Below are 114,822 nucleotides of genomic sequence, written 5' to 3'. Positions count from 1 at the left end.
GGTGCCCGCCAGTGCCGAGTTCGTGCTGGAAGGCCATATTTACCCGGACGAGATGGCCGAGGAAGGCCCGTTCGGCGATCACACCGGCTATTACAATGAAGTGGAACGCTTCCCGGTATTCACCGTGGAGCGCATCACCCATCGCCGTGACCCGATCTATCACAGCACCTACACCGGTCGCCCACCGGATGAACCCGCCGTGCTGGGCGTGGCCATGAACGAGATCTTCGTGCCGATCCTGAAAAAGCAGTTTCCGGAAATCGTCGACTTCTACCTGCCCCCGGAAGGCTGCTCCTACCGCATGGCGGTGGTGACCATGAAGAAACAGTACCCGGGCCACGCCAAGCGGGTAATGATGGGGGTGTGGTCCTTCCTGCGCCAGTTCATGTACACCAAGTTCGTAATCGTTTGCGACGACGACGTGAACGCCCGCGACTGGAAGGACGTGATCTGGGCCATGACCACCCGCATGGACCCGGCCCGGGATACCCTGCTGGTGGAAAACACTCCCATCGACTATCTCGACTTCGCCTCTCCGGTATCGGGCCTGGGCTCCAAAATGGGCATGGACGCCACCAGCAAATGGCCCGGCGAAACCGACCGGGAGTGGGGCCGCGCCATCAGCATGAGCCCGGCGGTGAAGCAGCGGGTGGATGAGATGTGGGAAAGCCTGGGGATCAGTGAACAGTGAACAGTGAACAGTGAACAGTGAACAGTGAACAGTGAACAGTGAACAGTGAAGGCTGCCCGGCCCGCATACCTTGTCAAGATTTGTTGCGCGTTTAAACCTGCGAGGCCGCGTCCAAAACCTGAGCGCGGCGACTGATCCGGCAGAACCGTCTCACGCCGCCCGCGCAACTGTTAACTATTCACTATTAACTATTCACTGCCTTTCTTGTACGATGGTGCCAAACAACAAAAGGACGCACCATGGCCTTGTTGGATTCCATTGACCGACGCCATTTTCTGAAAGCTTTGGCCAGTACCGGGGCCACCGGAGCGCTGGCACCCCAGGCCCTGATGGCCGAGACGGATAAAGCACCAGCCTGGCAGAACTGGTCCGGCAACCAGAGCGCCAATCCGGCCAATCTGGTCTTTCCTGCCAGCGAGGAACAGCTGCGCCAGACCCTGCGTGACAGCACCGGCACCATTCGCCCCTTTGGTGGCAGCCATTCATTCAGTGCCGTGGTACCCAGTGATGACACCCTGCTTTCCCTGGAAGCCCTGGCCGGCCTGCGCGGCCAGGACGGCAATGTCCTCACCTACGGTGGCGGCACCCGGCTGGCCATGGCCAGCGCCCAGGCCGACAGCATGGGTTACAGCTTCAGCAACGAACCGGACATCAACCTGCAGTCCCTGGCCGGCGCCATTGCCACCAGCACCCATGGCACCGGCAGCAATCTGCAGAGCCTGTCCGGCCAGGTAGAAAGCCTGCGCCTGATCCTCCCCGACGGCGAGGCTCTGAACCTGACCCGGGACGACGGCGATACCTTTCTAGCCGCCCGCTGCAGTGTCGGCGCCCTGGGCGTGGTCAGCGAGGTCGGTTTTCGACACGAACCCGCCTACCGTCTTAAGGAACGCACCTGGACCCTGCCCCTGCAGGAGGCCATGGATTTCGTGGAGCGGGAAAAAGACAACGTCCGCCATATCGAATTCTTTGCCTTCCCGCTGGGCGAGCAGGCCATCGTCAAGACCATGGAAATCACTGACGACCCCGACGACAGCAGCGAACGGGAAGACAGCAATGATCTGTTGGAGCTGGTTTGCAAGCTGGCCATGCGCGCCGGCTGGCTGACCCCGAACCTGCAGAAACTGGTCACCCTGTTCGTGGAAGACAACACCTATGTCGGCCCTGCCCACAAGGTGTTCGCCAACCGTCGCACGGTCCGTTTCAATGAAATGGAATACACGGTGCCGTCAGAAGATGGCATCGCCTGCCTGCAGGAAGTCTGCGAGACCATTCGCAAGCAGGATATCAATGTGTTCTTCCCCATCGAGTTCCGCTACGTGGCCGCCGATGACAGCCTGTTGTCTATGTACCACGAGCGCCCCGGAGCCAGCCTGTCCATCCACCAGTATTTCGCACAGGACTATCAACCCCTGTTCACGGCGGTCGAGCCAATCCTTCGCCGCTACGCCGGTCGCCCGCACTGGGGCAAGTTGCATACCCTGGGCCAGCGAGAACTGCGTGAGTTGTATCCCGCCTTTGATCGCTTTCAGACCGTGCGCCGGGAGCTGGACCCACAGGGTCGGATGCTGAACCAACATCTGACAACCCTGTTTGGAGAAACCGGATGAAGCGCCGTGGATTTCTGGTCGGGCTGGGGGCCCTGGCCGCAGGCGGCTGGCTGCTGCGCCCGGGTAATCAGGGTACACCGCATACACCCTACTTCCAGGCCATCAACGACCACCTGCGTAACGCAGGCCCCGGCCGGCCGCTGATGCTGGTGGACCAGCAACGGCTGGTGCGTAATTGCCACACCCTGAAAGCCATGCTGCCGTCCCGCTGCGCGTTGCGCATCGTGGCCAAATCCCTGCCCAGTGTGCCGATGATACAAACGGTGATGCGCGAGACTGGCAGCGACCGGGTGATGGTATTCCACCAGCCTTTCATGAATGCGTTGGCCGACGCAGAACCCGGCGTGGACATGCTGCTGGGCAAGCCCATGCCAGTACAGGCCGCCCGGCAGTTCTACAACGAGCTGGCCGGCGACTTCGATGCGGACCTGCAGCTCCAGTGGCTGATCGACTCCCAGCAACGGCTACAGCAATACCTGCAGCTGGCCAAGACCCTGGACCGGCGCCTGAACATCAATATCGAACTGGACGTAGGTCTGCACCGGGGCGGCCTCGGCGACCCGGGCCAGCTCGATGCAATGATCAGCCTGATTCAGGCCCACCCGGCCCATCTGCGCTTCAGTGGTTTCATGGGCTACGACGCCCACGTGGGCAAGCTACCCGGCTTCATTCAAAGCGCCGAAGAAGGCCACCGGGAAACCGAAGCCATCTATCAGCGCTTTATCGAACGCCTCTACCAGTTGGCACCGGCCTACCGGAATGAAAACCTGTGTTTCAACGGCGGCGGCAGCCCCACCATCGGCCTCTACGACGACAGCACCGTGGTCAACGAACTGGCCGCCGGTTCCTGCCTGGTCAAGGCCAGCGACTTCGACCTGCCCTTACTGGCGGATTTCAAACCCGCCGTGTTTATCGCCGCGCCGGTGCTCAAGCAATGGGACGGTCTGAACCTGCCAGGACCGCTACCGCTGGGGGAGCTGTGGCAACGCTGGGACCCGAATCGCCGCCAGACCTATTTCATCTACGGCGGTTACTGGAAGGCCACGCCGATTTCCCCGGCGGGCATTCGCGAGAATGGCGTTTACGGTCACAGCACCAACCAGATGATGTTCAACGGCAGCCCGGATACCGCCCTGCAGGTAGACGACCAGCTGTTCCTGCGTCCTACCCAAAGCGAATTCGTACTCCTGCAGTTCGGCGACCTGGCCGTGTGGCAAGACGGTGCCATCCAGGACTGGTGGCCACCGCTGACCCAGGGCCAAGGCGCCTGACACGCCCCGCAACTCCTCTTCCCTTCGTTTCCTCTTCCGCTAGACCTTCGGCGCCGAGTTCCCGGCCCCAATAGTCACTGCCTGCCCGTTGACCGTTACATTGAGCACTGATACATTCATCTAAACTTGACGTTGTCCAGATTCATCATGGCCATTGCCCGGCAGGAGCACTTCATGACAACCACAACAACAGTGGCAAGCCAGGGTATAAACCTGCAGGTCTATACCTTCGGAGAGAGCAGCAAGCCCCCCGTGGTACTGGTTCACGGTTACCCGGATAACCACAGTGTTTGGAAGCCCGTGGCCGAGCGGCTGGCCAGGAAATATTTCGTGATCAGTTACGACGTGCGCGGCGCCGGCGCCTCCGACGCGCCCCGCAAACAGGCGGATTACCGCATGGATCTGCTGTCGGCAGACCTGAAGGCCGTCGTCGACGCCACCCTTCCCGGGCGGGATTTTCATCTGGTGGGCCATGATTGGGGCTCTATTCAGAGCTGGGAATCGGTCACCGCCGAGGGGCCGCTCAAGGCCCGCATCAAATCCTACACCACCATCTCCGGCCCCTGCCTGGATCATATGGGCCACTGGCTGCGTCGGCGCACGCTGAATCTGTCTCCCTCCGCCAAGGCCAAGGTGTTCAAACAGGCGCTCAGCTCCTGGTATATCGGTTTCTTTCACCTGCCGGTACTGGCTCCAAGTGCCTGGCAGGGAGGCCTGGACAAGCTCTGGCCCCGCTACCTGAAACACCGCGAGAACGTGCAGGAGACGGACGCCAATCCCACCCAGGGCAAGGATGGCAAACACGGTGTGCAGCTGTATCGCGCCAACTTCCGCAACAAGCTGATCAACCCGCAAGACCGCCACGCGGCCTGTCCGGTCCAGCTGATCGTGCCCACCCGTGACAACTACGTGGGGCCCCAGCTGTTTGAGGAACTGCACGAGTGGGTGGACGAGCTGTACCGCCGGGATATCAACGCCAACCACTGGGTACCGCTGAGCCATCCGGACACCATCGCTAGCTGGATTGGCGATTTCGTGGCCGGCGTGGAAAGCGGCAAGATGCCGGGCGCCCTGCAGCATGCCCGCGTTCGTCCGGAAAGACAGGGCCTGCCCCTGTATGGCAAGACGGCGGTTATCACCGGTGCCGGTTCCGGCATTGGCCGGGCCACCGCCCTGCGCTTTGCCGCAGAAGGCGCCGATCTGGTGTGCGTGGATATCAATGAAGACAGTGCCGACGCCACCGCCGAACAGGCCCGGCAACGGGGTGCCAATGCCTGGCCCCGCAAGGTGGATGTGGGCTCGGCCCAGGCCATGCAGCGGCTGGCCAACTGGGTGGAGAAAGAACTGGGTGGTGCGGACATTGTGGTCAACAACGCCGGCATCGGCATGGCCGGCGGTATGCTGGAAACGTCCACAAAGGACTGGGACCGCCTGCTCAAGGTCAACCTGTGGGGCGTGATCCATGGCTCGCGGTTGTTTGCCCGGCAAATGATTGACGGCCACCGCAAGGGGCACATCGTCAACGTGGCCTCCGCCGCCGCCTTCGCCCCCAACCGCAAGCTGACCGCCTACTCCACCAGCAAGGCCGCAGTGCACATGCTCAGCGAATGCCTGCGCGCGGAGCTGGCCGAACACCATATCGGCGTCAGCTCCATTTGCCCCGGCTTTGTGGCCACCGGCATTGCCAACAGCACCGTCTACGCCGGACTCAGCGACGAGCAACAGGCCGAAAAACGCGCCAAAGCCGACGCCTTGTACAAGCGCCGCAATTTTTCCCCGGACCAGGTAGCCGCCGCCATTTTCGATGCGGTGCAAAGCAACCCAGCCCTGTCCCTGGTGGGAGCCAAAGCCTGGACGACCCGACTACTCAGCCGCTTTGCCCCGGTACTGTCCCGGCAGGTAGCGCGTCTGGATATTACCGCCTGATTTGATGACGTGTGACCTTAACAACGGGAGAACAACAGCCATGAATAGCCCTGTGCGCCATCAACTGAAAGCCCGCCGTGTGCAGTTCGATTTCGACAATACGCCACTGCACTGGCTCAAGGATGATCCGTTTTCCACCCACATCATCAACGGCATCCACCTGCTGCTGCCCGCCGGGGAACTGTGGTTCTGCCGGGTCTACAATCAGGCGCTGCCGCTGGTCAGTGACGACCAGTTGCGTGCCGACGTGGAAGGCTTCATCCGCCAGGAGGCAGTGCACTCCCGCGCCCACAGCAAGGCCCAGCTGTATCTGGAGCGCCACGGGCTGAGCGTGAATGACTACGTACAACGGATCGAATGGCTGTTCGGTACTTTCCTGGGGGAGGTGCCTTTCGGCCTGAAATTCCTGCAGCGCAAGGCGATTCAGAAACAGTGGCTGGTACTTCGGGTGGGACTGATCGCCGCCATCGAGCACTTCACCGGGGTGCTGGGTCAGTGGGCCATGGACAACGACACCTGGGAGCAGAACGGCGACCCGGCCATGGTGGACCTGTTCAAGTGGCACCTGGCGGAGGAAGTGGAACATCGCACCGTGGCATTCGATCTGTTCGAACACCTTTGCAAGTCCCAGCTCGGCTTCTACGTGAGTCGTCAGGCGCTGATGGCCATCGTCTTTCCGCTTTTCATCTACTTCATTTCCGAAGGGGGTCGCAGCCTGGCGCGGCAGGATCCGGACCCTCAGGTTCGCAAGCTGGGGCGCACTCTGATTCCGCAATTGCTCGTGCAACTGGAACAGACCGGCAAGCAGACCCGCAACGTGCCCACTTTCACCTTCCTGGTCAACGCCACCCTGCGCTGGCTGTCCCCCCGCTTCCACCCGATCCACGAAGGGGACACGGAACAGGCCCTGGCCTACCTGGCCCGCTCACCGGCGGCGCAGGCGGCGGCGATGCACTGATTTTTCACCACAGAGGGCACAGCGTTCACTGAGGAAAAACCTTCTTGCCTCGGTGAACGCTGTGTCCTCTGTGGTAAACCTGTTTTTTATCCTGCGACGCTCCTGCCAATAGCGTCTACATCGGCACCTTATCGAACCAGGGTGCCGCCTCTTCCAGCTGCGCCGCCAGCGCCAGCAGCTTGCCTTCATCGCCGTGGCCACCCACGAACTGGGAGCCCAGCGGCAGGCCGCTCTCGCACCAGTGCAACGGCACCGACATGGCCGGCACGCCGGTGACATTGGCGAACTGGGTGTAAGGCATGTACTTGAAGTTTTCCAGCGCCATCTGTTCAATCATGCCGGTTTTCATCAACAGCTTTTCACCACCTACCTTGAGCAGCATTTTCAGAGCGCTCTGCTGCCAGCCCGGGGTCGCCATCTCCCCGATCCGTGCCGGGGGCATGGCCAGCGTTGGCGTCAGCCAGAAATCGTACTGCTCCAGGAAGGCATCCAGCGCAATCATGTATTGTTGCCAACGAGTCTGACATTTCACGTATTCATGGGCAGGTGTCGCGCGGCCAAAGGCGGCAATGGCCAGCGTATCCAGCTCGAATCCTTCATCACCACAGCCGGTCAATGCCTTCACTTCATCCACTTCGGCCGCGCACTGACCAAACCAGACGGAGAGCCAGTCCATGCACATCTGTTTGGCATCCATCTGCGGCTCGGCCTCGACCACCTCGTGGCCCAGGTCCCGTAGCAGAGCCACGGTTTTCTCCACCGCCTTTACCGCTTCCGGATCCACCGGTGTCCCCAGCGGCGACGCTGTGGAAAAACCAATTCGCAGTTTCCCGGGGCGGGATGACGCCGCCACCTGATAGGGCTGCGCCGGCGGTGCGATATGGAATAGGCTGCCGCGCTCATCGCCATGGGTCAGGTCCAGCAGCAAGGCACTGTCACGCACCGACCGTGTCAGCACATGGTTCACGGCAATGCCGTGCATGGCCTCGGTGAAAGTTGGCCCCCAGGGCGTACGCCCGCGACCGGGCTTGAGCCCGAACAGGCCACAGCAGGCCGCCGGGATACGAATGCTGCCACCGCCGTCATTGGCACCGGCCACCGGCACGACGCCCGCCGCCACCATAGCCGCTGATCCCCCGGAGGAACCACCGGGAGTATGGTCCGGGTTCCAGGGGTTACGGGCCGGCCCGAAGGAATCTGGCTCGGTAATACCCTTGGCACCGAATTCCGGCGTATTGGTGCGCCCGAAGGGCACCAGGCCTGCAGCTTTCCAACGCGCCACCAGGGTGGAATCCTGGTCGGCGCGAATGTCGTTTTTCTTACGCGCCTTGTTGCCCTGATAGCACGGCGCACCGGCCATTTCCTGAAACAGGTCTTTCACCAGCATGGGCACCCCGGCCAGCGGCCCCGTCAGCGGTGCTACCGCCCGTTCCCGGGCCTGCTCATAAAGAGGAATGATCAGGGCATTCAGGGAGGGATTGACCTGCTCCGCTCTGGTGATGGCCGTCTCCAGCAGCTCAGCGGCGCTGACCTCGCCCTTACCCACCAGCTCAGCCAACCCCATGGCATCAAAACGGCGATATTCCTCGAATTTCATGCGTGTGCTCTCCCGAAAGCGTTATGTTTTTTGCGACGGTCGCAAGGCGACAACCCGGTTACTGTGGCATAGTCTGCCCTGCCAAGTGTGCCAAATACTTGTGTGTTCACGTTGCAGGGGGCAAAGCATGAAAGCGATCGGTTTCAATCAACCCAGAACCATTGATGATGTGCACGCGCTGGAGGATATCCAGCTGGACCTGCCGTCTCCCGGCCCCCGGGATCTGCTGGTGTCCGTGCAGGCGGTATCGGTGAACCCCATCGACACCAAGCTGCGCCAGCGCCCTCTGGATCAACCCGGTTACCGGGTGCTGGGGTTTGATGCCGCCGGGGTGGTGGAAGCGGTGGGCGCGGAAGTGGAACACTTTCGCGCCGGTGACCGGGTCTGGTATGCCGGCGCCCTGCAGCGCCAGGGCAGCAATGCCCAGTACCAGTGCGTGGACGAACGGCTGGTGGCGAAAAAACCGGACAGCCTGGGCATGCAGGAAGCCGCCGCCCTGCCCCTGACCGCCATTACCGCCTGGGAAGCCCTGGAAGACCAGCTCGGTTTCCGCCCCGGCGAGTGTGAAGGGAAAAGCCTGCTGGTGATCGGCGGCGCTGGTGGCGTGGGTTCCATTGCCATCCAGCTGGCCGCTCACCACTTCGGCCTGACCGTGATCGCCACCGCCGGGCGTGATACCTCCGCCAACTGGTGCCAGGCCATGGGCGCCCATCAGGTGGTGGACTACCGCAAGGAACTGCTGCCGCAACTGGAGCTGCTCGGCCACCCCCAGGTGGACGGTATTCTGGTCACTCAGAGTCTGGATGAATACTGGCACAGCGCCTGCCAGGCGGTGGCCCCGTTCGGCGGCATCTGCGCCATCGTCGACGCCCGCGCGCCCCTGGACCTGAATCCCCTGAAACCGAAAAGCGCCCGCTTCTGCTGGGAGTTCATGTTCACCCGCGCCATGTTCGCCGCCGAAATGCCCCGGCAGGGTCAGATCCTCGACCAGCTTCGCAGCCTGGTGGACGCTGGCACCATCCAGACCACCCTCAGCGAAGGCCTGGGCCCGATCAACGCCAGCAACCTGAAGACCGCCCACCGGAAACTCGAGAGCGGGCAGACAATTGGCAAGCTGGTGTTGGCGGGATGGGAGTGAAAGGCAATTAATAGTTAATAATGAATAATTAATGGCTGCGCGATTATGCGTCACGCGATGTCGTTACAGGCAAGAGGCCGCGCCCGGAGCATGGGCGCGGCCTCTTGCGTTTGGCACACCCGAAACCGGGCACGCGAGTTATTAATTATTCATTATTAAGGAAGGTCTGAATAACTCGCTTTTTTCGCCTTTACGATGATCAACAGGCTTCTGCCATCAAATTCAGGCCACAATTCACTCTTGAGTGTTCATTTTTTCGCCTGATTGCCGCACTTTAGCGGCAATCAGGCGCACTGCCCCTAGGGCAGCAGCACCCGTTTCACCCTCAACAGGTTGTGCAGCCCCGCCAGGAGATAGAGCCGGTTGGTATTTTTCGCCAGACCCCGGTAGCGAACCTTGCTGTAACCGAACATGCCTTTGATCACTCGGAAGGGATGTTCCACTTTGGCACGTACGCTGGCTTTGATGGTTTCGCATTCCAGCGCAACCTTCGACATCGTGGAGCGCTTACCAGGACGCTCAGCGATAAACCAATCCACTTTACGGTTCTTGTGCTCTTCGCGTTTCTCGATACCGCAATAACCCGCGTCTCCCCAGACACGTTTCTCTTTGCCATGCAAAAGCTGGTCTGATGCCGTCAGGTCATGCTCATTCGCGGCGGTAGTGGCAAGGCTATGAATCAGACCCACCGTGTCATCGACGCCAATATGGCACTTCATGCCAAAGTGCCATTGATTGCCTTTCTTGGTCTGGTGCATCTCCGGATCACGAGCCTTACCTTTGTTCTTCGTCGAGCTGGGCGCTTCGATAATCGTCGCATCAACGATGCTGCCTTCCCGAACCATCAGGCCATGTCGTGCCAACTGACGGTTGATCTTCTTGAACAGCTTCTTGCCAAGAGTGTGCTGCTCCAGCAGGTGCCGGAAGTTCAGGATCGTTGTCTCATCAGGAACCCGAGAGAGCCGAATCCCTGCGAAACGGCGCATAGACTCGATCTCATACAAGGCATCTTCCATCGCCGGATCACTCAGGTTGTAGATGATCTGCATGACATGAATGCGCAGCATGCTGGAGAGCGGATACGGCGGCCGGCCAGTGCTACCGGAGGCGTAATAGACCGCAATCGTGGACTCCAGCGCCTTCCAGGGTAGCAACTGATCCAACTTCTCAAGGAACACTTCCCGCCGGGTCTTGCGCTTCTTGTGTTCATATTCGGCTTCGGCAAAAGTCAGCTGGCTCATGGCATTCCCGGAAAGTGGCTGATAGAAAGCCCTGATTATGGCAAAGTCGGGGAGTTTTTCAGAGGTTCCTTAACTATTAATTCATGTCCCCACCACTCCCCCATCCTCCTTCGCAATCCCGGCCAATCCCCGACTTGCAAGGCAGCGCCAGTCTTCTGACAATAAAGACAGTTGTGCGGTCATCGACTTTTCATGACCGGGGGTCATGCTATAACTCCAATGGGCAGCCATGCAGTCGCCTGGATAGACGGCAAACTGGCAAGGAGGCACCCGATGGCAGGTGTGCAACGTCCACAGTCGGTCCACCAATCAGCGGCACCCCATGTGTACCGTGGCCTGACCGGCCGGGTGCGGGATGTGCTGGAAGCCGCCGATGTGCGCATCAACGGTTCCCGCCCCTGGGACATGCAGATTCACCACCCCCGCACCCTGACCCGTATCGCCCTGCAACGCTCCCTGGGTCTGGGAGAGTCCTACATGGATGGTTGGTGGGATTGCGATGCCCTGGATGAATTCTTCCATCGCCTGCTGACCCATGGCGCCAACAGGGTTAGCCACTCGCCGTTACAGAACGGTCTGCAATGGCTGGGGTTCTGGTTGTTCAACCGACAAAATCTGCATCGTTCCACCAAGGTGGCCCGCCAGCATTACGACCTGGGCAACGACCTGTTCGAGGCCATGCTCGACCCCTCCATGAGTTACAGCTGCGGCTACTGGCGCGACGCCGACACCCTGGCACAGGCCCAGGAAGCCAAGCTGGATCTGATCTGCCGCAAGCTCAATCTGAAACCAGGCATGACCCTGCTGGATATTGGCTGCGGCTGGGGCGGGCTGCTTGAGTATGCCTGCCGGCACTACAAGGTCACCGGCGTCGGTGTGACACTGTCCCGGGAGCAGGCCAGTCTTGCCCGGGAGCGCTGTGCGTCCCTGCCCGTGGATATCCGCCTGGAGGATTACCGTGAGCTGGCGGGTCGCTTCGACCGGGTGGTATCCGTGGGAATGTTCGAGCATGTAGGGCGCCGCAATTACGCTACCTTCATGGAAACCTGCGCCGGCCTGCTGCATCGCCGCGGACTGATGCTGCTGCACACCATCGGCACCAATACCAGCACCAGCCGCCACGATCCCTGGATCGACAAGTACATTTTCCCCAATGGCGAACTGCCCTCCTGCGCCCAGATTGCCCGTAACGCGGAGGGCTGGTTTGTCTGTGAGGATCTGCATAACTTCGGGCCGGACTATGCCCGCACGCTGCGCGCCTGGGACCGCAACTTCATCAAGCACTGGTCGCAGTTATCCGACCGCTACGACCAGCGCTTCTATCGCATGTGGCGTTATTATCTCAATGCCTGCGCCGGTGCCTTCCAGGCCCGGGACATTCAGCTTTGGCAGTGGATGTTCAGCCATGCCGGCGGGCGCGAGCAGGTCTATACCGGCGCCCGCTGAATCGTCAGGGCATCAACGATGGACAGAGGCTACCCGCCGGCAGGGCCTCCAGGGTGGTCAGGCAGAGAATTGGCCGACGGCCCAGAGTCCGGTCCAGCAGTGCCGGCCAGGCCTCCGGGTTGGCCATGGGGCGCGGCAGTTTATAGCTGGGCAACGCCTGCCAGGCACCGTCTTTCTGTTCGGCCAGCACAAACTGGAAGGGATGCAGACCCGGCACCCCCAGCCGGATATCCGTGGCCAGTAACTGGTCCGGCCCGGCTTCCACGTCGATGAACCCCCGGGTAAACCAGGCCAGCTTGCGCCCCGCCGGCACCTGCATGGCCTGGGCATAGTCCTGCGGCGAACGGGGAAAGACTTCCACTTTCAGAGCATCGCCGTTATCCAGCACCCCGGTGACAATTTCCAGCCGCTGCTGCTCGCCCAGTACCGTCACCCGCCACAGCAGGGTGGAAAACGGCATGGGCTGGACCAGTCGCGGCGCCTCACTCAGGCCCCGCTGCGCCAGCACCGGCATCACCCGCTGTGTCATCCACTGCTGGGCCACCAGGGTCCAGGTCAGATACAGGGAGGATAGCGTCAGCCCGGTGACCAGTGCCGTCATGGCCGGCGGCCTTACCAGGGTCACTATCACGGCAACCAACAGGGGCAAGGTATAAAGTGGATCAATAATGAAGATACTGCTGATCGCCACCGGATCACCCAAGGGCCAGAACAGGCGGGTACCGTAGGTGGTAAAGGCATCCAGTAGCGGGTGAGTGAGCAGACACAAACCGGTGAAGGCCCACCAGCGCCACAGCGTGATGGCAGGACGCCAGCGTTGCAGCAGCCAGGCCAGCAGCAGGGACGCGGGCAACAACACCAGCAGGGAATGACTGAAGCCGCGATGCTCGGTGAAGTTGGCCACCGCATCGCCGTAATCAATCAGTACATCCAGGTCGGGCAAGGTACCCAGCAGGGCACCTCCCAACAAGGCCGAGCGCCCCAGTGTGCGGCCCATGACCGCACCGCCCACCGAGGCACCCAGAACAGCCTGTGACAAGGAATCCATGAAGATGCCCTTTTTTAAATCGGTCCGATACGAATTCCAGCATAGGACCGCGAACGCCAGCAGACCGTCAAGATTGTTGCGACGCTCAAACGCCCCACAAGCCCTTGAGGCTATTCAGCACCTGCCCGGTGACGCCTTTGTCGCCGAGAAAGCCGAGAATTTTCGGTGCGAACTGGCTGACCATCTCCGGGCTCATACCCAGGGCACCAAATGCCTTTGTGACCCCCTGCATGCTGGAAATATTGCCCAACATGGACGACGCCAGACCACCACCTTCTCCACCGCCGAGCAGGGATTCCAGCCCCGGCACCTTGTTGAGCACACCGCTGAACTGGTCGCCTGACAGATTACTTTGTGCCATGGCCAGCAAGGCACCGGTACCGCCCGCGGCCTGCTGACCGGACACGCCCAGATCCGTGGACAGGGAATCGACCAATGCCTTGGCTTCACCAGAAACCGCCATGCCGCCGTTGACGCTCTCCAGCGTGCTGTTGGCAGAGTCACCGGCCTTGTTGATGCCATCGTTAGCGGTCTCGGACGCCTTGTTGATACCCGCATCGGCGCTCTCGGAAGCTTTGTTCATCGCCGCATTGGCGGAGTCTGTCATCTTCTTCAGATCAAAAGCCTGCACCGGGGACGCCAGCACCAGACAGAAGGACGCACCCAAAACCCCAACGCTAAACATATTCATACCTGCTCCTTGATGATTGATTGCACTTCCTTGCTCCTATGAGCAGCGACAAACCTTACCGTCTCATGAACATCAGGACCAACAGTTTATGGCACCTCTATGAGCCGTCCGGCAAACATTTCTTCAGCAGATGCAGCAGCTGTTTGCGCTCCTCCCCATCCAGATTCTGAAGCAGCGATGCAAACGCCTGCTCGCGGATTCGCTGCCCGTCTCTGGCCACCTTGGCGCCCTGCTCGGTGAGGAACAAGCGCACCCGACGACCGTCTTCCGGGTCCGGCTCGCGGCGCAGCAGGCCCTGGGCTTCCAGCACCTTGATCTTGCGGGTGAGCTGGGCCTTGTCACGGCCCTGATGGCGCGCCAGGCATTGGGGGCTGCTCCCCGGGTGTGCAGACAGATGCAGCAGCAGCGACACATCCGGCGGCCCCAACGGCACCGGCAAGGCCGCCAGCGGTTCACGCAGCAACTGGCGCAGCCGATTCAGGCTGGCGCTGAAGGCCTCACTGAGCGGGTCGGAAATATCGTGGGGCATGGGCATTCTCCACCTAGTTGACTTTATCAACTTATAGTTTCAATATAATTGATATTATCAACTAAATACCCGGAGATTCCCACCATGGATCATCACTACGGCACCGCCAGCACCGGGCACGCCAGCCTCTATCTGAAAAAACTCTGCCGCCATTTCAGCCACAAGGTGGAGACCGAGTTCGACGACCACCAGGGCGTGATCCGCTTTCCTTTTGGCACCTGCGAACTGACCGCAGACGCCACTACCCTGCAACTGCATTGCCACGCAGACACCGATCAAATCGCCACCCTGCGCGACGTGATCGAACGCCACCTGGTGCGATTTGCCACCCGCGATACCCTGACGGTGAACTGGCAGTAACGGCCTCAGTCTTCCGGCACGTTGTAGTGGAAACGTGGCAGATGCCACTGATAACGAATCGCCAGCAAACGCACCATAAAGCCTGCCACCAACGTCACCGCCGTGGCCAGCCAGACCGGCGACTGCCAGTGCACTAACAGCAGATACAGGCAGGCCGCCCCCAGCGAGACCACTGCATAGAGCTCCTTCTGGAACACCAGTGGCACCCGGTTGCAGAGCAGATCGCGAATCACCCCGCCGAAGATGCCGGTAATCAACCCGGACAGGATCGCCACCGGCGCTGCCAGGCCCATATCCAGCGCCACCTTCACGCCGATCACGGTGAACACCATCAAGCCCATGGCATCCAGGATCAGGAACAGCATCCGCAAGCGGCGCATCAACGGCGCCACCCAGGTGGTGACCAGGGCCGCCATTGCGGTGAGCCCGAGATACTCCGGATGGGCCACCCACACCAGCGGATAATGCCCCAGCAACACATCGCGCATGGAGCCACCGCCCATGGCGGTGACACAGGCCACCATCACCACCCCGAACAGATCCATACGCAAACGCCCCGCCGCCAGGGCACCGGTCATGGCTTCGGCGGTGATGCCGATCAGATACAGGCTTAATAACACGAGGAGACCCTCCGGCTGTTCAGGCCATGATCCACCTGATCGCTACCGTCAGAAAATTCGACCTTGGTGGTCGACCCGAGCTGGGTGCCCAACGCCGGTTTCAGGCGTCCTGCGTCAGGCGGATGGCGTGCTTGTCGATGACAATGCGACGCTCCTTGTAAAGCCCGCCAATGGCCTGCTTGAAGGCATTCTTGCTGCAGCGGAAGGTGGCAAAGATCTCTTCCGGGCTGCTCTTGTCGCCCAGCGGCAGCTCGCCTCCGGCCTTTTCCAGGGCGGCCAGAATCTGCTCGCTGAGCCCTTCGCTCTTCAACGCCCCGGGAGGGTTCAGTGACAGGCTGAGCTTGCCGTCGTCGCGCAGGCGCTGCACATACCCGGTGACCCGTTGACCGGGCCGCAGCGGCGCGCGCAGTTCCTGCTTGGCAATCATGCCCCAGCAGCGGTTATCCACCACCACCTTGTAGCCCAGATCCGTGCCGTGAGCGGCAACCAGGGACACTTCATCGCCCTGCTGATAGTCATCGCTGGTATCGTCGAGAAAGCGATCCAGCTGGGCGCTGGCCAGCAGGCGTCCTTCCCGGTCAGTGGTGATCATCACCAGCACCCAGTCACCCTCGCGAATTGGCCCTTTCTGCTCGGCGAAGGGCAGCAGCAGGTCTTTGGGCATGCCCCAGTCCACAAAGGCCCCCACTTTGCTGGTGGAGACCACTTTCAGGGACGCCACCTGACCATGCTGGGCGCGGGGCGTGCGCAGACTGGCCATGGGCCGGCCCTGACCATCGCTGTAGAGGGTCACCAGCACGCTATCGCCGGGGCCCAATTCCTTGTCTTCCACTTCCCGGGACGGCAACAGCACCTCCCCCAACGGACCGCCATCCAGCAACAACCCATTGTGGATTGGCTTGATGACTTCCAGGGAATGGCGAGTGCCAAGTTTAGTGGGTGCGGTCATGTTTCGGGCCTGTTTGGTGGAAGGGTGCGGGTTGCTTCAGGATTCGCATCCGATTTTGTGAAACCTGTCGAGTGCCGGGATTCCTGATCGCCCTGCGGGCGATTTCCTTGCTACACAAGGTTCGCGGCTCAAGCGCCGCTCCTACAGCGGCTTCGTAGAAATGCCGAGGTCCTGGGAACTCTCCAGACCTCCCCTATCCAATCGAGCGTAGCTCGTAGCTGGCGCTGCGCGCTACCACATAAGGTCATCGGGGATCGGGAAGTCCTTGTAGGGGTCATCCTCATCCACCGCGTTGTGGCCACGCTCGTTGAGCAGCAGGACTGCCGACTCATCGCGCTGACGAATCTTTTCTGCCACCACCGTTGGCACCAGCTCATAGCCGTCGCCCAGTGCCACGATGGCGATCTGGCCACGCTCAAGCTGGGCCTGCTGTTTGGCAGTGACCCAGGCTTTCTTGATCTTCTTGTCCTGCACGAACTGGTAGGCCACATCGCCATGCTGCCGATCCAGACGACTCTGTTCGATCATCTGTTTGATCTGCGCGGCGATCTCCTTCTTCTCCCGCTCGGCCTTGCGGGCGGCTTCGCGCTGGCGGTCCGCCTCGGCTTTTTCTTCCCGCTGGCGACGGGCCCGTTCCGCCGGGTCTTCCAGTTCAATCTCGCCACGCTTGGCCTGGTTGGCCTCCTGGCGCTTCTGCTGCTTGGCACGGCGGGCCTTCTTCTGGTCCGCCAGACCGGCTTTCATCAATTGCTCTTGCAGGGAATTGGCCATCTTGCTCTCCGAACTCAACGGCGGTTCTGGGTTAACGGGGAGGCGGGCGCCGCCCCCAGCAGTGGCTGGGCCCGGTGGAAACGCGCATCGTAACCAGGCTGCCAGGGGAATACCCCCTTGGGATCGGGCCAGACCATCTGCAGGGCAGGATACGGCGCCGGCAGGCTCTGGTAAAACCAGTTGGCGAAACCCAGGTATTCCTTGTAGTGCGGGAAGGCCACTGGCAGGAACATGACCTCCAGACCATCGGCGATATCGTTATACAACCGGTAAGGCTGGTAGGGCTTGTTAAGACCACGAATGCGCACTGCAGCGCTGTCCAGCAGGCGGCTGGCCAGGGAATCCTTGAGCCCCAACACGATCAGTTCCGGGTGATTCAGATTGAGGAAATGCCCCACGCTAAAGGTGAACCCGGGCTGACCATCACCGCCGGGTACCGCAAAGTGGTGCCAGCCCTTGCGTTGAATGTCCGCCAGCAACTGCTTGTCTTGTGCATCTTCCGGTGCCGGATAACGGAACTTCCCAGGCATTTCTTCTAGAAACATAGGTAACTGTCAGCAGGAGCCGGAGCGAACCCGCCGAGCCCCGACAAATGAATCGTGATTGTTGTGTGCATGGTACCAGAATCCCTGTGGACTTGGTGATACCCTTGTAGACCTGCAATACTGACCTTTTCATCCATAAGCAGGAGTTTCCATGAAACGTATCAGCCTACTGGCCGCCGGCCTGCTGGCCACCCCCCTGGCCTGGTCTGCACCAGGCATTGCCGTCTACGCCGGCGGTTACAGCTGGGACACCGAGTTTGAAGGTACCGTAGCCTCCGGTGGCGAAGACATCGACATGCAGGACGATCTGGGTTTCGATGAGGCCAACCAGCAGGTGCTCTATCTGGGCGTGGAACATGCCGTACCGCTGATTCCCAATGTACGGGTGCGTAGCCTGGATCTCTCAGATGACGCCAGTAACCGTCTGGAACGAACCTTTGTGTTCAATGGGCAATTGTTTGTGGCCAACACCAAAGTGGAAACCGATATCGATCTGGATATCCTCGACGGCACGCTCTACTACACACCGCTGGATAATGCCCTGAAAGTGAATGTGGGGATTACGGTGCGCAAGATCGAGGGCAGCATCAGCCTGGACAACCTGCTGGTCAGCACCACCCAGAACTTTGACGAAACCCTGCCCATGCTGCATGCCTCCGGCCGGCTCAACCTGCCGGTGCCCGGCGTCTATGTAGGTGGCGAGATCGATACCATCAGCTACGACGGCAACACCTTACGGGATATGACCGCTCGCATCGGCTGGCGTTCGGATTTCCTGCTTGGCGTGGAGCTGGGTTACAAGCACATGGACCTGGAGCTGGATGATGTCAGCGACCTGGACGCGGATCTGGACATGGGCGGCCCCTATCTGGCGGCCTCGCTGAGCTTCTAGGCACAGACCGGATAGGCCGCCGCACTGGCATTGCCCCTCTCGCCCCGTGAAAGAGGGAGCAATGCCTTTCGCGGCTCGTTACTCGCTGCTGGCGCGTTCCCCCGACAGGGCCCTGTCACCCTTTTCCTGCTCTGCCATCTGCACCAGACGTGCATCCTTTTGCGCCCACAGATCACTGACCCACTGCTGCATTTCCGCCCGGAAGACCGGGTCTTCCTGGTAATCACTGCGCCACAGGGCCGGGTCCAGGGCCCGGGTCTGCACATCGATCACCACCCGCGACACCCGGCCGCAAAGCAGGTCCCAAAACCCTGGTGGCGTTCCCTCCGGGTAAAGAATCGTCACGTCCAGCAGGGCATCCAGATTGTCGCCCAGAGCGGCCAGTACAAACGCCACTCCGCCGGCCTTGGGCTTGAGGAGATGTCGGTAAGGGGATTGCTGATTGCGGTGTTTTTCAGCGGTAAAGCGGGTGCCCTCCAGGAAGTTCACCACCGTCACCGGTATCCCCTGGAATTTCTCACAGGCCTGCCGGGTAATCTCCAGATCCTTGCCCTTCAGGTGCGGATTCTTGTCCAGGAACGCCTTGCTGTAACGCTTCATGAACGGGTAATCCAGCGCCCAGAACGCGAGGCCCAGAAACGGCACCCAGATCAGTTCCTTCTTGAGAAAAAACTTGAAATACGGGGTCTTGCGATTGAACGCCTGCACCAGCGCAGGAATATCCACCCAGGACTGATGGTTGCTGACCACCAGATAGGAGGTATCACCGCGCAAGTCCTCCACCCCGCGAATATCCCACTGGGTAGGCGTCATCAGCGCAAAGATACCCTTGCAGATCTCGGCCCAGGTTTCAGCAATACCCATGACCACCGAGGAACAGAGCTGGCGGGCTCGCGCACCCGGCAGAATCACCTTGAGCAACGCCACCAGCATCATGGGGCCAATTAGCACCAGCGTATTCAGCAGTAACAATATTGCGGTGACAACGCCTGTTATCGTGGCACCCATGCACACACTCCTGTTTTTTTTACTCCGTCAGCAAGGTTATTAAACCCGCTTCTCACAATCACGCAAGTGTGTCGGGCAAGGGGCAGGCATCTTCGCGATGCAAGCATCGCTTCCCACAGCGCGCCCTTACGGTATGGGAGTCATCTTTCACATGACGAACCTGGCTGCTGGATGAGCCGTGACAAAGCAAAAAAAAACGGCACGCTGAAGCGTGCCGTTTTTTTATTACTGAGCGATGGGGCGACACTACTCGCCTTTACGCTCCACCGCCATCTGGTCCACATTCTGGAAACCACGCGGTAGCTTGGCACCGCGGCGACCCCGCTCCCCGTAATAGTGCTCCAGGTCGCTGGCCTTCAAGGTCAGGTGGCGTTTGCCGGCATGGATGGTGAGGGCATCCTGCGGCCCCAGCACCTGCATGTCCTGCACGAACTCCACCCGATCCGCCACCCGGGCAGCAGGGATGGACATCATCTTGTTGCCCTTGCCCCGTGCCATTTCCGGCAGTTCCTTCACCGGGAACACCAACAGACGGCCTTCGTTGGAAACCAGCGCAATCAGATCGTCCTCGGTGGACGCAATCGGCTTCGGCGGCAGCACCCTGGCACCCTTGGGTACCGACAGCACCGTCTTGCCCGCCTTCTTGTTGGCCAGCAAATCCCCGTAGCGCACCACAAAGCCGTAACCGGCATCGGTGCTCATCAGGTAGGCATCCTTTTCCTTGCCCATCACCGCCGCCATAAAGCTGGCCCCGGACGGTGGATTGACCCGGCCGGACAGGGGTTCCCCCTGACCTCTGGCACTGGGCAGGGTGTGGGCCGGCAGGGAGTAACTGCGCCCAGTGCTGTCGATAAAGCACACCGGCTGGTTGGATTTACCCTGGGCCGAAGCCTTGTACTTGTCACCGGCCTTGTAGCTGAGGCCGACCACGTCCACCTCATGGCCCTTGGCGGAGCGCACCCAGCCTTTCTCGGACAACACCACGGTGACCGGATCGGCGCTGACCAGATCGGTTTCATCCAGCGCAGACGCCGCATCACGCTCAACCAGCGGCGAGCGACGGTCGTCGCCATACTTGTCCGCGTCTTCCTGCAGTTCCTTGGCCACCAACTTTTTCATTTTGGCGGTTGAACCCAGTGTTTCTTCCAACTTTTCCCGCTCTTCGTTTAGCTCATCCTGCTCACCACGGATCTTCATTTCCTCAAGCTTGGCCAAGTTGCGCAGCTTCAGTTCGAGGATGGCTTCCGCCTGGCGATCAGAAATACCGAAACGCTCCATCAGCACCGGCTTCGGTGCGTCTTCGGTACGAATAATATGGATCACCTCATCGATATTGAGGTAAGCGATCAAATAACCTTCCAACAGGTGCAACCGCTCCAGCACCTTGTCGAGACGATGCTGGAGACGGCGGCGCACGGTGACCATACGGAACTGCAGCCACTCGTTGAGAATCATATCCAGGCTTTTTACCTGTGGCCGGCCGTCTATGCCGATCATGTTCAGGTTTACCCGGTAGTTCTTTTCCAGATCCGTGGTGGCAAACAGGTGGCTCATCAACTGCGGAATATCCACCCGGTTGGAGCGCGGGGTGATCACCAGACGGGTGGGGTTTTCATGATCCGATTCATCGCGCAGGTCGCTGACCATGGGCAGTTTCTTCTTCTGCATCTGGTCGGCGATCTGTTCCAGCACCTTGGCGCCGGACACCTGGTAGGGCAAGGCAGTGATGACGATGTCACCTTCCTCGCGCTCATACACGGCACGCTGCTTGAGTGAGCCCTTGCCCTCCGCATACATGCGGATGATGTCGTTCTGGGAAGTAATCACCTCCCCCTCGGTGGGGAAATCCGGCCCCTGGATGTACTGCATCAGATCATCCAGAGAGGCGCCCGGGTCCTTGAGCAGATGGATACAGGCATTGGCCACTTCACGCAGGTTGTGCGGTGGAATATCCGTGCTCATGCCCACCGCGATACCGGTAGTGCCGTTCAGCAACACATTGGGCAGACGGGCCGGCAGCAGCTTGGGCTCGTCCATGGTGCCATCGAAGTTGGGCACCCATTCCACCGTGCCCTGACCCAATTCGGAAAGCAGCACTTCCGCATAGGGGGCCAGTTTGGATTCGGTGTAACGCATGGCAGCGAACGATTTCGGATCGTCCGCACTACCCCAGTTACCCTGGCCATCCACCAGCGGATAGCGGTAGCTGAACGGCTGCGCCATCAACACCATCGCCTCGTAACAGGCAGAATCACCATGGGGATGATACTTACCCAGCACGTCACCCACGGTACGGGCGGACTTCTTGTACTTGGCGGTGGCCTTCAGGCCCAGCTCGCTCATGGCGTAGACAATACGCCGCTGCACCGGCTTGAGGCCGTCACCGATATTGGGCAGCGCCCGGTCAAGAATCACGTACATGGAATAATCCAGGTACGCTTTTTCGGTATATTCCCTTAAGGGAAAACTTTCGAATTCATCAGCCATTTCTTCAATGCCTTCTTATTTACCCAGCACCGGTAAGTGCCGATAGGCCATACATTCTTTCGGCGCAAGGAGTTGCAATTTTCAAGTTGAAAGTCACAACGCGAGGCCAGGGTAGTTGTTCACAGAACGGTATGCGTTCCGCGCTGGCCGTTAACGGTGGTTCGCGGGCGCGGCCTTGCCGATTCGCACGTCATCTCCCGCGCCTTGCAACTTGAAACTTTCAACTTGCAACTCAGATCTCCGCCAGATTGCCTTTCTCTTCCAGCCAGATCTTGCGATCGGAGGCGCGCTTCTTGCTCAGCAACATATCCATCAGCTGGTGGGTGTCGTCGCCGCCGGTCACTTCCAGGCGTACCAGCCGGCGGGTGTCCCGGGCCATGGTGGTTTCGCGCAGTTGCAGCGGGTTCATTTCGCCCAACCCCTTGAAGCGGGTGACGTTGACCTTGCCGCGCTTCTTCTCGGCCTTGATGCGGTCCAGCACCCCTTCGCGCTCTTCCTTGTCCAGGGCGTAGTAAACGTCCTTGCCCACGTCGATGCGGTACAGCGGTGGCATGGCCACGAAGACATGACCATTCTTCACCAGCGCCGGGAAGTGTCGCAGGAACAGGGCACAGATCAGGGTGGCGATGTGCAGACCATCGGAATCCGCATCGGCGAGGATGCACACCTTGCCGTAACGCAGCGCGCCCAGATCATCGCTGCCCGGCTCGATACCCAGTGCCACGGCAATATCGTGAATCTCCTGGCTGCCAAGCACTTCGGCGGAGTCCACTTCCCAGGTATTCATGATCTTGCCGCGCAGGGGCATGATGGCCTGATAGACCCGGTCCCGGGCCTGCTTGGCAGAGCCGCCCGCCGAGTCCCCTTCCACCAGAAAGATTTCACTCTGGGAAGGATCGTCGCTGGTGCAGTCGGCCAGCTTGCCGGGCAGTGCCGGGCCACTGGTGACTTTCTTGCGGGTGACTTTCTTGGCGGCGCGCAATCGTTTCTGGGCATTGTTGATGCACAGGTCCGCCAGCTTCTCCGCCTCATCGGTGTGCTGGTTCAGCCACAGGGAGAACGCATCCTTGACCACCCCGGAGACAAACGCCGCGGTCTGCCGGGAGCTGAGGCGCTCCTTGGTCTGGCCGGCAAACTGCGGATCCTGCATCTTGACGCTGAGCACATAGGCAACCCGGTCCCAGATATCTTCCGGGGTCAGTTTTACGCCACGGGGCAACAGGTTGCGGAATTCGCAGAACTCGCGCATGGCCTCCAGCAACCCGGAGCGCAGCCCGTTCACGTGGGTACCGCCCTGGGGAGTAGGGATCAGGTTCACATAGGATTCCTGCACCAGCTCGCCGCCTTCCGGCAACCACATTACTGCCCAGTCCACCGCTTCGGTTTCCGCGCTCATGGCACCATTGAAGGGCTCATCCGGCACCCGCTCCCAGCCGCGGCCGGACTCCAGCAGGTATTCGATCAGGCCATCGGCGAACTGCCAGCTGTCGGTTTCACCGCTGACCTGGTTGTCCAGGGTGACCAGCAGGCCCGGGCACAGCACGGCCTTGGCGCGCAACAGATGCTTGAGCCGGGAGACGGAAATCTTCGGTGAATCGAAATACTTGGCGTCGGGCCAGAAGCGCAGAATGGTGCCGGTGTTGCGCTTGCCGACGGTGTCGACCACTTCCAGGTCGCTGCGCTTTTCACCGTCACCGAATTCCATGCGGTGCAGCTGACCATCCCGTTTCACCAGGATCTCCAGCTTGGTGGACAGGGCATTCACGACCGAGACGCCCACCCCGTGCAGACCACCGCTGAACTGGTAGTTGTTGTTGGAGAACTTGCCACCGGAATGCAACGTGGACAGGATCACTTCCACACCGGGCTTTTTCTGCACCGGGTGCATGTCCACCGGCATGCCGCGACCGTCATCTTCCACTTCCACCCCGCCATCCTTCAGCAGGGTGACCTTGATGGATTTGGCATGGCCGGCCAGGGCTTCATCCACCGAGTTGTCGATGACTTCCTGGGCCAGGTGGTTGGGGCGGGAGGTATCGGTGTACATCCCCGGGCGCTTGCGCACCGGGTCGAGGCCCGACAAAACTTCAATATTTTCGGACGTATAAGTATTGGCCATAGATTTTCCAGAAGCGCCAGACGCATGACGCCAGACGCTGGACGCTTGGCAGGATCAAGCGTCAGGCGTCTGGCCGCAGGCATCAGGCGTGTATTTCAATACCACAAAACCGCAGTATCAGCGGAATGAAGGCGTCAAAGTTATCAAAGCCGTGGCTGCCACCCAAGCCGCAATAGCGGTGACAGTCCCCGTAATAGTCCCAGCCGTCTTCCCAGTCGAGGGTTTCATCGCCGGTCTGGGTGAGCAGAAGCAGGTTTTCCGGCTGGCTGATGGCCGGCACTTCATAGCGCTTCAGCTCGTCCAGCCAGGCCGGGTTGAATTCCCAGGCCTCGCCGGTGTGATAGTTATGCTGGATACCTGTGTATTTGTCCAGTAGTCGCCAGGGTCTAACGGCAGGATTTACGATTACCGCCTTCAAATCATGGTGCTCGGCCAGCCAGGTGGCATAGAAGCCACCCAGGGATGAACCCAGCAACGCCACCGGCCCGGCCCCGGCAATCACCGCATCCAGCTCTGCCATGGCCGCCTTGGGCTCCACCGGCAGCGCCGGCACGTGCAACCGTTCCGGACAACCGGCACGTTCGAACACCTGTCGCAGCAGGGTCGCCTTGTGGGACGCCGGGGAGCTGTTGAAGCCGTGGATATAGATGAGAGAGGTTTCTGGAACCGACATGACCTTTCCTGATTACTGCACTATCCGGGAGTTTGACGGGATGGGGTGGAGTTGCAAGTTGAAAGTTCAAAGTTGAAAAGCGCGGAAGAAGCCCTGCCAGCCTGAAAAGCCTTGCCCGCGTTCCACCGTTAACGGCCAGCGCGGAGCACCAGGCCATCAGTTCAAAAAAGCCCCGGCCTCGCGTTGCAACTTTGAACTTTCAACTCGCAACTCAGTATCCCTTGACGCTGAAGTCCACCTCAAAGGTAATCCCCTCCACCCGACTCACGGCTGTATCGATGCGACCGTCCGGGTGCAAACCAACGTGCCGGGGTTGGCGTCGTCCACGGCGAAGTCTTCGCTTTTCGGTTTGAACTGCACGCAGGTGCTGGGCAACAGTGAACAGTTGCGCTGCTCATCAGTGGTGCACATGGCCCCAGATAATGGCGCGTACCCGGGGGTGGCGGTCGATCAGGCAAAGAACTGTTCGGTTGTGGGTGTCAAGCCAGGCACACTCCATGGGAACCTGTTGAACAGTGAACAGTGCTAACAGTGAACAGTGAACAGTGAACAGTGAACAGTGAACAGTGAACAGTGACGATGCTGGCAGGCCCGGTTGTGGAGTCAAGCGGTTTCGCTGTTAACTATTCACTATTAACTGTTAACTGATCAGTAGCCCTTCACCGAGAAGTCCACCTCAAAGGTAATCCCCTCCACCCGACTCACGGCGGTGTCGATGCGACCGTCCGGGTGCAGGTCCAACCAACGGTAGCCGGGGTTGGCGTCGTCCACGGCGAAGTCTTCGCTTTTTGGTTTGAACTGCACGCAGGTGCTGGGCACTGCCAACAGGCGAACACCGTTGCGCTGCTCGTCGTATTCCTGGTGCACATGGCCCCAGATAATAGCGCGTACCCGGGGGTGACGGTCGATCACGGCAAAAAACTGTTCGGCGCTGCCTACCACCTGGGTGTCCAGCCAGGCACACTCCATGGGGACCGGGTGATGATGCAGACACACCATCAGATGCTCGCCATTTGCTGCTGCCAGGGCGTCATCCAGAAATTTCACCAGCACACAGGGACTCATACGCTCGCGATCGCAATTCAGGGCCTTCAGCATGGGGGCAGGCTTGTCGTGGTTGCCCTCCAGCCAGTACACCGGTGCGGTAAAGGATGACAGAGCCTCACCAAGCCGCTGATAGGACTCCAGGGAAGCATCCTGGGACAGATCCCCGGTGGCCAGAATCAGGTCCGGGTTGGGCTGCTCACGATGGATCAGCTCCAGCACTTTTTCCAGGCTGAACTGGGTATTCAGACCCAACAATTTGCCTTGTGTATCGGCAAACAGATGGCAGTCCGATAACTGCACTACTCGAAGGGGCTGCAACTGCTGCGTCAAGATCCCCGCTCCCGTCCTCGATTTATTATTCCCGTTTGGGAGGCACTGGATCCGCTCCCGAGTGTTCCCACAACACTCATGGATCACTTATAACCAAGATGATGGCACTTTTCTAGGAAAGACGTCCAAGATCAGGACATGGTTAGCAATTCTTTACAGCCGAAAGCCGTTAGTTATTGCCAGTTACCCGGCGACGCCAGTCGTTGCCCGCATCGCGGCCATGATCATGGACATGGCGCAGCCACTCGGCCAGAAAGCGGTTCCACTGCACTTTCTCGTCGCGCTGGTGCATATTCCGGTTGGGGTAGGTATAGCGGGCATTGACCCGCCGGAAGGGGCGCGCTTCGGTGACTTCCGCCAGGCGCGCATCGTGATACAGCCGCACGGTCAGCCGTGACGCCGGCAGCACATCCAGCAATTCCTGGTCTTCCAGGCGCACGGTAGTGGTGTAGGGGGAGCGCTCCAGCACCCGCAGTTGCAGGGTATGGGTGTGGTGGTTGTGACCCAGCTCCACGTCCATGCTGTCGCGGTCGCCCATGGCCTTCATCAGCGGCAACATGCGGGCGTAGTTTTCCTCGCACTGGCTCATCAGGGCACGGAAATCCAGACGGTAGCGGTCGCGGCGTTTCATGCCCCGTCCCAGGCCGCATCCAGCCGGTCGCGATGTAACAACAGCCACTGCAGGGCAATCAGCGACGCCGCGTTATCCACCAGCCCGGATTCCAGCAGCTCAGGGATATCGGCCACCGGTATGGTCACCGCGCGGATGTCCTCGCCCTCATCCGGGCAACCAAAGATGCCACCCGCGCCTGCCAGATCCGCCTGACCCACAAACACCTGCAGGCGCTCGTTGGTGCCGCCGGGGCTGGGCATGTAGGCGGCGATGGGCTCCATCTCGCCCAGGGTGATGCCCGCTTCTTCCATGGCTTCACGGCGGATCAGGTCGGCGGCGCTTTCCCCATCCTTGTCGGCAATGCCGGCAATCAGCTCCAGGCACCAGGGCGACTGCCGCCACTCCAGCGCGCCCACGCGGAACTGTTCCACCGGTATGGGTGTGATGGCTGTGGCCCAGCTCCACGTCCATGCTGTCGCGGTCGCCCATGGCCTTCATCAGCGGCAGCATGCGAGCGTAGTTTTCCTCGCACTGGCTCATCAGAGCCCGGAAATCCAGCCGGTAGCGATCGCGGCGTTTCATACTCCGTCCCAGGCTGCATCCAGCCGGTCGCGGTGCAACAGCAGCCACTGCAGAGCAATCAGGGACGCCGCGTTATCCACCAGCCCGGATTCCAGCAACTCAGGGATATCGGCCACCGGCACGGTCACCGCGCGGATATCCTCGCCCTCGTCCGGGCAACCGAAGATGCCGCCCGCCCCTGCCAGATCCGCCTGGCCCACAAACACCTGCAGGCGCTCGTTGGTGCCACCGGGGCTAGGCATGTAGGCGGCGATGGGCTCCATCTCGCCCAGGGTGATGCCCGCTTCTTCCATGGCTTCACGGCGAATCAGGTCGGCGGCACTTTCGCCGTCCTTGTCGGCAATGCCGGCAATCAGCTCCAGGCACCAGGGCGACTGCCGCCACTCCAGCGCGCCCACGCGGAACTGTTCCACCAGCAGAATCTCGCCACGGCGGGGATCGTAGGGCAGCACCGCCGCCGCCCGCGGGCGCACAAACAGCTCCCGGCGCACCGGTTTGCCCCAGCCACCGTTGTACTGCCGGTGACGCAGGGTCAGGGTATCGACACGAAAGAAGCCCTGGAACGGGGTGTCCCGTTCCAGCACTTCCACGTCATCGGGGCCGAACAGCGGCTTCAGATCACTCATTGGCTTCATGATAAAGGGCGCTGCCCTTTTCACGGAACTCCCGGGATTTCTCTTCCATGCCCGCTTCCGCGTCCGCCTGCGCCACCTGTTCCCTGCCATCGCCGTAGATCTCACGGACTTCCTGGCTGATCTTCATGGAGCAGAACTTGGGCCCGCACATGGAACAGAAATGCGCCACCTTGTGGGCCTGCTTGGGCAGGGTTTCATCGTGGAATTCCCGGGCACGATCCGGATCCAGACCCAGATTGAACTGGTCTTCCCAGCGGAACTCGAAACGCGCCTTGGACAGGGCGTTGTCGCGCAGCTGGGCGCCCGGATGGCCCTTGGCCAGATCCGACGCATGGGCGGCGATCTTGTAGGTGATGATGCCTTCCTTCACGTCTTCCCGGTTGGGCAGGCCCAGGTGCTCCTTGGGCGTCACGTAGCAAAGCATGGCGGTGCCGTACCAGCCGATCATGGCGGCGCCGATGGCGCTGGAAATGTGATCGTAGCCGGGGGAGATATCGATGGTCAGCGGCCCCAGGGTATAGAACGGCGCTTCGCCACAGTGCTTCAGCTGCTCGTCCATGTTGGCCTTGATCATGTGCATGGGCACATGGCCGGGGCCTTCGATCATCACCTGCACGTCGTGCTCCCAGGCGATCTTGGTGAGCTCGCCCAGGGTGCGCAGTTCGCTGAACTGGGCCTCGTCGTTGGCATCGGCAATGGAGCCGGGACGCAGGCCATCGCCGAGACTGAAGGTCACATCATAGGCCTTCATGATCTCGCAGATGTCTTCAAAATGGGTGTAGAGGAAGCTCTCTTTATGGTGCGCCAGACACCACTTGGCCATGATGGAACCGCCACGGGACACGATGCCGGTGACCCGGTTGGCGGTCATCGGCACATAGCGCAGCAGCACCCCGGCGTGGATGGTGAAGTAGCTCACCCCCTGCTCGGCCTGCTCGATCAGGGTGTCACGGAAGATTTCCCAGGTCAGGTCTTCGGCCACGCCATTGACCTTTTCCAGCGCCTGGTAAATCGGCACGGTGCCAATGGGTACCGGCGAGTTACGCAGGATCCACTCGCGGGTTTCGTGAATATTGTCGCCGGTGGACAGGTCCATCACCGTATCGCCGCCCCAGCGGGTGGCCCAGGTCATCTTGGACACTTCTTCCTCAATGGAAGAGGTCACCGCCGAGTTGCCGATGTTGGCGTTGATCTTGGTGAGGAAGTTACGGCCGATGATCATCGGCTCGATTTCCGGGTGGTTGATGTTCACCGGAATCACCGCCCGGCCCCGGGCCACTTCGTCACGGACAAATTCCGGGGTGATTTCCGCCGGGATGCTGGCACCAAAATCCTGCCCCGGATGCTGATCCATGGGCAGCCCCGCTTCCCGGTGTTCACGCAACCGCTGGTTCTCGCGGATGGCGATAAATTCCATTTCCGGGGTGATGATGCCCTGGCGGGCATAGTGCATCTGGGTCACATTTTTGCCAGCTTTGGCACGACGCGGAACGCGGGTGTGCTGGAAGCGCAACCCGGCCGTTTTCAGGTCATTGGCGCGTTTGCGCCCGTAAACACTGGTCAAACCGTCCAGTTGCTCGGTATCATCCCGTTCTTGAATCCAGTTCATGCGAATCGGCGCCAGCCCCTGACGCACATCGATGGTCACATCCGGGTCGGTATAGGGGCCGGAGGTATCGTAGACAGTGACGGGCGGGTTATCCTCGAACTTTCCGTCTGCCAGCGGGGTCGGACTCTGGCGAATTTCCCGCATCGGGACACGAATGTCCGGGCGCGAGCCGGTGACATAAATTTTTTGCGAACCGGCGATAGGCTGGCAGGATTCATCAATGGTATTAGCGGTGACGGGGCGCTGATCGTCTGGCACGTCGGCCTCCAGAATACATGGGAAAAGACAGGAATGGCGGACACTATACGCCAGCGCCCAACAGCCGAACAACCGCGGAACTGGCCCAAACAGGCGGTGTTAATTTTCTGTACTTGCCAGTACCATAATGATTAACCAGACACACAAAAAGAGTGCACCAGAATGAAGCGTAGCCCGGCAACGCCCCTAGTTCTTCTTCTTACCTCACTGGCCAGTGCCGTTCAGGCCGCTGACCTTACTGAAGTCGCCAACGCCGCCTGGGATTACGACGGTACCTGGCGCGCCGACCGCCAGACCTGGGAAGCGGATCAGGAAACGCTGGTACAGGGGCGGGCCGCGCTGCTGCCGACCATCGATGCCAGCCACCGCTATTCGGAAATCAACCAAACCTACGAATCGACGGGTGACCTGGAGATAGACGGTAGATCTCGTTCCACCTCGGTGACGCTAACGCAACCGCTGTTCCGCCTGGATGCCTTCTACGGCTACAAGGAAGCCAAGTCGCTGACCTCCGTAGCCCAGGCCGAGTTCTACCAGTCCCGCCAGGATTTCGTGCTGCGCGTGGCGCAGGGCTACTTCGGCGTGCTGCGCGCCTGGGACACCCTGGTGTCCGCCCAGGCCGAGGAGAAGGCGATCAGCCGGCAGCTGGAACAATCCCAGGAACGTTTCGACGTGGGCCTGGTGGCCAGCACCGATGTGGAAGAAGCGCGCGCCGCCTACGACCTGGCCCGGGTGAACCTGATCGTCGCCGAGCAGGAATTCGATATCGCCCGCGACCAGTTAGAAACACTCACTGGTCGTAAATGGGAGACGCTGGCGGAGTTGCGCGACAATCTGCCGATGGAGGGGCCGCAACCGTCAAAAATGAATGCCTGGATCGATAAGGCCGCGTACCAGAATCCGCAGATTCTCGCCGCCCGCTACAGCGCCAAAGCAGCGGGTTTTACGGCCGACCGACAACTGGGGGCCATGCTTCCAAAGGTTCAATTGTTCGCTGAGTATCAGCACAACCACAATACCGATCCAAGCGTCTCGGGAGGCGATCCCGGCAATCCACTCACGCAATTCTACTCGACGCAACCGGACACTAATTCAAAGACTATCGGCATTGAAGTAACCGTGCCGCTGTTCCGCGGTGGCGGCCTCAACAGCCAGCGCAAGCAGGCGGCCCTGCTCGCCGACGCCGCCGGCCAGCGGTACCAGCAGACGATCCGCGACGTCAGCCAGCAGACGCGCACCTTCTACCGCACCGTGGAAGCCGACGCCCTGCGCGTGGACGCGCGCCGCCAGGCGATCCGCTCCACCCGCTCGGCCCTGGAAGCCACCCAGTCCGGCTACGAAGTGGGCACCCGTAACGTGGTCGACGTGCTCAACGCCCAACAGGCGCTGTTCGCCGCCGAGCGCGACTATGCCAACGCCCGTTACGACTACATCATCAACTCCCTGACCCTGAAATCCACCATGCTCGTACCCAATCGGTCCCCGGGCGAGAGCCGGTAAGCGGATTTAAACCGGCGATCAAGTCAGTCTCACAGCTGGGTTTGGTGAACTCTGATCGTCCAGTTGCCAGATACCTCCGGTCATCGGGCCAGGGTCACATAGCAGAGCATGGCGGTGCCGTACCAGCCGATCATGGCGGCGCCGATGGCGCTGGAAATATGATCGTAGCCGGGGGAGATATCGATGGTCAGCGGCCCCAGGGTATAGAACGGCGCTTCGCCACAGTGCTTGAGCTGCTCGTCCATGTTGGCCTTGATCATGTGCATGGGCACATGGCCGGGGCCTTCGATCATTACCTGTACGTCGTGCTCCCAGGCGATCTTGGTGAGCTCACCCAGGGTGCGCAGTTCGCTGAACTGGGCCTCGTCGTTGGCATCGGCAATGGAGCCGGGACGCAGGCCATCGCCGAGACTGAAGGTCACATCATAGGCCTTCATGATCTCGCAGATGTCTTCAAAATGGGTGTAGAGGAAGCTCTCTTTATGGTGCGCCAGACACCACTTGGCCATGATGGAACCGCCACGGGACACGATGCCGGTGACCCGGTTGGCGGTCATCGGCACATAGCGCAGCAGCACCCCGGCGTGGATGGTGAAGTAGCTCACCCCCTGCTCGGCCTGCTCGATCAGGGTGTCACGGAAGATTTCCCAGGTCAGGTCTTCGGCCACGCCATTGACCTTTTCCAGCGCCTGGTAAATCGGCACGGTGCCAATGGGTACCGGCGAGTTACGCAGGATCCACTCGCGGGTTTCGTGAATATTGTCGCCGGTGGACAGGTCCATCACCGTATCGCCGCCCCAGCGGGTGGCCCAGGTCATCTTGGACACTTCTTCCTCAATGGAAGAGTCACCGCCGAGTTACCGATGTTGGCATTGATCTTGGTGAGGAAGTTACGGCCGATGATCATCGGCTCGATTTCCGGGTGGTTGATATTCACCGGAATCACCGCCCGGCCCCGGGCCACTTCGTCACGGACAAATTCCGGGGTGATTTCCGCCGGGATGCTGGCACCAAAATCCTGCCCCGGATGCTGATCCATGGGCAGCCCCGCTTCCCGGTGTTCACGCAACCGCTGGTTCTCGCGGATGGCGATAAATTCCATTTCCGGGGTGATGATGCCCTGGCGGGCATAGTGCATCTGGGTCACATTTTTGCCAGCTTTGGCACGACGCGGAACGCGGGTGTGCTGGAAGCGCAACCCGGCCGTTTTCAGGTCATTGGCGCGTTTGCGCCCGTAAACACTGGTCAAACCGTCCAGTTGCTCGGTATCATCCCGTTCTTGAATCCAGTTCATGCGAATCGGCGCCAGCCCCTGACGCACATCGATGGTCACATCCGGGTCGGTATAGGGGCCGGAGGTATCGTAGACAGTGACGGGCGGGTTATCCTCGAACTTTCCGTCTGCCAGCGGGGTCGGACTCTGGCGAATTTCCCGCATCGGGACACGAATGTCCGGGCGCGAGCCGGTGACATAAATTTTTTGCGAACCGGCGATAGGCTGGCAGGATTCATCAATGGTATTAGCGGTGACGGGGCGCTGATCGTCTGGCACGTCGGCCTCCAGAATACATGGGAAAAGACAGGAATGGCGGACACTATACGCCAGCGCCCATCAGCCAAACAACCGCGGAACTGGTGTGAACAGGCCGTGTCAATTTTCTGTACCAGCCAGTACCATAATGATTAACCAGACACACAAAAGAGTGCACCAGAATGAAGCGCAGCCCAACAACGCCCCTCGTTCTTCATGCTGACCTCACTGGCCAGTGCCGTCCACGCCGCTGATCTGGTGGAAGTCGCCAACGCCGCCTGGGCTTACGACGGCACCTGGCGGGCCGCCCCAGAGCTGGGACGCGGATCAGCAACTGCTGGTACAGGGCCGAGCCGCGCTGCTTTCCCACCATCGATGCCAGCCACCGCTATTCGGAAATCAGACCAAACTTGAATCGACTGGGACCTGTCAGACGGTAGATTTCGGCACTCGTTCCACCACGGTGCAACTAACGCAGCCGCTGTTCCGCCTTGATGCCTTCTACGGCTACAAGGAAGCCAAGTCGCTGACCTCGATATTGTAGCCAGGCCGAGTTCTAACAGTCCCGCCAGGATTTCGTGCTGCGCGTGGCGCAGGGCTACTTCGGCGTGCTGCGCGCCTGGGACACCCTGGTGTCCGCCCAGGCCGAAGAGAAAAAGGCGATCAGCCGGCAGCTGGAACAACCCAGGAACGTTTCGACGTGGGCCTGGTGGCCAGCACCGATGTGGAAGAAGCGCGCGCCGCCTACGACCTGGCCCGGGTGAACCTGATCGTCGCCGAGCAGGAATATGATATCGCCCGCGACCAGCTAGAAACGCTCACTGGTCGTAAATGGGAAACGCTGGCGGAGTTGCGCGACAATCTGCCGATGGAGGGCCCGCAACCGTCAAACATGAATGCCTGGATCGATAAGGCCGCGTACCAGAATCCGCAGATTCTGGCCGCCCGCTACAGCGCCAAAGAGCGGGTTTTACGGCCGACCGACAACTGGGGGCCATGCTTCCAAAGGTTCAATTGTTCGCTGAGTATCAGCACAACCACAATACCGATCAAGCGTCTCGGGAGGCGATCCCGGCAATCCACTCACGGCAATTCTACTCGACGCAACCGGACACTAATTCAAACAGATCGGCATTGAAGTAACCGTGCCGCTGTTCCGCGGTGGCGGCCTCAACAGCCAGCGCAAGGAGGCCGCCCTGCGTGCCGACGCCGCCGGCCAGCGGTACCAGCAGGCCCGATCCGCGACGTCAGCCAGCAGACGCGCGCAGTGCCTACCGCACCGTGGAAGCCGACGCCCTGCGCGTGGACGCGCGCCGCCAGGCGATCCGCTCCACCCGCTCGGCCCTGGAAGCCACCCAGTCCGGCTACGAAGTGGGCACCCGTAACGTGGTCGACGTGCTCAACGCCCAACAGGCGCTGTTCGCCGCCGAGCGCGACTATGCCAACGCCCGTTACGACTACATCATCAACTCCCTGACCCTGAAATCCACCACCGGCGACCTGCAGCAGGGCGACCTGGCGGCCATCAACCAGTGGCTGTCTGACACCAACACCCTGAACATCTACCAGCCGGACCTGGAAGGCCGCAGCGACGCGCTGGTGCCGGATACACGATACTGAAAAGGGCAGTGAATAGTTAACAGTGAACAGTTAATAGTTGCGCGTGTAAGCGTAATACTGCTCTGAAAGCCAAGAGGCCGCGCCCATACATTGGGCGCGGCCTCTTGCGTTTAATGCTGTAAAAGTCCTTTCGCGTCGCTGTTAACTATTCACTGTTAACTGTTCACTAATCAGTCGAAGTCCCTTCTCCAACGCCCCACGATTGGCATCCACCACCGCTGCGGCGGCCTGCCCCTGACTCTGGCATCGTTCCGGGTGGCGGAACAGGCTCTGCAGGGCAATGGCCAGGGCATCCGCATTGTCCACCAGGGTCAGGGCACCGGCGTCATCCAGAAGATTGGAGATGGCGGTAAAGTTGTGCAGGTGCGGGCCGGTGAGCACCGGCTTTCCCCAACCGGCGGGCTCCAGCAGATTGTGGCCACCCACCGGCACCAGGGAACCGCCCACAAAGGCCACGTCCGCGACCCCGAACAACATCAACAACTCGCCCATGGTATCGGCCAGGTAAACCTGGGTGTCGGCCGCGACAGCCTCCTGCTTGCTGCGCCGGGCCAGGCCAAGCCCCCGCTGGCGAACCAGCTGGGCCACGCTGTCGAACCGCTCCGGGTGGCGGGGCACCAGCATCAGCAGGGTCTGCGGTGCCGTTTCCAGTAGAGCCTTGTGCGCTGCCAGCACCGGTTCGTCTTCACCGGGATGGGTACTGGCGGCGATCCACACCGGACGCTCGCCAATAGCGGCACGTAAATCCCCTGCCGCCTGCCGCACGGTGTGGTCCAGGCTCATGTCGAACTTCACACTGCCGATGGCATGCACCCGCTCCGGCCAGGCACCCAGGGCGATATAACGCTCCCGTTCCACCGGGGTCTGCACCGCCAGGGCATCGAAGCGCGCCATCATCGGCCGCACCAGGCGGGGAAGCTTGCTGTAGCCCCGATAGCTTTTCTCCGACAAGCGCCCGTTCATCAGCATCAGTTTGGCACCGTGACGTTTCACCGCCGCACACAGGTTTGGCCACAGTTCGGTTTCCAGCACAATCACCGTTTTCGGATCAAAGGCTCGCAGGAAACGGTTCAAGGCAGTTGGCAACTCCCAGGGGCAATAGACATGGGTCACCCGGTCTCCGAACAGGGCTTTCACCCGCTCCGAGCCGGTGGGCGTGGTAGTCGTCACCAGCAGCGGCGTATCCGGGTAATCCGCCAGCAACCGCTCGATCATCGGCACCGCCGCCAGGGTTTCCCCCACCGATACCGCGTGCACCCAGATGCTGTTGTTCAGTGTGCCGGGGCGATACCCCCAGGCCATGCGTTCCTTCCAGCGCTGGCGATAGGCCGGCGCCTGCCGACCGCGCAGCCACAGGCGCAGGAACAGAAAGGGAAGGAGCAAATACCAGAGGGCAGAATAAAAGATTCGCATAGGGCTTCTTGTGTCGGACGTCGGACGCCGGACGTCTGACGCCCGACGCGTCTATGCTAGCATAGCGGCAACTTTCTCCGATGGTGAGCCATGAGTAACTCCCCTCTGAAACCCGACATCCTGATCTTCGGCGGCGGCATTGCCGGCCTGTGGCTGATCAACCGGCTCCACGCCGCCGGTTACCAGTGCCTGCTGCTGGAAACCGGCACCCTGGGCGGCGACCAGACCCTGGCCAGCCAGGGCATCATTCACGGCGGCCTCAAGTATGCCCTCGGCGGCAACCTGTCCAGCGAATCGGAATCCATCGCCGCCATGCCGGACCGCTGGCGTGCCGCCATGGCCGGCGACGACCCGGTGGACCTGCGTCAACTGCAGGTGCTCAGCGATACCCAGCACATGTGGTCCAGTGGCTCGGTGGCCTCGCGAATGACCAACTTCTTCGCCAGCAAGATGCTGCGCGGGCGCATCGAAAAACTGAAGCGGGACCACTTCCCTTCCGCTCTGGCGGACAAGGCCTTCAAGGGCAATGTCTACAAGCTGGATGATCTGGTCATCAACACCGAATCACTCATCGACACCCTGGCCGCGCCGGTGCGTGAACGCCTGCTGGCCTTCGATATGGAACGCGATTCTCTGGAATGGGGAGAGCAAGGGCTGAAGGCGGTGACCATCAATGGCCAGCGTATCGAACCGGCCCTGACCATCCTGTCCGCCGGCAATGGCAACCCGGCACTGCTGGACGGCGCCCACCAGGCCCGCCTGCTGCCAGAGGAACACAGCCAGCTGCGGCCACTGAAAATGCTGCTGGTGAAACACGATCTGGGCCACCGCCTCTATGCTCACTGTGTTGGCACCAGCAACAAACCGGTACTCACCGTCACCACCCACGACTGCCCGGACGGCAAGGTGGTCTGGTATCTGGGCGGCGACCTGGCGGAACGGGGCGTGGAGCGCAGCGATGAAGAACAACTGACTGCTGGCCGCGACGAACTGAAACACCTGTTTCCCTGGCTCGATTTCAGCCAGGCCCAATTCGCCGTGCTCAACGTAACCCGCGCCGAGCCAAAACAGCAGGCCCTGGTAAAACCGGACAACGCCTACGCGCATCGCGATCAAAACCTGATCGTCGCCTGGCCCACCAAACTCACCCTGGCTCCGGATCTGGGCGACAGAGTGATGGCGTTGGTGAAAGAGAGCGGACTGGAACCGGGGGCACCGCTAACGGTGCCAGCAGCGCTGGAACAAGCGCCCATGGGCGTGCCGTACTGGCACCGCTGTTTTTGATCCCCCTGTAGGAGCGCCGCTTGAGGCGCGAACCTACTTGCGACGGCTTTCCCAAGTACAATTCGCGCCTCAAGCGGCGCTCCTACAGCGAGAATGATTCAGGAGTCTTCATGGCTTTCATGCGCCCGTTGGGCAACACAGGCTTAACCGTCAGCGCTCTCGGTCTGGGCACGGTAAAAATCGGTCGCGACAAGGGGGTGAAATACCCCGGCGCCTTTACCATTCCCGATGACAAGGCCGTCGTAGAGCTGATCGCCCAGGCCCGGGATCTGGGCCTGAACCTGATCGACACCGCACCGGCCTATGGCCGCAGCGAAGAACGTCTGGGACAACTGCTCCGCGATCGCCAACACTGGGTCATCGTTACCAAGGTGGGCGAGGAATTCGATAACGACAGCGGCGACAGCCACTTCGATTTCTCCCCGGCACATGTGCGCACCTCGGTGGAGCGCAGCCTCAAGCGACTCAATACCGACTACCTGGATTGTGTGCTGGTGCATTCCGACGGCAACGATCTGGACGTCCTCAAGATGGGCACCCTGGACGCCCTGAACGATCTGAAGAAGGCCGGCCTGATCCGCGCCACCGGCATGTCCAGCAAGACCGTGGCCGGCGGCATCGACACCCTCAACCAGGCAGACGTGGCCATGGTCACCTACAACCTGGCCCATGATGAAGAGCTACCGGTGATCGAACACGCCGCCGCCAGAAACAAGGGCATCCTGATCAAGAAGGCCTTTGCCAGCGGTCATCTGTGCAGCGAAGGGCAAGACCCGGTGCAGGAAAGCATGAACAGGATCCTTGGCACCCCCGGCGTCGGCAGTATCATTGCCGGCACCATCAACCCGCAACACCTGCGGGAGAACGTGGAAAAAGCACGCCGCGCCTGCGGCGAATAACAAAAAAGGAAACACTATGCGCAGCTTGCTCAGCATCGCGCTGTTATTACTGGCCTCAGCCGGCCAGGCCGACAAGGTCTATCTTCTGGAAAACGCACCCAGCGGCTGCCAGGCAGGGGACACCGTCACCATCGAATCCGGTGGCAAACTCCAGGGGCTACTGTTCAGTGACGCCTGGATCGAAAACAATGCCAAAAAGAAACTGTTCAAGGCCATCAAACACGCCGACGGCAACCGGGCAGTCTTGAAAGACCGGCGCGTGTTTCTGATGGATAACCACCATCGCGGCATTCAGCGCATCAAGCTGGAGGCATGGACGTGGCGCTGTGAAGATGCAGTTAACAGTGAATAGTTAATAGTGAACAGCGGAAAACCATCGCATCCCCTTAGGGAGCCTCTGGATAACTCCTTGCGTACTCAGCGTGGCCTGAAGGGTGCAGCTAGCCGTTAGTTATTGCCAGTTACCCGGCGACGCCAGTCGTTGCCCGCATCGCGGCCATGATCATGGACATGGCGCAGCCACTCGGCCAGAAAGCGGTTCCACTGCACTTTCTCGTCGCGCTGGTGCATATTCCGGTTGGGGTAGGTATAGCGGGCATTGACCCGCCGGAAGGGCGCGCTTCGGTGACTTCCGCCAGGCGCGCATCGTGATACAGCCGCACGGTCAGCCGTGACGCCGGCAGCACATCCAGCAATTCCTGGTCTTCCAGGCGCACGGTGGTGGTGTAGGGGGAGCGCTCCAGCACCCGCAGTTGCAGGGTATGGGTGTGATGGCTGTGGCCCAGCTCCACGTCCATGCTGTCGCGGTCGCCCATGGCCTTCATCAGCGGCAGCATGCGAGCGTAGTTTTCCTCGCACTGGCTCATCAGAGCCCGGAAATCCAGCCGGTAGCGATCGCGGCGTTTCATACTCCGTCCCAGGCTGCATCCAGCCGGTCGCGGTGCAACAGCAGCCACTGCAGAGCAATCAGGGACGCCGCGTTATCCACCAGCCCGGATTCCAGCAACTCAGGGATATCGGCCACCGGCACGGTCACCGCGCGGATATCCTCGCCCTCGTCCGGGCAACCGAAGATGCCGCCCGCCCCTGCCAGATCCGCCTGGCCCACAAACACCTGCAGGCGCTCGTTGGTGCCACCGGGGCTAGGCATGTAGGCGGCGATGGGCTCCATCTCGCCCAGGGTGATGCCCGCTTCTTCCATGGCTTCACGGCGAATCAGGTCGGCGGCACTTTCGCCGTCCTTGTCGGCAATGCCGGCAATCAGCTCCAGGCACCAGGGCGACTGCCGCCACTCCAGCGCGCCCACGCGGAACTGTTCCACCAGCAGAATCTCGCCACGGCGGGGATCGTAGGGCAGCACCGCCGCCGCCCGCGGGCGCACAAACAGCTCCCGGCGCACCGGTTTGCCCCAGCCACCGTTGTACTGCCGGTGACGCAGGGTCAGGGTATCGACACGAAAGAAGCCCTGGAACGGGGTGTCCCGTTCCAGCACTTCCACGTCATCGGGGCCGAACAGCGGCTTCAGATCACTCATTGGCTTCATGATAAAGGGCGCTGCCCTTTTCACGGAACTCCCGGGATTTCTCTTCCATGCCCGCTTCCGCGTCCGCCTGCGCCACCTGTTCCCTGCCATCGCCGTAGATCTCACGGACTTCCTGGCTGATCTTCATGGAGCAGAACTTGGGCCCGCACATGGAACAGAAATGCGCCACCTTGTGGGCCTGCTTGGGCAGGGTTTCATCGTGGAATTCCCGGGCACGATCCGGATCCAGACCCAGATTGAACTGGTCTTCCCAGCGGAACTCGAAACGCGCCTTGGACAGGGCGTTGTCGCGCAGCTGGGCGCCCGGATGGCCCTTGGCCAGATCCGACGCATGGGCGGCGATCTTGTAGGTGATGATGCCTTCCTTCACGTCTTCCCGGTTGGGCAGGCCCAGGTGCTCCTTGGGCGTCACGTAGCAAAGCATGGCGGTGCCGTACCAGCCGATCATGGCGGCGCCGATGGCGCTGGAAATGTGATCGTAGCCGGGGGAGATATCGATGGTCAGCGGCCCCAGGGTATAGAACGGCGCTTCGCCACAGTGCTTCAGCTGCTCGTCCATGTTGGCCTTGATCATGTGCATGGGCACATGGCCGGGGCCTTCGATCATCACCTGCACGTCGTGCTCCCAGGCGATCTTGGTGAGCTCGCCCAGGGTGCGCAGTTCGCTGAACTGGGCCTCGTCGTTGGCATCGGCAATGGAGCCGGGACGCAGGCCATCGCCGAGACTGAAGGTCACATCATAGGCCTTCATGATCTCGCAGATGTCTTCAAAATGGGTGTAGAGGAAGCTCTCTTTATGGTGCGCCAGACACCACTTGGCCATGATGGAACCGCCACGGGACACGATGCCGGTGACCCGGTTGGCGGTCATCGGCACATAGCGCAGCAGCACCCCGGCGTGGATGGTGAAGTAGCTCACCCCCTGCTCGGCCTGCTCGATCAGGGTGTCACGGAAGATTTCCCAGGTCAGGTCTTCGGCCACGCCATTGACCTTTTCCAGCGCCTGGTAAATCGGCACGGTGCCAATGGGTACCGGCGAGTTACGCAGGATCCACTCGCGGGTTTCGTGAATATTGTCGCCGGTGGACAGGTCCATCACCGTATCGCCGCCCCAGCGGGTGGCCCAGGTCATCTTGGACACTTCTTCCTCAATGGAAGAGGTCACCGCCGAGTTGCCGATGTTGGCGTTGATCTTGGTGAGGAAGTTACGGCCGATGATCATCGGCTCGATTTCCGGGTGGTTGATGTTCACCGGAATCACCGCCCGGCCTCGGGCCACTTCGTCACGGACAAATTCCGGGGTGATTTCCGCCGGGATGCTGGCACCAAAATCCTGCCCCGGATGCTGATCCATGGGCAGCCCCGCTTCCCGGTGTTCACGCAACCGCTGGTTCTCGCGGATGGCGATAAATTCCATTTCCGGGGTGATGATGCCCTGGCGGGCATAGTGCATCTGGGTCACATTTTTGCCAGCTTTGGCACGACGCGGAACGCGGGTGTGCTGGAAGCGCAACCCGGCCGTTTTCAGGTCATTGGCGCGTTTGCGCCCGTAAACACTGGTCAAACCGTCCAGTTGCTCGGTATCATCCCGTTCTTGAATCCAGTTCATGCGGATCGGCGCCAGTCCCTGACGCACATCGATAGTCACATCCGGGTCGGTATAGGGGCCGGAGGTATCGTAGACAGTGACGGGCGGGTTATCCTCGAACTTTCCGTCTGCCAGCGGGGTCGGACTCTGGCGAATTTCACGCATCGGGACACGAATGTCCGGGCGCGAGCCGGTGACATAAATTTTATGCGAACCGGCGATAGGCTGGCAGGATTCATCAATGGTATTAGCGGTGACGGGGCGCTGATCGTCTGGCACGTCGGCCTCCAGAATACATGGGAAAAGACAGGAATGGCGGACACTATACGCCAGCGCCCATTGGCCAAACAACCGCAACACCGGTGTGACAGAAGCCGTATCAATTTTCTGTACCAGCCAGTACTATAATGACCAAACTCACCCAGGAAAGAGTGCACCAGAATGAAGCGCAGCCCAACCAAGATCCTCGTTCTCATGCTGACCTCACTGGCCAGTTCCGTCCACGCCGCTGATCTGGTCCAGATCGCCAACGCCGCCTGGAGCTATGACGGCACCTGGCGGGCCGCCCGCATGAGCTGGGACGCGGATCAGCAACTGCTGGTACAGGGCCGCGCTGCCCTCTTTCCCAATGTGTCCGCCAGCTATGGGCGATATGATAATGAGAGAGAACTGGAAGAGCTGGGGGTCACCCAGGATTTCGGGACAGAAACCACCACACTGCAACTGACGCAGCCTCTGTTCCGTGTTGATGCTTGGTACGGCTACAAGGAAGCACAGTCCAGCACCGATATTGCGCAGGCTAATTTCGAACAAGCACGACAGGATTTTGTGTTGCGCGTGGCCCAGGGCTACTTCGGTGTACTGCGCGCCTGGGACACCCTGGTGTCCGCCAAGGCCGAAGAAAAAGCCATCGGTCGTCAGCTGGAACAGACCCAGGAGCGTTTCGATGTGGGACTGGTGCCCGCCACCGATGTGGAAGAAGCCCAGGCCACCTATGACCTGACCCGGGTGAACCTGATTGTGGCCCAGCAGCAGTACGACATCGCCCGCGACCAGCTGGAAACCCTAACCGGGCAACGCTGGGAAACCCTGTCGGAACTGAAAGATGCGCTACCCATGGACGGCCCCCAGCCCGCCAACATGAACGACTGGATCGAAAAGGCCAGGGCCCAGAACCCACAGCTACTGGCCGCTCGCTATAACTCCGAGCTGAGCGAAAAAACTGCCAAGCGTCAGCTCGGCGCCCAGCTTCCCCAGGTACAGCTGGTGGCGCAGTATCAACACTCCCATACCGCACCGGAAGACAGCGGTGGTGCAGGCTTTGCCAATGGCGTGAATCCGGATTTTGAGTCCAAGCAAATCGGTGTTGAAGTGAACCTTCCGGTTTTCCAGGGTGGCGGCCTGAACAGCCGTCGCAAGGAAGCCGCCCTGCGCGCGGATGCCGCCAACTTTGAATATCAGCAGGCCCTGCGCGACATCATCCAGCAGGCACGCAGCGCCTACCGCACGGTGGAAGCCGACGCCCTGCGCGTGAGCGCCCGCAAGCAGGCCATTCGTTCTGCCCGCTCTGCCCTGGAGGCCACCCAGTCCGGCTACGAGGTAGGCACCCGTAATGTGGTGGACGTGCTCAACGCCCAACAGGCGCTGTTCGCCGCCGAGCGCGACTATGCCAACGCCCGTTACGACTACATCATCAACTCCCTGACCCTGAAATCCACCACCGGCGACCTGCAGCAGGGCGACCTGGCGGCCATCAACCAGTGGTTGTCGGACACGGAAACTCTGAACATCTACCAGCCGGACCTGGAAGGCCGCAGCGACGCGCTGGTGCCGGAAACACGATACTGAAGAGCAGTGAATAGTTAACAGTGAACAGTTAATAGTTGCGCGTGTGAGCGCAACAGTGCTCTGAAAGCCAAGAGGCCGCGCCCAATGCATGGGCGCGGCCTCTTGCGTTTAATGCTGTAAAAGTCCTTCCGCGTCGCTGTTAACTATTCACTGTTAACTGTTCACTAATCAGCTCAAGTCCCTTCTCCAACGCCCCACGATTGGCGTCCACCACCGCTGCGGCGGCCTGCCCCTGACTCTGGCGTCGTTCCGGGTGACGGAACAGGCCCTGCAGGGCAATGGCCAGGGCATCCGCATTGTCCACCAGGGTCAGGGCACCGGCGTCATCCAGCAGATTGGAGATGGCAGTAAAGTTGTGCAGGTGAGGGCCGGTGAGCACCGGCTTTCCCCAGCCGGCCGGTTCCAGCAGATTGTGCCCACCCACCGGCACCAGGGAGCCGCCCACAAAGGCCACGTCCGCCACCCCGAACAACATCAACAACTCGCCCATGGTATCGGCCAGATAAACCTGGGTGGCGGCGGCGATGGTGTCCTGCTTGCTGCGCCGGGCCAGGTCAAGCCCCTGCTGGCGGACCAGCTGAGCCACGCTATCGAACCGCTCCGGGTGCCGGGGCACCAGCACCAGTAGCGTCTGCGGCGCCGCTCCCAGCAGCGCCTTGTGCGCCGCCAGCACCGGTTCATCTTCACCCGGATGGGTACTGGCGGCGATCCACACCGGGCGCTCGCCGATAGCAGCACGTAAATCGCCTGCCGCCTGGCGCACGGTGTCGTCCAGGCTCATATCGAATTTCACGCTGCCGATGGCATGGACCCGTTCTGGCCAGGCCCCCAGGGCCACATAGCGCTCCCGTTCCACCGGGGTCTGCACCGCCAGGGCATCGAAGCGCGCCATCATGGGCCGCACCAGACGGGGAAATTTGCTGTAGCCCCGGTAGCTTTTCTCCGACAGCCGCCCATTCATCAGCATCAATTTGGCACCGTGACGCTTCACCGCCGCACACAGGTTGGGCCACAGCTCGGTCTCCAGCACGACCACCGTTTTCGGATCAAAGGCACGAAGAAAACGGTTCAATGCCGTGGGCAACTCCCAGGGACAATAGACATGGGTAACCCGGTCACCGAACAGGGCCTTCACCCGCTCCGAACCGGTGGGCGTGGTGGTCGTGACCAGCAGCGGCGTATCCGGATAATCCGCCAGCAACCGCTCTATCATCGGCACCGCTGCCAGGGTTTCCCCCACCGACACCGCATGAACCCAGAGACTGTTTTTCAGGGTACCGGGCCGGTAGCCCCAGGCCATCCGTTCCTTCCAGCGCTGACGATAGGCCGGCGCCTGACGCCCGCGCAGCCACAGCCGCAGGAACAGAAAGGGAAGCAGCAGATACCAGAGAGCGGAATAAAAAGTGCGCATAGTCGATGGGTGTCCCGATCCAGAAACCGGCCACCATAATCAGTGGCCTGTCCGAGTGTTAGCGGCGTCGCCTATGCTAGCATAGCGGCAACTTTCTCCGATGGTGAGCCATGAGCAACTCCCCTCTGAAACCCGACATCCTGATCTTCGGCGGCGGCATTGCCGGCCTGTGGTTGATCAACCGGCTCAACGCGGCCGGTTACCAGTGCCTGCTGCTGGAAACCGCCACCCTGGGCGGCGACCAGACCCTGGCCAGCCAGGGCATCATTCATGGTGGCCTGAAGTATGCCCTGGGCGGCAACCTGTCCAGTGAATCGGAATCCATCGCCGCCATGCCGGACCGCTGGCGCGCCGCCATGGCCGGCGACGACCCGGTGGACCTGCGCCACCTGCAAGTACTCAGTGACACCCAGCACATGTGGTCCAGCGGTTCGGTCGCCTCGCGCATGACCAACTTTTTCGCCAGCAAGATGCTGCGCGGGCGCATCGAAAAACTGAAGCGGGACCACTTCCCTTCCGCCCTGGCCGACAAGGCTTTCAAGGGCAATGTCTACAAACTGGACGATCTGGTGATCAACACCGAGTCACTGATCGACACCCTGGCCGCGCCGGTTCGCGAACGGCTGCTGGCTTTCGACATGGAGCGCGACACTCTGGAGTGGGGCGAGCAGGGCCTGAATGCGGTGACCGTCAATGGCCAGCGTATCGAGCCGGCCCTGACCATTCTTTCCGCCGGCAATGGCAACCCCGCGCTGCTGGACGGCGCCCATCAAGCCAGCCTGCTGGCCGACGAGCACAGCCAGTTACGCCCGCTGAAAATGCTGCTGGTCAAACACGATCTGGGCCACCGCCTTTACGCCCACTGCGTGGGCACCAGCAACAAGCCGGTACTCACCGTCACCACCCACGACTGCCCGGACGGCAAGGTGGTCTGGTATCTGGGCGGCGACCTGGCGGAACGGGGCGTGGAGCGCAGCGATGAAGAACAACTGGCTGCTGGCCGCGACGAACTGAAACAGCTGTTTCCCTGGCTCGATTTCAGCCAGGCCCAATTCGCCGTACTCAACGTAACCCGCGCCGAGCCGAAACAGCAGGCGCTGGTAAAACCGGACAACGCCTCGCATGCGGTATCGCGATCAAAACCTGATCGTCGCCTGGCCCACCAAACTCACCCTGGCTCCGGGATCTGGGCGACAGGGTGATGGCGTTGGTGAAGAAGAGCGGACTGGAACCGGGGGCACCGCTAACGGTACCAGCAGCGCTGGAACAAGCGCCCATGGGCGTGCCGTACTGGCAATCGCTGTTTTTAAATACTCCGTAGGAGCGTCGCTGGCGGCGCGATAGCAAGACCTGGATCAAAGCATTTTTACCGCAGAGGCACTTCAGGCACACCGAGAAGACCGATTCTTTTTCTCAGTGATCGCTGTGCCTCTGGTAATCAATTCTTTATCGACGTTTGGCTATCGCCGCCAGCTACTACAACACGATGACAAGGTAACTTTCATGGCTTTCATGCGCCCGTTGGGCAACACAGGCTTAACCGTCAGCGCTCTCGGTCTGGGCACGGTCGGTAGCCGGGGTTGGCGTCGTCCACGGCGAAGTCTTCGCTTTTCGGTTTGAACTGCACGCAGGTGCTGGGCACGGCCAGCAGGCGCACGCCGTTGCGCTGCTCATCGTATTCCTGGTGCACATGGCCCCAGATAATGGCGCGTACCCGGGGGTGGCGGTCGATCACGGCAAAGAACTGTTCGGCACTGCCCACCACCTGGGTGTCCAGCCAGGCACACTCCATGGGAACCGGGTGATGATGCAGGCACACCATCAGATGCTCGCCATTGGCAGCCGCCAGGGCATCGTCCAGAAATTTCAGGTCTTCGTCGAACAGGTCACCGGGGACCTCCCCGGGTATGGTGGAGTCGAGCATGACGATGGTCCAGTTGCCGATCTCCAACACACAGGGACTCATGCGCTCGCGATCACAATCCAGAGCCTTCAGCATGGGGGCAGGCTTGTCGTGGTTGCCCTCAAGCCAGTACACCGGTGCGGTGAAAGATGACAGAGCCTCACCAAGCCTCTGATAGGACTCCAGGGAAGCATCCTGGGACAGATCTCCAGTGGCCAGGATCAGATCCGGGCTGGGCTGTTCACGCCGAATCAGCTCCAGCACCTTGTCCAGACTGAACTGGGTATTCAGGCCCAACAGCTTGCCTTGTGTGTCGGCAAACAGATGGCAGTCCGATAACTGCACTACTCGAAGGGGCTGCAACTGCTGCGTCAAGATCCCCGCTCCCGTCCTCGATTTATTATTCCCGTTTGGGAGGCATCGAATGCTCTCCCGAGCATTCCCTCAACGCTCATGGATCACTTATAACCAAGATGATGGCACTTTTCTAGGAAAGACGTCCAAGATCAGGACGTGGTTAGCAATTCTTTACAGCGACTGTCAGGAATTACCGGTCACCCGCTGGCGCCAATCGTTGCCCGCATCACGCCCATGATCATGGACATGACGGAGCCATTCGGCCAGGAAGCGATTCCACTGCACTTTCTCATCACGCTGGTGCATATGGCGGTTGGGATAGGCATAGCGGGCATTGACCCGACGGAAGGGGCGCGCCTCGGTAACTTCTGCCAGACGCGCATCGTGATACAGGCGCACGGTCAACCGTGATGCTGGCAGCACATCCAGCAATTCCTGATCTTCCAGGCGCACGGTGGTGGTATAGGGAGAGCGTTCCAGCACCCGCAGTTGCAGGGTATGAGTGTGCTGGGTATGGCCCAGCTCCACGTCCATGCTGTCTCGCTCGCCCATGGCATTCATCAGCGGCAGCATGCGGGCGTAGTTTTCCTCGCACTGGCTCATCAGTGCCCGGAAATCCAGCCGGTAGCGGTCGCGGCGCTTCATACCCCGCCCCAGGCCGCATCCAGCCGGTCGCGGTGCAACAGCAGCCACTGCAGAGCAATCAGGGACGCCGCATTATCCACCAGACCGGATGCCAGCAATTCAGGAATATCTGCCACCGGCACGGTCAGGGCACGAATGTCCTCCCCTTCGTCCGGGCACCCGAAGATACCACCGGCATCAGCCAGATCAGCCTGGCCGACAAACACCTGCAGACGCTCGTTGGTGCCACCGGGGCTGGGCATATAGGCGGCGATGGTTTCCATCTCGCCCAGGGTAATGCCCGCTTCCTCCATGGCTTCACGGCGAATCAGGTCGGCGGCACTTTCGCCGTCCTTGTCGGCAATGCCGGCAATCAACTCCAGACACCAGGGAGACTGCCGCCACTCCAGTGCCCCTACCCGGAACTGCTCCACCAGCAGGATTTCACCCCGGCGGGGATCATAGGGCAGCACCGCCGACGCCTGCGGACGCACGAACAGCTCCCGGCGTACCGGTTTGCCCCAGCCGCCGTTGTACTGCCGGTGTCTCAGGGTCAGGGTATCGACACGAAAGAAGCCCTGAAACGGGGTGTCCCGTTCCAGCACTTCCACGTCATCGGGGCCGAACAGCGGCTTCAGATCACTCATTGGCTTCATGATAAAGGGCGCTACCCTTTTCACGGAACTCCCTGGATTTCTCTTCCATACCCGCTTCCGCATCCGCCTGCGCCACCTGCTCCCTGCCATCGCCGTAAATCTCACGGACTTCCTGGCTGATCTTCATGGAGCAGAACTTGGGACCGCACATGGAGCAGAAATGCGCCACCTTATGAGCCTGCTTGGGCAAGGTCTCATCGTGGAATTCCCGGGCACGGTCCGGGTCCAGGCCCAGATTGAACTGGTCTTCCCAACGGAATTCGAAGCGCGCCTTGGACAGGGCATTGTCGCGCAGCTGGGCGCCCGGATGCCCCTTGGCCAGATCCGCCGCATGGGCGGCAATCTTGTAGGTGATGATACCTTCCTTCACGTCTTCCCGATTGGGCAGACCCAGGTGCTCTTTCGGGGTCACATAGCAAAGCATGGCGGTGCCGTACCAACCGATCATGGCGGCGCCGATGGCGCTGGAAATGTGATCGTAGCCCGGAGAGATATCGATGGTCAGCGGGCCCAGAGTGTAGAACGGCGCCTCACCACAATGCTTGAGCTGCTCGTCCATGTTGGCCTTGATCATGTGCATGGGCACGTGACCAGGGCCTTCGATCATCACCTGCACGTCGTGCTTCCAGGCGATCTTGGTGAGCTCACCCAGGGTGCGCAGTTCACTGAACTGGGCTTCATCGTTGGCATCGGCAATGGAACCGGGGCGCAGGCCATCACCGAGACTGAAGGTCACGTCGTAGGCCTTCATGATCTCGCAGATGTCTTCGAAATGGGTGTAGAGGAAGCTCTCTTTATGGTGCGCCAGGCACCACTTGGCCATGATCGAACCGCCGCGGGAGACAATACCGGTGACCCGGTTGGCGGTCATCGGCACGTAGCGCAGCAGAACGCCGGCGTGGATGGTGAAGTAGCTCACCCCCTGCTCGGCCTGCTCGATCAGGGTGTCGCGGAAGATTTCCCAGGTCAGGTCTTCAGCCACACCGTTGACCTTCTCCAGTGCCTGGTAGATCGGTACGGTGCCGATGGGCACCGGCGAGTTGCGCAGGATCCACTCGCGGGTTTCATGGATATTGTCGCCGGTGGACAGATCCATCACCGTATCGCCGCCCCAGCGGGTGGCCCAGGTCATCTTGGACACTTCCTCCTCAATGGAAGAGGTCACCGCCGAATTACCGATGTTGGCATTGATCTTGGTGAGGAAGTTACGGCCGATGATCATCGGCTCGATTTCCGGGTGGTTGATATTCACCGGAATCACCGCCCGTCCCCGGGCCACTTCGTCACGAACAAATTCCGGGGTAATTTCCGCCGGGATGCTGGCTCCGAAATCCTGCCCCGGATGCTGATCCATGGGCAGTCCCGCTTCCCGGTGTTCACGCAACCGCTGGTTCTCGCGGATGGCGATAAATTCCATTTCCGGGGTGATGATGCCCTGGCGGGCATAGTGCATCTGGGTCACATTCTTGCCTGATTTAGCCCGGCGCGGGATACGGGTGTGCTGGAAACGCAAACCGGCGGTTTTCAGGTCATTGGCACGTTTGCGCCCGTAGACACTGGTCAAACCCTCCAGTTGCTCGGTATCATTCCGCTCCTGAATCCAGTTCAGGCGAATTGGCGCCAACCCCTGCCGCACATCGATGGTCACATCCGGGTCGGTGTAGGGGCCCGAGGTATCGTAGACGGTAACCGGCGGGTTATCCTCGAACTTTCCGTCTGCCAGCGGGGTCGGACTCTGGCGAATTTCTCGCATGGGGACACGAATGTCCGGGCGAGAGCCGGTAACATAAATTTTTTGCGAACCGGCGATAGGCTGGCAGGATTCATCAATGGGTTTAGCGGTGACGGGGCGCTGATCGTCTGGCACGTCGGCCTCCAGAATACATGGGAAAAGACAGGAATGGCGGACACTATACGCCAGCGCCTATCGGCCAAACAACCGCGACACCGGTGTGACAGAAACCGTATCAATTTTCTGTACCAGCCAGTACTATAATGACCAAACTCACCCAGGAAAGAGTGCACCAGAATGAAGCGCAGCCCAACCAAGATCCTCGTTCTCATGCTGACCTCACTGGCCAGCTCCGTCCACGCCGCCGATCTGGTGGATGTCGCCAACGCCGCCTGGAGCTACGACGGCACCTGGCGGGCCGCTCGTATGAGCTGGGACGCGGATCAGCAACTGCTGGTACAGGGCCGAGCCGCCCTCTTTCCCAACGTGGCCGCCAGCTATGGCCGCTATGACAACGAGAGAAAACTTGAGGAGCTGGGAGTCACGCAGGATTTCGGCACTGAAACCACCACACTGCAACTGACGCAGCCCTTGTTCCGTGTTGATGCCTGGTACGGCTACAAGGAAGCACAGTCCAGCACCGATATTGCGCAGGCCAATTTTGAACAGGCACGGCAGGATTTCGTGTTGCGCGTGGCCCAGGGTTACTTCGGTGTGCTGCGCGCCTGGGACACCCTGGTGTCCGCCAAGGCCGAAGAAAAAGCCATTGGCCGCCAGCTGGAACAGACCCAGGAACGTTTCGATGTGGGACTGGTGCCCGCCACCGATGTGGAAGAAGCCCAGGCCACCTATGACCTGACCCGGGTGAACCTGATTGTGGCCCAGCAACAATATGATATCGCCCGCGATCAGCTTGAATCGCTGAGCGGCCAACGCTGGGAAACACTCTCAGAACTCAAAGACGAATTACCCATGCAAGGCCCGCAACCGGCCAACATGGCAGACTGGATTGACAAGGCCCAGGCCCAAAACCCTCAAGTGTTGGCAGCTCGTTACAACTCCGAGCTGACAGAGAACACCGCCAAACGTCAGTTGGGGGCCCAACTCCCCCAGGTGCAGTTTGTCGCCCAGTACCAGCACTCTCACACGGCACCTGAAGGCAATACTGCTGCCGGGTTTTCTACCGGGGTCAATCCGGACAGCGAATCCAAACAGATCGGCGTTGAAGTCACCATGCCCCTGTTCCAGGGTGGGGGCCTGAACAGCCGCCGTAAGGAGGCCGCCCTGCGTGCAGATGCTGCGGTCTTCCAGTACCAGCAGGCCCTGCGCGATATCATTCAGCAGGCCCGCAGTGCCTATCGCACGGTGGAATCCGATGCCCTGCGCGTGAGCGCTCGCAAGCAGGCAATCCGGTCCGCCCGCTCTGCACTGGAAGCTACTCAATCCGGTTACGAGGTCGGTACCCGTAATGTGGTGGACGTGCTCAACGCCCAGCAGGCACTGTTCGCCGCCGAACGCGACTACGCCAACGCCCGCTACGACTACATCATCAACTCCCTGACCCTGAAATCCACCACCGGTGACCTTCAGCAGGGAGACCTGGCAGGCATCAACCAGTGGCTCTCGGACACCAACACCCTGAACATCTACCAGCCGGACCTGGAAGGCCGTAGCGACGCGCTGGTGCCGGAAACACGATACTGAAGAGCAGTGAATAGTTAACAGTGAACAGTTAATAGTTGCGCGTGTGAGCGCAACAGTGCTCTGAAAGCCAAGAGGCCGCGCCCAATGCATGGGCGCGGCCTCTTGCGTTTAATGCTGTAAAAGTCCTTCCGCGTCGCTGTTAACTATTCACTGTTAACTGTTCACTAATCAGCTCAAGTCCCTTCTCCAACGCCCCACGATTGGCGTCCACCACCGCTGCGGCGGCCTGCCCCTGACTCTGGCGTCGTTCCGGGTGACGGAACAGGCCCTGCAGGGCAATGGCCAGGGCATCCGCATTGTCCACCAGGGTCAGGGCACCGGCGTCATCCAGCAGATTGGAGATGGCAGTAAAGTTGTGCAGGTGAGGGCCGGTGAGCACCGGCTTTCCCCAGCCGGCCGGTTCCAGCAGATTGTGCCCACCCACCGGCACCAGGGAGCCGCCCACAAAGGCCACGTCCGCCACCCCGAACAACATCAACAACTCGCCCATGGTATCGGCCAGATAAACCTGGGTGGCGGCGGCGATGGTGTCCTGCTTGCTGCGCCGGGCCAGGTCAAGCCCCTGCTGGCGGACCAGCTGAGCCACGCTATCGAACCGCTCCGGGTGCCGGGGCACCAGCACCAGTAGCGTCTGCGGCGCCGTACCGAACACCCGGAATTCGCCCTGGCGGCGAAAGCCTAATCCGTTCAACGATGACTACCTCAGCGGCGGCTCCAGTTCCGGCTCGGCGGTGAGCGTCAGCCTGGGGCTGGTGCCCTTCTCTCTGGGCACCGTCACCGCCGGCTCCGGGCGGGTGCCCGCGTCCTTTACCAATATCGTCGGCTTGAAGCCCACCCGTGGCGCCATCAGCACCAAAGGCGTAGTGCCTGCCTGCCGAACCCTGGACTGCGTCAGCGTGTTTGCGCTGAACGTGGAGGACGCCTGGACCATTTACCGTCGCCTCGGCCTGTTCGATAGCGACGATGCTTTCAGTCGTCGGCGCCGTCTGGCAAAAAATGACGGACTGCCCACGCGGCCAAAGCTGGGACCCAGCGACCTGCCCTGGTTCGGTGACCACAAGGCAAAGGCGCTATGGGAGCAGCAACTGGAAAGCCTCAGCCGCATTGCTGCCGGGCGATTGCACCGTGGACCTCATGGTGCTGCAGGATGCTACCTGCCGCCCTGCTCTATCAAGGGCCCTGGGTCGCCGAGCGTTTCACCGTCACTGAAGCCCTGCCACAAGGAGCCGGATGCGGTACTGCTGAGTCATTCGCGATATCCTCGAGGCCAGCCGCACACCTCACACCGCCGTTGACAGCTTTCGCGCCCAATACCGACTGGCCGAACTCAAACGCCAGTCAGTTTCTGTGAGGTGGATTAACGCCTACTGCCTACGACACCGGGCATTTACACCGCGACGCGGTTTGAGACGACCCCATCACCTGAACAGCCAACTGGGCACCTGGACCAACTTCGTCGATCTGCTGGACCTGTGCGCCCTGGCCTTACCCGGCGGCTTCCGTGATGACGGCCTGCCCGGTGGCTTCACTCTGATCGCTGACCTGGCAGGATACATGCCCTGGCGGGTCCAGACGCGCTGGCAACGGCACCAGCCTGTGAGTATTGCCTGGCCAGAGCACTGCCGCCACCGGAAACGGATTCCGCCAACAAAGCGGTGATGACACCGTCGCATTGCGCCGTGGTCGGTGCCACCTCGCACAGCGCGCTCGTATTCAGCTACTGGAGCGTGACGGTGCTGCTGGAAACCACTCACACCGCTCCCTGCTATCGCCTCTACGCCCTGGCAAACAACGCCCCCAAACCCGGTCTGATCCGCAATGAAAGGGCGGTGGCGCCAACCTCAGCATTCCCATCGAACTGCGGCAAATGCCCACCCGAATACTTCGGCAGTTTTGTCAGGGGCTGATTCCTGCTCCTTGGGCATTGGCAGCCTGAAGCCGTCAGATGAGTCGCTGATTAAAGGTTCATCCTGAGCCCTGGGCCGTCAATGACATACAAAGCATTACCGAACTGGACGGCTGGAGAAACTACATCGCCACGCTGAACAATAAGCCCCCTATGAGGTGAGCGAAAGCGCTGACCGCCAACCGGGGTGAAATTGCCATGCCCCATCTGCACCACCACCTCAAGCAGATGGGCATTACATCAGTGGCGGTCTCGGAGGCGGATCACGGCGGCTACAACACGCCAGCGCGGCCGAGCAAGCCATGGCCCTGGGAGCCCGACTGCCGCAATACCACAGCCAGATCCTCATAGTGAATCACCGCTTACGTGGTACGACCTCGTGCTGTCATTTCCGAGAGTGGAAATGCTTACAATGGGCACCTCAAAACCAACAGGCCACCATGATGCTCAACCGCGCCACCAACTGTTTCGCCCTGGGCCTGCTGTTTTCCCTGCTGGCCTACTGGCAACCAAGGCCCTGCTGGTCGGCGGCAAGGACGTCATTATTGCGATTGTTGATGCTCGATTATGTTCAAGCATGGGCCTGTCGCTCACCTGGGAGGATTTTCAGCGGGTGCTGCGCCAACCGGGATTATCGGCCTGGGCTTGCTGCTGCAAATACGGCTGATGCCACTGCTGGCGTTTGCCGTCAACATTGCCTTGCAGCTGCCCCAGGTGCTGGTGGGTCTGGTGCTGGTTGATGCACAACGGTGCCGCGTCTAATGTGATCGCCTACCTGGCCCGGGCGGATGTGGCTGTCGGTGGCGATCACCTTTGCCTCCACGCTGGTGGCGGTGGTTGCCGCCGCCCCGTTGCTTTGACCTGGGTGTATCCTGGAGGCGCTCGGTACCCATTGATGGCATGCTGATTTCGTTGCTGCAAATCGTGCTGCTGCCGGTGACCGTGGGCTGCTTTCTCAATACCCGTTTTGCCCGCCAGCTGGCGCAGCGCAGGATGTCTTTCGGTCGTTTCATTGGCCGCCGTGGTGGTGATCGGGATTATCGTGGCCTGAACCAGGGGCACATTGCTGAGCCGGCATCGCCATCTTTGTGCCGTGGTGGCTGGCGTTCGGTGCAGCGGTGGCTGCGGCATCGCTCGCCTGCTACGCCTGGATAAAAGCGCGCCACTGGCCATCGAAGTGGGCATGAGACTCCGGGCTGGGCGTCGCCTTGGCCGTAAACGTAACCATGGCCGCCCTGCGGTCGCGCTGTTCGTATCAACACCGTCACTTTTCCGGAACCGTTGTTGGCAGCGATTTGGCGAAGGAAAACAGTGAGCGATGAACAGTGAACAGTGAACGTGAACAGTGAACGGTAGACAGTGAACGTGAACAGTGAACAGTGAAGGCTGCTTTTCCTGAAGAGCCAGTCAGGTTTTATTGTATTTTTTCTACGCAAGAGGCCGCGCCCAAAGTATGAGCGCGGCCTGTATTTCAGGTAACTGCAGACGCCAATCCGCGCCGCTGGTAACTATTCACTGTTATTAACTGCTTTACAGCGCCAGCCGCCTCTGCACCAGCTCAAGTCGCCTGCTTACGATAGCGAAACCGATCATGCAAGCGACTGGGCGGCCATGTAAGAACTGGATTTCCCGTGGGCGCAATCATTAGCCGCCCCAGTTGGCCGGGCGGGGGACAGGGCTTGCGGATGTTGCGTCTACAAGGCCTCCACTTCGCTTCCAGCCATTCCCGGCTGGCGAGGCTGGTCTGAAATGGCCGCGCTGATCTGACTGGCCGTAGAGGCCGCGGGCCAAAGTAATATCATGGTTCTTATCGTCCACTTTTGCTGGCTTCACCCATCACGATCTGCCGATCGAAGGGCTGCTGATTGTAGTGAACGACACCCTGGCATTGGCGGCAATTTCCTCTCCCCTTGCGGCTGTCGTGATGGGTGAAAAAGGTAAAGCCATACCCTCGATCCTGCAATAATCTTCGGCTGGAAGGCTGGCGTCAGCACTGACGGTGGCGGGTCATGGCGTTGGGCAATGGCGATCCGCCTCAATGGCTTCCATCCACCCAGCGCCGGGCCTGCTCCACGGATCCCTCGTGGAGGTTCTCTTCGCTCAGACCCTCGGCATGATATTCTTCGCGCGTCTTTCATGGTTTCCCCGGCGGTGACACTGAACCGGAGTATAGGCGCTGCGGGAACTGGATGCTGAGGACGGCCATGTATTTACCATCGAACAGCACCTGCTGAACCTGTAGGCGTTGCCGTCTCCCGTTGGCGCTTTGCGAGCATAGCGCCAACGACCACCCTCACACCGCCTGCATGTACCGATTCCAATAGCCTTGCTGCGGCTCGATCTGCTCCACGACGTCCACCCACAATCCGGAAGGATCACGCAGACCGAAGCGACGCTGACCGAAAGGTTCGTCACTGAGCGGGTATTCCACCCGACCGGCACTGGCCTGAAATTCCGCCAGCGCCTGACGGGCATCCCCCACCTCGATCTCCAGGCACAGGCCCAGCCCGCCGAAGGTTTCCGGTCCCGGCGGCGCGGAAGGGTGGTCCGGCGTCATGAAGGCCACCACACTGCCCTGCTGCTCGTCACCCAGCAGCACAAACCAGTCACTGTCGAACAGCACATCCAGCCCGAAATGCTGCTGCCAGAAATCCCGGCAAGCCACTTTATGCTCGGTCACCACGATGGGATAACGGTCGCTGATTTTCATCTGATGCCTCCTTGCAAAAAACAGACTACCTGTCTGCTTTGATAAGATAAAAACAAACTGATAGTCTGTTTGTCAACAAGAAGAGGACATTCATGGCCACCAATGCCCAACGCCGTGCCCAGACCCGCGGCTGCCTGATCAATGCCGCCCGCCACCTGTTTGCCGAACAGGGCTACGCGGACACCAGTACGGAGATGATTCTGTCCGCTGCCGGGGTAACCCGGGGCGCCATGTATCACCATTTCCGCAACAAGGCGGAGCTGTTCGAAGCGGTCTGTGACCTGCTCAGCCAGGAGGCCATGGCGGCCATCGAGAAGGCCGTGGCCGGCCAGCGCGATAGCCTGGCCACCCTGAAAGCCGGCAGCCTGGCCTGGGTGGATTTCATGGCCCGGGACGATGTGCGCCGCATCCTGGTAGTCGAAGCCCCCTCGGTACTGGGCCAGGAGCGCTGGCGGGCCCTGGACGAGCGTTACAGCTTCCCGCTGCTGCGCGAGGGCATCCGCGACGCCATGGAAGAAGGCGCCCTGCGGTTTGCCGGCAGTGCCGAAGGGCTGGCGGTGTTGCTCAACGGCGCCATGAATGCGCTGGTACTGAATGATCCCTGGGGAGAGAATTTGCCCCGCTTGCGCCAGGATTTACTGGCACTGTTCGATTGCTTTCGCGGAGAAACCCCATGACCGCCTGCCCCTGCCAATCTGGCCTGGACTACGCTCATTGCTGCCAACCCCTGCACCAGGGCAAACCGGCCGCTTCACCGGAAGCGCTGATGCGCTCGCGGTTTTCCGCCTTTGCGTTGAAGAATACCGATTACATCGCCCGCAGTTGGCATCTGAGCCAGCGTCCCGCTGGGTTGGATCTGGATGAACACCAGCAGTGGCTAGCCCTGGAGATCATTGCCGGCGGCGAAGACGGCGACACCGGCTGGGTCCATTTCCGCGCCACCAGCAAGGATCGCCAGGGCCTGAGCGTACTCGAAGAGCGCTCGCGTTTCGTGCACGAAAACGGCCACTGGTATTACCTGGACGGCACACCGTCGGTGGCCGCCCTGAAAGTGGGGCGTAACGATCCCTGCCCTTGCGGTAGCGGGAAGAAGTTCAAGAAGTGTTGTGGGTGATGATCCGTTTCGAGCTACGAGCTATGAGCTGCGAGAAAGCAAACCCACAAACCCTATTTTATTTTTCGTAGCTCGTAGCTAATTCTCTCCCGTCACGAAAACGACAGCAGCCCGTCTTCCACCGGCTCTTCCAGCAAAATATGCTTGTCCTTGCCGTAATGATTCATGACCTTCCACGGATGATGGCGCCCCTGGCGTGGCAGTTTGTGGCGTGAACGCTTCACATAACCGGAGGCCAGGGCATCCATGATCGAGCGATCCGCCAGGGTCAGGTCGCTGTCCCCTTCCGGGGTGACGACCGTTAGCCCTTCCGCGTCCATGTAATTGAGCAAGCGGCAAATATAGGCCGACGCGATATCCGCTTTCAGGGTCCAGGACGCATTGGTATAACCAAATATCCAGGCCATATTCGGCACCCCTTCCATTAACACGCCCTTGTAGGTCATCCGTTCACTCACATCCAGCGGCTCACCATCCAGGGACAGACTCATGCCGCCGAGCACCTGCAGGTTCAGGCCGGTGGCGGTCACGATGATGTCCGCCTCCAGTTCACGGCCGGATTTCAGCCGGATGCCTTTTTCCGTAAAGGTATCGATATGATCGGTGACAATGTCGGCTTTGCCTTCGCGCAGGTCCCGGAAAAGATCTGCATCCGGCACCGCACAGAGTCGCTCGTCCCAGGGTTGGTACACGGGCTGAAAGTGGGTCATGTCGAAATCCTTCCCCACATGGCGTTTCACATTGGAAAGCAGCAGCTTGCGGGTAAAGTCGGGGTACTTTTTCGCCAGCACATAGATCAACCGCTGCAACTTGATATTGCGCCAGCGGGCCATGCGATACACCCAACTGGACGGCAGCACACGGTCCAGCCATTCGGACAATTTGTCATAAGCGGGAACAGAGAAAATATAGGACGGCGAACGCTGCAGCATGGTGATATGGGCAGTTTCTTCCGCCATGGCTGGCACCAGCGTGACGGCAGTGGCACCGCTACCGATCACCACCACTTTCTTGTCGCGGTAATCCAGATCGTCCGGCCATTTCTGCGGGTGCACGCAGGTTCCCTGAAAACGCTCCATACCGGGAAATTCAGGCAGATAACCCTGATCGTAATTGTAATAACCGGTGCAGCCAATCAGAAAACGGGAGCGGAAGGTTGCGGTATCTCCGCTACTTTCCTGTACCGCTGTTACTGTCCAGATTTTTTCTTCGCTGGACCAGTCAGCACCGGTGATCGTCAAGCCATAATGTATATGCTGACTGACGCCGAATTCATCGGCCGTTTCTTTAATGTAGTTGCGAATGGATGGCCCGTCCGCCAGCACTTGCAGCTCATTCCAGGGGCGAAAGCCGTAACCAAAGCTGAACATGTCCGAGTCGGACCGAATACCGGGGTAGCGAAACAGATCCCAGGTGCCGCCCATGGCCTGGCGTCGCTCCAGAATAGCGAACGTCTTGCCGGTGCACTCTTTCTGCAGGTGACAGGCCATACCGATACCGGATAGCCCGGCACCAATAATCAGCACATCAAAATCACTGCTATTGCTGTTTTCTTGCATCCGTTCTCTCCCGAATCTTTTCGACAAATCGTCCCGGTCGCTTCCACAGCGGCGATAGTGACACCCGTTTTTTCTTCTCCTATCCCAACGTAATTTATCGCCGTTAACAATCTTTTTTACTGGCAATAAGACACTGCAAATTCTTGCCACCACCCCCCACCATGTTGCCAAGTTAATACAAAGCACGACTTGGCCATCCGCAATAATGGGTATAGCGTAAAAGTGACAATATCTCAGGTGGGGTGGAGACATGAAATCAGCAGAACAAACCACCGCTTTTACCGACTGGCATGACGGCAAACGTTACCTATGGTTACTCAGCCCAGCCATTCCAGTGCTGGCTGTGTCGTTTCTACTCATCTACATGTTTATCTGGGACTGGCCAGGACTGCTCTGGGGTGGCCCCTTGCTGGTTTACGGCCTGATCCCCCTGGCCGACTGGATGATCGGTACCGACACCAACAACCCGCCGGAAACCGCCGTCCCGCAACTGGAAGACGACAAATATTATCGCCTGATCGTCTATGCCTATATCCCCACGCAATATCTCGCCACCATCATGGGCGCCTGGCTGGTAGCCCAGGGGCAAACACCGTTATGGGGATTGGTGGGGCTGGTCTTCACTGTTGGTGCGGTTAACGGTATCGCCATCAATACTGCCCACGAGCTGGGTCACAAGAAATCAAAAACCGAGCGCTGGCTGGCCAAGATTACATTGGCTCCGGTGGCTTACGGCCACTTCTTTGTGGAACACAACAAGGGCCACCACAAGAACGTGGCGACTCCGGAAGACCCGGCCAGTGCGCGCATGGGTGAATCCTTCTGGCGGTTCCTGCCGCGCACCATGATCGGCAGCGTCAAATCGGCATGGAGCATCGAAGCCCAACGGCTGGAGCGTTGTGAAGCCCCCCTGTGGTCCCTGAAAAACGAAAACCTGCAGGCCTGGTTGATGACGGTGGTGCTGTTCGGACTGCTGGCCCTGTGGCTGGGCTGGATCGTGCTGCCTTTCCTGCTGCTGCAGGCGTTCTACGGGGCATCACTGCTGGAAGTGATCAACTATATGGAACACTACGGTCTGCTTCGCCAGAAGAAGGCCGACGGTCGCTATGAGCGCTGCGAACCGAAACACTCCTGGAACAGCAACCACATCGTCACCAACCTGTTCCTCTATCAGCTGCAGCGTCATTCCGATCACCATGCCAACCCCACCCGGCGTTTCCAGGCCCTGCGCCATTTCGATGACAGCCCGCAACTGCCTTCCGGTTACGCCTCCATGCTAATGCCGGCCTACTTCCCCTTTGTCTGGTACCACAAGATGGACCCGCTGGTGTACCAGCACTACAAGGGTGACCTGACCCTTGCCAACCTGCAGCCGGACAAGCGGGAAAAGCTGCTGAAAAAATGGCAACAACCCGCCGTGACCTACCATAGTGCCGACTCGGAACCGGATGTGTCAGACGATGCCGTGGAGGCCGCCCGTAAGGCGGAGCAGGAAATCGATACGCCCCATCAATTCCAGTGTCCCAACTGTGGCTATGTCTACGACGAAAGCCGTGGCGACGAAAAAGAGGGTTTCCCGCCCGGCACCCGCTGGTTGCAGATACCCAATGACTGGCCGTGCCCGGATTGCGCGGTGCGCGAGAAAGTGGATTTCGTCCTCAAGCAAGACTGAGAGGGCAACCCCGGCAAACCAATCCCCCCCCCCTGTGCGCCGGGGTCTTTTACACCTCAGACGCCTTTCGCATGGCGAGAGGCGTCATTTGAAACCAGCGACGAAAGGTACGACTGAAGTTGGATGTATCCTGATAACCCAGCTGCTCGGCAATGCGTTCTATGGGCAGAGAGGTTTCCGTCAGCAACCAGGCCGCCAGTTCGCTGCGCACATCATCCAGCAATTCCTGGTATCGGGTGTCCTCCGCTTTCAGCTTGCGAATCAGGGTCCGTGGAGACATGGCAAACTTTTCCGCCATGCTCTCCAGGGAAGGAAACGCCCCCTGGCAATCCAGTAACACCAGGCTGACCTGTTGACTGAAAGGCCCGCCTTTCTCCAGCTGCTTGAGCTGATGCTCACAATCACGAATGGCATTGCGATGCATGGCCGGGTCGGCGGTCAGGCAGGGCGCGGCCAGTTGTTCAGGCGGCATCTCCACCAGAAAACAATCCGCATCGAAGGTTACCGGGCAGCCCAGCAAACGCTCATAGTGCTCTGCCCAGGGTGGGCGCGGGAACGGCAGCTGTACCCGCGCACCGCCAATGCGGCCGGTGGACACCGAGTCCGTCATCTGGAAGTAGGAACCCAGCAGGGCACCAAGCAGGAATTCCCGGCAATCACCAAGATCGGTTTTTTCGTGCAACCGTAGCCGGCCCCAGCCATCGCTTTCTTCAAATTCCAGCCGGATCAGTTGCAGCCGTACGCCCACAAAGCGTGCCACCACCGACAACAGGGTGCGCATGTCCGGAGCCGACACCACCGCATAGCCCAGCGCCCCATGGGCCGACACCGGGGTATTGGCCCCAATCTTCAGCCCGATCCAGGGCTCTGTGGTGAGCAGCAAGGCCCGGCGTATCAGACGCGACAGTTGCTCCAGGCTCAGATAGCGGTGCTCACTGAGCAACTCCTGCCAGGCCAGCCGGGTGCCGGAAAAAATATCCGCATCGCTGAAGCCTTCCTGCTTCAGGTGGGCGCAAAGCACACGGCTGTAGGTCGGATGAATGGCCGGCTTCAGCCGGTCCATTTCCTTGTCTGCCATCCGGCACGCTCCTCACGGTAATGGAAGTCCTAGCCTACCCCTAAACGGCCTGTTTAACCTGTCACTTTAAGACGATTTGTTGCCACCTGACGGGGTGCCGGTCTTCCGCCAACAGGAACACCATGGATGAACTCAGATACCACTAACAACCAATGAGGTCATACCATGAGTCAAGCTGGCGTCTTTATCGGCCCCTCCGGCGTCGAGTACCGCGATCGCAAGCGGCATCTCTGGATTGTCTCTCTCTTTGTACCGGGCACCGTTTTCCTGGGTCCTCTCCTGGTAATGGCAACCGGGCAAGCCTGGCTGCTGTGGCTGCCCCTGGTATTCTATTATCTGGCCATCCCGCTGCTGGACATGCTGATTGGCGAAGACCGCAGCAACCCGCCGGAAGAAGTGGTGCCGCAACTGGAAGCCGACCTGTTCTACCGGCGTATGACCTATGCCTTGGTGCCAATCCTGCTGGCAGCCTATCTGGTCAGCATGTGGTTTGTGGGTACCCACTCCCTGCCCCTGCATGGTGTCATCGCCATGGTTCTACTTACCGGTACCGTCTGTGGTGCCGCCGGGATAAACCTGGGCCATGAACTGGGCCACAAGAAAACCAAAACCGAACGCTGGTTGGCCAAGCTGGTGCTGGCGCCGCTGGGCTACGGCCACTTCCCCATCGAACACAACAAGGGCCACCACCGCGACGTGGCCACCCCGGAAGACCCGGCCTCCTCACGGCTGGGAGAATCCATCTGGAAGTTTGCCCTGCGGGAAATTCCCGGCACCATGAAACGGGCTTGGCAACTGGAAAAAGCGCGGCTGCAGAAAGAGGACAAACCAGTATGGTCCCTGCACAATGAGATCCTGCAACCGGGCCTGCTCAGCGTGATCATCTGGGGCAGCATCATCGCCCTGTTCGGCTGGAAAATGCTGCCGTTCATTGCCGCCGTTACCCTGTGGTCCTACCTGCAGCTCACCTCTGCCAACTATGTGGAACATTACGGTCTGCTCCGTCACAAGGATGCCAACGGTCGCTACGAGCGCACCCAGCCGCACCATAGCTGGAACAGTAACCACATGTTCTCCAACTGGGCGTCCTTTCACCTGCAGCGTCATTCCGACCACCACGCCCACCCGGCACGTCGCTATCAGAGCCTGCGCCATTTCGACGGCCTGCCGACCTTGCCCAACGGTTACTTCGGTATGTTCCTGCTCAGCTATGTACCGCCTCTATGGTTCAAGGTCATGGACCGCCGGATGCTGGAACACGCCGGTTATGACGCCGCCAACATCAATTTTGATCCGGCACGTCGCGACGCACTGATCCGTAAATACCAGATCAAACAGACCACGTAGTCTGCACCGGGTATGGCATTTGCCCCATCCTCCCGGATGGGGCTTTTTTTTGCGCGCACATAGCCACGACTCAATGCACCCTACAGAATCATTGGCGGCTGTCAGAGATTCCCTCGCGAATCCGCGATGACCCTGTTTTTCCGGTTACGTTTACCCCTATCAATCCCTTAGGATAGGTCCATCATTGGACAATCGTTCCGATTTCGCTTTGCGTTCATTTCCGAGGAGATCCCATGAGTGATGCACAGTTTGACGTGGTGGTGTTCGGCGCCACCAGTTTTGTCGGCCAGATTCTCTGCCAGTACCTCACTGACACTTATGGGGTGGATGGCGATCTGAAATGGGCGGCGGCCGGCCGCTCCAAAGACAAGCTGGAGCAGGTAAAGGCCCAACTGGGCCCGGCCGGTAGCGCGCTGCCGTTGCTCACCGCCGATGCCAACGACGCCGCCAGCCTGGATACCCTCTGCGCCCAGACCCGGGTGGTAGTATCCACCGTAGGCCCCTACGCGCTCTATGGTGAGCCCATGATTCGTGCCTGTGTAAACAGCGGCACCGATTACTGCGACCTGACCGGTGAAGTGCAGTGGATTGCCGCCATGCTGGAAAAATACGAAGACCAGGCCAAACAGAGTGGCGCGCGCATCGTGCATTGCTGCGGCTTCGATTCCATTCCCTCCGACATGGGCACCTACTTCCTGCAGCAGCAGGCCCAAGCCCGCTTCAAGGCCCCCGCCACCCGCGTGAAAATGCGCGTAAAAGTGGCCAAGGGCGGCGTGTCCGGCGGCACCGTGGCAAGCATGATGAACATTGCCGAAGAAGCCGGCAAAGATCCCGAACTGCGCAAGAAACTGGCTAACCCCTACCTGATATGTCCGCCAAACCATGGCTTCAGTGCCCGCCAGGAAAGCATCAGCATGCCGCGCATGGATGACGACTTCGGCGCCTGGGCGGCACCGTTCGTGATGGAGGCCATCAACAGCCGCATCGTGCATCGCTCCAACGCCCTCAGCGGCAATGCTTACGGCGACAACTTCACCTACAACGAAGCCATGCTGGCCGGCCCGGGCATGGGCGGGCGCATGAAAGCCCTGGGCATCGGCACCGGTACCGGCCTGTTCTTCGCCGCCGCGGCCATCAAACCCACCCGCTGGCTGCTCAACAAATTCGTGGTGCCACAACCCGGCGAAGGCCCCAGCCCGGAAGCCCAGAAAGCGGGGTTCTACGACATCCGTTTCTTCGGAGTTACCGACAACAACGACAACATCCGCGTGAAAGTGACCGGCGATGCAGACCCGGGCTACGGCTCAACCGCCAAGCTGCTGGGCCAGGCTGCAGCCTGCCTAGCGCAAGATGTACCTGCGGATGCTCCCGGCGGTTTCTGGACCACCGCCTCCCTGCTCGGCGACTCCCTGCTCAAGCGTCTACAGGAAAAAGCCGGCATGACCTTCACCGTGATCGATTGATATCGGTCAGGTTCAGGGAACAGCAACGGCTTGTCGCCCTGGCAGGAGTATCGATCTGGGTCCCTGATCCGTCTGGATCATCCGGGTTCAATGCCTTCTGTGTTTCTGGAGAACCATAAAAAAGCGGGCCGCTGGCCCGCTTTTTTATAATGCCCCGCTAGCAGGAATTGCATCCCCGAACACGCACCATACACTGCTGACTGCCCCGATTACGGCTGAATGCAAGGCAGACATTCTGCGTCTGCCCGCCATTGGAAGCCGTCCCCCAGCCATCATTTATCCTGTCGGAGACTCGGGGTGCCGGCCAGGGCGCGGTACACGTCCACCATAGCCAGCACCACCCCGGTCTGACTGCGTACCCGGGCATCCCGGGTGGCAGTCAGTTCCTGCTCCGCGGCGAGCACTTCGAAGTAGCCGATAAAGCCACGCTCATAACGCGTGCGGGCCAGCTCGGCGGCCTGTTCCGCATTAACCGCCGCCAGCTCCAGATGCGCGGCCCGCTGGCGGGCGCGCTGGTAACGGACCAGGCGAGTCTCGGTGTCTTCCAGGGCCGACAGCACCGCCTGCTGATAATCCGCCAGCGCGGCGCGGCTGTCCGCGTCGGCGGCATCGATGCGCGCCTTGACCTTGCCGTGGTCCAGGAAGGTCCAGTCCACGCCCAGGGCCACCCGCCGGGTTTCGGCGGAGCCACTGAACAGATCACTGCTGTCCGCCGCCACCGAACCCAGCAAACCACTGAGGGTAAAGCGTGGAAACAGATCCGCCGTGGCCACCCCGATGCGGGCAGTGGCCGCCGCCAGGCGCCGCTCTGCCGCAGCGATATCCGGCCGACGGCGCAGCACATCACCGGGGCTGTCCACCGGGATCACCGGCAACGTTTCCGGCAGACCGGTGTCGCCATTCAGCGTGGCGATCAACGCCGCCGGCGGCTGGCCGGTGAGCACGGCGATGCGATGCATGGCGGCACGGATGCCGGCACGCAGGGTGGGCAACTCCGCCCGAGTGCGCTGCAACTGGGAGCGAGCGCGAACCCGATCGAACTCGGTGCCGCGCCCGGCATCCACCCGGGCGGAGACGATGTCCAGGGTCTCCTGCTGCAGGGCCACGTTCTGCTCGGCCACCAGCAACTGCTGCTGCAGGCCGCGCAGTTCGAAGTAGCTGCTGGCCAGCTGCCCCACCAGCGCCACTTTCAACGCCCCCAGATCCGCACCAGCGGCTTGCAACTCCGCCTGTTGTGACTGGGTGACCCGGCGCAGGCGCCCGAACAGATCCAGTTCCCAGTTGGCGGCGAGGCCAGCCTGGTACAGCTCCACCCGTTCCGGACCGGCACCGGGCGGGGTGCGCTCCACATCCGCCAGGTGCTGCTCGGCACCGCTGGCACTGGCGGTAATGCTGGGCCACTGTTCGCGCTTGGCGCCATACAGCAAGGCGGCGGCCCGATCGTAGCGGGCCAGACCGGCCTGCAGGCTGTGGTTGGCGGCCAGGGTCTGGTCGATCAGTTGCCCCAGCAGCGGGTCCTCGAAGCCGGCCCAGAACTGCTGTTCGGCTTGCTCCCGGGAGGTGCTGGTTTCATTGGCAGCATGAAACGCGTCCGGCTCCGGTGTTGGCGGCGCCTGATAGTCCGGCCCCACCGCACAGGCACTCAGCAACAGGGTGGCGGCGGCGATAGACAACTTACGCATGACTTTCTCCTTCAATCTGACCATGGGGGTCGCCATCCATGGTGGAGGCATGCTGACTTACCGGCGGCTTACCGCCGGCCAGCTTGCGCAGCGCCACATAGAACACCGGTGTCAGAAACAGGCCGAACAACGTCACCCCGAGCATGCCGAAAAACAGGGCCACACCCAGCGCCTGGCGCACTTCCGATCCCGCCCCGCTACCCAGTACCAGCGGCACCACCGCGGCGGTGAAGGTAATGGAGGTCATGATGATGGGCCGCAGCCGCAGGCGGCATGCTTCCAGCGCCGCATCCACCACGCCCATGCCCTGCAATTCCAGCTCGCGGGCAAACTCCACGATTAGAATGGCGTTCTTGCAGGCCAGGGCGATCAGCACCACCAGCCCCACCTGCACGAAGATGTTGTTGTCACCGTCGAAGTACCACACACCGAGCAGAGCCGAGAGCATGCACATGGGCACGATCAGGATCACCGCCAGCGGCAGGGTCCAACTTTCGTACAGGGCAGCCAGCACCAGGAACACCAGCAAAATGGACAGCGGGAACACCAGCAACGCCGCATTGCCCTGGGTAGCCTGCTGGTAGCTCAGGTCGGTCCACTCGAAGCTCATACCGGCGGGCAGCACCTCCTCGGCGATGTTGCTCAGCACCTCCATGGCCTGGGCGGAGGACAGCATGGCCGGGTTCGCCTCGCCGGCCAGATCCGCTGCCGGGTAACCGTTGTAGCGCAGCACCGGGTCCGGGCCGAAATCCTGACTGATGGTCACCATGGAGCCGATGGGCACCATCTCGCCGTGGATGTTGCGGGTCTTCAGGTTGGCGATATCAGCCACGCTGTCGCGGAACGGCGCATCCGCCTGGGCGATCACCTGCCAGGTGCGCCCGAAACGGTTGAAGTCATTCACGTAGGTGGAGCCCAGATAGGTCTGCAGGGTATCGAACAGCCCGGTGATCGGCACGCCCTGGGCCTTGGCCCGTTCACGATCCACGTCCGCATTCAGCTGCGGCACATTGGCCTGGTAGCTGGTGATCGGGAAGCCCATGCCGGGCGTCTGGGCGATGGCCCCCTGCATGGCATTCACCGCATTCTGCAATTCCCCGTAGCCCAGGTTGCCACGATCCTCGATGAACATCTGGTAACCATTGCCGTTACCCAGACCCAGAATCGGCGGCGGCATAAAGGAGAAGGCAAAACCTTCCTTGAGGCCGGCGATGCGCCCGTTGATTTCTTCATTGATCTGCGCGGCAGTCCGGCTGCGCTGGTCAAAGGGCTCCAGCGGGAAGAACACCAGGCCAGTATTGGACGTGTTGGTGAACTGCAGGGCGTTGAGCCCGGGGAAGGCTACCGCGTGGGATACGCCTTCGGTCTCCATGCCAATATCCACCACCCGCTGCAGCAACTGGTCCGTGCGCTCCAGAGACGCCCCCTCCGGCAGTTTTACCCCGGCGATCAGATACATCTTGTCCTGGGTGGGAATAAAGCCCGGCGGCACCACCTTGAACATCAGCCCGGTGCCCGCCAACAACAACGCATAGATCACGAACACCATGCCGCGATGACGCAGGGAGCGGCCGACGCCACCCTGATAACGCTCGGAGCTGGCGTTGAAGAAACGGTTGAACGGCCGGAACAACCAGCCGAACAGGGCATCGATAATTCGGGTCAGGCGATCCTTCGGCGCACTGTGGGGTTTGAGCAGCATGGCCGCCAGTGCTGGCGACAGAGTCAGCGAGTTGATGGTGGAAATCACCGTGGAAATGGCGATGGTCACCGCGAACTGCCGATAGAACTGCCCGGTAACGCCATCGAGAAATGCCATGGGTACAAACACCGCACACAACACCAGGCCGATGGCCACGATGGGACCGGATACTTCCTTCATGGCCTGGTGGGCGGCAACCAGGGGCGTCAGCCCTTCCTCGATATTCCGCTCCACGTTTTCCACCACCACGATGGCATCGTCCACCACAATACCGATAGCCAGCACCAGGCCGAACAGGGTCAGGGTGTTGATGGAATAGCCGAGCAGATAGAGCGCCCCGAAGGTACCGACGATGGAAATCGGCACCGCCAGCAAGGGGATGATGGAGGCGCGCCAGGTCTGCAGAAACAGGGTTACCACCAGTACCACCAACAGCACTGCTTCCAGCAGGGTCTTGATCACCGACTTGATGGAATCGCTGACAAAGATAGTCGTGTCATAGACGGTTTCGTATTCCACCCCGGCCGGGAAACGGGTGGCGATTTCGTCCATGGTGCTGACCACCTGATCGCGGATTTCCAGGGCGTTGGCGCCGGGGGCCTGAAAGATACCAATGGCTACCGCATCCTTGCTGTCCAGTTGCGCACGCAGGGTGTAATCCCCGGCGCCCAGTTCCAGGCGGGCCACATCGGAAAGCCGCACGATCTCGCCGTCGGCCCCGCTCTTGATAACGATGTCACCGAACTCCTCGGTAGTGCGCAGCCGCCCCTGGGCATTGATCAGGGTAAGAAAATCACTGCTCGGCATGGGCTCGGCGCCCAACTGGCCGGCGGACACCTGCACGTTCTGTTCGCGCATGGCGGCCACCACATCCCCGGCAGTCAGGCTGCGGGCAGCAATCTTGTCCGGGTCCAGCCAGGCCCGCATCGCATAGTCACCGCCACCGAATACCTGGGCATCACCGACGCCGCGAATGCGCGCCAGCGCATCACGCACATGCAGCCGGGCATAGTTGCGCAGGTAGAGAGTGTCGTAGCGACCGTCCGGCGAGGTCAGGTGCACTACCATCAGGAAGGTGGGCGACTGCTTCTGGGTGGTCACCCCTTGCCGCCGCACATCCTCGGGCAAGCGCGCCAGCGCCTGGCTGACCCGGTTCTGTACCCGCACGGTGGCATCATCCGCCTCGATATCCGGGCGGAACGTCACCGTCATCTGCAGTACGCCATCGGAACCGGCCACGGACTTGAGGTACATCATGCCCTCGACGCCGTTGATGGATTCCTCCAGCGGCGTCGCCACGGTTTCGGCAATCACCTTGGGGTTGGCACCGGGATACACCGTGCGCACCACCACCGACGGCGGCACCACTTCCGGATATTCACTCACCGGCAGACTGGGCAGCGAGATCAAGCCCACCGCAAAAATGATGATCGACAACACCGCGGCAAAAATCGGTCGGTCGACGAAGAAACGCGAGAAATTCATGGCAAAAGACTCCTGTCAGCAGTGCCGTGGCACTGCCGCGCTTTGTCGTTCCCTTGGTAACGCCAGGCGAGCGCCCGGCGTTGATTGATTACGGTTGCGCTACCGCGATGGCAGGCTGCTCATCATTAGCGGCACGCATGGCCACCTGGTTGGGCTGCACCGGCATGCCATCGCCAAACACTTTCTGGATACCGTTGACGATCACCCGGTCGCCGCTCTCCAGCCCCTTATGAATCACCAGCAGATCTTCCACCGACCGGCCCGGTGTCACCTGACGACGCACCACCTGGTTGTTATCGTCCACCACATAGACGAAACGACGATCCTGGTCGGTCATTACCGCCTTGCGGCTGACCAGCAGGGCGCGGTCCAGTTTTGCCACCGGCATTTCCACCCGGGCGAACTGGCCCGGTTTAAAAATGCCAGCCGTGTTGTCCAGCACCGCCCGGTACTGCAGAGTGCCGGTGCCGCTGTTGATACGGTTGTCGATAAAATCCAGCGTGCCACGGTGCGGATACCCGGTTTCCCCGGACAGGCCGATCCGCACCGAGGCGGACTTCCCCGCGCCAAGCACCTGCTGACTCTCGAACGCGGATTGCTCATCGGCTTCGAAATACACATGCATGGGATTCACCGACACCAGCGTGGTCAGCAGGGTCTGGTCCGCATTGGCCAGGTTGCCGCGGGTCACCATGGCACGACCGGTGCGGCCATCCACCGGGGCGGTGACCCGGGTGTACTGCAGATCCAGCTCGGCGGTATCCACCGCCGCCCGGGCCGCATTCACCAGTGCCTTGGCACTGAGCTGGGCAGCACGGCGCTGGTCATATTCCTCACGGGAAATGGCGCGGCTTTCCAGCAGGGTTTTCGCCCTGACCGCTTCGCTCTTCGCCAGTTCCAGCTGGCTTCTGGCCTGCTCCAGTTCCGCTTTCGCTGCCTGCAGGCGAGCCCGGTAGGGACGCGGATCAATCTGGAACAACAGGTCACCGGCCTTCACCAGCTCCCCTTCCTCGAACGCCACCTGATCGATATAACCGCTGACCCGCGGTCGCAGCTCCACGGTTTGCGGTGCCACCACGCGACCGGTATAGGATTCCCACAGAGTTACCGGCTCGGCAATCACCTGGGCCACATCCACCTCCGGCGGCGGCATCTGTTGCCCCGCTTCACTACGGGCGTCGCAGCCGGCAACAAACACGGCCACCATCAACGCGACCAACAGCCCCCAGTAGACACCGGCACCGCTGGCACTTTCTCCACTCAAACTTTCCATTTCCGCAACTCCTGTTATCACCACCCAGCTCTGCCGACTTATCGAATACCGACGACTACATTCGACAGAGTGCAAAAAAAATATCGGGATGATTCGTTTTCTGGTGAACAGAATCCCCCCAACAGATCAGCGACTTTATTTCCTCAAGCTAAGTTGAGGTCAACATAGGTTGGCCTCGGCTTTTGACTATCCTCGTCATAGGTATCGTCTCCGGCCGTAGCCAATAAAACGCTTGGCGGATCAGAAAACGATTACCTGAGAGGCAGGCCTGTCTGGAAACACAAGATACGAAGAGCCGGTAGTTTGGCGGTAGCGGCTTACTGCGCGAAGCTTGCCCGATTCTGTTATCAGGCCGAGAAGTGACAGACGAGGGAGGAACCATTAGCCAATATGAATGCGGCCTTTCATTGTAATTTCAGGCAAGTGACAGCGACGAAAGACGAAAGCGGAGTGCCCTGAAGCGTCTCCCAAAACCCTGCATAGAGCCGATCCCCGCAAGCTTGCGGGAATTACCAGCAAGGCTTACGGGCAAGCCACGGGGCAGGATCCCGACTTGCCATATTCCGCTGGGCAGCTCCGGCGAATTGCCGGTTTCTGCGCAGTGATTGCCTGATCCTGCAGAAAATGACTCAATGGGGACACGGGCCCGCAGCGCTCTGCGTATACTGCCGGCAACAGGAGGACAGGCCATGACCGTGACAACACCGGAGTTACCCCGCAATCTCAGCGCCGGCCCCCAGCAGCAACTGGCCGACATCGTCAGCCGCTGGGCCGATGGTAGCGGCATGAGCCAGACCGCCATCGGCGGGGTGGACCTGTATCGTTCCGACGGGCTGACCGCGTGCGGTTCCACCGTCTATGAACCCTCGCTGATTTTTATTCTGCAAGGCACCAAGACCATTCAGCTCGGCGACCGGGAAATTGTCTACGGCCCCATGAGCTACCTGGCCAGTTCCGTGCATCTGCCGGTGCAAGGTCAGATCGTGGATGCCTGCAAGGATCGCCCCTATCTGGCTGCCAAGATCACCGTGGACCCACAGGAAGTGACCGACCTGGTACTGGAACTGGGTGACAAGGTGGCCAGCGTCGACCCGGACAGCCCCTGCCCGGAAATCAGTTGCGGCCTGTGCATGTCCTACATGGACGAACGTATGCAGGGCGCCCTGTATCGGCTGCTGAGCCTGCTGGATTCCCCGGAGGATATTCAGGTGCTGGCACCGCTGGCACGTCGGGAAATCATCTACCGGGCACTGATCGGAGAGATGGGCCCGCGCATGCGCAAGTTCGTGGCTGCGGACTCCCAGGCCAACCGAATATCCCGGGTGATCTCCACCCTGCGCGGTCGTTACACGGAACCCTTGCGAGTGAAGGAGCTGGCGGAAGAAGCCAACATGAGCGAGTCCACCCTGTTCCACAGCTTCAAGCAGGTCACCCGCATGTCGCCACTGCAATTCCAGAAAAAGCTGCGCCTCTACGAAGCCCGACGCCTGATGCTCACCGAAGGCCTGGAAGCGGCCACCGCCAGCTACCGGGTAGGCTACGAAAGCCCCTCCCACTTCAGCCGCGAGTACAGCCGCATGTTCGGCGCGCCGCCCAAGGCGGATGTGTTGAAGTTGCGGGGGGAGCAGCAGGTAGTTAACAGTTAATAGTGAACAGTTCCGCGAGAAAGGTTCTTCTTTTTCAAAACGACAGAGGCCGCGCCCAAACTGTGGGCGCGGCCTCTGTCGTTTAAACCTCAAATAAAGTGTTTCGTGAGCTGTTAATTGTTCACTGTTAACTGTTAACTCTTCAACCGGTACCCCGTCCTGAATATCCACCACACCAGAGCGATACAGATGGCCAGGAAGAACAGGGTCATGCCGATGCTGATGCCGATATGGACGTCAGCACTACCGAAGAAGCTGTAGCGGAAACCACTGATCAGGTAGACCACCGGGTTGAACAGGGTCACGGTTTGCCAGAACGGTGGCAGCATGTCGATGGAATAGAAGCTGCCACCCAGAAAGGTCAGAGGAGTGATGATCATCAGGGGAATGATCTGCAACTTCTCAAAGGTATCCGCCCAGATGCCGATGATGAAGCCGAACAAACTGAAGGTAATGGCGGTAAGCAGCAGGAAGCCGAACATCATGAAGGGGTGCTGAACCTCATAGTCTACAAAGAAGCGCGCCGTAATCAGTATCAAAACACCCAGTATCGATGACTTGGTTGCGGCAGCTCCCACATAACCGATGACGATCTCCACGTAGGAGACCGGTGCCGATAGCACTTCATAGATCGTTCCTGAGAACGTGGGCATGTAGATCCCGAACGAGGCATTGGAAATGCTCTGCGTCATCAGGGTGAGCATGATCAGGCCGGGAATAATAAAGGCCCCGTAGCTGACGCCGCCAATTTCCACCATGCGCGAACCAATGGCGGAGCCAAACACCACAAAGTACAGGGAGGTGGAGATCACCGGTGAGGCTACGCTCTGCATCAGGGTGCGCCAGGTGCGAGCCATTTCGAATTTGTAAATGGCGCGAATGGAGTAAAGATTCAGTTTCATCGGGCGTCTCCGGATGCAGTCGCATTTGCAGCAGCAGGTTGGCCGTTGTGGACCAGATCCACAAAAATATCTTCCAGTGAGCTCTGCCGGGAATGCAGGTCCTTGAACTCGATACCGGCGGCGTTCAATGCTCGCAGCAACTCGGCGATGCCGGTGGTTTCCTGATTGGCATCGTAGGTGTAGACCAGCCCGTAGCCGTCTTCGGACAGCGCCAGCGCGTCATTGTCCAGAGCTGCCGGCAGGCTTTGCAGCGGCTCGGCCAGGTGCACGGTGAGCTGCTTGCGGCCCAGCTTCTGCATCAGCCGTGCCTTGTCATCCACCAGGATGATTTCGCCCTGGCGGATAATACCTACCCGGTCGGCCATTTCCTCAGCTTCCTCGATGTAGTGAGTGGTCAGGATAATGGTCACCCCCTGCTCGCGAAGCTGGCGCACCATCTCCCACATTTCCCGGCGCAGTTCCACATCCACCCCGGCGGTGGGTTCATCCAGAAACAGGATCTTGGGTTCGTGGGAGAGGGCCTTGGCAATCATCACCCGTCGTTTCATACCGCCGGACAGCATCATGATCTTGTTGTCCCGCTTGTCCCACAGGGACAGTACCTTCAGCACTTTTTCGATATGGGCATCGTTGCGGGGCTTGCCAAACAGACCGCGGCTGAAGCTCACCGTATCCCAGACCGTCTCGAAGGCATCGGTGGACAGTTCCTGGGGCACCAGACCGATGGCGCTGCGCGCTTCACGGTAGTCGCGAACAATGTCGTAGCCATCGGCCAGCACCTTGCCACTGGAGGGATTGACGATGCCGCAGATGATGCTGATCAGGGTGGTCTTGCCGGCCCCGTTGGGGCCCAACAGGGCAAAGATCTCCCCGGCCTGGATATCCAGATTGATGTTCTTGAGGGCCTGAAAGCCCCCTTGATAGATTTTGTTCAGGTCTTTCACGGAAATGACAGCACTCACCACTTTCTCCTTCGTTGGACCTGCTAAGGCCGCCTCATTATGCCCGAAATAACGCCCATCCGCTGGCAACGCTGATCACGATTTGGCAGCATAAGACCTAAACCTTGGTTAAGGTCAAAGCGCATCAACAAAGGACTCCACCATGACCCTGTCCTGTGCAGACGATATTCACAAGGCGCTTACCGTTGGTGAGGTGGCCGAACGCAGCGGCGTGGCCGTTTCCGCCCTGCACTTCTATGAAAAAAAAGGCCTGATCCAGAGCTCGCGCAGCGCCGGTAACCAGCGCCGCTATCATCGCGATGTGTTGCGCCGGGTGGCGGTGATAAAGGTCGCTCAGCGTATCGGTATCCCGCTGGCGGAAATTGCCGAAGCCCTGGCCGAACTGCCTGATGGGCGCAGCCCCACCGCGCGGGACTGGAAGCGCATGTCAGCCAAATGGCGCGGGCACCTGGACGAACGCATCAATGATCTGACCATGCTGCGCGACCAGCTCAATGAGTGTATCGGCTGCGGCTGCCTGTCCATCAAGGCCTGCCGGCTACGCAATCCCTTTGACACTCTGTCCGAGGAAGGCCCGGGGCCGCATTTCTAGGCCGCAGAGCAGGTTCCCACACCTCTTCCGACCTTGGTCGGCATTCATTTTGCCATCTGCAGCGGGCACAATGTGGTTCCTGCAACACCTTTTCCGCAATCAGGAGGCAGCATGAACAAGAACACCGTAACCGTTATCCCCGGCGACGGAATCGGACCGGACATCGTGGATGCCACGGTACGGGTACTGAAAGCTCTGGATTGCGGGCTCGAATTCGAATACGCCATTGCCGGCCAGACTGCGCTGGATCAAGGACTGGATCTGGTACCGGAAGAAACCCTCTCCGTACTCCGCCGCAACCGCCTGGCCTTGAAAGGCCCGATCACCACGCCGGTGGGCGGCGGCTTCACCTCCGTGAACGTGACCCTGCGCAAGACCTTCGACCTGTTCGCCAATGTGCGCCCGGCCCTGTCCATCCCCGGGGTGAAATCCCGCTATGACAACGTGGACATCATGACCGTGCGGGAGAACATTGAAGGCATTTATTCCGGTCTGGGCCAGACCGTTAGCGAGGATGGCGAAACCGCCGAGCTACGCAGCCGCATCACCCGCACGGAATCCGAGCGCCTGCTGCGCTTTGCCTACGAAACAGCGGTGAAGCAGAGCCGCAAGAAGGTCACCGTGGTGCACAAGGCCAACATCATGAAGTCCACCTCGGGCCTGTTTCTCGACGTGGCCCGCAAGGTGCGCGAGGACTACCCCCAGCTGGAACACGAGGAAATGATCGTGGACGCCTGCGCCATGCAGCTGGCCATGAACCCGCACCGCTTTGATGTGATCGTCACCACCAACCTGTTCGGCGACATCCTTTCCGATCTTTGCGCCGGTCTGATCGGTGGTCTGGGTGTAGCGCCGGGTGCCAACATCGGCGAACACGGCGGTCTATTCGAAGCAGTCCACGGCAGCGCCCCGGACATCGCCGGCAAGGGTATCGCCAACCCCACCGCCATCATGCTGGCCGGCGCACTGATGCTCGACTACATCGAGATGCACGACAAGGCCAAACAGCTGCGGCGCACCGTGCGCCAGGTGGTGGGCGAAGGAGAGATCGTCACCCCGGACCTGGGCGGCCGCGCCAGCACCAGCGAGTTTACTGATGAGCTGGTGCGCAGGCTGGAACAGAACCGTTAACAGTGAATAGTTAATAGTGAACAGTTCGCGGGGCGGGTTTTCCTGTCCTGAAATGCAAGAGGCCGCGCCCATGTATGGGTGCGGCCTCTTGCATTATGGGCATATGGACTAGCGATCAGCGCCTTGTTGGCGAGCTCGCTGGTGGCGTTCGTTCAGGCCCACCGCATCATTTTCCGGTAACTCCCAGCCCTGCAGGTTCTCTTCGATTAGCTGGGTGAGCGCATCCAGGTGGCCGGGCTCTGCATTCAGTGCCGGGATGTAGGCGAAGGCCTCACCGCCGGCTTCCTTGAAGTAGCCGCGGTTTTCCACATCGATTTCTTCCAGGGTTTCCAGGCAGTCGGAGGAAAAGCCGGGGCAGAACACCTGCACGGATTTCACACCCTGTTCCGGCAGTGCCATCAGGGTGTGATCGGTATAGGGCTTCAGCCATTCCTCACGGCCAAAGCGGGACTGGAAGGTAGTGAGCCAGTCGTCGTCGCCCAGGCCCAGACGCTCCGCCAGCAGGCGCGAGGTCTTGTGGCATTCGCAAAAGTAGGGATCGCCATTGAGCAGGTATTTTTTCGGCACCCCGTGGTAGCTGAAGATCAGCTTGTCCGCCGTGCCATGTTCGGCGCGGAATGCCTCGATGTGTTTGGCCATGGCATCGATGTAGGGCGGGTAATCCGGGTAGTGGCTGATAAAGCGCAGGTCCGGTAACCAGCGCCGTTGCATGAAGTCCTTGGCAATGGCATCGAAGGTGGAGGCGTTGGTGGACGCCGAGTACTGCGGATACAGGGGCAGCACCACCAGCTTGCGCACGCCGGCCTCTTCCATGGCCTGCAACTGGCTGGCAATGGAGGGATTGCCGTAGCGCATGGCAAAGCGCACCTCGATGTCGTCACCAAACTTGTTATGCAGCCGCTCGCGCACGCCAGCACACTGGGCTTCGGTGTGGACCATCAGAGGTGAACCCGCATCCGTCCAGACACTTTTGTAGGCATGGGCTGAACGCGGCGGGCGAATTACCAGAATCACCAGATGAAGGATGAAGAACCAGATCAGCCGAGGCACCTCCACCACCCGCGGGTCGGACAGGAATTCGCGCAGATAGCGACGCAGGGCGCCGGTCTCCGGTGCATCCGGGGTGCCCAGGTTGGTGATCAGCACCCCCAGCTTCTGCGCCTGGCGGTGATCAAAGTTCTGTTGTCCCTGATAAGCCATCCGTTCCTCGCTGCCGTTACGTTGAGCGATCAGTATGGCCGATAGTGTAGCGTCGCGGCGTCAAGGTGCCACGCCCGCCATACCTATCGATCTGATCAAATAGGGGAATTACTGATCTTCCGACAAGGGGGCCTGATGCTCGGCCAGCACCTGACGGAATCTATCGGGGATCGGCGCCGAGGCCTGCTTGTCGTGCTCGAAGTAGACCTGCACGGCCTTGCCACGGGCCACCAGCTTACCGTTCTGCCAGGCTTGCTGGGCCACCACGAAAGAGCTGTTGCCGATTTTCTCGATGCCGGTGCGCAGCAGCACATCGCTGCCGTAATAAATCTGGCCGACAAAATCCACTTCCACCCGGGCCAGAATCAGCGGTAGGGACGCCGGATCACTGCCACCCCCGAACAACTGGAACAGGGGCGCCCGCCCGGTTTCGAACCAGCCGGTGACCACGGTGTTGTTCACATGACCAAAGGCATCGGTTTCGTAAAAGCGGGGCGTAACGGTGAGTTCAAACATGGATGCGCTCTCATGGGGACTGCGGGGACGTCATGATACCCGAGACGCCCCCGGGCCTGAATATTGACACTCAGGCCTGCATCACTCCCCGCGCAGACTGGCCAGCGCCTTTTTGCGCCGAGCCACTTCTTCACTGAGGCTGTCGCGGGCCGCTTCCTGCTCTTCCACCCGCTCGATCAGGGCTTCCACGTCCTGGCTGGCCTTTTCCATGGGCTCACCAAGGCCACCCACCGCTTCTGCGTTTTCTTCCAGCACCGCCAGTTCCGCCCGGGACGCCATCAACTGCACCTGTATCTGACGCAGGGTGTGATCTGCCTCGGCCAGGGCAGACAGACTGTCATCCAGCTCGCCCTGCAGTTCCTTTTCCAGCTCGGCAAATTCGTCACTGTCTTCAGCAATCACCTGCCAACCGTCGAAGCGTTGCTCGAAATCTTCCGCCACCATGCCGCGGGGCAAGGCCTGCTCATCCAGGGTGGTCACCACGTTTTCTTCATCATTGCCGCGAATGATCTGGACTGACGCAGTCAGATCCCGCTTCTCTCCTTCCGCCAGCGCCGTGCGGGTGACCACGCGCTGGCCGATGTCATCCACGTAGCGCACTTCGCGCAACGGCGCGTCCAGGGCCAGCACCGCTTCCACCTTGTAGGTGGTGATTTCCTCGGGCCCGGTCTGGTCCTTGCGCTGATCCTCGATATCCAGATCTTCCACCTGCCAGTAGCCCAGATCCCGAGTCTGCAAGGCCTGGTCGATGGCCGCAGCCAGACGCTTTTCCTCGCTGTTCATGCCACAGCTGACCAGCAGCCACCCTGCCACCAAAAACAGACCGACAATTGCTACGCCTCGTTTCAATGTCATCGCCCTTCCTCCATACGGGTTACTGTGTCCCCTAGTATGCACGGTAATCGCCCGGCGTCGACGCCTGCCGCTTGCAGCCCGTATCATGGCACCCCCCCCCTTTGCAGTAGAAGCCCATGACCACGCTGGATACGGCGACACGCACCGAACTGGAGGCTGCCGCCTTTCGCCGCTTGCTGCAGCATCTGGACGAGCACAAGGAAGTGCAAAATATTGATCTGATGATACTGGCAGACTTCTGCCGCAACTGTCTGTCCAAGTGGCTGGCGGCTGCCGCAGAGGAACGCGAGCTTGCCCTGGATTACGAGGCTGCCCGGGAATGGGTGTATGGCATGCCCTATGCCGAATGGAAAGACAAATACCAGCCACCGGCCACGCCGGAGCAGCTGGCAGCGTTTGAAGCGAAGAAGACCGGGTGAAAGCGGCAAGCTTCAGGCTGCAACACGAGCAAGGCTGTGCCATTTAACCTCAACCTTGCCCGCGCTTTCCGTGTTGTTTATCCCTTTGCCGCGCGAAGTCGTGCCTTTCCCGGTTGCCTCAGGAATCTCTTCGCGTTGTAGCTTGCAGCTTGACACTTTTAACGGCGGCCCGCAGGCCGCCCGGATATGGCTGGTGAGGATTATTCCTCATCGAACAGGGTTTCCACTTCGTAGATTGAGGTGGTGCCACTGACTTCGTTACCCACCACCAGCAATGGCTTGCCGCTGGGAGAATCGGCGGCAGGGATGAACACCAGCCCTTCCGGGCCCAGATCACCCACCACGGCGCCCACATCGCTTTCTGCCAGCAGACCATCATCGATCAGGTCTGCGATGTCTTCGCCATCACCACCGCCGCCCCAGAAGTTGCGGCTGTTCAGGTAATCCAGCCGCTCGGGCTGCTGCGGATCGGTAATGTCATAGACCAGAATGCCGCCCATGCGCTCCAGCGCCAGGAACAGGAAAGTCTTGTCGCCAATGGCGCCGATGGTCAGCCCTTCCGGCTCCGGGCCCTTGGCATCACTGCGGCTGTCCATGGCGTTGATTTCATCATGGCCACTGTTGAAGTAATCCTGACAGGCAATGCTGCGGTTGGTCCCCAACCGGCATTCGTCGCTGGCCAGGAACTGCTCGATGTCATCACCGCTGTCGAATACCAGATTGCCGTCTTCATCCCGGATGGAGAAGGAGCGACCGCCGTAGCTGTAGAGGGTGTCGTACATGATGCGGGTGCCCATCTCATCCACATTTCCCGCGTCGCTGTACATCACCGGGTTGCCGGCTTCGTCGGTCTTGTAGCCCATGGTCCAGGTAATGTTGAGACGGCCCAGTACATCGTCTTCGCGACAGTCACCGGGATCACCGGCGGTGGCGCCGCAATACTCGAACACCGCCGGATCCAGCAGCGCACCAGCACCCAGTTCACGCAGCTGGGGAGGCAGATCGTCGCCGCAGCGACGATCGAAGCCGCTGGCATGCACCAGATGCTTGACGCGGAATTCTTCTACGAACCCCTGCCCGGCATCACCGACACAACCTTCCCCCTCAGCACCCCAGTAGGCATCGTTGTCTTCCCCCCAGGCACGGGCGTCGCCTTCGTTGGCTGTGACCAGGTAGGTGCTGCCACCGGCGCTGTAGGCGTGAATGGCGTCAGGCAGGTACAGGCCAACCACACCCTGCCAGGTCTGGATGTTGATCGCTTCATCGTCATCGCTGGCATCAATGCCAAAGCCTGCCACGCTTCGGTCGATCTCTCCCAGCGGCAGGATATCGGTGACGGTGGCGGTAGCAATGCTGACCTTGGCCAGGGCGTTGTTTTCCTGCAGGGTTACCCAGGCGGTTTTGCCATCGGCAGACACCGCGATGTATTCCGGCTCCAGGTCCATGGCCACATCGGCGCCAGGTCCATAGATGCGCACGCCCGTGCTGCGCAGGGTGCCAGCATCAAAGGCGCTGAAATCCGCCGTGCTGACCTGGGGATCCTGCGGATTGCTGATATCGATAATGCTGATGGAGCCAGCCGGGTCGATCTGGTAATCATCGCTGGGCTCGCCCTCGTTGGCGGTGAGCAACTTTTTGCCATCCGGGGTAAAGATAATCATGTCCGGCTGGGCGCCCACTTCCACACTGCCCAGCAGGCTCAGGTCATCGGCCCGATACAGGGCAGCAAAACCGTTGTCAGTTTTCGGATTGGCTTCAACGGCGATAGCCACCAGTCCATTCTTCACCGCCACACTGTTCACGACGGCCCCGGCAGCAACCTCTTCAACACCCAGCGACTCGATCAGTGAGGGCTTGGCGGGGTCGCTCATATCCAGTACATCAAGCACACCCAACTCTGCGTTGACCACAAACAGACGCTGGCTGGCCTTGTCATAGGCAGGGATTTCGGCGGCAGAGGTATCGAAACTACCGGACTCGTAGCGGCTCAAAAAAGACAGACGCAGGCTGTCCGGCGTTTTGACTTGCTCGCCGCCACCCGCAGCAGGATTGTTGTCGCTGCTGTCACCGCCACAGGCAGTCAAGGCAGCAGCCAGCATCATGCCGGCGCCCAGGCTATACCAGGATGTCATTGTGAACTCCCCAACGGTTCGTGTTATTCGTTGATCAGTGAACCTGGGTTTATCGCCGGACGGCATGAAGCCAGTGCGTCAAAAGCGTGATGATTTTGTGGCAGAGGCGGGAAGAGAATTCAGAACAGAACATTCGTCACAAAAAACGCGGTGCGGTTTGACCAGAGCCGCGTTCACCGGAAGAAACCAGGCCAAGGGGGGGGGGGCAGACGCCTTCCTCGATCAGACACCCGCGCTTCCAGATGGAGCCTGCGGGTCCTGTTCTGACGCTTTTGTGTTGCCCTGTTGCGCCATGTGCCGCCCACGGCAATGTGGCGTCACGAGCCCTTGCTCCCGGCCGGCATGAAACGGAGGACCAAGCCGACTCAGCTATTTTTATACCGCCAAAATCATTTACCGACACATGGGCCGATGCAACAATGATGCGAATGCTCGTTCGGATTCAACTCGGATAACCTGATGGCTCGCAAACCCAAACAACAACGCTCCAAGGCCACTGTGGACGCCATTGTCCAGGCCGCCCTGATTTCCATCGCCAACCATGGCCCAAGCGGCATTACTGCGAGACAAATCGCGGAAAAGGCGGGAATTGGCGTGGGTTCGCTGTATGAATACTTTGAAGACAAGGACGCCATCATCGATGCGGCCAGCAAACGCTTTGTCAGTGACACCGTGGATCTGATCAAGCCGCTGATCCCGGAACTGGTGCGTCTGGACATCCGTGAGGCGATTGAGAAACTGTTGTTCAGTTTTCGCGACTTTCTGGAAGAGAATAATCAGCTCTACCTGCGCTGCGCCCGCCACGCCTTCAGCATGGACATGGTGATCTACCAATCACCGATCAACAGCGCCCTCATGGAACTGTTCACCCAGTACCTGATGCACCACCCGGAGCTGCTGAAACTGCCGAATATTCCCACCGTGGCCTACTTCTATATCAATGGCGGCATTTTCACCGTGGTCAGGCACCTGTCCGAGGATAACCCGATACAAAGCTTCGAGGAGCTGGCAACCGTGTTCGGGGATATTCTCGCCAGCTACGTGGAAAAGAAGGTGGAATTGGCGGGATGACCGCCTTCACGCCCGCTGTGGCTTAGAAAGCATGAGGGGAAGCCTTTCGCTTCCCCTCATTCAATGAACCCGTCATCCAATCGCCGTCAGGCGGCCTTCTTTTTCTCCGCGCTCTGGTAAACCACCTCGTAGTCTCCTAGCTTGAAATCGCTCAGACGCTTCTTCAGCTCCTTCAGCGACCAGGGCCAGGCGGCAAAGTTGCGGCCATTCTGGTCCAGGTAGTAGCTCTTGCAGCCACCACTGTTGAACACCGTGGTTTTCAGGTGTTTCTGGACCTTGTCGTTATGGGCCTTGAGCACCTCGGGCTTGATGGCAAAGCGGGTGATTCCCTTCTGCTTCACCTTCTTCAGGCCGTCGATGATGTAGTCAAGCTGGGCTTCCGCCAGGCCGATGAAGGAGTCATACACCAGCACGTTGGGACCCAGCACCAGGAAGGCATTGGGCACATCCTTCATGGTGGCGCCCAGATAGGCTTCCGGAGAGCTGTCCTTCCACAGGTCGGAGAGGCGATCGCCGTTGGCATCAATCACCTTCCTGCCGATCGGCGGGTGGGACACTTCAAAACCGGTACCCCAGATAATCACGTCCACTTCATGACGCTCACCGTTGGCGGCGATCACGGTATTGCCCTCCACTTCCACCAGGCCATGGGGAATCAGGTTGGCGTTATCCGCCTGCAGGGCCGGGTAGTAGTTGTTGGCGAACAGGATGCGCTTGCAGCCCAGGGTAAAGTCCGGTGTTACCGCCTTGCGCAGGGCCTTGTCCTTCACCTGCACACGCAGCAGCTGTTTGGCCGCCGTGCTCACCGGCTTCAGAGCCGCCGGATTACGCAGACCGAAGTTGATCACGTTCAGGGAGGTGGCCACCGCCTTGCGCCAGCTTTTCTGGATAATCGGCAGCTTGTCGATCAACTGCTTGCTGGTATCCCCCAGATCCATGTCCGGCTTGGGCAGCACCCAGGGCGCGGTGCGCTGAAACACATGCAGCTCTTTCACCTTGGGCTGGATCTGCGGCACGAACTGGATCGCCGAAGCGCCGGTACCGATCACCGCCACACGCTTGCCGGTCAGGTCATAGTCGTGGTTCCACTTGGCGGAATGGAACATTTCGCCCTTGAAGCTATCCAGGCCCGGCAGCGACGGAATCTGGGCTTCGGTGATCGGCCCGGTGGCAAAGACCACGGTGCGCGCCAGGGTCTGGCCTTTTTCCTTACCGGTTTTGGTATCCAGTACCCACAGGTGGCGGCTTTCGTCCCACTCGGCATGTTCCAGTTCAGTGCCGAACTCGATCAGTTCCTTGATACCGAAATCTTCGCTTACCTCTTCCAGGTAGCTGAGAATTTCCGGCTGGCGGGCAAACAGGTGGCTCCACTTGCTGCTCAGCGCAAAGGAAAAGGAGTACAGGGAAGACGGCACATCACAGCCACAACCCGGGTAGGTATTTTCCCGCCAGGTACCGCCAACGCGGGTAGCTTTCTCGATGATCTTGAAATCGTGATAGCCCTGTTTCTTCATCTTGATCGCGGCACACAAGCCGGAAATGCCGGCACCGACAATAAAGGTGTCGTAAATCTTAGCCGCAGAGGCGTTGCTCTTCTTTGCTGCTGCCATGGGAAAAACCTCTGTTAATTCTTGACGAACCGGTAGGAAAAACCGAGCAGGTTCGCGTACAAATTGGGGGTGGCGCGTTTCATCATCCAGAACAGCTTTGCGTCCACCTGGGGAGTGGTGTACAGCTCACCCTTGTCGAGACGGTTCAGGGTCAGCTTGGCCACGGAATCACTGGTGGTCATGGCGTAGTTCATCAGTGCATGATCGGCCAGTTTGGAATAGCGCGCGGGAATGCGGCCATCCTTGATGATGTTGGTGGGCACCAGGGTCGGACACAGTACGTTGACCTTGATGTTGTCGCGCTTGAGTTCCGCGTACAGGGTTTCGGACAGGGCCCGCACGCCGGCCTTGGTCACGTTATAGGCACTCATTTCCGGCGCTGCAGTATAGGACGCGGCAGAGGCCACATTGATGATGGCGCCACGACCCTGCTTCTTGAACCCGGGCACAAAGTAGTGACAACCGTGCACCACACCCCACAGGTTCACATCCATGGCCCATTTCCAGTCTTCCAGGCTCAGCTCTTCGAACTTGCCACCAATGCCCACGCCGGCATTGTTGATCAAAAGAGTGACCGGGTTGCCCAGCAACTTCTCGGACTTGGCCGCCAGTTGCTTGACCTGACCAGCCTTGCCCACATCACAGGCCACCGCAAAGGCCTTGCCACCCGCCTTTTCGATCAGCGCCACGGTTTCTTCCGCGCTTTCCAGTTTCAGATCGGCGCAGACCACAGCGCTATTCCGTTTGGCCAGCTCCAGGGCAAAACTACGACCGATACCACTGCCGGCACCGGTAACCACCGCGTAGCCGTTATAGCTCGGCTTGCTGGAACGAAACTTGAGAATATTCATCATTACCTTCCACCTTTTTCAGGTTGGGCATTCAGTGTTCGTTCAGGCACGCTTGGCCGGCACGAATTCCTTGGTCAGATACGGCGCCAACAGCCCGGTTTTAGGATTCAGCAGCTTTTCCTTGTAATACTCCAGGTAGGCACTGGTGTCGTGATCGCTAGGATGAAAATCACGACGAGTGTAATCCAGAATATGCTTGATGGTGCTGCCGAAGACTCCCTCTTCAGGACCCGCCAGCACCGCCAGGCTACGCTTCACATCTTTCCAGTAACCGGGGCTCAGCAAGTTACGCGGTTTACGCATCACCGGAATCAACGACGCAGCAACCGGAACCAGGAAAACGATGGTAAATGCCGCCAGGCCAAAACCACGCATACGCAGGGCATAGTCACCGGACAATTCCTGGAACACGTCGTAGGCAACATCCTTATGCTCAGACTCTTCCAGCATGTGCCACATCCACAGGGCCCGCTGCTTCTCGTCCAGGGACTCATAGAAGATGTCTTCGTGCTTCATCATGTATTCCGCCAGCACCGCAGTGAAATGCTCAATGCCAGCCATTAATGACAGCTGCATGCGGTTGGACAGTTTCTTGAAGCCGTGTTCGAACACCTTGTCGGCGAGGAAGCGATACAGACCAACAGGATAACGGTGCTGGGCCAGCACATCGTTGAACTCGTTGTGCATCTTGGAGTGGATGGCTTCCTGGCCGATCAGGGCGGTGACCAGACGCTTGAGCTCCGGATCTTTCACAAACTGACGGTGGTAGCGAGCGGTGTCGATCACCAGATCTTCGCCAAAGGTCAGAAAGATGGACAGGGCCTCAAAGTAAGCCGAGGCCAGCTCGGTGTTTCTGAAGAAGGTATCGTCCAGCTCCTTGGCATCGAACTGAAAATCCATGTGTCGAATCGGCATCTCAGGCCGTTGCTTGGCAGTTTTCGGCACGTATGAATGAATCGTTGCAGTCGTCATTAGGTCACCTGTCCAATGGGGCAAAGCCGATAATGTCTCGCGCCTTGGAAGTCAGTTGGCGCGCACTACTGTTACATTGAAGAGTGATACAATAAAGCGAATGCTTGTTCGGATTCAATTCGGTTCAGCATAGCTTCTGCAACCCAGCCTTCACAGGTCAGCATGCCAATAGGAAAGCCCCCCTTACAGGCCAATAAAAGCACCTTTTAAAAATTTAAGTAATTGATATGTATAGGGATAATTATTTCCTGGATCCAATGACAGGAGCATCACTCCCTTTCCCCGGAATAGTCATTGTCTGCACCAAAGACAGCACTGTTACTCCCCACCCCCAAAAGCGGACGCAGTGTTCGGATTTAATCGACGCCATAGGACACGATTTGCCTAGCATTGCCACCTACCACCTGCCACAACTACTCACTGGGCATATAACAGAGCATTACAATCTATGGGTAGGAAAAGCCCGGGCACCCGGCAACAATGAAGTAAATCAACGGCCATCGGGGTGCCCATGCTCAACAAGGAAAAACTGAATCAATCAAAAGTCCTGCAGCTGGTGGACTGGCAGTTCAATCGCTATCTGTCCATGCAGTTGCTGCCGTTGCTCTACCTGCTGATGATTATCGGCGCGGTATTGCTGGTGGGCTTTTTTGTGGCCGCCAGTTTTTCCAGTTCGTTATGGCTGGGGCTGGCCACCGCCACCTTGTCGCCGCTTATCCTGCTGGTAATGGTTGCCATCGTCCGGGCCGCCCTGGAGTACTTGGTGATGGCTCATCGCACCATGAGCATCGTGGAAAGCATGCGCACCTTGCCCGAGCGCGTGGAAAGCCTGGACCACAAAGTGGAAGCGCTCAACGACCATGTCATTGATCTTCATGAAATGCTGATGCAACTGCGTCCACTACTGCGTTCTGCGGGCCTGCCCGGACGTTTTATCGAATCACTGCGCAAGGGGGACACCAAGGAAAACGGCGGCGATAAATAAACCCGTCTGACACGCGACGCTTTCCGCCATCGCAATTACCGGCTTTTTCAGGTGTAATTTCACTCCTGCGGACGCCTTCCAGGGCGCCCTCACCCTGAATAAGGAGTTACCATGTCGCTACCCGCGTCCCTGCAAGACCGGCTGCGCCTGCCAGCCGTCGCATCCCCCATGTTTATTGTCTCCAACCCGGATCTGGTTATCGCCCAGTGCAAGGCCGGTATCGTTGGTTCTTTCCCGGCACTGAATGCCCGCCCGGCAGAAGAACTTGAGGTATGGCTGAAGCGTATTACCGAAGAGCTGGATGCCTGGAACCAGGCCAACCCGGACCAGCCGGCAGCCCCCTTTGCGGTAAACCAGATCGTGCACAAGTCCAACAACCGGCTGGAACACGATCTGGAAATGTGCGTGAAGTACAAGGTGCCTATCGTGATCACCTCCCTGGGCGCCCGGGTGGACGTGAACGAGGCCATCCATAGCTACGGCGGCCTGGTGTTCCACGACATCATCAATAACTTCTTCGCCAAGAAGGCTATCGAGAAAGGGGCTGACGGCCTGATCGCCGTGGCCGCCGGCGCCGGGGGCCACGCGGGCACCCAATCCCCCTTTGCACTGGTGCAGGAAATCCGCGAATGGTTTGACGGCCCACTGTTGCTGTCTGGCTCCATCGCCAAGGGCGATGCCATTCTCGCCGCCCAGGCCATGGGCGCGGACCTGGCCTATATCGGCTCCGCCTTTATTGCCACCGACGAAGCCAACGCCGACCAGCGCTACAAGCAGTCCATCGTCGATAGCAGCGCCAGCGACATCATCTATTCCAACCTGTTCACCGGCGTCCACGGCAACTACCTGCGCAGCTCCATTGAAGACGCCGGGCTCGACCCGAACGACCTGCCGGAAAGTGATCCGTCGAAGATGGATTTCGGCGATGGCAGCTCGAAGGCCTGGAAAGACATCTGGGGCAGCGGCCAGGGCATCGGCGCCATCAAGAAGATCGGCCCGGCCAGCGAGCTGATCGAGCGGCTCAAACAGGAATACTCCAGCGCGCGTCAGCGGATGGATCAGCTGCCCTGGAAATAAAGCTGCAAGCTGCAAGCCTCAAGCTACAACGCGCCAGAAATTGGTATTGAACGGAAACCCAGGAGGCCGCGCTCAGAGCTTGAGCGCGGCTTCATGCGTTTTACTACCAGCCCCACCGCGCTGTCGCTTCTAGCTTCTAGCTTCTAGCTTCTAGCTTCTAGCTTCTAGCTAGGAGCTTGGGCTTGCAGCTTTCGACTGCTTCTCCCCGCCAACCGCGTTACCATGAGACTACCTCCTGTGCACATGGAGATGTCTCATGCGATGGCTTGGTTTCTGCCTGCTCGCCACTCTGATAGTCACAGACAGCGAAGCGCAAAACTGGCATAGCCCCCACCCCTGGCGAGCGGCTGCCGTGGTGGATGGCCGCGACCGTGACTATAACAATGAGTACTTTCTCCACGCCTTCAGCTATCGCCACCTGCTTGATCAGCCCGCGCCCCTTGAAGAAGGCATTCGTGGCACCGCCGGCAGTCTCACCAGCGACCGCCTTTATATGGACTTTCGCTACCATCAGAGCTTTGTCTTCGACAATCCGGATCAGGCCTTCACCCTGGATATTCAGCGCTCCGAGGATTTTGACGGCAGCTACGACCGCCAGCTGGTGGGCTTCCGCCAGACCCTGGCGCAACGCTGGCAACTCTCCCTGCAAGGCGATGTGTTCAGTGACAAATCCCTCACCGATATCTATTTCGGTGCCCGGCGGCTGCACGGCCAAGGAAGCTGGCTGCAACTGAGCGTGGTGCTGCCCAATGCCTACTTCAACGACAAGACAGACAGCCAAAGTGAACTGGTTGACGAGCCCCGCACGCTTTTCGCCCAGTGGCATCAACAGCACAGCCCCAGGACAAGCACCACCCTTTCAGTGAACCACACACCTAATGCCACGCTGGATGACCGCATCCGCGGCGACCGGGTATCCAGTCGGCAGACCCGTATTGCCCTTCGCCATCGCGCACAATACGGTGACTGGCAGTGGCAGGCGGACCTCCACGGCGAGCGCACCCGCCGACAACATCAGCTGGATGAAAACATCGCCCAGCTGGCATTCCGCCGCGACATGGCGTCGCTGACCCTGGCCGTGCGCTACCGGCCCCATCGCTGGCAACCACAAGTCGGTGCCCGCTATTTCTGGCTGGATGAAGATGGCTGGTTCGGGCGCGAGCTCAATGGCAACGGCGAAGTCAGCCGACAGGAACCCATGCTGTTCGGTGGCATATCCCTGCCGCTGAGCGACACCCAGCGACTGGCACCCACCGTCACCCAGCGACTGGCACCCACCGTCTATCTCAGCCGCCCACGAGTGGAGCAAACCGTGAACAGCCAGCAGTGGCGGGACCGGGATGACGATACGTTCGTGGGCAAACTAAGCGTGCCCTGGCACATCACGGTATCAAAACAGAACGGCGCGGTGCTGAGCATCGTACCGTCCATGCGACTGCACCGGTTTGCGTTTGGCGGGGGAAATGTGCAGCTGCACTGGCCTCTCTGAGTTGCAAGTTGAAAGTTTCAAGTTACAACGCGCCAACGCTTTCCCAGAATCTGAAATGCAAGAGGCCGCGCCCAAGTCATGGGCGCGGCCTCTTGCCTGGCGGCTAGCAACAGCCTGGCTCGCGTTGCAACTTTCAACTTTCAACTTGAAACTTGCAACTCCCGATCAGGCTCCGAGCAGGGACGCCACCAACCCTTTCTTCTTCACCGGCTGGTAGTTGCTGAATTCCAGCACACCATCATCGATGGCACCGAAACGCAGTCTCGGCAGATCCACCAGGTAGTTCTGCACCACCATCCATGGCTGCTTGGAACCCTGCCGGGGCAAACGGTCATCCGCACGCATAACATAGCCGGACTGCAGACCCAGGAAGTTCTCATCGGTAATGCAATCTTCGTTGTCACGGGGAATTACGGTCTGGGCGCCGGTTTTTTCCATGTGATTAAGCAGGCGACATACATACTCGCAGACCAGATCCGCTTTCAGGGTCCAGGAAGAGTTGGTGTAGCCGAACACCAGCGCCATGTTGGGCACATCACGCAGCATCATGCCTTTGTAGACCAGCGACTCACGGGGCTCTACGGCCTTGCCGTCGATGGTACCTTCCACCCCGCCCAGCATCTGAACATTGAGACCGGTGGCAGTGATAATAATGTCTGCCTCCAGCTCCTGGCCGGACTTCAGAAGAATACCGTTCTCGGTGAAACGCTCGATATGATCGGTAACGATATCGGCCTCACCCCGGCGAACGGTTTTAAACAGATCGCCATTGGGCACCGCACACAGACGCTGATCCCAGGGGTTATAACTCGGGCGGAAATGAGTCATATCCACATCATCGCCAAGCTGACGTTTGGCAGCCGCCAACAGGGCACGGCGGACCAGCTTCGGACGCTGTTTTGACAGCTTGTAAACCAGCCGCTGGATACCAATGTTACGGGCCCGTGCCAAACGGTAGACCAGCATCTCCGGCATGAAACGGCGCATGCCCACGGAGATCGGATCCACTTCCGGCACGGTGGCAATATACGTCGGCGAACGCTGCAGCATGGTGACCTTGGCCCCTTCCCGGGCCATGGCAGGCACCAGGGTCACGGCGGTGGCACCGGAACCGATTACCACCACTTTCTTGCCTTTATATTCCAGGTTTTCCGGCCAGTGCTGGGGATGAACCACCTGACCCTTGAAGTCTTTTTCACCGGGGAAATCCGGTTTGTAACCTTCGTCGTAGTTGTAATAACCACTGCAGGAAAACAGGAAATTGGCGGTGAAGGTTTCCTGCTCACCGGTCTTCTCATTGGTGGTTTCCACGGTCCACTGGTTTTCATCACTGGACCAGTTTGCCTTGACGACCTTTCGCCCAAAGCGGATGTGTCTTTTGACGTCATATTCGTCTGCGGTGTCTTCCACGTACTGGCGGATGGAGTTGCCGTCAGCAAGCACCTTGGGCTCGGTCCAGGGACGGAAGCTGTAACCCAGGGTGAACATGTCGGAATCGGAACGAATGCCCGGGTACTTGAACAGGTCCCAGGTGCCACCAATGCGTTCGCGGCGCTCGATAATGGCATAGCTGCGGTTCGGGCACTTGCGGGTCAGATGGCAAGCTGCCCCGATACCGGAAAGGCCGGCACCGACAATCAATACATCAACGTGGTTATTAGACATTCTTTTTACCTCCAGCCCTTGGGCCACCTGGTCTCGGCAGTGCAAAACATTGACATCATTCAATGGCACCGTTTATTGGCAGACAGAATAGCCGTACTGGCGGGTATGAGAAAAGGCCAAAACAGGCCGTTAATTGGCCCTGGAGACGGAAAAAAGTGCCGCTAGGGACGGCCAGTGTGGCGCAGGCGGCATAAACACTGGGTCCACTTTCCCTGAACGCCTGTCTACCCGCATGGGGACCATGGGGTTGGCGGCCGGCTATTACTCGTTGATTTTCATAATAAAGTGGTACGAGAGATCCAATGTTATCGTGCTATCACCAATTTGTGACCTCATACACATTGCTGCCCTGCTCACTTCTGCATACTGCCTGCGCGCCATAGGGGAAGGCGCCTACGGGGATGGATTACACACTATAATTATAAGGGTACCGGCATGTTCGATCTGACTGCCTTCGGGGATACGTTCGTCTCTCACTCCTGGCTGTGGATACCGATTTCCTGCGCCAGCATTATCAGCCTGTTGCTATGGAGCGGTCGCATCCGCCAGCCCAGCATGGTCAACCTGTTCGCCATCGGCCTGATCCTGCCCTGCATCAATCTGAGCATGATCGCCACCGGCGCACTGGTGGCAGCAGATCAATTGACGCTGGATCTGGTAGCCTTGCTGCCGTTCTGAGAGTCGCAAGTTACAAGTTGAAAGTTTCAACGCGGATCAGCGCTGCTGTCAGCCGCTACGCATGAGGCCGCGCCCAATGACTGGAGCGCGGCCTCATGCGTTTGAAATCAAGGGCAAACGTATGGCGCGTTGCAACTTGAAACTTGAAACTTTCCCACGCTACAAACCCTGAAGAAATTCCAGCTGATCCGCCAGGCTGACGTCCCGGGCCTCGCCCTGATAGATATCGAAATGACCAACCGGATAGCGCTTCACCGTCGCTTTCGCCATGGCAGCAGCGGCCTTCTCAGCAGCTGAAGCTGGCGCCACCGTATCGGTTTCACAGATCAGCACCAACGCCGGGCAAGTCACCTTTGCCGCCTGGGTTACTGGCCGAAACATGGGCAGCACCAGGCCGATACGAGCCGCCACTTCATTGGGCACACCATCCGGCATCAGCGCGGTATAACCGTCGTAGGCATCATGGCTGGACATGGCCGCCAGCTCCCCGGGCTTGCCGGCGGAGGGCAACATGCGCGGCCCCAGACCCAGCAGACTGCTGATCACATCCCAGAGCCCCAGCCCGGTCATTTTCATTGCCTGACCAATACCCGCGTAGCGCACTACTTCCAGTACCGATGCCAGACCATCCATCATCGGGCACTGGGCGATAATGCCGGCCACGTCCGGCTCTCTGGCTGCCACGGCGGTAACCAGCCCGCCGCCAAAGGACGTGCCCCACAACACGATGCGCTGGTTATCCACTTCCTGCTGCTTGCGCACACAGGCCAGCGCCGCCTGCCAATCCGCCACTTCCCGGTTGGGCAACAACACCTGGCGCGGCATCCCCTCGCTTTCACCAAAGTGCCGGTAGTCGAACAGAAACACCGCATAGCCGGCCTTTAAAAAGGCATCACGAAACGGCTGCAGCCCACAGGCCTTGGTCAGCCCAAAACCGTGGCCCATGACCACCGTCAGAAAGGGACCGTCACCCTCGGGCAGATACAGATCCCCCCGGCAGGACTGGCCATCGCTGACAAATCGCAGCTCACGCATTGTGCTCATGGAAACTCCTTGGTTTTTTGCGTCTGACGTCTGACGTGCGACATTCACCCAATCGCCGGGGCAATAAAGCGCCATTCTTCAATGCTCTGCCCCAGCACCAGGAAGTGTGGGTTGAGAATGTCTTCCTTATTGTATTGCAGCGGCTCGAAGGCGGTGTTCACTACCATCCCGCCGGCGGCGGTGACCACCGCGTGAGCGGCGGCGGTGTCCCATTCGCTGGTGGGCGCCAGACGCGGATAGATGTCGGCGCTGCCTTCGGCTACCAGGCACAGCTTCAGGGACGAGCCCATGGAGGCCCGTTCCACCTCACCCACTTCCTCGCGGATAAAGGCTTCCAGCTTTTCCACCGCTTCCCCGCCGTGGCTGCGACTGGCCACCATCACCACCGGCGTGGTGCGGGCACGGCACTGGATCGGTTTACGCTCACCACCTTCCTCTTTAAAGGCACCCACACCACGGCCACCCAGGTAGGTCACCGCCGTCACCGGCACGTGCACCAGACCCAGTACCGGGGTATCGCCTTCCACCAGGGCAATATTCACAGTGAACTCGCCGTTGCGCTTGATGAATTCCTTGGTGCCATCCAGCGGGTCCACCAGCCAGAAACGGGGCCAGTCCTTGCGTTCGGCATAGGCAATGCCACCGGATTCTTCGGAAAACACCGGGATTTCCGGGGTGAGAGCCTGCAGGCGCGCTTCGATAATCTTGTGCGCCGCCATATCCGCTTCGGTGATCGGCGACTTGTCGTCCTTGGTTTCCACCCCCAGGTCATCACGCTCATATACCGTGAGAATAGCCTTGCCCGCTTCCCGGGCAATCTCGGCGAGCGGTTCCAGCAGGGTATTAAAGTCGGTCATTTCGTTTTTCCTGTGATTCAGATTTTGGCACCTGTAGGAGCGGCGCTTGAGCCGCGATCCTCGCCTCAGGCGAGGAAATCTATCGCACATGGATGAGACTTTCCGGACTTGGCAGCCCGGTTCGCGGCTCAAGCGCCGCTCCTACAGCTCAATTATCGCCGTTGCTCCAGCAGCCGCTTGGTCATCAGCAGCGCCGCGATCACCCGGGCTTCGGTCACGTCGTCGCGCTCGATCAGGCGATCCAGGTCGGACAGTTTCCAGGTGAGCACTTCCAGTTCTTCCGGTTCATCCCCAGGCAGGGATTCTTCATACAGGTCTTCGGCCAGCACCACCTTGATACGATGCCCCATGTAGCCCGGCGACAACGTCATGTCCTTCATCAGCGTAAGACGGCGGGCGCCGTAACCTGCCTCCTCCTTCAATTCCCGGTTGGCCGCGTCACGCCAGTCCTCGCCGTGTTCATAGGCCCCCTTGGGCAGGGTCAGCTCGTAACTTTCCGTGCCGGCGCCATACTCGCGGATCATCACCACGGTGTCATTATCCAGCAACGGCACCATCATTACCGCCGCAATGGGCGGGGTGCGCAGGCGCTCATAGGTGCGTTCCACCCCGTTGCGAAAACGCAGGTGCAGCTCTTCAATTCCGAACAGCCGGCTTTTCGCCACCAGTCGGGTGTCGAGAATCTCCGGTTTCTCATCCATAATTGGAATCAGCTCTCACGCTATTTAAGGCCGAAGACTAACCCGAATACGCAGGAAATTCATGATTGACTGGCAATCCGTCGACACCGTGTTACTGGATATGGACGGCACTCTGCTCGACCTGGAGTTCGATAACTGGTTCTGGCAGAAACATGTCCCCGAGTGCTATGCCCGTCAACAGGGCCTGGACCGGGCTGAAGCCGACCGCATTATCCACGACTGGATCACCAGCCACCTGGGCACCCTGAACTGGTACTGCCTGGATTTCTGGACCGCGGAACTGGGTCTGGAAATCGCCCGCCTGAAACGGGAAGCTGGCGACCGCATCGCCATTCGCCCCGGCGCGGACACCTTCCTGCAGGCACTGAAGGAGTCCGACAAGCAGGTCATCATGGTTACCAATGCCCACCGCGATGCGCTGGACTTAAAGGTAGAGCGTACCGGCATCGACCGCTATTTCGATGAAATCGTCTCCAGCCACGACTATGGCCACGCCAAGGAAGCCCAGGCGTTCTGGCAGCATCTGCAACGCCACCTGCCCTTCGACCCGGCCCGCGCCCTGCTGGTGGACGACTCCCTGCCGGTGCTGCACAGCGCCCAGCTTTACGGCATCGGCCAGCCGGTGAGCATCCTGCATCCGGACTCCAGCCTGCCCAGGCGCGAGCATACCGATCCTTTCCCGGCCATCGACGATTTCCTGCGGGTGCTGCCATGAGGGAGATGTCATGAGTGAAACGGTACGCATCGACTCCTGGCTGTGGGCGGCCCGCTTCTTCAAGACCCGTAGCCTGGCCAAGGCCGCCATCGAAGGCGGCAAGGTGCAGATTGATGGCAGCAAGGCCAAACCCAGCAAGAATGTACAGCCCGGACAGACCATCGCCATCACCAAGGGCACGGAACATTTCGAGGTAGTGGTAGAAGGCCTGAGCAGCAAACGCGGCCCCGCCAGCGTGGCCCAGACCCTGTATCAGGAAACCGAACAAAGCCGCAGCCGCCGGGAACAAAGCAGCGAGCAACGCAAGCTGGCACGGGCCGCCACCGCGGCACCAGACCACAAGCCCAGCAAGAAGGAGCGCCGGGATATCCAGCGCTTCAAGAGAGACAACCTGGAATAACCGCCATGGTGCCCCCATTAATGGGGCCTCCATTAAAGGCACCGACAGCTCTCAGGACATAACCATGCAAGACCACAAACAACGCTTTCTCTTCCCCGATTCCGATATCCGCGGCGAACTGGTGCAAGTGGAAAGCAGCGTCATCCGTATTATAGAAGGGCATAACTACCCGCTAGCAGTGCAGGGGCTGATCGGCGAGGCCGTGGCCGCCGTGGCACTGCTGGCCAGCACCCTCAAATTCAAGGGCCGCCTGGCACTGCAGGCCCAGGGCAAGGGCCCGGTGTCCCTGCTGCTGGCCGAGTGCACCAACGACGGTGAGTTGCGCGCCCTGGCCCGCCACAGCGACGGCCAGGACTGGAGCCACGGCGACATCCAGACCCTGATCGGCGACGGCAACATGGTCATCACCATTACCCCGGACCAGGGCAAGCAATATCAGGGCATTGTGCCCCTGGCCGGCGACTCTCTGGCCCAGTGTCTGGAAGCCTACTTTCGCCAGTCCGAGCAGCTCCCAACCCGCCTGTGGCTGGCCAGCGGCAACAACCGGGCCGCAGGCCTGCTGCTGCAACGGCTGCCCAACCAGCTGGCCAGCAGCGACGCCAACGCACAGATGTGGGAGCATCTCGAGGCCCTGGCCAGCACCCTGAAAATGGAAGAGCTACTGGACCTGGATGATCAGACCATTCTCCACCGGCTGTTCCACGACACCCCACCACAGCTCCCCGAGGCCCAGGCCCTGCAATTCGGCTGCACCTGCTCCCGGGACCGCAACCGCAACGCCCTGATCTCCCTGGGCAGCAACGAATTGCAGACCCTGCTGGACGAGGACGGCGAAGTGACCCTGACCTGCGACTTCTGCCGCAACCGGGAGCGCTTTGATGCGGTAGATCTGGCGGAGATGATTAATTCAATTAACAGTTAATAGTTAACAGCGACGCGGAGCAGGCTTTCTGGACCCTGAAACGCAAGAGGCCGCGCCCATAGTCTGGGCGCGGCCTCTTGCGTTTCAGGCGACCCCGGGCCCAAACCGCGCAACTATTCACTGTTAACTATTAACTGTTCACTGACCATTGCGCCGTGACCACCCGGTCCAAGGGGGAATCGCCAGTGATTTCCTTTTCTGGCATAATCGCGCGCCTGTGCTGACTGGAGGTTTCGTCCCCCGGTCCCCTTTGGTCTTGCCCGGTGGCAGTAACGGGCACGAGACCGGCACTGTTATCCGCAATGCGAACCAGAGTTTCGGCGCCCATACACGCTGAAACGGCACGGCCACAAGCCCAGGAATGACCATGACCGACCCGATTGTTTATAACGACCTCAGCCCGGCCCAGTTGGTAGAGCTGGCAGTTCAGCGCAACGAAGGCCGCCTGTCCGACACCGGCGCCCTGGTAGTGGAAACCGGTCATCGTACCGGCCGCTCCCCCATGGACCGCTACATCGTTGACGAGCCCAGCACCAGCGAGCACATCCACTGGGGCGCCATCAACCGTGCCTTCCCCGCCGACAAGTTCGATGCCCTGTGGGATCGTGTCAGCGTTGCCGTTGCCGACGCTGATGCCTTTGTTTCCCACCTGCACGTGGGCGCAGACACCGATCATTACCTGGCCGTGAAAGTGACCGCGCAGACCGCGTGGCACAACCTGTTCGCCAACACCATGTTCATCCGCCCGGAGAAGTACAATCCGCGCAACAAGGAAGAGTGGCAGATCCTGCACGCCCCGCACTTCCAGTGCGAGCCGGAGCGTGACGGCACCAACTCCGACGGCTGCGTGATCCTCAACTTCGCCCAGCGCAAGATCCTCATCGCCGGCATGCGCTACGCCGGTGAAATGAAGAAAGCCATGTTCTCCGTGCAGAACTTCCTGCTGCCGGAAAAAGACGTGCTGCCCATGCACTGCTCCGCCAACGTGGGCGAAGACGGCGACGTGGCCCTGTTCTTCGGTCTGTCCGGCACCGGAAAAACCACCCTGTCTGCCGATCCGGCCCGCTACCTGATCGGTGATGACGAGCACGGCTGGGGCAAGGACGTGGTCTTCAATATTGAAGGCGGCTGCTATGCCAAGTGCATCGACCTGAGCCAGAAGAACGAGCCGGTGATCTGGGACGCCATCAAGTTCGGCGCGGTACTGGAAAACGTCATCATCAATGACGAAACCCGCACCGCCGACTACGCCGATGTCTCCCTGACCCAGAACACCCGTGCCGCCTACCCGCTGGAAAACATCGACAAGAAGGTCGAAGCCAACCGTGCCGGCGAACCCAAGCACATCATCTTCCTGACCTGCGACCTGACCGGCGTCCTGCCTCCGGTGTCCAAGCTGTCCAAGGAAGCGGCGGCCTACCACTTCCTGAGCGGCTACACCGCTCTGGTAGGCTCCACCGAAATGGGCTCCGGTGGTGGCATCAAGAGCACCTTCTCCACCTGCTTCGGCGCCCCGTTCTTCCCCCGTCGTGCCGGTGAGTACGCCGAGCTGCTGATCAAACGCATGGAAGAATTCGGTTCCACCGTTTACCTGGTAAACACTGGCTGGACCGGTGGCCCCTACGGTGAAGGCGAGCGTTTCAGCATTCCCACCACCCGTGGCGTGGTGAACGCAATCCTGTCCGGCGATCTGGACAATGCGGAAACCGAGCACCTGGACATCATCAACCTGGACGTGCCCAAGAACGTTCCCGGCGTGGACAGCAAACTGCTGCAACCCAAGAACACCTGGGCCAACCCGGAAAACTACGAGGCCCGTGCCCGCGACCTGGCAGAGCAGTTCGAAAAGAACTTTGCCGAGAAGTACGCGGACGTGTCCGAAGAGATCCGCGCGGCCGGCCCCAAGGCCTGATCCGCAAGGATCACCGAAAAAGCCCGCCACCGGCGGGCTTTTTCATTGCCGCCCGGCGAGCAGACCCGCCCGCCCGGGAAGGCAAAAAGGAAACACCTGGTCTGGACTTGTTTACCACAAAGGCTAGACTGCACCTCCGGAATGATGACAGCCGTCATCGCTCCTTGCCCCACAAGGGCTCTGCCTCATTGATGAGCCTCTGAATACGCCAAGCGTTATTCAGAGGCTCCTTTAACCCGGACCTGTTCACCGTCAAGGTGGATATGATTGACTGGCAACCCATGCGGGTTAGCCCAACAGGAGCCCCAATGAGCAAACCCAGAATTGTTGTCGTCGGCGGTGGTGCCGGCGGTCTGCCTCTGGTGACCCGCCTGGGTCGCAAGCTCGGCAAATACGGCCACGCGGACGTAACCCTGGTGGATTCCTCCAGCATTCATGTGTGGAAGCCGCGCTTTCATGAAGTGGCCACCGGCGCCATCGACGCGGATCTGGATGCGGTGGACTACCGCGCCCACGCCCAGCTGAACCATTACCGCTTTGAGCCTGGCACCATGACCCAGGTGAACGTGACGGCGCAAACCCTGACGCTGGCACCGCTCCATGACAACCACGGCTCGGAAGTGCTGCCGGAGCGGCAACTGTCCTACGATTACCTGGTGCTTGCCACCGGTAGCCAGAGCAATGACTTCGGTACTCCCGGAGTCCGGGAAAACTGCCTGTTCATGGACAGTCGCGCCCAGGCTGAACGCTTTCGCGAACGCTTCCTGAATGCCTGCCTGCACGCCAACTACGAAGGCAAGCCGGTATCCGTGGCCATTGTCGGTGGCGGCGCCACCGGCGTGGAGCTGGCCGCGGAACTGCACCATGCCGTGTCCATGCTCAACTTCTACGGCCACGAAAAACTGGACCGCAAACACCTGCAGGTGGATGTGATAGAAGCAGCACCGCGCATCCTTCCGGTACTCAGCGAACGAGTCTCCGCCACCGCCACCAAGCGGCTGGAAGATTTGGGCGTGAAGGTGCGCACCGGTGTCATGGTGGCCGAAGCCACACCGGAGGCCCTGGTACCCAAGGAAGGCGATCCCATCAAGGCCGACCTGCTGGTGTGGGCTGCCGGGGTGAAGTGCCCGGACTGGCTGGGCCAGATTGAAGGCCTGACCACCAATCGCATCAATCAGGTGGAAGTGGAGCCAACCCTGCAGGCCAAGGGCCACAAGAATATCTTCATCATCGGCGATGCGGCGTTCCTGATCCCGGAAGGAGAAGAGCGCCCCATCCCGCCACGGGCCCAGTCCGCCCAGCAGATGGCCCAGCACACCGCCCGCAGCCTGCAGCAGTTGATCATGAAACGGGACCCACGCCCGTTCCAGTACAAGGACCATGGCTCGCTGGTGTCCCTGTCCAACTACAGCTCCGTGGGCATGCTGATGGGCAACCTGAAAGGCGGTAACTTCTTCGTGGAAGGCTGGCTGGCAAGGATGATGTACATCAGCCTGTACCGCATGCACCAGGCTGCCCTGTACGGCTGGCCGCGCACGATCATGCTGCTGATCGCCGGCCGCTTCAACAAGCTGGTGCGGCCAAGATTGAAGCTGCATTGATATCAGTTGCAAGTTTCAAGTCAAAAGTTGCAAAGCGCGGGCAAGGTAATCCGTAAACGGAACCGCCTTGCCCGCGCTGCACCTCTCGGCGGCATAACTTCCTCCTGCTTTCCAGCGCGGAGCACCCGGGCAGCCCGTTTGGCAACGCCACATCCCCGCGCTTTGCAACTTTAAACTTTCAACTTGCAACTCCCCCCCGCTACACTGCCTGAACATTCGCTGATGACAGGCCACGATGAAAGATACCTTTCTCTACTGGTTCGCTATCGTCAAAAACACCGTACGCCTGTGGCTGGATGGTAATGCCGCCAGCTATGCCGGATCGTTGGCGTTCTTTACTCTGTTTTCCATTGCCCCTGTCATCATCCTCGCGGTGAAAGTGATTTCCCTGGTAATGAGCAGCGAAGCGGCCATGGCGGAAATTCTCGGCCAGCTGGAAGCCACCGTCGGCCCCGCCGCCACCGAAGAAATCCGCAATGCCATCATGAACACCCGCGCCCCCAGTAAAGGGATTCTGGCCGGGCTGCTCAGCCTGGCAGTGATGATCATCGGCGCCACCACCGTATTCGCACAGATGCAGCGTTCCATGAATGCGATCTGGGAAGTGGTGCCACGCCCTTCACGCAATACCCTGGTGGCCCTTATCAAGAGTCGCCTGCTGTCATTGACCGTGGTGGTTTCACTGGGTTTTGTATTACTGGTGTCACTGCTGCTCAACGTGGCCGTGCAAACCCTGTTGGTCTACGCGGAAAACTGGATTCCCTTCCATGCCAGCGTGGCCCTGGGTCTGGAAGTGCTGGTCTCCATCATCGTCATCGCCCTGCTATTCGGCATGATCTTTCGCCTGCTTCCCGACGTGGTACTGAGCTGGAAAGACGTGGCCCCAGCCGCTCTGATCACCGCCATACTGTTTGCCATTGGCCGTGCCCTGATTGGCTTTTACCTGTCACACACGGCAACCGCCTCCACCTATGGCGCCGCCGGTTCGCTGGTGATACTGCTCATGTGGGTGTACTACTCCTCCATGATCTTGCTGCTCGGTGCCGCCTTCAGCCGCGCTCACAGTGAAGCCCGGGGCCGGGTTATCCGTGCCCGCTCCACCGCCGTACGGGTGCGCCGGGAAATTCACGAAACGCCCGCCTAGATTCATGTCCCCTTCACGGCTGAATTGACACGGTAAAGTGTCATTCTACGAAGGGGATCTCATGACATTAAAAACCGCATTTTCAGTAATCAGCCTCACTCTGCCTGTGCTGTTTCTATCTGCCTGCAGTGACAACACTGTCAGCCAGGAAGTCACCGCCACGGCGTACACTCTGTCCGAAGCGGAAACCAAGAAAGGCAATGTGGGGCTTGCCGCCTGGGGCGATCAGCTGGAACCAGGCATGAAAGCCATTGCCGTTTCCCGCGATCTCATCCCCAAAGGACTCACCCATCGCACAGAAGTGGAAGTGGAAGGCCTGGGCACCTATGTAGTGCTCGACAAGATGAACAAGCGCTGGACCGATAAAATCGACATCTTGATGGCAGACCGGGCCGAAGCTCGAGAGTGGGGAAAACAAACCGTTACCATTCACTGGGAAGCGCCGCAGGAAACACCCTGAACGATCCGGCAATTTTGCAATTCTCCCAATGAAACCCTGGCGGGGCCGTCGTAAACTGCCTGTCATTGATGTCCCTGCCACGGTTTCGGAGTCCCCATGGCCACCCGTTTTTTAGTGATTTCCCTGTTCCTGTTTTTCAGCCATCCTGCCCTGGCTCTGGATCAGGAAAGCTTTGCCATGTGCATCAGCAAATTGCGCCAGGCAGGACTGGAAGCCGGGCTGCCTGCCCAGGTCATCAGCCAGCATCTTGGCGATGTGAAACTGAATGAAAAAGTGGTGGAACTGGATCGCAGCCAACCGGAATTCACCAGCAGTTTTGCCGACTATTTCAACCGGCGCGTCAGCGAGCAACGGATTGAAAAAGGCCGCGAAAAATACCGCAGTCACCGCCCACTACTCGACACCCTGACTCGGGAATACGGCATCCCCGGTCACTACCTGGTGGCCTTCTGGGGACTGGAAACCAACTACGGCGGCTACCTGGGCAACATCCCCACCCTCGACGCCTTGGCCACGCTGACCTGCGAAGGCCGGCGCGGTGATTATTTTCAGGGCGAACTGTTCAATGCCCTGCGCATTCTGCAGGCCGGTGATGTGGAAATCTCACAGATGAAAGGTTCCTGGGCCGGCGCCATGGGGCAGACTCAATTTATGCCGGCGGTGTTTCTGAAACACGCTCAGGACCACGACGGCGATGGTCGCCGGGACCTGTGGGGCAGCACCGAAGACGCTCTGGGCTCCGGCGCCCACTTCCTGCAAGCACTGGGTTGGGAACGGGAAGAACGCTGGGGCCGGGAAGTCCACCTGCCCAAAGGCTTCGACTACCAGCTCACCGGCTTCGGCAACAAACGTTCCCTCGCCGACTGGGCCGAGCTGGGTCTGACCCTGCCCAATGGCAGCCCCCTGCCGTCAGCGGACATGGAGGCGGCGGTGATCGTGCCCGCCGGCCATCAGGGCCCCGCCTTTCTGGCCTATCACAATTTCCGGGTAATCATGGGCTGGAACCGTTCCGAGTCCTACGCCATCGCCGTAGGCCGACTGGCCGACCGCATTGCCGGCGCCGGCCCCCTGTCACAGGCACCGCCGCAGGCGCCACGGCTGGATCGGGAACAGGTCACCCGCCTGCAGCGCATCCTCAACGAACAGGGTCATGATGCCGGCAAGGAAGATGGCCTGATGGGCCCGGGCACCCGCAAGGCCATTGCCCGTTACCAGCAGGCCAACGATCTGGTAGCCGATGGTTTCCCGGGCAAGGAAGTGCTTACTCGTATCGGTATTCTGCCTTAATTCGGCGATCGGAGCGTCGCTGAAGGCGCGGCAAATCAGTTGCGAGATACGAGGAGCGAGAAGCGAAAAGCTGGCTTTCCCCGCCCCTTGATTTTGATTTTCGAAACTCGCTTCTCGCGACTCGCCCACTGCCTGGAGTATCGCGCCGCCAGCGACGCTCCTACCGCAGAGATTGCCAGTTGCCCTGACAGGCTAATCCAACACCGCCCTGGCCAGGGCGCTCACCCCCTCTTCAATAGTGTCATCCGCCAGAGCCCCGAACCCTAGCAGCACGCCGTTCATTGGCGGCAGTTGCGCATAGAGTTCCGCCAGTGGCGTGGCCGTCACCTGCTCCCGTTCCAGCGCAGCGTTCATGCTTGCCGGGTCGGCGGGGATACCCACCGCCATATGCAGACCCGCCATCTGCGGCAACACCTGAAAGTCCGACACCCCCTCCAGGGCCGACAGCAACCGACTGCGCCGCGTGGCATAGCGGCGCTGCATGCGGCGCAGGTGGCGGGCGAAATCGCCCTGTTCGATCAGGTGCCCCAGGGCACGCTGGGTCAGGGCATTGCTGTAGGCATCGGACAGGAACTTGGCCTGTAGCAGGGCATCGTGCAACCCGTCCGGCATCACCATATAGCCCATCCGGAAGGAGGCATGCAGCACCTTGGAAAAGGTCCCCAGGTACGCCACCTGCTGATGCTGGTCCAACCGCTTTAGCGCTTCCAGCGGACGTCCGGCGAACCGGTACTCGCCGTCGTAATCGTCTTCCACGATCAGCATATCCCGCTGCCGGGCCAGATCCAGCAACGCCAGGCGCCGCGGCAGGCTCATGGGCATACCCAAGGGAAACTGATGGGAAGGCGTCACATAAACCAGGCGGGCATCATTTGGAATCCGATCCACGCAGATGCCTTCCTGGTCCACCGGTACCGAGACCAGCCGGGCGCCGGCGGCCTCGAACACGGAACGGGCCGGGGGATAACCCGGCTCTTCCAGGGCCACTAACTCACCGGGGGCAAGCCGCACCCGGGCCAGCAGGTCCAGCCCCTGCTGGGCGCCCTGGGTAATCAGTAATTGCTCACTGTCACAGGGCAGGCCGCGACTGAATCCCAGGTAATCCGCCAACCCGCGACGCAGACGGGAATCGCCCTGGGGATCACCGTACAGACGGGATTCCCCCTGTTCATCGCGCATGGCCTGCTGCATGCAACGGCGCCAGGCCTGCCAGGGCAGTTGCGACCGCTCGGTAACCCCACCGGCGAAGTTGTAGCGACGGGCTTGCATATCTCCCCATAGCGGTCGTACCGGCCAGTGCGCACCGGGCCGTACCCCCACCGGCGCCACCGCACTCTCACGCCCCGGCGGCAGGCGCTCCACAAAAGTGCCACTTCCCGGCCTCGAGACCAGAAAACCTTCCGCGATCAACCGTTCATAGGCTTCCACCACCAGTTGCCGAGAAATCCCCAACTCACCAGCCAAGGTGCGACTGGGCGGCAGACGCTCACCCCGCTGCAGACGGCCATCCAGCAGCGCAGCACGCAAATCCCGGTACAAGCGTGTACGCAGGGGGCCTTCTCCCAACAGCGTCAGGTGCAACTGCAAATTGGTCTCCTGAAATCTGCCAAATTGGTTCTTTTTTCTAAACCATACGAGGATAGATTGAAAGCCTGATTTCCAACAGACAGAGAGGAAACCATCCCGATGAAAGCCCGCTTCAATTACTACACCGCCTCACCGGATACCATGAAAGCCATGTTCAGCAGCCAGGCCGTGATTGAGGCCACCGGACTGGAAGCCCGGCTGATCAATCTGGTCGAACTGCGCGCCTCACAGATCAACGGCTGCGCCTTTTGCATGCACATGCACTCGGCCCAGGCCCGCAAGAATGGCGTCAGCAACGAACATCTGGATACCCTGGCCGGCTGGCGGGATACCGACTGGTTTAGCGAGCGGGAACAAGCCGCCCTGGGCTGGACCGAATACCTGACCCGGCTGAGCCAGGGCGGCGACGGCGATGCCGCCTATCAAGCCCTGGCCCAGCACTTCACCGAAAAGGAGCGCACCGACCTGACCTATGTGATCGGCACCATCAACATGTGGAATCGCTTCAGCGTGGGCTTCCAGACCCACCCGGAATAACCGGCTGCCACCAGCCTCACTGCGCCATGCCCAGCACCTTGTCTTCCAGCACAGGTATGACCCAATCAATAAAGGCCTCCAGACGCCGAGTCATATGTTCGCGGTGCGGATACAGAAGGGTGATGGGCATGGGGGGCGGCACGGTGTCCGGCAGCACGCTGACCAGGCGGCCGGAATCCAGATGATGACGCACATCGTAGTGCGGCACCTGGATCATCCCCAGCCCCGCCAAGGCACAGGCAATCATCCCCTCCGCCGTATTCACCGTGACACGGGCGGGGAGCGCCAGGCTGTCCAGCCGGTCTCCCTGCCGGTATTCCCAGCTTTCCACCCTGCCAGTCATGGACGACGCAAACGCCACGATGCGATGGGATGACAGATCCTTTACCGTGTCGGGTCGACCATAACGGGCCAGATAAGCCGGGCTGGCACAGTTGCACAGCGGCAAGCTTCCCAGTGGCCGGGCAATCAGATTGCTGTCTGCCAGCTCCCCCACCCGAATCACACAATCCACGCCTTCGCTCACCAGATCCACCGCCCGGTCGGTAACACCCATCTGGATATCGATATCCGGATAACGATCCAGGAAATCCGGCAATGCCGGTGCCAGCACACGGCGCCCCAGGCGCCCGGGCACATTGATGCGCAGCTTGCCTTGAGGGCGACTATCGTTGACGGCAAACGCCCCTGCCAACTGTTCATAATCCTGCAACAATGACTGGCTTTTCCGGTAGAGGAAGCGGCCCTCTTCGGTCACCTTGATAGCCCGGGTGGTGCGATTCAGCAGACGCGCGCCCATCTCTGCTTCCAATTCCTTGATCGCTGTGGACACCGTGGAACGGGGTATCTCCAGGCTTTCAGCGGCCTTGGTAAAGCTCAGGCAATCCACCACCCGGACGAAGATATGCATTCTTTCAAGACGATCCATGGCTTCTCATTGTTCGTTATTTTCGACAGGTGCTGTCAGCTTACACCGGTTTATGCCCCTGCGAAGCCTGCCGACAATAGCTCCACCACAAACAACCAGGAGCAAGACTGATGACGGACTACGGATTCAAGGACAAGGCGGTACTGATTGCCGGCGGCGCCAAGAACCTGGGCGGCCTGTTGAGCCGGGAAGTCGGCCGCGAAGGCGCCAAAGTGGTGGTGCACTACAACAGCGATGCCACCCGCGCCGATGCGCAAGACACGGTCAAGGCGGTGAAAGACCTGGGTGGCGATGCTTACATGACCCAGGGCGACCTGACCCGGCCTGCCAATGTGGAAGCGCTTTTCCAGGAAGCCAAAGAAAAGTTCGGCGGCATCGATATCGCCATCAATACCGTGGGCAAGGTGTTGCGCAAACCGATCGTGGAAACCAGTGAAGATGAATACGACTCCATGTTCGATATCAATGCCAAATCCGCCTACTTCTTCATCAAGGAAGCGGGCAAAAACCTTAACGACAACGGCAAGATCGTCACCGTGCTCACCTCTCTGCTGGCCGCCTTTACCGATGGCTATTCCACCTATGCCGGCGGCAAATCACCGGTAGAGCACTTCACCCGTGCAGCCGCCAAGGAATTCGGAGGTCGCGGCATCTCGGTTTCCGCCGTGGCCCCCGGCCCCATGGACACGCCCTTCTTCTACGGCCAGGAAACCCCGGAACGGGTGGCCTTCCACAAGTCCCAGGCCATGAACGGGGACCTGACCAAAATCGAGGACATCGCCCCCATCATCAAATTCCTGGCCACGGAGGGTTGGTGGATCACCGGCCAGACAATCTTTGCCAACGGCGGTTACACTACCCGTTAGCGCCAACAGGCAGGCACGTACCGTGCCTGCCGCCCATCTCACTGGGAGCCGCACATGCATACGCTTATCGTCATTCTCGGTGGTCTTTTGCTGTTCGCCCTACTGGCGCTAATCGGCCGCTCCATCCCCTGGCTGCAACACCATCTGCTCGCCGTCTTCGCCCTGCTCTGGTTTATCGCCTCGGCCATCAACATGACCGTGGGCATTGTCCATGCCGGTTATTCCTTTATGGCCGAACTGCCTATTTTCTTTGTGGTATTTCTGGTTCCTGTTGCTCTGGCCTGGGCGATGAATCGAAAACGCCAGCGTTAGTGACGATGGTTCACCCTTCACGCCGGGCATGGCATGCTCAAGCCAGTCCGAACAAGGGAGCTCCTCATGCGATCACTGATCACCGTCACCCTCACGGCCCTGAGCCTGTGCGCCTGTGCCGACAACGCCGCCACCCTGACCCCGCAAAGCAATGACAGGGTTAAGACCGAGCAAATCACCGATGGCCTGAACCACCCCTGGTCTCTGGCATTTCTGTCCGCTGACGAATGGCTGATCACAGAACGGCGCGGCACTCTGCGCCGGCTGGTGAATGGCAGCCTGCAGGAAGACCCGGTCAGCGGGGTACCAGAGGTGGTGGCCAGTGGCCAGGGCGGGCTGTTCGATGTAATGCCGCACCCGGATTTTGCCGACAACCAGCGCCTTTACCTGAGCTATGCCAAACCCTGTGGTGACAATGGCGGCACCACGGCGGTGGGCTACGGCACTTACCGGGATGGCGCCCTGAAAGACTTTCGCGATATCTATGTGGCGGAAAAAGCCTGCACCAACACCGCCAAACATTTTGGCGGGCGCATCCTGTTTGATAACGACGGCTACCTGTTTGTCACCGTGGGCGACCGGGGTGAGCGCGACCGCGCCCAGGACACCGCAAACCCGGCCGGTAGCGTGCTGCGCCTGCACGACGATGGCCGCATCCCCGATGACAATCCGCTGGCCAACCAGCCTGGCAAGGCAGCGGCCATCTGGAGCTGGGGTCACCGCAATCCCCAGGGGCTGGCCCTGCATCCGCAGAGCGGCACGCCCTGGCTCAACGAGCACGGTCCCCGCGGCGGAGACGAAATCAACGCGGTGGAACCCGGCGTCAACTACGGCTGGCCAGTGATTACCTATGGCCGCGAATACTACGGCCCTGCCATCGGCGAGACCGAGAAGGCTGGCTACGCCCAGCCGCTACTGCACTGGACCCCCTCCATCGCGCCGTCAGGCATGGCCTTCATTACCAGCGACCGCTACCCGGACTGGCAGGGGCATACCGTACATGGTGCGCTAAAGCTGACACACCTGAACAAGGTCGCTTTCGATGGGCGCAAACCGGTTTCCGAAGTGCGCATGCTGGCCGACGAGAGCAACCGCATTCGCGATGTACGCCAGGGCCCGGACGGCTACCTGTACCTGCTCACGGACAGTGACAACGGGGCGCTGCTTCGCCTGGATCCCTGACAGGTCTGGCCACGGCCAGCCGGGCCCGGCCTTTCTCTTACACTCGGAAACGAAACCAGCGGGTTCTTTCACTATCTTGCACATTGGTACCAACAGATCGGGAGGCAGCCGGCTTCTATCCTCATAAGCGAAAACATGTATAACAAAATCAGGATAGAACCATGCTGTGTTTCTCTTCTCACCGGGCCCCTGGCGTGCTGGCCATGCTGCTCTGCACCACTCTGTCTTTCAGCGGCTGCGGGGGCGGGGGTAACAGCGCCTCGCCCAGCACCCCCTCCACCAATGTGGACAGCCCCACTGGCAACACCGGCAATGACGAGGACAGTCATGGCGATGACGCCAGCACGCCCGTTAATCTGCGCTGGGGCGAACCCTACCAGCGCGATGAGGAATACTCGAACACCGTCAATCTTCCCCAGCAGCTGATCACCATGCGCGACGGCATTCGCCTGGCGGCCACCGTGACCCTGCCGGCAGATGCCAATGGCAACGCCATCGACGGCCCCTTCCCGGTGATCGCCACCTTCACCGGCTACAATCAGTTCCTGTCCGGCAGCCTGATCGCTGACCTGGATCTGGTGAAACACGGCTATGCCTACATCAGTGTGGATATGCGCGGCACCGGCGCCTCGGAGGGCAGCTGGCAGGCCTTCAGCCAAGTGGACCAGGACGACATGGCTGAACTGGTGGAGCACATCAAGACACAGCCCTGGAGTAACGGTCGTATCGGCATGAACGGCCCCTCCTACATGGGTATCACCGGCCTGCTCACCGGCGCCCAGGAAGATCCGGCCGTGCAGGCGATTTTTGCCGTGGTGCCCATGGGCGATGCCTACCGGGATATCGTGTTCTCCGGAGGCCAGGTGAATGCCGGCTTTATCCCGTTGTGGATGGCGTTGGTCACGGGCCTTGGCGTCATCCCCACCTCGGCGGGCTTCGAGAATGGCGATCCCGCCTATAGCCTCACCACCCTGCTCCAGCACCTGCAAGGCGCACTGGTGGATTTCCAGGCGCCGGTGATTGCCGGGGCCCTGATTGGCGACGAGAACCGCTTCGACACCGAGTTCTGGCGTATTCGTTCCCCGCTCGAGCAAATCGACAAGATCAGCGCGCCCACCTTTGTGGTTGGCGGTCTCAACGATATTTTCCAGCGGGGCGAGCCGCTGATTTATGAAGGGCTCAAGGACCACACCACCGCCAAACTGCTGATCGGTCCCTGGCAGCACCTGGACGGCTCATCCGGTGCCGGCCTGCCCGCGGATGGCGTGCCGGACCTGGACAGCCTGCGACTGGCCTGGTTCGACCATTACCTGAAAGATATCGACACCGGCGCCCCGTCCTACCCGCCGGTAACTCAGTACTACACCGGTGCTGAACGCTATGTCACCGCCGCCGACTGGCCTCACCCCCAGGCCAACGCGGAAACTTTCTACCTGCACGGCCAGCTCGGTCTGCCGTTATTTGGCAAGATCAGCGGAGAGGCTCCCACCAGCAACAAGCAGACCAGCCTGCTGCAAACGCCAGTGAACGGTCTCTGCTCTGCCAGTGCCAGCCAGTGGACCGCCGGCGTGCTGGGCATGATCCTGCCCCCCTGCGCCAGCCAGGACAATGTGGTCAATATGCTGGAAGCGGTGTACACCAGCGAACCGCTGGAACAGGACATGGCCATCAACGGGCCGATCACCGGGCAGATTTGGGCTTCCACCACCGCCCTGGATACCAACGTCACCGTACGCGTCAGTGTAGTAGGCGACAACGGCATTGCCCGGCCGCTCACTCACGGGATTCAGATGGCTTCCCTGAGTGCCTTCTATGCCAGCAAGTCGCGCTTTATGAACGGCAAACTGGTTCAGCCCTGGCACCCGTTCACCGAAGCGTCGCAAAAGACTATCACTCCCCTGCAACCGTTCCGGGCCGATGTGGAAGTGTTCCCCACCAGCGCCCTGATCAAGGCCGGGGAAAGACTGCGTATCAGTGTGGGCAGCAGCGACCTGCCCCACGGCCTGAGCCCGATCCCGGATCTGCTCACCAGCCTGCTCGGCGCCATGACCATTTATAGCACTCCGGCCATGCCGTCACGGGTGAATATTCCGTTGGTACCAGCCAGCGCACTCTGACCCGAATGTCAGTCCCCGACGCGAACTGTCGACACTGATCAAACAGCAGGTGCTATTCACCCAGGGCGGGCCAGCATCGGTTTCGGTGGCATGTTTGCGGTGTTCAGTTATGTGATGCCCATCCTCACCGAACAGGCCGGCATGGCGGAACGCTGGGGGCCATTCCACTGATTCTGATCTGGTGCGCGTTGATTCAGGAGAGCTTCTATTTTGCCGCTAACTGGATGGTGGCGGGCATCGTTTTTGTGGGGCTGGTGGGCGCGGCACTGGCTATCGGCGGGTTACTGATCTTTCTGTCCGGGCGGGCGCTGGAGAGGCGCAGCCCGAAGGCTGCGCCTGTCATATCCGGCAGAGATTAAAAACGCTGCAGGAAACCGATGTTGATGGTAGTCAGATCGAAATCATCATCATCGTCAAGCTGCACCCATTCGGCAGTCAGCGCCGTTTCTTCACTGAGATTCACTTCGACCCCGGCGCCGTAGGAGGGATCACTGGCAGTACGCTCCTCGGTGTTACGCGCCGTCCCGAACAGGGTGCTGACTTCCGTGGTGACTTCTGCAGTGGCGGTGGAATGCCCCAGCAAAATATACGGAGCCACCGGAAGACTTCGATCCAGACCCACTTTCAGATAGGCGCCTACCAGCCATTCCGGATCCAGTGACACCGTGGTGGCGCCATCACTGATATCGTCATCATCAAAGCCGTATCCGAGTCGACCTTCCAGCGCCACAAAAGGATTGAACTGCATACCGAAACGGGCCTGCAGAGCCGAGGTTTCAAGATCATCGCCCCCTGTTTCCTGATTCAGCATGTTGTACTGAACGCCGAAATATCCATCCTGTTGATACACATCCGACGCAAAGCCAGGGGAGGCAATAATCAGCAAAGGCAACAGCAATATTTTCTTCATGGTCTCTCCTAGGTTAATTTTCTCGCGCATCAAGGGTATCGTTCTGACACCGTATTGTCATAGGGCATCTGTCGTTATTCCGAAACAAAAAAAGGCCGCACAAAGGTGCGGCCCAACGACCTGTTTCTGCTGTTGCAGCGACAGGCTATCGGCATTCATAACACGGGTTTCCCGGTCAGGAATCAGCGATCAGGTAGAAGAAAACACTGTCAGCGCATCGACATAGTGCGGGTGCCGAGGATAAATCATGGTGGGCTCTCCCAAGTCCATTTGGCAAGATTTTCGGGGCAGCATTGTTGTTTCCCGAAACGGTATCTTTTTCATTGTTTCTGCCGTTTTTTGTTTTAGAAGTACTGCTGGCGACATGCTCAATAGAATGCGCTGCTGAGCAAAACCAGACTTTGCGTCAGCGCACATTCCCGACCCGAGAATGTGGTTTTTTTGTTATCGGCCGGTTCGTTAACGTACCCCCGCAGAGAGCGATTCCGGCTGCACAAACTTGCCGGTCACCGGGAAACGTACTTCCACCAGCAAACCACCGTGTTCATGGTTAGCCAGATTAATTTCGCCGTGATGCATGTCGACAATGCGCTTGACGATGGCCAGCCCCAGACCACTACCACTGAGGGTGCGAGCTTTCTCACCCCGGGAAAACGGCTGCAACAACAGGGGAATGTCCTCTTCGCGAACACCCTTGCCATGGTCCCTGACAGTCAGTCGCACCACATTGTCGGTGACAGCGGTGCGCACCTCCACAGGTGCCGCGCCATACTTGAGCGCATTACCAATCAGATTGGCCAGCATTCGCTTTACGGTAAGCCGCTTGAGCATCAGACGCGGCAGATCCTGCAACTCATAACGAATTTTTTCAGCAGGATACTTGCCAGCCACTTCCTGTATCAGATCGTTGAGATTTTCCAGGTCCGGCTGCTCATCGGCACCGTCGCGGATAAAGGAAATGAACTGGTCGAGAATGGCGTCCATATCCTCGATGTCTTCGATAATGCCGTGGGCCAGCTCATCGTCCTGCATGAATTCCGCCGACAATCGCAATCGGGTCAGCGGTGTACGCAGGTCATGGGACACCCCCGCCAGCAACAGGGCCCGGTCCCGCTGGGCCTGTTGCAGATCGCTGGTCATCCGGTTGAAAGCCGCGTTCACCGCCTGAATCTCCTCCGGCCCGATACTGGTATCCAGCACCGGCACCGCTTCACCACGGCCCACTTTCAATGCTACCCGGGCCAGCCTGCGCAACGGCAGATTAAGACCCCGGGCAATCAACAGGCCGCCGATAATGGCCAGCAGCGGCACTGTCACCCCCCAGCCCAGCAGCAGGTAGCGATCATAGTCACGGAAGAATTCCATGGGCACCCGCAACCACTGCCCCTGAAACGACGGCGCACTGACCCACAGCACCGGCTGGCGACTGTCCTCCAGCCTTACCGTGACCGGCTCGCGCAGACGCTCCTGCAACTCTTCCCGAAAGCGGCTGACCACCGGCTGGGACAACAGCACGGTACCCTGATGCAGGTTGTCAGGAGTGGCCACTTCAATACTGGTGGCGCCGGCCAACCGCTGGGCGAGTCGAGCGTCTTCATCACCGGAAGAGGAAAACGCCAGCTCCGCCTGCAGCACTGTCAGACGGGCATACTCGCGAATACCGGGCAGGTAGGCGTTACGGGCAAAGAACCACAGGGTCAGCGCCTGGCTGATGCCGATGACCAGCCCGACCACGATGGCAGAACGGACAAAGGCAGTGCGGGGATAAAACTTCACTGGCGAGATTCCATGACGGTGTGAGCAGAGAATAGCAGACCCGGCGTCGGACGTCGGAGGTCAAACCCCGAACAATGGACATCCGACGGCAGACATCAGACCTCTCTCAATCCGGCACAAACACATAACCCACACCCCAGACAGTCTGGATATAACGGGGCTTGGAGGGATCGTCTTCCAGCAGGCGCCGCAGCCGCGATACCTGCACGTCGATGGAACGCTCCATGGCGGACCATTCGCGCCCCCGGGCCAGACTCATCAGCTTGTCACGGGTGAGCGGCTCGCGGGGGTTTTGCACCAGGGCCTTGAGCACGGCGAATTCACCGGTGGTCAGATTCTGCGGATCGCCATCGCGCAACAGGGTGCGGTTACCCAGGTCCAGCTCCCAGGGGCCGAAGTTCACCCCACCTTCTTCCTTACTGGGCGCACCGGGTAATTCACGTACGTGACGGCGCAGCACTGCCCGAATACGGGCATCCAGCTCCCGGGGATTGAACGGCTTGGGGAGATAATCATCGGCACCTGCATCCAACCCCTCGATGCGCTCCGCATCATCGCCCTTGGCGGTCAGCATGATGATCGGCATCCGGTTTTCCGCCTCACGCAGACGCCGGCAGATGGACAGGCCATCTTCCCCGGGCAGCATCAGGTCCAGCACCATCAGCGAATAGATTTCCCGGGACAGGGCCCGATCCATCTGCTCCGCATCGCCCACCGCCTTGACGGCATAGCCCGCCTCTTCGAGAAAACGCTGCAGCAGACTGCGCAGACGGGCGTCGTCATCGACGACGAGAATTTTATCCTGTTGTTCTGTCACGGTGCCTCCACTTATCGCAGACTCTGATTTACGCGTTGTGGACCGAACGTGCAAGAAAATGGCCTGAAGAGATTGTATAAAAACATTGCAGTCTGCGAAGCTGATTCACTGCCAGTGCTGCCTAGCGGCAGCCCAAGTAGGCACCAGAAAGAGAAATCGCTACAGTACGCGACAAATAAGAATGGCTATCAACAAAGGATTCCTCCCTTGCGAGACCGTTTGAAACAGCTCCCACCTGTGGCCCTGGTCATCCTGGGCACCATTCTGGCTATTGTATTGCTGGCCGTATTCAAACCGTCCGCCCCTACCCGCGATGTGAGCGAGCGCCACGACCGGGTGCGTTTTGTGCTGGCCGATCCCGGCGCCCGCTCCCCCCATATCCAGCTGTTCGGGCGGGTACAATCCCCCCGTGCCGCCAACCTGACCGCCGTGGTGACTGCCAATGTGTCCAACATCCCGGTGCGCGCCGGTAGCAAGGTCAGCGCTGGCCAGTTGCTGATCCAGCTGGACGACACCGAGGCGGCGCTGACCCGGGATCAAGCCAAGGCAAGCCGCGACGAGGCCGCCGCCCAATTGCAGACCACCCGCCTGCGCTATCAGAGCGACAAGAAAAACCTGGCGCTGGAAAAGAAACTGGCACAACTCTCCGAAGACAATCTGCAACGGCTGCAATCCCTGCGCGGAAAAAATCTGGTCTCCCAGACCCAGCTGGACCAGGCAGAGGAAGCCAAGGCCCGTGCCGAACTGTCATTGAGCCAGCGCCAGCTCAGCGTCAGCGATTTCGAGAACGAATTGGCTCGCATGAAAGCCCGACTGGCCAGCGCCGAAGCCCAGCTGCAGCAGGCAGAACTGGACCTGACCCGCACTCGTGTCGAAGCCCCCTTCGATGGCACCGTGACACACATTCCGGTGGCACCGGGGGAGCGGGTACGCCCCGGTGAACCTTTGCTCAGCCTGTTTGCCAACGCCGAACTGGAAGTACGCGCACAGATTCCCGAACGCTACCTGGCCGCCGTGCGCGATGGCCTGGATCAGGGGCAACTGGCCGCCAGCACCGAACTGGAAGGCCACACCCTGGCGCTGAACCTCAAACGACTGGCCGGCGAAGCCAGCGAAGCCCGTGGCGGCATCGACGGCCTGTTCGAATTTGTCGATGGGGTGCCCGCTGCCGCCCTGGGCCGGCCGTTGACCATCACACTGACCCTGCCAGCCCGGGATAACCTGATTGCCCTGCCGGCCACCGCCCTGCACGGCCTCAATCGCCTCTATGTGATTGATGACGACAACCGCCTTCGGCGCGCCCAGGCAGACATCGTCGGCGAAGCCATGGATCGGGAAAACGCACAGCTGCTTCTCCATGCGCCCACGCTTGAAGGGGGTGAGCGCATCATGACCACCCAGCTGCCCCAGGCTATTGTCGGCCTGCCGGTGGATCCGCAACCGGTGCCGGGCAGCAACGCAGACATTGGAGAATCAGACGTAAAGGGTGCTTCGGCACCAGCCGTTATCGACAGCAAGGAAGGCAGCAACAAAGAGGGCAATCAGGGTGAGTGAGTCACGGGGCCTGATCGCCAGCTTTACCGAGCACAAGGTCGCATCGAATCTGTTGATGCTGTTGATGGTGATGCTCGGGTTTCTCGGCCTCAACCGGCTCAACACCCAGCTGTTTCCGGATTTTGATTTCGACTACATCACCGTCACCATCCCCTGGCGGGGGGCCAGCCCGGAGGATGTGCAGCGCTCCATCAC

101 protein-coding genes and 5 pseudogenes (2 of these 106 cut by a window edge) are annotated in these 114,822 nt (G+C 60.1%); 51 read left to right on the top strand and 55 right to left on the bottom strand.

Annotated features, from left to right (window positions below; genetic code table 11):
* From ubiD to KZ772_RS15260, 5 genes are all read left to right on the top strand, one after another.
* Positions 1-691: the end of a 4-hydroxy-3-polyprenylbenzoate decarboxylase gene (gene ubiD, locus KZ772_RS15280; protein ID WP_290537369.1), read on the top strand. Its footprint begins 782 nt before the window's first position; 691 of the gene's 1,473 nt are visible here — the last part of the coding sequence; the start codon falls outside the window, past its left edge; the stop codon is at positions 689-691.
* A 239-nt stretch (positions 692-930) separates the two neighbouring features.
* Positions 931-2,298 carry a D-arabinono-1,4-lactone oxidase gene (locus KZ772_RS15275; protein WP_290537368.1) on the top strand — a complete coding sequence of 456 codons (1,368 nt, stop codon included), beginning with the start codon at positions 931-933 and terminating at the stop codon, positions 2,296-2,298.
* Positions 2,295-3,569, top strand: coding sequence for an alanine racemase (locus tag KZ772_RS15270; RefSeq protein ID WP_290537367.1), 1,275 nt, complete (start codon positions 2,295-2,297; stop codon positions 3,567-3,569). The genes KZ772_RS15275 and KZ772_RS15270 overlap by 4 nt, the downstream gene beginning before the upstream one ends.
* A gap of 174 nt (positions 3,570-3,743) precedes the next feature.
* A complete protein-coding gene (locus tag KZ772_RS15265; RefSeq protein ID WP_290537366.1) occupies positions 3,744-5,495 on the top strand; it encodes an SDR family oxidoreductase in 1,752 nt (583 codons plus the stop codon).
* Positions 5,496-5,535: 40 nt separating this feature from the next.
* Positions 5,536-6,453, top strand: coding sequence for a metal-dependent hydrolase (locus tag KZ772_RS15260; protein WP_290537365.1), 918 nt, complete (start codon positions 5,536-5,538; stop codon positions 6,451-6,453).
* A gap of 115 nt (positions 6,454-6,568) precedes the next feature.
* Here KZ772_RS15260 and KZ772_RS15255 read toward each other — a convergent pair whose 3' ends face one another.
* Positions 6,569-8,050, bottom strand: a complete 1,482-nt coding sequence (locus KZ772_RS15255; RefSeq protein WP_290537364.1) for an amidase — start codon at positions 8,048-8,050, stop codon at positions 6,569-6,571.
* A 127-nt stretch (positions 8,051-8,177) separates the two neighbouring features.
* Here KZ772_RS15255 and KZ772_RS15250 point away from each other — a divergent pair, with 127 nt between their 5' ends.
* On the top strand, positions 8,178-9,188 hold the full coding sequence (locus tag KZ772_RS15250; protein ID WP_290537363.1) for a zinc-binding alcohol dehydrogenase family protein: 1,011 nt from the start codon (positions 8,178-8,180) through the stop codon (positions 9,186-9,188).
* Positions 9,189-9,487: 299 nt separating this feature from the next.
* Here the strand turns inward: KZ772_RS15250 and KZ772_RS15245 are convergent, their stop codons facing one another.
* Positions 9,488-10,429 (bottom strand): IS5 family transposase, encoded by a 942-nt coding sequence (locus KZ772_RS15245; protein ID WP_064782570.1) that lies wholly within the window; start codon positions 10,427-10,429, stop codon positions 9,488-9,490.
* A gap of 273 nt (positions 10,430-10,702) precedes the next feature.
* On the opposite strand from KZ772_RS15245, the gene cfa reads away from it, so the two are divergent.
* Complete coding sequence (gene cfa / locus KZ772_RS15240) at positions 10,703-11,875, top strand: cyclopropane fatty acyl phospholipid synthase (protein WP_290537362.1); 1,173 nt, start codon at positions 10,703-10,705, stop codon at positions 11,873-11,875.
* A 4-nt stretch (positions 11,876-11,879) separates the two neighbouring features.
* Here cfa and KZ772_RS15235 read toward each other — a convergent pair whose 3' ends face one another.
* The 3 genes from KZ772_RS15235 to KZ772_RS15225 form a co-directional block, all read right to left on the bottom strand.
* Positions 11,880-12,923: a metal-dependent hydrolase gene (locus KZ772_RS15235; RefSeq protein WP_290537361.1), complete on the bottom strand. Its 1,044-nt coding sequence runs from the start codon at positions 12,921-12,923 to the stop codon at positions 11,880-11,882.
* Between the two features lie 85 nt (positions 12,924-13,008).
* Positions 13,009-13,614, bottom strand: coding sequence for a DUF2780 domain-containing protein (locus KZ772_RS15230; protein ID WP_290537360.1), 606 nt, complete (start codon positions 13,612-13,614; stop codon positions 13,009-13,011).
* A 97-nt stretch (positions 13,615-13,711) separates the two neighbouring features.
* Positions 13,712-14,143: a MarR family transcriptional regulator gene (locus tag KZ772_RS15225; RefSeq protein ID WP_290537359.1), complete on the bottom strand. Its 432-nt coding sequence runs from the start codon at positions 14,141-14,143 to the stop codon at positions 13,712-13,714.
* 84 nt (positions 14,144-14,227) lie between these two features.
* Between KZ772_RS15225 and KZ772_RS15220 the strand changes: the two genes are divergently transcribed.
* A complete protein-coding gene (locus tag KZ772_RS15220) occupies positions 14,228-14,503 on the top strand; it encodes a DUF2218 domain-containing protein (RefSeq protein ID WP_290537358.1) in 276 nt (91 codons plus the stop codon).
* Positions 14,504-14,508: 5 nt separating this feature from the next.
* Here KZ772_RS15220 and KZ772_RS15215 read toward each other — a convergent pair whose 3' ends face one another.
* The 4 genes from KZ772_RS15215 to KZ772_RS15200 form a co-directional block, all read right to left on the bottom strand.
* The gene (locus KZ772_RS15215; protein WP_290537357.1) at positions 14,509-15,123 is read right to left on the bottom strand and encodes a trimeric intracellular cation channel family protein; all 615 of its coding nucleotides are present in this window, start codon (positions 15,121-15,123) and stop codon (positions 14,509-14,511) included.
* A 100-nt stretch (positions 15,124-15,223) separates the two neighbouring features.
* The gene (locus KZ772_RS15210) at positions 15,224-16,072 is read right to left on the bottom strand and encodes a S1-like domain-containing RNA-binding protein (protein WP_290537356.1); all 849 of its coding nucleotides are present in this window, start codon (positions 16,070-16,072) and stop codon (positions 15,224-15,226) included.
* A gap of 231 nt (positions 16,073-16,303) precedes the next feature.
* Positions 16,304-16,843, bottom strand: coding sequence for a DUF2058 domain-containing protein (locus KZ772_RS15205; RefSeq protein WP_290537355.1), 540 nt, complete (start codon positions 16,841-16,843; stop codon positions 16,304-16,306).
* 14 nt (positions 16,844-16,857) lie between these two features.
* Positions 16,858-17,388 (bottom strand): DUF4262 domain-containing protein, encoded by a 531-nt coding sequence (locus KZ772_RS15200; RefSeq protein ID WP_290537354.1) that lies wholly within the window; start codon positions 17,386-17,388, stop codon positions 16,858-16,860.
* 151 nt (positions 17,389-17,539) lie between these two features.
* On the opposite strand from KZ772_RS15200, the gene KZ772_RS15195 reads away from it, so the two are divergent.
* Positions 17,540-18,280 carry a TIGR04219 family outer membrane beta-barrel protein gene (locus KZ772_RS15195; protein WP_290537353.1) on the top strand — a complete coding sequence of 247 codons (741 nt, stop codon included), beginning with the start codon at positions 17,540-17,542 and terminating at the stop codon, positions 18,278-18,280.
* A 78-nt stretch (positions 18,281-18,358) separates the two neighbouring features.
* Here KZ772_RS15195 and KZ772_RS15190 read toward each other — a convergent pair whose 3' ends face one another.
* The 10 genes from KZ772_RS15190 to thiC (KZ772_RS15145) all read right to left on the bottom strand — a co-directional run bounded on the left by KZ772_RS15190 (position 18,359) and on the right by thiC (KZ772_RS15145) (position 29,641).
* Positions 18,359-19,288, bottom strand: a complete 930-nt coding sequence (locus KZ772_RS15190) for an acyltransferase (RefSeq protein WP_290537352.1) — start codon at positions 19,286-19,288, stop codon at positions 18,359-18,361.
* A 246-nt stretch (positions 19,289-19,534) separates the two neighbouring features.
* A complete protein-coding gene (parC, locus tag KZ772_RS15185) occupies positions 19,535-21,775 on the bottom strand; it encodes a DNA topoisomerase IV subunit A (protein WP_290537351.1) in 2,241 nt (746 codons plus the stop codon).
* A 232-nt stretch (positions 21,776-22,007) separates the two neighbouring features.
* Complete coding sequence (parE, locus tag KZ772_RS15180) at positions 22,008-23,894, bottom strand: DNA topoisomerase IV subunit B (protein ID WP_290537350.1); 1,887 nt, start codon at positions 23,892-23,894, stop codon at positions 22,008-22,010.
* 82 nt (positions 23,895-23,976) lie between these two features.
* Entirely contained in the window at positions 23,977-24,567 is a 591-nt protein-coding gene (locus KZ772_RS15175) for a YqiA/YcfP family alpha/beta fold hydrolase (protein WP_290537349.1), read from the bottom strand.
* 648 nt (positions 24,568-25,215) lie between these two features.
* Positions 25,216-25,944, bottom strand: a complete 729-nt coding sequence (locus tag KZ772_RS15170) for a metallophosphoesterase (protein ID WP_290537348.1) — start codon at positions 25,942-25,944, stop codon at positions 25,216-25,218.
* A 169-nt stretch (positions 25,945-26,113) separates the two neighbouring features.
* Positions 26,114-26,575, bottom strand: coding sequence for a DUF1249 domain-containing protein (locus tag KZ772_RS15165; protein WP_290537347.1), 462 nt, complete (start codon positions 26,573-26,575; stop codon positions 26,114-26,116).
* Complete coding sequence (locus KZ772_RS15160) at positions 26,572-26,973, bottom strand: NUDIX domain-containing protein (protein WP_290537346.1); 402 nt, start codon at positions 26,971-26,973, stop codon at positions 26,572-26,574. Before KZ772_RS15160 ends, KZ772_RS15165 begins: the two co-directional genes overlap by 4 nt.
* Complete coding sequence (locus tag KZ772_RS15155; RefSeq protein WP_290537345.1) at positions 26,873-27,139, bottom strand: hypothetical protein; 267 nt, start codon at positions 27,137-27,139, stop codon at positions 26,873-26,875. The genes KZ772_RS15160 and KZ772_RS15155 overlap by 101 nt, the downstream gene beginning before the upstream one ends.
* Complete coding sequence (locus tag KZ772_RS15150) at positions 27,136-27,765, bottom strand: NUDIX domain-containing protein (RefSeq protein WP_290537336.1); 630 nt, start codon at positions 27,763-27,765, stop codon at positions 27,136-27,138. Before KZ772_RS15150 ends, KZ772_RS15155 begins: the two co-directional genes overlap by 4 nt.
* Complete coding sequence (gene thiC / locus KZ772_RS15145; protein ID WP_290537344.1) at positions 27,758-29,641, bottom strand: phosphomethylpyrimidine synthase ThiC; 1,884 nt, start codon at positions 29,639-29,641, stop codon at positions 27,758-27,760. The genes KZ772_RS15150 and thiC (KZ772_RS15145) overlap by 8 nt, the downstream gene beginning before the upstream one ends.
* Positions 29,642-29,803: 162 nt before the next feature.
* Between thiC (KZ772_RS15145) and KZ772_RS15140 the strand changes: the two genes are divergently transcribed.
* Positions 29,804-31,141 carry a TolC family outer membrane protein gene (locus KZ772_RS15140; RefSeq protein WP_290537343.1) on the top strand — a complete coding sequence of 446 codons (1,338 nt, stop codon included), beginning with the start codon at positions 29,804-29,806 and terminating at the stop codon, positions 31,139-31,141.
* 92 nt (positions 31,142-31,233) lie between these two features.
* Here the strand turns inward: KZ772_RS15140 and thiC (KZ772_RS15135) are convergent.
* Positions 31,234-32,657, bottom strand: a pseudogene (gene thiC / locus KZ772_RS15135) (phosphomethylpyrimidine synthase ThiC); the annotation flags it as partial.
* Positions 32,658-33,372: 715 nt separating this feature from the next.
* Between thiC (KZ772_RS15135) and KZ772_RS15130 the strand changes: the two are divergent.
* Both KZ772_RS15130 and KZ772_RS15125 read left to right on the top strand, forming a co-directional pair.
* Positions 33,373-33,810, top strand: a complete 438-nt coding sequence (locus tag KZ772_RS15130) for a hypothetical protein (protein ID WP_290537342.1) — start codon at positions 33,373-33,375, stop codon at positions 33,808-33,810.
* Between the two features lie 62 nt (positions 33,811-33,872).
* Complete coding sequence (locus KZ772_RS15125) at positions 33,873-34,292, top strand: TolC family protein (protein WP_290537341.1); 420 nt, start codon at positions 33,873-33,875, stop codon at positions 34,290-34,292.
* Positions 34,293-34,433: 141 nt separating this feature from the next.
* Here KZ772_RS15125 and waaA (KZ772_RS15120) read toward each other — a convergent pair whose 3' ends face one another.
* Entirely contained in the window at positions 34,434-35,705 is a 1,272-nt protein-coding gene (gene waaA / locus KZ772_RS15120) for a lipid IV(A) 3-deoxy-D-manno-octulosonic acid transferase (protein WP_290537340.1), read from the bottom strand.
* Between the two features lie 90 nt (positions 35,706-35,795).
* On the opposite strand from waaA (KZ772_RS15120), the gene KZ772_RS15115 reads away from it, so the two are divergent.
* The 3 genes from KZ772_RS15115 (at position 35,796) to KZ772_RS15105 (ending at position 38,240) form a co-directional block, all read left to right on the top strand.
* On the top strand, positions 35,796-36,989 hold the full coding sequence (locus KZ772_RS15115; protein ID WP_290537339.1) for an FAD-dependent oxidoreductase: 1,194 nt from the start codon (positions 35,796-35,798) through the stop codon (positions 36,987-36,989).
* Between the two features lie 110 nt (positions 36,990-37,099).
* Positions 37,100-37,888 carry an aldo/keto reductase gene (locus tag KZ772_RS15110; protein WP_290537338.1) on the top strand — a complete coding sequence of 263 codons (789 nt, stop codon included), beginning with the start codon at positions 37,100-37,102 and terminating at the stop codon, positions 37,886-37,888.
* 16 nt (positions 37,889-37,904) lie between these two features.
* Positions 37,905-38,240 carry a hypothetical protein gene (locus tag KZ772_RS15105; protein ID WP_290537337.1) on the top strand — a complete coding sequence of 112 codons (336 nt, stop codon included), beginning with the start codon at positions 37,905-37,907 and terminating at the stop codon, positions 38,238-38,240.
* A 95-nt stretch (positions 38,241-38,335) separates the two neighbouring features.
* On the opposite strand, the pseudogene KZ772_RS15100 reads toward KZ772_RS15105, so the two are convergent.
* From KZ772_RS15100 to thiC (KZ772_RS15090), 3 genes and pseudogenes are all read right to left on the bottom strand, one after another.
* Positions 38,336-38,685 (bottom strand): annotated as a pseudogene (locus KZ772_RS15100) (DUF1249 domain-containing protein).
* 107 nt (positions 38,686-38,792) lie between these two features.
* Positions 38,793-39,422: an NUDIX domain-containing protein gene (locus KZ772_RS15095; protein WP_290537336.1), complete on the bottom strand. Its 630-nt coding sequence runs from the start codon at positions 39,420-39,422 to the stop codon at positions 38,793-38,795.
* Positions 39,415-41,298, bottom strand: coding sequence for a phosphomethylpyrimidine synthase ThiC (gene thiC, locus KZ772_RS15090; RefSeq protein ID WP_290537335.1), 1,884 nt, complete (start codon positions 41,296-41,298; stop codon positions 39,415-39,417). The genes KZ772_RS15095 and thiC (KZ772_RS15090) overlap by 8 nt, the downstream gene beginning before the upstream one ends.
* A 162-nt stretch (positions 41,299-41,460) precedes the next feature.
* On the opposite strand from thiC (KZ772_RS15090), the gene KZ772_RS15085 reads away from it, so the two are divergent.
* A complete protein-coding gene (locus tag KZ772_RS15085) occupies positions 41,461-42,867 on the top strand; it encodes a TolC family outer membrane protein (protein ID WP_290537334.1) in 1,407 nt (468 codons plus the stop codon).
* A 139-nt stretch (positions 42,868-43,006) separates the two neighbouring features.
* Here the strand turns inward: KZ772_RS15085 and waaA (KZ772_RS15080) are convergent, their stop codons facing one another.
* Positions 43,007-44,278 (bottom strand): lipid IV(A) 3-deoxy-D-manno-octulosonic acid transferase, encoded by a 1,272-nt coding sequence (gene waaA, locus KZ772_RS15080; protein WP_290537333.1) that lies wholly within the window; start codon positions 44,276-44,278, stop codon positions 43,007-43,009.
* A gap of 110 nt (positions 44,279-44,388) precedes the next feature.
* On the opposite strand from waaA (KZ772_RS15080), the gene KZ772_RS15075 reads away from it, so the two are divergent.
* On the top strand, positions 44,389-45,480 hold the full coding sequence (locus KZ772_RS15075; RefSeq protein ID WP_290537332.1) for an FAD-dependent oxidoreductase: 1,092 nt from the start codon (positions 44,389-44,391) through the stop codon (positions 45,478-45,480).
* Between the two features lie 341 nt (positions 45,481-45,821).
* Here the strand turns inward: KZ772_RS15075 and cpdA are convergent, their stop codons facing one another.
* From cpdA to thiC (KZ772_RS15055), 4 genes are all read right to left on the bottom strand, one after another.
* Positions 45,822-46,556, bottom strand: coding sequence for a 3',5'-cyclic-AMP phosphodiesterase (cpdA, locus tag KZ772_RS15070; protein ID WP_290537331.1), 735 nt, complete (start codon positions 46,554-46,556; stop codon positions 45,822-45,824).
* A 165-nt stretch (positions 46,557-46,721) separates the two neighbouring features.
* Positions 46,722-47,183, bottom strand: coding sequence for a DUF1249 domain-containing protein (locus KZ772_RS15065; protein ID WP_290511608.1), 462 nt, complete (start codon positions 47,181-47,183; stop codon positions 46,722-46,724).
* Positions 47,180-47,809 (bottom strand): NUDIX domain-containing protein, encoded by a 630-nt coding sequence (locus tag KZ772_RS15060; protein WP_290511607.1) that lies wholly within the window; start codon positions 47,807-47,809, stop codon positions 47,180-47,182. The genes KZ772_RS15065 and KZ772_RS15060 overlap by 4 nt, the downstream gene beginning before the upstream one ends.
* Entirely contained in the window at positions 47,802-49,685 is a 1,884-nt protein-coding gene (gene thiC, locus KZ772_RS15055; protein WP_290511606.1) for a phosphomethylpyrimidine synthase ThiC, read from the bottom strand. The genes KZ772_RS15060 and thiC (KZ772_RS15055) overlap by 8 nt, the downstream gene beginning before the upstream one ends.
* A 162-nt stretch (positions 49,686-49,847) precedes the next feature.
* On the opposite strand from thiC (KZ772_RS15055), the gene KZ772_RS15050 reads away from it, so the two are divergent.
* On the top strand, positions 49,848-51,254 hold the full coding sequence (locus tag KZ772_RS15050) for a TolC family outer membrane protein (RefSeq protein WP_290537330.1): 1,407 nt from the start codon (positions 49,848-49,850) through the stop codon (positions 51,252-51,254).
* A 139-nt stretch (positions 51,255-51,393) separates the two neighbouring features.
* Here the strand turns inward: KZ772_RS15050 and KZ772_RS15045 are convergent, their stop codons facing one another.
* Positions 51,394-51,945, bottom strand: a complete 552-nt coding sequence (locus tag KZ772_RS15045; protein WP_290537329.1) for a hypothetical protein — start codon at positions 51,943-51,945, stop codon at positions 51,394-51,396.
* Between KZ772_RS15045 and KZ772_RS18640 the strand changes: the two are divergent.
* The 3 genes and pseudogenes from KZ772_RS18640 to KZ772_RS15025 all read left to right on the top strand — a co-directional run.
* A pseudogene (locus tag KZ772_RS18640) lies at positions 51,935-53,322 on the top strand (amidase family protein); the annotation flags it as partial. The gene KZ772_RS15045 and the pseudogene KZ772_RS18640 overlap by 11 nt on opposite strands.
* Positions 53,323-53,572: 250 nt before the next feature.
* On the top strand, positions 53,573-53,827 hold the full coding sequence (locus KZ772_RS15030) for a hypothetical protein (protein WP_290537327.1): 255 nt from the start codon (positions 53,573-53,575) through the stop codon (positions 53,825-53,827).
* 233 nt (positions 53,828-54,060) lie between these two features.
* Complete coding sequence (locus KZ772_RS15025; protein WP_290537326.1) at positions 54,061-54,315, top strand: hypothetical protein; 255 nt, start codon at positions 54,061-54,063, stop codon at positions 54,313-54,315.
* A 403-nt stretch (positions 54,316-54,718) separates the two neighbouring features.
* On the opposite strand, the pseudogene KZ772_RS18635 reads toward KZ772_RS15025, so the two are convergent.
* Positions 54,719-55,264: pseudogene (locus tag KZ772_RS18635) on the bottom strand (pyridoxine 5'-phosphate oxidase C-terminal domain-containing protein).
* A 189-nt stretch (positions 55,265-55,453) separates the two neighbouring features.
* The gene (locus KZ772_RS15020; protein ID WP_290537325.1) at positions 55,454-55,870 is read right to left on the bottom strand and encodes a VOC family protein; all 417 of its coding nucleotides are present in this window, start codon (positions 55,868-55,870) and stop codon (positions 55,454-55,456) included.
* A gap of 92 nt (positions 55,871-55,962) precedes the next feature.
* Between KZ772_RS15020 and KZ772_RS15015 the strand changes: the two genes are divergently transcribed.
* Positions 55,963-56,547, top strand: coding sequence for a TetR family transcriptional regulator (locus tag KZ772_RS15015; RefSeq protein ID WP_290537324.1), 585 nt, complete (start codon positions 55,963-55,965; stop codon positions 56,545-56,547).
* Positions 56,544-56,984 (top strand): YchJ family metal-binding protein, encoded by a 441-nt coding sequence (locus tag KZ772_RS15010; RefSeq protein ID WP_290537323.1) that lies wholly within the window; start codon positions 56,544-56,546, stop codon positions 56,982-56,984. Before KZ772_RS15015 ends, KZ772_RS15010 begins: the two co-directional genes overlap by 4 nt.
* A gap of 92 nt (positions 56,985-57,076) precedes the next feature.
* Here the strand turns inward: KZ772_RS15010 and KZ772_RS15005 are convergent, their stop codons facing one another.
* The gene (locus tag KZ772_RS15005) at positions 57,077-58,543 is read right to left on the bottom strand and encodes an NAD(P)/FAD-dependent oxidoreductase (protein ID WP_290537322.1); all 1,467 of its coding nucleotides are present in this window, start codon (positions 58,541-58,543) and stop codon (positions 57,077-57,079) included.
* A gap of 250 nt (positions 58,544-58,793) precedes the next feature.
* Here KZ772_RS15005 and KZ772_RS18630 point away from each other — a divergent pair, with 250 nt between their 5' ends.
* The gene (locus KZ772_RS18630) at positions 58,794-60,215 is read left to right on the top strand and encodes a fatty acid desaturase (protein ID WP_365870376.1); all 1,422 of its coding nucleotides are present in this window, start codon (positions 58,794-58,796) and stop codon (positions 60,213-60,215) included.
* A gap of 49 nt (positions 60,216-60,264) precedes the next feature.
* Here KZ772_RS18630 and KZ772_RS14990 read toward each other — a convergent pair whose 3' ends face one another.
* Entirely contained in the window at positions 60,265-61,293 is a 1,029-nt protein-coding gene (locus tag KZ772_RS14990) for an AraC family transcriptional regulator (RefSeq protein WP_290537321.1), read from the bottom strand.
* 165 nt (positions 61,294-61,458) lie between these two features.
* Between KZ772_RS14990 and KZ772_RS14985 the strand changes: the two genes are divergently transcribed.
* Complete coding sequence (locus KZ772_RS14985; RefSeq protein ID WP_290537320.1) at positions 61,459-62,640, top strand: alkane 1-monooxygenase; 1,182 nt, start codon at positions 61,459-61,461, stop codon at positions 62,638-62,640.
* 233 nt (positions 62,641-62,873) lie between these two features.
* On the top strand, positions 62,874-64,103 hold the full coding sequence (locus KZ772_RS14980; RefSeq protein ID WP_290537319.1) for a saccharopine dehydrogenase NADP-binding domain-containing protein: 1,230 nt from the start codon (positions 62,874-62,876) through the stop codon (positions 64,101-64,103).
* A 272-nt stretch (positions 64,104-64,375) separates the two neighbouring features.
* On the opposite strand, the gene KZ772_RS14975 is transcribed toward KZ772_RS14980, so the two are convergent.
* The 3 genes from KZ772_RS14975 to KZ772_RS14965 all read right to left on the bottom strand — a co-directional run bounded on the left by KZ772_RS14975 (position 64,376) and on the right by KZ772_RS14965 (position 70,245).
* Entirely contained in the window at positions 64,376-65,785 is a 1,410-nt protein-coding gene (locus KZ772_RS14975) for an efflux transporter outer membrane subunit (protein WP_290537318.1), read from the bottom strand.
* Positions 65,778-68,972 carry a multidrug efflux RND transporter permease subunit gene (locus tag KZ772_RS14970; protein ID WP_290537317.1) on the bottom strand — a complete coding sequence of 1,065 codons (3,195 nt, stop codon included), beginning with the start codon at positions 68,970-68,972 and terminating at the stop codon, positions 65,778-65,780. Before KZ772_RS14970 ends, KZ772_RS14975 begins: the two co-directional genes overlap by 8 nt.
* An 88-nt stretch (positions 68,973-69,060) precedes the next feature.
* Entirely contained in the window at positions 69,061-70,245 is a 1,185-nt protein-coding gene (locus KZ772_RS14965) for an efflux RND transporter periplasmic adaptor subunit (RefSeq protein ID WP_290537316.1), read from the bottom strand.
* A 689-nt stretch (positions 70,246-70,934) separates the two neighbouring features.
* Between KZ772_RS14965 and KZ772_RS14960 the strand changes: the two genes are divergently transcribed.
* On the top strand, positions 70,935-71,891 hold the full coding sequence (locus KZ772_RS14960; protein ID WP_290537315.1) for an AraC family transcriptional regulator: 957 nt from the start codon (positions 70,935-70,937) through the stop codon (positions 71,889-71,891).
* A gap of 134 nt (positions 71,892-72,025) precedes the next feature.
* Here KZ772_RS14960 and KZ772_RS14955 read toward each other — a convergent pair whose 3' ends face one another.
* On the bottom strand, positions 72,026-72,787 hold the full coding sequence (locus tag KZ772_RS14955; protein WP_290539489.1) for an ABC transporter permease: 762 nt from the start codon (positions 72,785-72,787) through the stop codon (positions 72,026-72,028).
* A gap of 2 nt (positions 72,788-72,789) precedes the next feature.
* Complete coding sequence (locus KZ772_RS14950; protein ID WP_290537314.1) at positions 72,790-73,755, bottom strand: ABC transporter ATP-binding protein; 966 nt, start codon at positions 73,753-73,755, stop codon at positions 72,790-72,792.
* 142 nt (positions 73,756-73,897) lie between these two features.
* Between KZ772_RS14950 and soxR the strand changes: the two genes are divergently transcribed.
* Positions 73,898-74,347 carry a redox-sensitive transcriptional activator SoxR gene (soxR, locus tag KZ772_RS14945; RefSeq protein ID WP_290537313.1) on the top strand — a complete coding sequence of 150 codons (450 nt, stop codon included), beginning with the start codon at positions 73,898-73,900 and terminating at the stop codon, positions 74,345-74,347.
* 111 nt (positions 74,348-74,458) lie between these two features.
* A complete protein-coding gene (locus KZ772_RS14940) occupies positions 74,459-75,478 on the top strand; it encodes an isocitrate dehydrogenase (RefSeq protein ID WP_290537312.1) in 1,020 nt (339 codons plus the stop codon).
* A gap of 108 nt (positions 75,479-75,586) precedes the next feature.
* On the opposite strand, the gene hemH is transcribed toward KZ772_RS14940, so the two are convergent.
* The 3 genes from hemH to KZ772_RS14925 all read right to left on the bottom strand — a co-directional run bounded on the left by hemH (position 75,587) and on the right by KZ772_RS14925 (position 78,049).
* Entirely contained in the window at positions 75,587-76,678 is a 1,092-nt protein-coding gene (hemH, locus tag KZ772_RS14935) for a ferrochelatase (RefSeq protein WP_290537311.1), read from the bottom strand.
* A gap of 108 nt (positions 76,679-76,786) precedes the next feature.
* A complete protein-coding gene (locus KZ772_RS14930; RefSeq protein ID WP_290537310.1) occupies positions 76,787-77,194 on the bottom strand; it encodes a thioesterase family protein in 408 nt (135 codons plus the stop codon).
* Between the two features lie 81 nt (positions 77,195-77,275).
* On the bottom strand, positions 77,276-78,049 hold the full coding sequence (locus KZ772_RS14925; RefSeq protein ID WP_290537309.1) for a hypothetical protein: 774 nt from the start codon (positions 78,047-78,049) through the stop codon (positions 77,276-77,278).
* Positions 78,050-78,165: 116 nt separating this feature from the next.
* Between KZ772_RS14925 and KZ772_RS14920 the strand changes: the two genes are divergently transcribed.
* Entirely contained in the window at positions 78,166-78,468 is a 303-nt protein-coding gene (locus tag KZ772_RS14920) for a DUF1244 domain-containing protein (RefSeq protein ID WP_290537308.1), read from the top strand.
* Positions 78,469-78,668: 200 nt separating this feature from the next.
* Here KZ772_RS14920 and KZ772_RS14915 read toward each other — a convergent pair whose 3' ends face one another.
* A complete protein-coding gene (locus tag KZ772_RS14915) occupies positions 78,669-80,600 on the bottom strand; it encodes a choice-of-anchor I family protein (RefSeq protein WP_290537307.1) in 1,932 nt (643 codons plus the stop codon).
* Between the two features lie 459 nt (positions 80,601-81,059).
* On the opposite strand from KZ772_RS14915, the gene KZ772_RS14910 reads away from it, so the two are divergent.
* Positions 81,060-81,671, top strand: a complete 612-nt coding sequence (locus KZ772_RS14910; protein ID WP_290537306.1) for a TetR/AcrR family transcriptional regulator — start codon at positions 81,060-81,062, stop codon at positions 81,669-81,671.
* An 86-nt stretch (positions 81,672-81,757) separates the two neighbouring features.
* Here KZ772_RS14910 and KZ772_RS14905 read toward each other — a convergent pair whose 3' ends face one another.
* Genes KZ772_RS14905 through KZ772_RS14895 form a run of 3 tightly spaced genes read right to left on the bottom strand, consistent with a single transcriptional unit; the run spans position 81,758 to position 85,104 of the window.
* Complete coding sequence (locus KZ772_RS14905) at positions 81,758-83,281, bottom strand: NAD(P)/FAD-dependent oxidoreductase (RefSeq protein WP_290537305.1); 1,524 nt, start codon at positions 83,279-83,281, stop codon at positions 81,758-81,760.
* Positions 83,282-83,295: 14 nt separating this feature from the next.
* Positions 83,296-84,135, bottom strand: a complete 840-nt coding sequence (locus KZ772_RS14900; protein ID WP_290537304.1) for an SDR family NAD(P)-dependent oxidoreductase — start codon at positions 84,133-84,135, stop codon at positions 83,296-83,298.
* A 39-nt stretch (positions 84,136-84,174) separates the two neighbouring features.
* On the bottom strand, positions 84,175-85,104 hold the full coding sequence (locus KZ772_RS14895; protein ID WP_290537303.1) for a metal-dependent hydrolase: 930 nt from the start codon (positions 85,102-85,104) through the stop codon (positions 84,175-84,177).
* A 511-nt stretch (positions 85,105-85,615) separates the two neighbouring features.
* Here KZ772_RS14895 and KZ772_RS14890 point away from each other — a divergent pair.
* The 3 genes from KZ772_RS14890 (at position 85,616) to KZ772_RS14880 (ending at position 88,655) form a co-directional block, all read left to right on the top strand.
* Positions 85,616-86,089 (top strand): DUF4282 domain-containing protein, encoded by a 474-nt coding sequence (locus KZ772_RS14890; RefSeq protein ID WP_290537302.1) that lies wholly within the window; start codon positions 85,616-85,618, stop codon positions 86,087-86,089.
* Positions 86,090-86,200: 111 nt separating this feature from the next.
* Positions 86,201-87,166: a nitronate monooxygenase family protein gene (locus KZ772_RS14885; protein WP_290537301.1), complete on the top strand. Its 966-nt coding sequence runs from the start codon at positions 86,201-86,203 to the stop codon at positions 87,164-87,166.
* A gap of 256 nt (positions 87,167-87,422) precedes the next feature.
* Positions 87,423-88,655 carry a hypothetical protein gene (locus KZ772_RS14880; protein WP_290537300.1) on the top strand — a complete coding sequence of 411 codons (1,233 nt, stop codon included), beginning with the start codon at positions 87,423-87,425 and terminating at the stop codon, positions 88,653-88,655.
* Between the two features lie 165 nt (positions 88,656-88,820).
* Here KZ772_RS14880 and KZ772_RS14875 read toward each other — a convergent pair whose 3' ends face one another.
* Complete coding sequence (locus tag KZ772_RS14875; protein ID WP_290537299.1) at positions 88,821-90,320, bottom strand: NAD(P)/FAD-dependent oxidoreductase; 1,500 nt, start codon at positions 90,318-90,320, stop codon at positions 88,821-88,823.
* A 435-nt stretch (positions 90,321-90,755) separates the two neighbouring features.
* On the opposite strand from KZ772_RS14875, the gene KZ772_RS14870 reads away from it, so the two are divergent.
* Complete coding sequence (locus tag KZ772_RS14870; RefSeq protein WP_290537298.1) at positions 90,756-90,998, top strand: hypothetical protein; 243 nt, start codon at positions 90,756-90,758, stop codon at positions 90,996-90,998.
* Positions 90,999-91,157: 159 nt separating this feature from the next.
* Here the strand turns inward: KZ772_RS14870 and KZ772_RS14865 are convergent, their stop codons facing one another.
* The 3 genes from KZ772_RS14865 to nudE all read right to left on the bottom strand — a co-directional run bounded on the left by KZ772_RS14865 (position 91,158) and on the right by nudE (position 93,600).
* Positions 91,158-92,042 (bottom strand): alpha/beta hydrolase, encoded by an 885-nt coding sequence (locus KZ772_RS14865; RefSeq protein ID WP_290537297.1) that lies wholly within the window; start codon positions 92,040-92,042, stop codon positions 91,158-91,160.
* Positions 92,043-92,086: 44 nt separating this feature from the next.
* On the bottom strand, positions 92,087-92,899 hold the full coding sequence (gene cysQ, locus KZ772_RS14860; protein WP_290537296.1) for a 3'(2'),5'-bisphosphate nucleotidase CysQ: 813 nt from the start codon (positions 92,897-92,899) through the stop codon (positions 92,087-92,089).
* 152 nt (positions 92,900-93,051) lie between these two features.
* Positions 93,052-93,600, bottom strand: a complete 549-nt coding sequence (gene nudE, locus KZ772_RS14855; RefSeq protein WP_290537295.1) for an ADP compounds hydrolase NudE — start codon at positions 93,598-93,600, stop codon at positions 93,052-93,054.
* Positions 93,601-93,661: 61 nt separating this feature from the next.
* On the opposite strand from nudE, the gene yrfG reads away from it, so the two are divergent.
* The 8 genes from yrfG (at position 93,662) to KZ772_RS14815 (ending at position 102,041) form a co-directional block, all read left to right on the top strand.
* Positions 93,662-94,315, top strand: coding sequence for a GMP/IMP nucleotidase (gene yrfG / locus KZ772_RS14850; protein ID WP_290537294.1), 654 nt, complete (start codon positions 93,662-93,664; stop codon positions 94,313-94,315).
* Between the two features lie 10 nt (positions 94,316-94,325).
* Positions 94,326-94,715, top strand: coding sequence for a S4 domain-containing protein (locus tag KZ772_RS14845; RefSeq protein WP_290537293.1), 390 nt, complete (start codon positions 94,326-94,328; stop codon positions 94,713-94,715).
* 64 nt (positions 94,716-94,779) lie between these two features.
* Positions 94,780-95,637, top strand: coding sequence for an Hsp33 family molecular chaperone HslO (gene hslO, locus KZ772_RS14840; protein ID WP_290537292.1), 858 nt, complete (start codon positions 94,780-94,782; stop codon positions 95,635-95,637).
* Positions 95,638-96,004: 367 nt separating this feature from the next.
* The gene (locus KZ772_RS14835) at positions 96,005-97,549 is read left to right on the top strand and encodes a phosphoenolpyruvate carboxykinase (protein WP_290537291.1); all 1,545 of its coding nucleotides are present in this window, start codon (positions 96,005-96,007) and stop codon (positions 97,547-97,549) included.
* Positions 97,550-97,857: 308 nt separating this feature from the next.
* On the top strand, positions 97,858-99,150 hold the full coding sequence (locus KZ772_RS14830) for an NAD(P)/FAD-dependent oxidoreductase (protein ID WP_290537290.1): 1,293 nt from the start codon (positions 97,858-97,860) through the stop codon (positions 99,148-99,150).
* A gap of 235 nt (positions 99,151-99,385) precedes the next feature.
* Complete coding sequence (locus KZ772_RS14825; protein ID WP_290537289.1) at positions 99,386-100,294, top strand: YihY/virulence factor BrkB family protein; 909 nt, start codon at positions 99,386-99,388, stop codon at positions 100,292-100,294.
* Positions 100,295-100,355: 61 nt separating this feature from the next.
* On the top strand, positions 100,356-100,754 hold the full coding sequence (locus KZ772_RS14820; RefSeq protein ID WP_290537288.1) for a 3D domain-containing protein: 399 nt from the start codon (positions 100,356-100,358) through the stop codon (positions 100,752-100,754).
* Between the two features lie 96 nt (positions 100,755-100,850).
* On the top strand, positions 100,851-102,041 hold the full coding sequence (locus KZ772_RS14815; RefSeq protein WP_290537287.1) for a lytic murein transglycosylase: 1,191 nt from the start codon (positions 100,851-100,853) through the stop codon (positions 102,039-102,041).
* 192 nt (positions 102,042-102,233) lie between these two features.
* Here the strand turns inward: KZ772_RS14815 and KZ772_RS14810 are convergent, their stop codons facing one another.
* Positions 102,234-103,628, bottom strand: coding sequence for a PLP-dependent aminotransferase family protein (locus KZ772_RS14810; RefSeq protein WP_290537286.1), 1,395 nt, complete (start codon positions 103,626-103,628; stop codon positions 102,234-102,236).
* 99 nt (positions 103,629-103,727) lie between these two features.
* Between KZ772_RS14810 and KZ772_RS14805 the strand changes: the two genes are divergently transcribed.
* The gene (locus tag KZ772_RS14805; protein WP_290537285.1) at positions 103,728-104,165 is read left to right on the top strand and encodes a carboxymuconolactone decarboxylase family protein; all 438 of its coding nucleotides are present in this window, start codon (positions 103,728-103,730) and stop codon (positions 104,163-104,165) included.
* Between the two features lie 16 nt (positions 104,166-104,181).
* On the opposite strand, the gene KZ772_RS14800 is transcribed toward KZ772_RS14805, so the two are convergent.
* Positions 104,182-105,093: a LysR family transcriptional regulator gene (locus tag KZ772_RS14800; protein WP_290537284.1), complete on the bottom strand. Its 912-nt coding sequence runs from the start codon at positions 105,091-105,093 to the stop codon at positions 104,182-104,184.
* 110 nt (positions 105,094-105,203) lie between these two features.
* Between KZ772_RS14800 and KZ772_RS14795 the strand changes: the two genes are divergently transcribed.
* The 5 genes and pseudogenes from KZ772_RS14795 to KZ772_RS14775 all read left to right on the top strand — a co-directional run.
* The gene (locus tag KZ772_RS14795; protein WP_290537283.1) at positions 105,204-105,959 is read left to right on the top strand and encodes an SDR family oxidoreductase; all 756 of its coding nucleotides are present in this window, start codon (positions 105,204-105,206) and stop codon (positions 105,957-105,959) included.
* A 54-nt stretch (positions 105,960-106,013) separates the two neighbouring features.
* Positions 106,014-106,271 carry a hypothetical protein gene (locus KZ772_RS14790; protein WP_290537282.1) on the top strand — a complete coding sequence of 86 codons (258 nt, stop codon included), beginning with the start codon at positions 106,014-106,016 and terminating at the stop codon, positions 106,269-106,271.
* A gap of 66 nt (positions 106,272-106,337) precedes the next feature.
* A complete protein-coding gene (locus KZ772_RS14785; protein WP_290537281.1) occupies positions 106,338-107,453 on the top strand; it encodes a PQQ-dependent sugar dehydrogenase in 1,116 nt (371 codons plus the stop codon).
* A gap of 161 nt (positions 107,454-107,614) precedes the next feature.
* On the top strand, positions 107,615-109,570 hold the full coding sequence (locus KZ772_RS14780) for a CocE/NonD family hydrolase (protein WP_290537280.1): 1,956 nt from the start codon (positions 107,615-107,617) through the stop codon (positions 109,568-109,570).
* 4 nt (positions 109,571-109,574) lie between these two features.
* A pseudogene (locus tag KZ772_RS14775) lies at positions 109,575-109,929 on the top strand (hypothetical protein); the annotation flags it as partial.
* On the opposite strand, the gene KZ772_RS14770 reads toward KZ772_RS14775, so the two are convergent.
* The 3 genes from KZ772_RS14770 to ompR form a co-directional block, all read right to left on the bottom strand.
* Complete coding sequence (locus KZ772_RS14770; RefSeq protein WP_290537279.1) at positions 109,926-110,480, bottom strand: outer membrane beta-barrel protein; 555 nt, start codon at positions 110,478-110,480, stop codon at positions 109,926-109,928. The pseudogene KZ772_RS14775 and the gene KZ772_RS14770 overlap by 4 nt on opposite strands.
* Before the next feature lie 459 nt (positions 110,481-110,939).
* Positions 110,940-112,256, bottom strand: a complete 1,317-nt coding sequence (locus tag KZ772_RS14765) for an ATP-binding protein (protein ID WP_290537278.1) — start codon at positions 112,254-112,256, stop codon at positions 110,940-110,942.
* A gap of 106 nt (positions 112,257-112,362) precedes the next feature.
* Entirely contained in the window at positions 112,363-113,073 is a 711-nt protein-coding gene (gene ompR / locus KZ772_RS14760) for a two-component system response regulator OmpR (protein WP_290537277.1), read from the bottom strand.
* A 207-nt stretch (positions 113,074-113,280) separates the two neighbouring features.
* Between ompR and KZ772_RS14755 the strand changes: the two genes are divergently transcribed.
* Together KZ772_RS14755 and KZ772_RS14750 are read left to right on the top strand one after the other, a co-directional pair.
* On the top strand, positions 113,281-114,627 hold the full coding sequence (locus KZ772_RS14755; protein WP_290537276.1) for an HlyD family efflux transporter periplasmic adaptor subunit: 1,347 nt from the start codon (positions 113,281-113,283) through the stop codon (positions 114,625-114,627).
* Positions 114,620-114,822, top strand: partial view of an efflux RND transporter permease subunit gene (locus KZ772_RS14750; RefSeq protein WP_290537275.1) — the beginning only. Its footprint extends 3,409 nt past the window's final position; only the first 203 of its 3,612 coding nucleotides appear in the window; its start codon is at positions 114,620-114,622; its stop codon lies off the right edge, out of view. Before KZ772_RS14755 ends, KZ772_RS14750 begins: the two co-directional genes overlap by 8 nt.

The sequence above is a fragment of the Alcanivorax sp. genome (genome assembly GCF_019431375.1).
In the GTDB taxonomy this organism is placed as follows: domain Bacteria; phylum Pseudomonadota; class Gammaproteobacteria; order Pseudomonadales; family Alcanivoracaceae; genus Alcanivorax; species Alcanivorax jadensis_A.
This window is presented reverse-complemented; position numbering and strand designations above follow the sequence as displayed.

What these genes read in the sequence shown, in the direction of transcription:
- KZ772_RS15275 (WP_290537368.1), top strand. Translation starts at nt 931, where the DNA reads ATGGCCTTGTTGGATTCCATTGACCGACGCCATTTTCTGAAAGCTTTG.
- KZ772_RS15270 (WP_290537367.1), top strand. Translation starts at nt 2,295, where the DNA reads ATGAAGCGCCGTGGATTTCTGGTCGGGCTGGGGGCCCTGGCCGCAGGC.
- KZ772_RS15265 (WP_290537366.1), top strand. Translation starts at nt 3,744, where the DNA reads ATGACAACCACAACAACAGTGGCAAGCCAGGGTATAAACCTGCAGGTC.
- KZ772_RS15260 (WP_290537365.1), top strand. Translation starts at nt 5,536, where the DNA reads ATGAATAGCCCTGTGCGCCATCAACTGAAAGCCCGCCGTGTGCAGTTC.
- KZ772_RS15255 (WP_290537364.1), bottom strand. Translation starts at nt 8,050, where the DNA reads ATGAAATTCGAGGAATATCGCCGTTTTGATGCCATGGGGTTGGCTGAG.
- KZ772_RS15250 (WP_290537363.1), top strand. Translation starts at nt 8,178, where the DNA reads ATGAAAGCGATCGGTTTCAATCAACCCAGAACCATTGATGATGTGCAC.
- KZ772_RS15245 (WP_064782570.1), bottom strand. Translation starts at nt 10,429, where the DNA reads ATGAGCCAGCTGACTTTTGCCGAAGCCGAATATGAACACAAGAAGCGC.
- cfa (WP_290537362.1), top strand. Translation starts at nt 10,703, where the DNA reads ATGGCAGGTGTGCAACGTCCACAGTCGGTCCACCAATCAGCGGCACCC.
- KZ772_RS15235 (WP_290537361.1), bottom strand. Translation starts at nt 12,923, where the DNA reads ATGGATTCCTTGTCACAGGCTGTTCTGGGTGCCTCGGTGGGCGGTGCG.
- KZ772_RS15230 (WP_290537360.1), bottom strand. Translation starts at nt 13,614, where the DNA reads ATGAATATGTTTAGCGTTGGGGTTTTGGGTGCGTCCTTCTGTCTGGTG.
- KZ772_RS15225 (WP_290537359.1), bottom strand. Translation starts at nt 14,143, where the DNA reads ATGCCCCACGATATTTCCGACCCGCTCAGTGAGGCCTTCAGCGCCAGC.
- KZ772_RS15220 (WP_290537358.1), top strand. Translation starts at nt 14,228, where the DNA reads ATGGATCATCACTACGGCACCGCCAGCACCGGGCACGCCAGCCTCTAT.
- KZ772_RS15210 (WP_290537356.1), bottom strand. Translation starts at nt 16,072, where the DNA reads ATGACCGCACCCACTAAACTTGGCACTCGCCATTCCCTGGAAGTCATC.
- KZ772_RS15205 (WP_290537355.1), bottom strand. Translation starts at nt 16,843, where the DNA reads ATGGCCAATTCCCTGCAAGAGCAATTGATGAAAGCCGGTCTGGCGGAC.
- KZ772_RS15200 (WP_290537354.1), bottom strand. Translation starts at nt 17,388, where the DNA reads ATGTTTCTAGAAGAAATGCCTGGGAAGTTCCGTTATCCGGCACCGGAA.
- KZ772_RS15195 (WP_290537353.1), top strand. Translation starts at nt 17,540, where the DNA reads ATGAAACGTATCAGCCTACTGGCCGCCGGCCTGCTGGCCACCCCCCTG.
- KZ772_RS15190 (WP_290537352.1), bottom strand. Translation starts at nt 19,288, where the DNA reads ATGGGTGCCACGATAACAGGCGTTGTCACCGCAATATTGTTACTGCTG.
- parC (WP_290537351.1), bottom strand. Translation starts at nt 21,775, where the DNA reads ATGGCTGATGAATTCGAAAGTTTTCCCTTAAGGGAATATACCGAAAAA.
- parE (WP_290537350.1), bottom strand. Translation starts at nt 23,894, where the DNA reads ATGGCCAATACTTATACGTCCGAAAATATTGAAGTTTTGTCGGGCCTC.
- KZ772_RS15175 (WP_290537349.1), bottom strand. Translation starts at nt 24,567, where the DNA reads ATGTCGGTTCCAGAAACCTCTCTCATCTATATCCACGGCTTCAACAGC.
- KZ772_RS15165 (WP_290537347.1), bottom strand. Translation starts at nt 26,575, where the DNA reads ATGAAACGCCGCGACCGCTACCGTCTGGATTTCCGTGCCCTGATGAGC.
- KZ772_RS15155 (WP_290537345.1), bottom strand. Translation starts at nt 27,139, where the DNA reads ATGAAACGCCGCGATCGCTACCGGCTGGATTTCCGGGCTCTGATGAGC.
- KZ772_RS15150 (WP_290537336.1), bottom strand. Translation starts at nt 27,765, where the DNA reads ATGAGTGATCTGAAGCCGCTGTTCGGCCCCGATGACGTGGAAGTGCTG.
- KZ772_RS15140 (WP_290537343.1), top strand. Translation starts at nt 29,804, where the DNA reads ATGAAGCGTAGCCCGGCAACGCCCCTAGTTCTTCTTCTTACCTCACTG.
- waaA (WP_290537340.1), bottom strand. Translation starts at nt 35,705, where the DNA reads ATGCGAATCTTTTATTCTGCCCTCTGGTATTTGCTCCTTCCCTTTCTG.
- KZ772_RS15115 (WP_290537339.1), top strand. Translation starts at nt 35,796, where the DNA reads ATGAGTAACTCCCCTCTGAAACCCGACATCCTGATCTTCGGCGGCGGC.
- KZ772_RS15110 (WP_290537338.1), top strand. Translation starts at nt 37,100, where the DNA reads ATGGCTTTCATGCGCCCGTTGGGCAACACAGGCTTAACCGTCAGCGCT.
- KZ772_RS15105 (WP_290537337.1), top strand. Translation starts at nt 37,905, where the DNA reads ATGCGCAGCTTGCTCAGCATCGCGCTGTTATTACTGGCCTCAGCCGGC.
- KZ772_RS15095 (WP_290537336.1), bottom strand. Translation starts at nt 39,422, where the DNA reads ATGAGTGATCTGAAGCCGCTGTTCGGCCCCGATGACGTGGAAGTGCTG.
- KZ772_RS15085 (WP_290537334.1), top strand. Translation starts at nt 41,461, where the DNA reads ATGAAGCGCAGCCCAACCAAGATCCTCGTTCTCATGCTGACCTCACTG.
- waaA (WP_290537333.1), bottom strand. Translation starts at nt 44,278, where the DNA reads ATGCGCACTTTTTATTCCGCTCTCTGGTATCTGCTGCTTCCCTTTCTG.
- KZ772_RS15075 (WP_290537332.1), top strand. Translation starts at nt 44,389, where the DNA reads ATGAGCAACTCCCCTCTGAAACCCGACATCCTGATCTTCGGCGGCGGC.
- KZ772_RS15065 (WP_290511608.1), bottom strand. Translation starts at nt 47,183, where the DNA reads ATGAAGCGCCGCGACCGCTACCGGCTGGATTTCCGGGCACTGATGAGC.
- KZ772_RS15060 (WP_290511607.1), bottom strand. Translation starts at nt 47,809, where the DNA reads ATGAGTGATCTGAAGCCGCTGTTCGGCCCCGATGACGTGGAAGTGCTG.
- KZ772_RS15050 (WP_290537330.1), top strand. Translation starts at nt 49,848, where the DNA reads ATGAAGCGCAGCCCAACCAAGATCCTCGTTCTCATGCTGACCTCACTG.
- KZ772_RS15030 (WP_290537327.1), top strand. Translation starts at nt 53,573, where the DNA reads ATGGGCACCTCAAAACCAACAGGCCACCATGATGCTCAACCGCGCCAC.
- KZ772_RS15025 (WP_290537326.1), top strand. Translation starts at nt 54,061, where the DNA reads ATGCTGATTTCGTTGCTGCAAATCGTGCTGCTGCCGGTGACCGTGGGC.
- KZ772_RS15020 (WP_290537325.1), bottom strand. Translation starts at nt 55,870, where the DNA reads ATGAAAATCAGCGACCGTTATCCCATCGTGGTGACCGAGCATAAAGTG.
- KZ772_RS15015 (WP_290537324.1), top strand. Translation starts at nt 55,963, where the DNA reads ATGGCCACCAATGCCCAACGCCGTGCCCAGACCCGCGGCTGCCTGATC.
- KZ772_RS15010 (WP_290537323.1), top strand. Translation starts at nt 56,544, where the DNA reads ATGACCGCCTGCCCCTGCCAATCTGGCCTGGACTACGCTCATTGCTGC.
- KZ772_RS15005 (WP_290537322.1), bottom strand. Translation starts at nt 58,543, where the DNA reads ATGCAAGAAAACAGCAATAGCAGTGATTTTGATGTGCTGATTATTGGT.
- KZ772_RS18630 (WP_365870376.1), top strand. Translation starts at nt 58,794, where the DNA reads ATGAAATCAGCAGAACAAACCACCGCTTTTACCGACTGGCATGACGGC.
- KZ772_RS14990 (WP_290537321.1), bottom strand. Translation starts at nt 61,293, where the DNA reads ATGGCAGACAAGGAAATGGACCGGCTGAAGCCGGCCATTCATCCGACC.
- KZ772_RS14985 (WP_290537320.1), top strand. Translation starts at nt 61,459, where the DNA reads ATGAGTCAAGCTGGCGTCTTTATCGGCCCCTCCGGCGTCGAGTACCGC.
- KZ772_RS14980 (WP_290537319.1), top strand. Translation starts at nt 62,874, where the DNA reads ATGAGTGATGCACAGTTTGACGTGGTGGTGTTCGGCGCCACCAGTTTT.
- KZ772_RS14975 (WP_290537318.1), bottom strand. Translation starts at nt 65,785, where the DNA reads ATGCGTAAGTTGTCTATCGCCGCCGCCACCCTGTTGCTGAGTGCCTGT.
- KZ772_RS14970 (WP_290537317.1), bottom strand. Translation starts at nt 68,972, where the DNA reads ATGAATTTCTCGCGTTTCTTCGTCGACCGACCGATTTTTGCCGCGGTG.
- KZ772_RS14965 (WP_290537316.1), bottom strand. Translation starts at nt 70,245, where the DNA reads ATGGAAAGTTTGAGTGGAGAAAGTGCCAGCGGTGCCGGTGTCTACTGG.
- KZ772_RS14960 (WP_290537315.1), top strand. Translation starts at nt 70,935, where the DNA reads ATGACCGTGACAACACCGGAGTTACCCCGCAATCTCAGCGCCGGCCCC.
- soxR (WP_290537313.1), top strand. Translation starts at nt 73,898, where the DNA reads ATGACCCTGTCCTGTGCAGACGATATTCACAAGGCGCTTACCGTTGGT.
- KZ772_RS14940 (WP_290537312.1), top strand. Translation starts at nt 74,459, where the DNA reads ATGAACAAGAACACCGTAACCGTTATCCCCGGCGACGGAATCGGACCG.
- hemH (WP_290537311.1), bottom strand. Translation starts at nt 76,678, where the DNA reads ATGGCTTATCAGGGACAACAGAACTTTGATCACCGCCAGGCGCAGAAG.
- KZ772_RS14930 (WP_290537310.1), bottom strand. Translation starts at nt 77,194, where the DNA reads ATGTTTGAACTCACCGTTACGCCCCGCTTTTACGAAACCGATGCCTTT.
- KZ772_RS14925 (WP_290537309.1), bottom strand. Translation starts at nt 78,049, where the DNA reads ATGACATTGAAACGAGGCGTAGCAATTGTCGGTCTGTTTTTGGTGGCA.
- KZ772_RS14920 (WP_290537308.1), top strand. Translation starts at nt 78,166, where the DNA reads ATGACCACGCTGGATACGGCGACACGCACCGAACTGGAGGCTGCCGCC.
- KZ772_RS14915 (WP_290537307.1), bottom strand. Translation starts at nt 80,600, where the DNA reads ATGACATCCTGGTATAGCCTGGGCGCCGGCATGATGCTGGCTGCTGCC.
- KZ772_RS14910 (WP_290537306.1), top strand. Translation starts at nt 81,060, where the DNA reads ATGGCTCGCAAACCCAAACAACAACGCTCCAAGGCCACTGTGGACGCC.
- KZ772_RS14905 (WP_290537305.1), bottom strand. Translation starts at nt 83,281, where the DNA reads ATGGCAGCAGCAAAGAAGAGCAACGCCTCTGCGGCTAAGATTTACGAC.
- KZ772_RS14900 (WP_290537304.1), bottom strand. Translation starts at nt 84,135, where the DNA reads ATGATGAATATTCTCAAGTTTCGTTCCAGCAAGCCGAGCTATAACGGC.
- KZ772_RS14895 (WP_290537303.1), bottom strand. Translation starts at nt 85,104, where the DNA reads ATGACGACTGCAACGATTCATTCATACGTGCCGAAAACTGCCAAGCAA.
- KZ772_RS14890 (WP_290537302.1), top strand. Translation starts at nt 85,616, where the DNA reads ATGCTCAACAAGGAAAAACTGAATCAATCAAAAGTCCTGCAGCTGGTG.
- KZ772_RS14885 (WP_290537301.1), top strand. Translation starts at nt 86,201, where the DNA reads ATGTCGCTACCCGCGTCCCTGCAAGACCGGCTGCGCCTGCCAGCCGTC.
- KZ772_RS14880 (WP_290537300.1), top strand. Translation starts at nt 87,423, where the DNA reads ATGCGATGGCTTGGTTTCTGCCTGCTCGCCACTCTGATAGTCACAGAC.
- KZ772_RS14875 (WP_290537299.1), bottom strand. Translation starts at nt 90,320, where the DNA reads ATGTCTAATAACCACGTTGATGTATTGATTGTCGGTGCCGGCCTTTCC.
- KZ772_RS14870 (WP_290537298.1), top strand. Translation starts at nt 90,756, where the DNA reads ATGTTCGATCTGACTGCCTTCGGGGATACGTTCGTCTCTCACTCCTGG.
- KZ772_RS14865 (WP_290537297.1), bottom strand. Translation starts at nt 92,042, where the DNA reads ATGAGCACAATGCGTGAGCTGCGATTTGTCAGCGATGGCCAGTCCTGC.
- cysQ (WP_290537296.1), bottom strand. Translation starts at nt 92,899, where the DNA reads ATGACCGACTTTAATACCCTGCTGGAACCGCTCGCCGAGATTGCCCGG.
- nudE (WP_290537295.1), bottom strand. Translation starts at nt 93,600, where the DNA reads ATGGATGAGAAACCGGAGATTCTCGACACCCGACTGGTGGCGAAAAGC.
- yrfG (WP_290537294.1), top strand. Translation starts at nt 93,662, where the DNA reads ATGATTGACTGGCAATCCGTCGACACCGTGTTACTGGATATGGACGGC.
- KZ772_RS14845 (WP_290537293.1), top strand. Translation starts at nt 94,326, where the DNA reads ATGAGTGAAACGGTACGCATCGACTCCTGGCTGTGGGCGGCCCGCTTC.
- hslO (WP_290537292.1), top strand. Translation starts at nt 94,780, where the DNA reads ATGCAAGACCACAAACAACGCTTTCTCTTCCCCGATTCCGATATCCGC.
- KZ772_RS14835 (WP_290537291.1), top strand. Translation starts at nt 96,005, where the DNA reads ATGACCGACCCGATTGTTTATAACGACCTCAGCCCGGCCCAGTTGGTA.
- KZ772_RS14830 (WP_290537290.1), top strand. Translation starts at nt 97,858, where the DNA reads ATGAGCAAACCCAGAATTGTTGTCGTCGGCGGTGGTGCCGGCGGTCTG.
- KZ772_RS14825 (WP_290537289.1), top strand. Translation starts at nt 99,386, where the DNA reads ATGAAAGATACCTTTCTCTACTGGTTCGCTATCGTCAAAAACACCGTA.
- KZ772_RS14820 (WP_290537288.1), top strand. Translation starts at nt 100,356, where the DNA reads ATGACATTAAAAACCGCATTTTCAGTAATCAGCCTCACTCTGCCTGTG.
- KZ772_RS14815 (WP_290537287.1), top strand. Translation starts at nt 100,851, where the DNA reads ATGGCCACCCGTTTTTTAGTGATTTCCCTGTTCCTGTTTTTCAGCCAT.
- KZ772_RS14805 (WP_290537285.1), top strand. Translation starts at nt 103,728, where the DNA reads ATGAAAGCCCGCTTCAATTACTACACCGCCTCACCGGATACCATGAAA.
- KZ772_RS14800 (WP_290537284.1), bottom strand. Translation starts at nt 105,093, where the DNA reads ATGGATCGTCTTGAAAGAATGCATATCTTCGTCCGGGTGGTGGATTGC.
- KZ772_RS14795 (WP_290537283.1), top strand. Translation starts at nt 105,204, where the DNA reads ATGACGGACTACGGATTCAAGGACAAGGCGGTACTGATTGCCGGCGGC.
- KZ772_RS14790 (WP_290537282.1), top strand. Translation starts at nt 106,014, where the DNA reads ATGCATACGCTTATCGTCATTCTCGGTGGTCTTTTGCTGTTCGCCCTA.
- KZ772_RS14785 (WP_290537281.1), top strand. Translation starts at nt 106,338, where the DNA reads ATGCGATCACTGATCACCGTCACCCTCACGGCCCTGAGCCTGTGCGCC.
- KZ772_RS14780 (WP_290537280.1), top strand. Translation starts at nt 107,615, where the DNA reads ATGCTGTGTTTCTCTTCTCACCGGGCCCCTGGCGTGCTGGCCATGCTG.
- KZ772_RS14770 (WP_290537279.1), bottom strand. Translation starts at nt 110,480, where the DNA reads ATGAAGAAAATATTGCTGTTGCCTTTGCTGATTATTGCCTCCCCTGGC.